This is a genomic window from Streptomyces rhizosphaerihabitans (assembly GCF_025399795.1).
Taxonomy (GTDB): domain Bacteria; phylum Actinomycetota; class Actinomycetes; order Streptomycetales; family Streptomycetaceae; genus Streptomyces; species Streptomyces rhizosphaerihabitans.
In genome coordinates, this window is record NZ_JAODTZ010000042.1 from 1 (window position 1) to 92,145 (window position 92,145).

At 70.2% G+C, this 92,145-nt stretch carries 80 protein-coding genes and 7 pseudogenes; 54 read left to right on the forward strand and 33 right to left on the reverse strand.

Going from position 1 to position 92,145, the window contains the following annotated elements; translation table 11 throughout:
* Window positions 1-104 precede the first annotated feature (104 nt).
* Complete coding sequence (locus N4G66_RS32110) at window positions 105-620, reverse strand: MarR family winged helix-turn-helix transcriptional regulator (protein ID WP_261707781.1); 516 nt, start codon at window positions 618-620, stop codon at window positions 105-107.
* Window positions 621-771: 151 nt separating this feature from the next.
* Here N4G66_RS32110 and N4G66_RS32115 point away from each other — a divergent pair, with 151 nt between their 5' ends.
* The 6 genes from N4G66_RS32115 (at window position 772) to N4G66_RS32135 (ending at window position 5,447) form a co-directional block, all read left to right on the forward strand.
* Complete coding sequence (locus N4G66_RS32115; protein ID WP_261707782.1) at window positions 772-1,287, forward strand: YceI family protein; 516 nt, start codon at window positions 772-774, stop codon at window positions 1,285-1,287.
* A gap of 306 nt (window positions 1,288-1,593) precedes the next feature.
* The gene (locus tag N4G66_RS32120) at window positions 1,594-2,784 is read left to right on the forward strand and encodes an NAD(P)/FAD-dependent oxidoreductase (protein WP_261707783.1); all 1,191 of its coding nucleotides are present in this window, start codon (window positions 1,594-1,596) and stop codon (window positions 2,782-2,784) included.
* 10 nt (window positions 2,785-2,794) lie between these two features.
* Window positions 2,795-3,733: a sigma-70 family RNA polymerase sigma factor gene (locus N4G66_RS32125; RefSeq protein ID WP_261707784.1), complete on the forward strand. Its 939-nt coding sequence runs from the start codon at window positions 2,795-2,797 to the stop codon at window positions 3,731-3,733.
* A 223-nt stretch (window positions 3,734-3,956) separates the two neighbouring features.
* Window positions 3,957-4,187, forward strand: a complete 231-nt coding sequence (locus N4G66_RS46030) for a transposase (RefSeq protein ID WP_391858923.1) — start codon at window positions 3,957-3,959, stop codon at window positions 4,185-4,187.
* A 258-nt stretch (window positions 4,188-4,445) separates the two neighbouring features.
* On the forward strand, window positions 4,446-4,667 hold the full coding sequence (locus N4G66_RS32130; RefSeq protein WP_261707785.1) for a CbtB-domain containing protein: 222 nt from the start codon (window positions 4,446-4,448) through the stop codon (window positions 4,665-4,667).
* A 21-nt stretch (window positions 4,668-4,688) separates the two neighbouring features.
* Window positions 4,689-5,447 carry a CbtA family protein gene (locus tag N4G66_RS32135; protein WP_261707786.1) on the forward strand — a complete coding sequence of 253 codons (759 nt, stop codon included), beginning with the start codon at window positions 4,689-4,691 and terminating at the stop codon, window positions 5,445-5,447.
* 82 nt (window positions 5,448-5,529) lie between these two features.
* Here N4G66_RS32135 and N4G66_RS32140 read toward each other — a convergent pair.
* Window positions 5,530-5,741, reverse strand: a pseudogene (locus N4G66_RS32140) (hypothetical protein); the annotation flags it as partial.
* 8 nt (window positions 5,742-5,749) lie between these two features.
* Between N4G66_RS32140 and N4G66_RS32145 the strand changes: the two are divergent.
* Window positions 5,750-6,520: pseudogene (locus tag N4G66_RS32145) on the forward strand (ImmA/IrrE family metallo-endopeptidase); the annotation flags it as partial.
* Between the two features lie 16 nt (window positions 6,521-6,536).
* On the opposite strand, the gene meaB reads toward N4G66_RS32145, so the two are convergent.
* Genes meaB through N4G66_RS32160 form a run of 3 tightly spaced genes read right to left on the reverse strand, consistent with a single transcriptional unit; the run spans window position 6,537 to window position 11,499 of the window.
* Entirely contained in the window at window positions 6,537-7,520 is a 984-nt protein-coding gene (gene meaB, locus N4G66_RS32150) for a methylmalonyl Co-A mutase-associated GTPase MeaB (RefSeq protein ID WP_261707787.1), read from the reverse strand.
* Window positions 7,517-9,691, reverse strand: coding sequence for a methylmalonyl-CoA mutase (scpA, locus tag N4G66_RS32155; RefSeq protein ID WP_261707788.1), 2,175 nt, complete (start codon window positions 9,689-9,691; stop codon window positions 7,517-7,519). The genes meaB and scpA overlap by 4 nt, the downstream gene beginning before the upstream one ends.
* Window positions 9,691-11,499 (reverse strand): methylmalonyl-CoA mutase subunit beta, encoded by a 1,809-nt coding sequence (locus N4G66_RS32160; protein WP_261707789.1) that lies wholly within the window; start codon window positions 11,497-11,499, stop codon window positions 9,691-9,693. The genes scpA and N4G66_RS32160 overlap by 1 nt, the downstream gene beginning before the upstream one ends.
* A gap of 130 nt (window positions 11,500-11,629) precedes the next feature.
* Here N4G66_RS32160 and N4G66_RS32165 point away from each other — a divergent pair, with 130 nt between their 5' ends.
* A complete protein-coding gene (locus N4G66_RS32165; protein ID WP_261707790.1) occupies window positions 11,630-12,133 on the forward strand; it encodes an NUDIX hydrolase in 504 nt (167 codons plus the stop codon).
* A gap of 73 nt (window positions 12,134-12,206) precedes the next feature.
* On the opposite strand, the gene N4G66_RS32170 is transcribed toward N4G66_RS32165, so the two are convergent.
* Window positions 12,207-16,310, reverse strand: coding sequence for a molybdopterin-dependent oxidoreductase (locus N4G66_RS32170; protein WP_391858924.1), 4,104 nt, complete (start codon window positions 16,308-16,310; stop codon window positions 12,207-12,209).
* Window positions 16,311-16,585: 275 nt separating this feature from the next.
* On the opposite strand from N4G66_RS32170, the gene N4G66_RS32175 reads away from it, so the two are divergent.
* Window positions 16,586-17,272 carry a M24 family metallopeptidase gene (locus N4G66_RS32175; RefSeq protein ID WP_261707792.1) on the forward strand — a complete coding sequence of 229 codons (687 nt, stop codon included), beginning with the start codon at window positions 16,586-16,588 and terminating at the stop codon, window positions 17,270-17,272.
* A 226-nt stretch (window positions 17,273-17,498) separates the two neighbouring features.
* Here N4G66_RS32175 and N4G66_RS32180 read toward each other — a convergent pair whose 3' ends face one another.
* Entirely contained in the window at window positions 17,499-19,055 is a 1,557-nt protein-coding gene (locus N4G66_RS32180) for a hypothetical protein (protein WP_261707793.1), read from the reverse strand.
* A 272-nt stretch (window positions 19,056-19,327) separates the two neighbouring features.
* Here N4G66_RS32180 and N4G66_RS32185 point away from each other — a divergent pair, with 272 nt between their 5' ends.
* The 4 genes and pseudogenes from N4G66_RS32185 to N4G66_RS32200 form a co-directional block, all read left to right on the forward strand.
* A complete protein-coding gene (locus N4G66_RS32185) occupies window positions 19,328-20,086 on the forward strand; it encodes a hypothetical protein (protein WP_261707794.1) in 759 nt (252 codons plus the stop codon).
* 343 nt (window positions 20,087-20,429) lie between these two features.
* Complete coding sequence (locus N4G66_RS32190; protein ID WP_037751662.1) at window positions 20,430-20,633, forward strand: cold-shock protein; 204 nt, start codon at window positions 20,430-20,432, stop codon at window positions 20,631-20,633.
* 1,104 nt (window positions 20,634-21,737) lie between these two features.
* Window positions 21,738-22,325, forward strand: a complete 588-nt coding sequence (locus tag N4G66_RS32195) for a lamin tail domain-containing protein (protein WP_261707795.1) — start codon at window positions 21,738-21,740, stop codon at window positions 22,323-22,325.
* Window positions 22,326-22,622: 297 nt separating this feature from the next.
* A pseudogene (locus N4G66_RS32200) lies at window positions 22,623-22,880 on the forward strand (sugar ABC transporter substrate-binding protein); the annotation flags it as partial.
* Between the two features lie 273 nt (window positions 22,881-23,153).
* Here N4G66_RS32200 and N4G66_RS32205 read toward each other — a convergent pair.
* Window positions 23,154-24,032, reverse strand: a complete 879-nt coding sequence (locus tag N4G66_RS32205) for a UbiA family prenyltransferase (RefSeq protein WP_261707796.1) — start codon at window positions 24,030-24,032, stop codon at window positions 23,154-23,156.
* Between the two features lie 143 nt (window positions 24,033-24,175).
* Between N4G66_RS32205 and N4G66_RS32210 the strand changes: the two genes are divergently transcribed.
* The 5 genes from N4G66_RS32210 (at window position 24,176) to N4G66_RS32230 (ending at window position 28,243) form a co-directional block, all read left to right on the forward strand.
* Window positions 24,176-25,234: a type III polyketide synthase gene (locus N4G66_RS32210; RefSeq protein WP_261707797.1), complete on the forward strand. Its 1,059-nt coding sequence runs from the start codon at window positions 24,176-24,178 to the stop codon at window positions 25,232-25,234.
* A 49-nt stretch (window positions 25,235-25,283) separates the two neighbouring features.
* On the forward strand, window positions 25,284-25,817 hold the full coding sequence (locus tag N4G66_RS32215) for an isoprenylcysteine carboxyl methyltransferase family protein (protein WP_261707798.1): 534 nt from the start codon (window positions 25,284-25,286) through the stop codon (window positions 25,815-25,817).
* Window positions 25,814-26,827 (forward strand): NAD(P)/FAD-dependent oxidoreductase, encoded by a 1,014-nt coding sequence (locus N4G66_RS32220; protein WP_261707799.1) that lies wholly within the window; start codon window positions 25,814-25,816, stop codon window positions 26,825-26,827. Before N4G66_RS32215 ends, N4G66_RS32220 begins: the two co-directional genes overlap by 4 nt.
* Before the next feature lie 793 nt (window positions 26,828-27,620).
* Window positions 27,621-27,866, forward strand: coding sequence for a hypothetical protein (locus tag N4G66_RS32225; protein ID WP_261707800.1), 246 nt, complete (start codon window positions 27,621-27,623; stop codon window positions 27,864-27,866).
* Window positions 27,866-28,243, forward strand: a complete 378-nt coding sequence (locus tag N4G66_RS32230; RefSeq protein WP_261707801.1) for a fic family toxin-antitoxin system, toxin component — start codon at window positions 27,866-27,868, stop codon at window positions 28,241-28,243. The genes N4G66_RS32225 and N4G66_RS32230 overlap by 1 nt, the downstream gene beginning before the upstream one ends.
* 111 nt (window positions 28,244-28,354) lie before the next feature.
* Here the strand turns inward: N4G66_RS32230 and N4G66_RS32235 are convergent, their stop codons facing one another.
* The gene (locus N4G66_RS32235) at window positions 28,355-29,143 is read right to left on the reverse strand and encodes an SAM-dependent methyltransferase (protein ID WP_261707802.1); all 789 of its coding nucleotides are present in this window, start codon (window positions 29,141-29,143) and stop codon (window positions 28,355-28,357) included.
* Between the two features lie 431 nt (window positions 29,144-29,574).
* On the opposite strand from N4G66_RS32235, the pseudogene N4G66_RS32240 reads away from it, so the two are divergent.
* From N4G66_RS32240 to N4G66_RS32250, 3 genes and pseudogenes are all read left to right on the forward strand, one after another.
* A pseudogene (locus N4G66_RS32240) lies at window positions 29,575-30,951 on the forward strand (MFS transporter).
* Window positions 30,952-31,246: 295 nt separating this feature from the next.
* Window positions 31,247-32,014, forward strand: coding sequence for an alpha/beta hydrolase (locus tag N4G66_RS32245; protein WP_261707803.1), 768 nt, complete (start codon window positions 31,247-31,249; stop codon window positions 32,012-32,014).
* 328 nt (window positions 32,015-32,342) lie between these two features.
* Window positions 32,343-33,296, forward strand: coding sequence for a L,D-transpeptidase (locus N4G66_RS32250; protein ID WP_261707804.1), 954 nt, complete (start codon window positions 32,343-32,345; stop codon window positions 33,294-33,296).
* A gap of 57 nt (window positions 33,297-33,353) precedes the next feature.
* On the opposite strand, the gene N4G66_RS32255 is transcribed toward N4G66_RS32250, so the two are convergent.
* On the reverse strand, window positions 33,354-34,235 hold the full coding sequence (locus N4G66_RS32255) for a diacylglycerol kinase family protein (RefSeq protein WP_261707805.1): 882 nt from the start codon (window positions 34,233-34,235) through the stop codon (window positions 33,354-33,356).
* Window positions 34,236-34,424: 189 nt separating this feature from the next.
* A complete protein-coding gene (locus N4G66_RS32260) occupies window positions 34,425-36,014 on the reverse strand; it encodes an FAD-binding oxidoreductase (RefSeq protein ID WP_261707806.1) in 1,590 nt (529 codons plus the stop codon).
* Between the two features lie 74 nt (window positions 36,015-36,088).
* On the opposite strand from N4G66_RS32260, the gene N4G66_RS32265 reads away from it, so the two are divergent.
* Together N4G66_RS32265 and N4G66_RS32270 are read left to right on the forward strand one after the other, a co-directional pair.
* A complete protein-coding gene (locus tag N4G66_RS32265) occupies window positions 36,089-36,688 on the forward strand; it encodes a TetR/AcrR family transcriptional regulator (protein WP_261707807.1) in 600 nt (199 codons plus the stop codon).
* Entirely contained in the window at window positions 36,685-38,283 is a 1,599-nt protein-coding gene (locus N4G66_RS32270) for a glycerol-3-phosphate dehydrogenase/oxidase (protein WP_261707808.1), read from the forward strand. Before N4G66_RS32265 ends, N4G66_RS32270 begins: the two co-directional genes overlap by 4 nt.
* 304 nt (window positions 38,284-38,587) lie before the next feature.
* Here N4G66_RS32270 and N4G66_RS32275 read toward each other — a convergent pair whose 3' ends face one another.
* The gene (locus tag N4G66_RS32275; RefSeq protein ID WP_261707809.1) at window positions 38,588-39,013 is read right to left on the reverse strand and encodes a hypothetical protein; all 426 of its coding nucleotides are present in this window, start codon (window positions 39,011-39,013) and stop codon (window positions 38,588-38,590) included.
* Between the two features lie 235 nt (window positions 39,014-39,248).
* Between N4G66_RS32275 and N4G66_RS32280 the strand changes: the two genes are divergently transcribed.
* From N4G66_RS32280 to N4G66_RS32290, 3 genes are all read left to right on the forward strand, one after another.
* Window positions 39,249-39,986, forward strand: a complete 738-nt coding sequence (locus N4G66_RS32280; RefSeq protein WP_261707810.1) for a YoaK family protein — start codon at window positions 39,249-39,251, stop codon at window positions 39,984-39,986.
* Window positions 39,987-40,179: 193 nt separating this feature from the next.
* On the forward strand, window positions 40,180-41,892 hold the full coding sequence (locus N4G66_RS32285) for a hypothetical protein (protein ID WP_261707811.1): 1,713 nt from the start codon (window positions 40,180-40,182) through the stop codon (window positions 41,890-41,892).
* A gap of 147 nt (window positions 41,893-42,039) precedes the next feature.
* Window positions 42,040-42,849 (forward strand): hypothetical protein, encoded by an 810-nt coding sequence (locus tag N4G66_RS32290; RefSeq protein ID WP_261707812.1) that lies wholly within the window; start codon window positions 42,040-42,042, stop codon window positions 42,847-42,849.
* A gap of 15 nt (window positions 42,850-42,864) precedes the next feature.
* On the opposite strand, the gene N4G66_RS32295 is transcribed toward N4G66_RS32290, so the two are convergent.
* Window positions 42,865-43,722, reverse strand: a complete 858-nt coding sequence (locus N4G66_RS32295) for a YhjD/YihY/BrkB family envelope integrity protein (protein ID WP_261707813.1) — start codon at window positions 43,720-43,722, stop codon at window positions 42,865-42,867.
* A gap of 184 nt (window positions 43,723-43,906) precedes the next feature.
* The gene (locus N4G66_RS32300) at window positions 43,907-45,808 is read right to left on the reverse strand and encodes an arabinofuranosidase catalytic domain-containing protein (RefSeq protein WP_261707814.1); all 1,902 of its coding nucleotides are present in this window, start codon (window positions 45,806-45,808) and stop codon (window positions 43,907-43,909) included.
* Window positions 45,809-46,325: 517 nt separating this feature from the next.
* On the opposite strand from N4G66_RS32300, the gene N4G66_RS32305 reads away from it, so the two are divergent.
* From N4G66_RS32305 to N4G66_RS32360, 12 genes are all read left to right on the forward strand, one after another.
* Window positions 46,326-49,112: a phosphoenolpyruvate synthase gene (locus tag N4G66_RS32305; RefSeq protein WP_261707815.1), complete on the forward strand. Its 2,787-nt coding sequence runs from the start codon at window positions 46,326-46,328 to the stop codon at window positions 49,110-49,112.
* Window positions 49,109-50,809: a nucleotidyltransferase domain-containing protein gene (locus N4G66_RS32310; RefSeq protein ID WP_261707816.1), complete on the forward strand. Its 1,701-nt coding sequence runs from the start codon at window positions 49,109-49,111 to the stop codon at window positions 50,807-50,809. Before N4G66_RS32305 ends, N4G66_RS32310 begins: the two co-directional genes overlap by 4 nt.
* A 74-nt stretch (window positions 50,810-50,883) precedes the next feature.
* The gene (locus N4G66_RS32315) at window positions 50,884-51,990 is read left to right on the forward strand and encodes an SDR family oxidoreductase (protein WP_261707817.1); all 1,107 of its coding nucleotides are present in this window, start codon (window positions 50,884-50,886) and stop codon (window positions 51,988-51,990) included.
* Window positions 51,987-52,931: a nucleoside-diphosphate kinase gene (locus tag N4G66_RS32320; protein WP_261707818.1), complete on the forward strand. Its 945-nt coding sequence runs from the start codon at window positions 51,987-51,989 to the stop codon at window positions 52,929-52,931. Before N4G66_RS32315 ends, N4G66_RS32320 begins: the two co-directional genes overlap by 4 nt.
* A gap of 10 nt (window positions 52,932-52,941) precedes the next feature.
* Window positions 52,942-53,925, forward strand: a complete 984-nt coding sequence (locus N4G66_RS32325; protein WP_261707819.1) for a ScbA/BarX family gamma-butyrolactone biosynthesis protein — start codon at window positions 52,942-52,944, stop codon at window positions 53,923-53,925.
* A 68-nt stretch (window positions 53,926-53,993) separates the two neighbouring features.
* The gene (locus tag N4G66_RS32330) at window positions 53,994-54,893 is read left to right on the forward strand and encodes a hypothetical protein (protein ID WP_261707820.1); all 900 of its coding nucleotides are present in this window, start codon (window positions 53,994-53,996) and stop codon (window positions 54,891-54,893) included.
* Window positions 54,890-55,546, forward strand: a complete 657-nt coding sequence (locus N4G66_RS32335; RefSeq protein WP_261707821.1) for a nitroreductase family protein — start codon at window positions 54,890-54,892, stop codon at window positions 55,544-55,546. The genes N4G66_RS32330 and N4G66_RS32335 overlap by 4 nt, the downstream gene beginning before the upstream one ends.
* A 360-nt stretch (window positions 55,547-55,906) precedes the next feature.
* A complete protein-coding gene (locus N4G66_RS32340) occupies window positions 55,907-56,644 on the forward strand; it encodes an ANTAR domain-containing protein (RefSeq protein WP_261707822.1) in 738 nt (245 codons plus the stop codon).
* 319 nt (window positions 56,645-56,963) lie between these two features.
* Complete coding sequence (locus N4G66_RS32345; RefSeq protein WP_261707823.1) at window positions 56,964-57,374, forward strand: hypothetical protein; 411 nt, start codon at window positions 56,964-56,966, stop codon at window positions 57,372-57,374.
* A 100-nt stretch (window positions 57,375-57,474) separates the two neighbouring features.
* The gene (locus N4G66_RS32350) at window positions 57,475-58,245 is read left to right on the forward strand and encodes a GAF and ANTAR domain-containing protein (RefSeq protein ID WP_261707824.1); all 771 of its coding nucleotides are present in this window, start codon (window positions 57,475-57,477) and stop codon (window positions 58,243-58,245) included.
* Between the two features lie 45 nt (window positions 58,246-58,290).
* Window positions 58,291-59,022, forward strand: coding sequence for a GAF domain-containing protein (locus N4G66_RS32355; RefSeq protein WP_261707825.1), 732 nt, complete (start codon window positions 58,291-58,293; stop codon window positions 59,020-59,022).
* 131 nt (window positions 59,023-59,153) lie between these two features.
* Window positions 59,154-59,420, forward strand: coding sequence for a hypothetical protein (locus tag N4G66_RS32360; RefSeq protein WP_261707826.1), 267 nt, complete (start codon window positions 59,154-59,156; stop codon window positions 59,418-59,420).
* Window positions 59,421-59,531: 111 nt separating this feature from the next.
* On the opposite strand, the gene N4G66_RS32365 is transcribed toward N4G66_RS32360, so the two are convergent.
* Window positions 59,532-59,783: a hypothetical protein gene (locus N4G66_RS32365; RefSeq protein ID WP_261707827.1), complete on the reverse strand. Its 252-nt coding sequence runs from the start codon at window positions 59,781-59,783 to the stop codon at window positions 59,532-59,534.
* A gap of 226 nt (window positions 59,784-60,009) precedes the next feature.
* On the reverse strand, window positions 60,010-60,750 hold the full coding sequence (locus tag N4G66_RS32370; protein ID WP_261707828.1) for a DUF4142 domain-containing protein: 741 nt from the start codon (window positions 60,748-60,750) through the stop codon (window positions 60,010-60,012).
* A 266-nt stretch (window positions 60,751-61,016) separates the two neighbouring features.
* Between N4G66_RS32370 and N4G66_RS32375 the strand changes: the two genes are divergently transcribed.
* The 3 genes from N4G66_RS32375 to N4G66_RS32385 are packed head-to-tail and all read left to right on the forward strand — an operon-like array spanning window position 61,017 to window position 64,542.
* Window positions 61,017-61,679 carry a TetR/AcrR family transcriptional regulator gene (locus tag N4G66_RS32375; RefSeq protein ID WP_261707829.1) on the forward strand — a complete coding sequence of 221 codons (663 nt, stop codon included), beginning with the start codon at window positions 61,017-61,019 and terminating at the stop codon, window positions 61,677-61,679.
* Window positions 61,676-63,043: an MFS transporter gene (locus N4G66_RS32380; RefSeq protein WP_261707830.1), complete on the forward strand. Its 1,368-nt coding sequence runs from the start codon at window positions 61,676-61,678 to the stop codon at window positions 63,041-63,043. The genes N4G66_RS32375 and N4G66_RS32380 overlap by 4 nt, the downstream gene beginning before the upstream one ends.
* A complete protein-coding gene (locus N4G66_RS32385) occupies window positions 63,040-64,542 on the forward strand; it encodes a pyridoxal phosphate-dependent decarboxylase family protein (RefSeq protein WP_261707831.1) in 1,503 nt (500 codons plus the stop codon). The genes N4G66_RS32380 and N4G66_RS32385 overlap by 4 nt, the downstream gene beginning before the upstream one ends.
* Before the next feature lie 163 nt (window positions 64,543-64,705).
* Here N4G66_RS32385 and N4G66_RS32390 read toward each other — a convergent pair whose 3' ends face one another.
* Together N4G66_RS32390 and N4G66_RS32395 are read right to left on the reverse strand one after the other, a co-directional pair.
* Window positions 64,706-64,879, reverse strand: a complete 174-nt coding sequence (locus tag N4G66_RS32390) for a hypothetical protein (protein ID WP_261707832.1) — start codon at window positions 64,877-64,879, stop codon at window positions 64,706-64,708.
* Between the two features lie 27 nt (window positions 64,880-64,906).
* On the reverse strand, window positions 64,907-65,263 hold the full coding sequence (locus tag N4G66_RS32395) for a PRC-barrel domain-containing protein (RefSeq protein WP_261707855.1): 357 nt from the start codon (window positions 65,261-65,263) through the stop codon (window positions 64,907-64,909).
* 238 nt (window positions 65,264-65,501) lie between these two features.
* Between N4G66_RS32395 and N4G66_RS32400 the strand changes: the two genes are divergently transcribed.
* Window positions 65,502-65,885 (forward strand): hypothetical protein, encoded by a 384-nt coding sequence (locus N4G66_RS32400; protein WP_261707833.1) that lies wholly within the window; start codon window positions 65,502-65,504, stop codon window positions 65,883-65,885.
* Here N4G66_RS32400 and N4G66_RS32405 read toward each other — a convergent pair whose 3' ends face one another.
* The 6 genes and pseudogenes from N4G66_RS32405 to N4G66_RS32430 form a co-directional block, all read right to left on the reverse strand.
* On the reverse strand, window positions 65,886-66,410 hold the full coding sequence (locus N4G66_RS32405; protein WP_261707834.1) for a hypothetical protein: 525 nt from the start codon (window positions 66,408-66,410) through the stop codon (window positions 65,886-65,888).
* A 314-nt stretch (window positions 66,411-66,724) separates the two neighbouring features.
* Window positions 66,725-67,147, reverse strand: coding sequence for a pyridoxamine 5'-phosphate oxidase family protein (locus N4G66_RS32410; RefSeq protein WP_261707835.1), 423 nt, complete (start codon window positions 67,145-67,147; stop codon window positions 66,725-66,727).
* A gap of 307 nt (window positions 67,148-67,454) precedes the next feature.
* Window positions 67,455-68,052 (reverse strand): annotated as a pseudogene (locus N4G66_RS32415) (LysR family transcriptional regulator); the annotation flags it as partial.
* Window positions 68,053-68,120: 68 nt separating this feature from the next.
* Window positions 68,121-68,481 (reverse strand): annotated as a pseudogene (locus N4G66_RS32420) (zinc ribbon domain-containing protein); the annotation flags it as partial.
* Between the two features lie 89 nt (window positions 68,482-68,570).
* Window positions 68,571-69,056 carry a hypothetical protein gene (locus tag N4G66_RS32425; protein WP_261707836.1) on the reverse strand — a complete coding sequence of 162 codons (486 nt, stop codon included), beginning with the start codon at window positions 69,054-69,056 and terminating at the stop codon, window positions 68,571-68,573.
* 767 nt (window positions 69,057-69,823) lie between these two features.
* The gene (locus N4G66_RS32430; RefSeq protein ID WP_449343320.1) at window positions 69,824-71,119 is read right to left on the reverse strand and encodes an IS701 family transposase; all 1,296 of its coding nucleotides are present in this window, start codon (window positions 71,117-71,119) and stop codon (window positions 69,824-69,826) included.
* 108 nt (window positions 71,120-71,227) lie between these two features.
* Between N4G66_RS32430 and N4G66_RS32435 the strand changes: the two genes are divergently transcribed.
* On the forward strand, window positions 71,228-71,632 hold the full coding sequence (locus N4G66_RS32435; RefSeq protein WP_261707837.1) for a type II toxin-antitoxin system PemK/MazF family toxin: 405 nt from the start codon (window positions 71,228-71,230) through the stop codon (window positions 71,630-71,632).
* Window positions 71,633-71,868: 236 nt separating this feature from the next.
* Here N4G66_RS32435 and N4G66_RS32440 read toward each other — a convergent pair whose 3' ends face one another.
* Complete coding sequence (locus N4G66_RS32440) at window positions 71,869-73,116, reverse strand: IS701 family transposase (RefSeq protein WP_261707857.1); 1,248 nt, start codon at window positions 73,114-73,116, stop codon at window positions 71,869-71,871.
* Between the two features lie 289 nt (window positions 73,117-73,405).
* Here N4G66_RS32440 and N4G66_RS32445 point away from each other — a divergent pair, with 289 nt between their 5' ends.
* Window positions 73,406-73,966, forward strand: coding sequence for a hypothetical protein (locus N4G66_RS32445; protein ID WP_261707838.1), 561 nt, complete (start codon window positions 73,406-73,408; stop codon window positions 73,964-73,966).
* 69 nt (window positions 73,967-74,035) lie between these two features.
* Here the strand turns inward: N4G66_RS32445 and N4G66_RS32450 are convergent, their stop codons facing one another.
* On the reverse strand, window positions 74,036-74,248 hold the full coding sequence (locus tag N4G66_RS32450; RefSeq protein WP_261707839.1) for a hypothetical protein: 213 nt from the start codon (window positions 74,246-74,248) through the stop codon (window positions 74,036-74,038).
* Between the two features lie 2 nt (window positions 74,249-74,250).
* Complete coding sequence (locus N4G66_RS32455; RefSeq protein ID WP_261707840.1) at window positions 74,251-74,448, reverse strand: helix-turn-helix transcriptional regulator; 198 nt, start codon at window positions 74,446-74,448, stop codon at window positions 74,251-74,253.
* 652 nt (window positions 74,449-75,100) lie between these two features.
* On the opposite strand from N4G66_RS32455, the gene N4G66_RS32465 reads away from it, so the two are divergent.
* A complete protein-coding gene (locus N4G66_RS32465; protein WP_261707842.1) occupies window positions 75,101-75,613 on the forward strand; it encodes a hypothetical protein in 513 nt (170 codons plus the stop codon).
* A gap of 128 nt (window positions 75,614-75,741) precedes the next feature.
* Window positions 75,742-75,996: pseudogene (locus tag N4G66_RS32470) on the forward strand (NADP-dependent oxidoreductase); the annotation flags it as partial.
* A 428-nt stretch (window positions 75,997-76,424) separates the two neighbouring features.
* On the opposite strand, the gene N4G66_RS32475 reads toward N4G66_RS32470, so the two are convergent.
* The 4 genes from N4G66_RS32475 to N4G66_RS32490 form a co-directional block, all read right to left on the reverse strand.
* Window positions 76,425-77,849 carry an NAD(P)/FAD-dependent oxidoreductase gene (locus tag N4G66_RS32475; protein WP_261707843.1) on the reverse strand — a complete coding sequence of 475 codons (1,425 nt, stop codon included), beginning with the start codon at window positions 77,847-77,849 and terminating at the stop codon, window positions 76,425-76,427.
* 14 nt (window positions 77,850-77,863) lie between these two features.
* A complete protein-coding gene (locus N4G66_RS32480; RefSeq protein WP_261707844.1) occupies window positions 77,864-79,042 on the reverse strand; it encodes an MAB_1171c family putative transporter in 1,179 nt (392 codons plus the stop codon).
* Window positions 79,043-79,106: 64 nt separating this feature from the next.
* Window positions 79,107-80,285: an MAB_1171c family putative transporter gene (locus N4G66_RS32485; protein WP_261707845.1), complete on the reverse strand. Its 1,179-nt coding sequence runs from the start codon at window positions 80,283-80,285 to the stop codon at window positions 79,107-79,109.
* A complete protein-coding gene (locus tag N4G66_RS32490; RefSeq protein ID WP_261707846.1) occupies window positions 80,282-80,788 on the reverse strand; it encodes a toxin in 507 nt (168 codons plus the stop codon). Before N4G66_RS32490 ends, N4G66_RS32485 begins: the two co-directional genes overlap by 4 nt.
* Window positions 80,789-81,486: 698 nt before the next feature.
* Between N4G66_RS32490 and N4G66_RS32495 the strand changes: the two genes are divergently transcribed.
* Window positions 81,487-83,124, forward strand: a complete 1,638-nt coding sequence (locus tag N4G66_RS32495; RefSeq protein WP_261707847.1) for a transposase — start codon at window positions 81,487-81,489, stop codon at window positions 83,122-83,124.
* A gap of 6 nt (window positions 83,125-83,130) precedes the next feature.
* On the opposite strand, the gene N4G66_RS32500 is transcribed toward N4G66_RS32495, so the two are convergent.
* The gene (locus N4G66_RS32500) at window positions 83,131-84,069 is read right to left on the reverse strand and encodes a cation diffusion facilitator family transporter (RefSeq protein ID WP_261707848.1); all 939 of its coding nucleotides are present in this window, start codon (window positions 84,067-84,069) and stop codon (window positions 83,131-83,133) included.
* 134 nt (window positions 84,070-84,203) lie between these two features.
* Window positions 84,204-85,184 (reverse strand): UDP-glucose 4-epimerase GalE, encoded by a 981-nt coding sequence (gene galE, locus N4G66_RS32505; protein ID WP_261707849.1) that lies wholly within the window; start codon window positions 85,182-85,184, stop codon window positions 84,204-84,206.
* Window positions 85,185-85,503: 319 nt separating this feature from the next.
* On the opposite strand from galE, the gene N4G66_RS32510 reads away from it, so the two are divergent.
* The 7 genes from N4G66_RS32510 to N4G66_RS32540 form a co-directional block, all read left to right on the forward strand.
* The gene (locus tag N4G66_RS32510) at window positions 85,504-87,300 is read left to right on the forward strand and encodes a CDP-alcohol phosphatidyltransferase family protein (RefSeq protein ID WP_261707858.1); all 1,797 of its coding nucleotides are present in this window, start codon (window positions 85,504-85,506) and stop codon (window positions 87,298-87,300) included.
* The gene (locus N4G66_RS32515) at window positions 87,297-88,049 is read left to right on the forward strand and encodes a phosphocholine cytidylyltransferase family protein (protein WP_261707850.1); all 753 of its coding nucleotides are present in this window, start codon (window positions 87,297-87,299) and stop codon (window positions 88,047-88,049) included. The genes N4G66_RS32510 and N4G66_RS32515 overlap by 4 nt, the downstream gene beginning before the upstream one ends.
* Window positions 88,037-89,098: an iron-containing alcohol dehydrogenase family protein gene (locus N4G66_RS32520; RefSeq protein WP_261707851.1), complete on the forward strand. Its 1,062-nt coding sequence runs from the start codon at window positions 88,037-88,039 to the stop codon at window positions 89,096-89,098. The genes N4G66_RS32515 and N4G66_RS32520 overlap by 13 nt, the downstream gene beginning before the upstream one ends.
* Window positions 89,076-89,855, forward strand: a complete 780-nt coding sequence (locus N4G66_RS32525) for a CDP-alcohol phosphatidyltransferase family protein (RefSeq protein WP_261707852.1) — start codon at window positions 89,076-89,078, stop codon at window positions 89,853-89,855. The genes N4G66_RS32520 and N4G66_RS32525 overlap by 23 nt, the downstream gene beginning before the upstream one ends.
* Window positions 89,856-89,890: 35 nt before the next feature.
* On the forward strand, window positions 89,891-90,736 hold the full coding sequence (locus N4G66_RS32530; protein ID WP_261707859.1) for a glycosyltransferase family 2 protein: 846 nt from the start codon (window positions 89,891-89,893) through the stop codon (window positions 90,734-90,736).
* Window positions 90,737-90,833: 97 nt separating this feature from the next.
* On the forward strand, window positions 90,834-91,763 hold the full coding sequence (locus N4G66_RS32535; protein ID WP_261707853.1) for an ABC transporter permease: 930 nt from the start codon (window positions 90,834-90,836) through the stop codon (window positions 91,761-91,763).
* A partial coding sequence (locus N4G66_RS32540) for an ATP-binding cassette domain-containing protein (protein WP_261707854.1) occupies window positions 91,756-92,145 on the forward strand: 390 nt, incomplete at its 3' end. The genes N4G66_RS32535 and N4G66_RS32540, both read left to right, overlap by 8 nt.

Below are 92,145 nucleotides of genomic sequence, written 5' to 3' on the forward strand. Positions count from 1 at the left end.
ATCGACCGGCTGGGAGTTCCCACAGTCACACGATCAGGCGAGACCGAACCGGACATCAGGTCACGTACCGCCCTCTGACGAGCTCCAGGTTCGGTTCCTTGCGGCTACTTCTTCTGCTCGGTGGTGTCTTCCCCTGAGCCCTGGCTCGTCGGCAGCAGGTACTGCAACTGTGTGTACCGCTGGGCGCAGGCCGTTCGCGCGATGGCCTCGGCGACCGCGTCGGCGAGGGGACGGGATGATTCGCTCAGCAGAATGCGGGCCTTGTCGGTGAGTGCCACCTCGACGCCGCGCCGGTCGCCGCATGCGGAGTTCTTGGTGACCAGCCCCGCGTGCTGCAGGCAGGCCACCTGGTAGGTCAGCCGCGTCTTGGGGCGGCCCAGCAGTTCCGCGATCCGTGTCATCCGCAGGCTGGAGCCGGGCTGATCGGCGAGCAGGCACAGCACCAGGAACTCGTCGTGCGAGATCCCCATCGCGTCCTTCACCCGCGAGCGGAGCTGCTGCTCGATCGCGCCGGCCGCGGCCAACAGCTGCATCCAGGAACGCAGTTCGGGCGGCAGGAGCCCGATGTCGTCCGACGGCGCACGTTCGGGCTGATCGGCGGGGGCTGGAGAGTCGGCCATGGTGTCACAGTCTAACGGTTGTCCATTTTTGGATAACCCGCTAGCGTGCCGGGAGTCATCCAAATTTGGACTACTGGGTGCGGTCCCAGCGCTCAGATCGCGGATGCGGCTCCTCGTTTCCTTTCCTCTTCAACCCTTCTGGAGAACTCCCATGACCGTCGTCATCGAAACCGGCCTGTGGCAGCTGGATCCCGCCCGCTCCACCGTGGCCATCGCGCATCGGACCATGTGGGGCCTGGTCACGGTGAAGGGCGCCTTCGGCAGCTTCACGGGCGAGGGCGAGATCAAGCCCGACGGGACCGTCCACGGTGTCGTCAGCGTGGACGCGAGGTCCCTGGACACCAGGAACGCGAAGCGGGACGAGCATCTGCGCGGCAGTGACTTCTTCGACACCGAGAACCACCCGACGCTCGCTTTCAGCGTCCATGACGCAGCGGTGCCCCAGGACGACACCGCCGAGATCACCGGCCAGTTGACCGTCCGGGGTACCAGCAGCCCGCAGACCGTCGCCACCCACGTCACCGCATCGAGTGACGACGCGATCAGCCTCGCCACGGAGTTCACCGTGGACCGGGAGCAGTTCGGGATGGTCTGGAACCAGCTGGGGATGATCCGCGGCCGGACCACGGTCACCGCGACGCTCACCTTCGCCCGCGCGGCCGTCTGAAGAGCCGACGCGCTCGCCCCCTCCTTGATCAGCAGATCCGCCGTTGATCAGACACTCGCTTCCCGGGCTTGATGCCCCGCCACGGCCTTGTCCTGTGTCACGCACAGGTCGCCCCGCCCCAGTCAGGTGGTTGGGGCGGGACGACCGATGCTTCCCCACCTTCCGGACCAAGCGCAGGCGGCGGATGCCTGGATGATCTGCGACCTACTGCGCGTCTGTTCGGTGATCCGCGTCACACCCGGCATCTGTCGGCAATCGGGGCGCCGTCTCGTTCGAAGGGCACGCGAACGAGACAGGAGCAACGCCATGAAGCACCGCATCGTCGTACTCGGCGCCGGATATGCCGGAGCCTTCGCCGCCGGGAACCTGGCCCGCCGGCTCTCCCCCTCCGACATCGAGATCACCGTCGTCAACGCCGTGCCCGACTTCGTTGAGCGGATGCGGCTCCACCAGCTCGCGACCGGCCAGGACCTCGCATTCCGCAAGCTCGCCGACGTATTCGCGGGCACCGGGGTGCGACTGCGCCTGGCGCGCGTCACCGGCGTCGACCCCGGGCGCAGGACCGTCACCGTGACCGGCGAGGACGGCGATGGCGAGCTCGCGTACGACACGCTTCTCTACGCGCTCGGCAGCTCCGTAGCCCACCACGGCGTCCCCGGCGTGACCGAATACGCCTTCGATGTGACCGGCCGGTCCTCGGCGCTGCGTCTGCGCGAGCGCCTGGCCGGCCTGGGCGAGGGCGGCACCGTGCTGGTCGTCGGTGAGGGGCTGACCGGCATCGAGACCGCCACCGAGTTCGCCGAGTCCCGGCCCGACCTCTCGATCGCGCTCGCCGCCCGCGGCGAGCTGGGCGCCTGGCTCTCCCCGAAGGCCCGCCGTCACCTGCGCCATGCCTTCGACCGGCTCGGCATCACCGTCCACGAGCACACCGGCATCGAAGCCGTCGAGCCGACACGGGCGATCGCCGCCGACGGTACGTCCATCCCGGCCGACGTGACCGTGTGGTCGGCAGGGTTCGCCGTGCACCCCATCGCGGCCGCCAGCGGCCTGGAGGTCGCCGAGACCGGCCAGATCGCCGTCGACCGCACCATGCGTTCCGTCTCGCACCCGGACGTCTACGCCGCCGGTGACTGCGCCTACGCGATCGGCGAGAACGGCCGGCCGCTGCCGATGTCCTGCGCCTCGGCCGGCTTCACCAACATGCAGGCGACCGCCGCGATCATCGCGCGCCTGACGGGCAGCGAGGTCCCGACCACCGGGCTGAAGTACCACGGCAACCACATCAGCCTCGGGCGGCGGGACGCGATCTTCCAGATGGTGGACAGGGACGTCCGGTCGAGGTCCTGGTACCTGGGCGGCCGGACCGCTGCGCGGCTGAAGTCGGGCGTGCTCAAGGGGGCCGGGTGGGGCATCGCCCATCCGACCTTCGGCATGCCGAAGCGCAAGCGCCGCCTGGCCACCGCGTCTGACCGGGCCGGTGTGAGGGCCGCTGCATAGGCTGTTCCGCATGGACAGCGCAGCCATCGATCGGTTCGAGGCCAGCCGGGGCCGGCTGGCCTCGCTCGCGTACCGTCTGCTCGGCTCGGCCGCCGACGCCGAGGACGCCGTGCAGGACACGTTCCTGCGCTGGCAGGCCGCAGACCGCGAACGGGTCGAGGTGCCGGAAGCGTGGCTGACCAAGGTCGTCACCAATCTCTGCCTCGACCGGCTCCGCTCGGCGCAGGCGCGCCACGAGCGAGCGGCCGGTGCCTGGTTGCCCGAGCCGCTCCTCGAGGGCGACCCCATGCTCGGCCCGGCCGACACCTTCGAGCAGCGAGAATCGGTGTCCCTCGCCGTCCTGACCCTCTTGGAGCGGCTCTCGCCGGTCGAACGGGCCGTCTACGTCCTGCGTGAGGCCTTCTCGTACAGCCACGCCGAGATCGCCGGGATCCTCGACATCACCGAGTCCGCGAGCCAGCAGCATGTCCACCGGGCCCGGATCCGGGTCGCCACCGAGCGCCGCCGCGGCGGGGAGGCCGACCCCGCGTCCGCGCGCCGGGTCGTCGAGGAATTCCTCGCCGCCGCCATGTCGGGGCGCACCGAGCGGCTGGTGGCGCTGCTCACCGACGACGTGACGGCGGTCTCGGACGGCGCCGGACTGGGCACGCGGCTGTTGCGGTACAAGACGCGCGAGCGGGTCGCCTCCTACGTGCGGGCCGGCTTCAAGCCCACTCCGGCGAAGCGGCGGCTGGCCGGCGGCTCGCCCGCGATGCATATCGCCCTGGTCAACGGCTCCCCGGCCGTCCTCGCCGTGGTCGACGACCGGGTCGTGGGCGCCGTGGCGTTCGAAGTCAGCGACGGCAAGGTCGCGTCCCTGCGCGGCATCGCCGCCGCGGACCGGCTCGCGCGCCTCAACGAGGCCTGGCGGCAGCACGAACCCGACGCGCCGGTCATCAACGCCTGGTGACCGGAGCCACCGGAGTCCAGTGACCTGAGTCGGAGCGAGGACGGCACCCCTTCGGCGCCCGCGCTGCACAGCAGCACGGGCGCCGAAGCACGTCGGCTCCCGAATCAGCAGGGCGCGAGACAGACCGTTGCTGTCCCGTCGGCGGGGCTTCACGACGTGCGCGGCTTACCACCGGCACGTCTCAGAGGGCGTCTGAAAAGCCTCAACGCGCTGGAGGTACTAGCTGCGGGCCAGCTGTGCTTGGAGACTGCTGCCGCATGATCTGCCGCCGTGGCAGAAGGTCTACCACTACTGGCGGCGGTGGCAGCAAGAGTGCGTGTGGGAGCGGATGTTGAAGGCGCTGCGTGAACGCGAGCGGGTACAGCTCGGCCGTGATCCCACTCCAAGTGCGGCCATCGTGGACAGCCAGAGCGTGCGGCCCCGTCGAGGGCGTCGTCCGAACCGGCACCGGTGACCCGCCGTTCACAGCGGACCCGCCACCTGGGAGGAGAGGAAGATCACCCCAGGTGGTGCGGTCTTGGCCAGGTACCCACCACGCGGTACGGTCGGTCCGGTATTGATGACGTCAAGACGGAAGCCGGCGGAAATCCGGCACGGTCGCGCCACTGTGAACGAGACGCCCCAGCCACGCTGGGCGCCCCGTGAGTCAGACCCGTAGGCGTCATCCTGTGCACCACCGAGATGGGACGCGAACTCCCGAGGAGGTTCTGCCATGGCGCAGACCGTCGCCCAGCCGACAACCACCACCCCCGTCGTTCCCGCCACGCTGCCGCTGAAGGCGATAGCTCCCTGGGCGGTCTTCTTCGGCATCCTGATGCTGGTCCTGCTGTACTTCGTCGGCGCCGAACAGGGCGCCACCTCCGTCGTCTCCGGCGAGGACGTCCACGAGTGGGTGCACGACGCCCGCCACCTGCTCGGTTTCCCCTGCCACTGACGCGAGGGACAGCACACACCCATGAACTCCGCAACGGTAAGAAACCTGCTCGTGCGAGGCATGCTCGCCGGGCTCGCGGCCGGCGTACTCGCCCTGGTCGTCGCCTACTTGCTCGGTGAACCGAGCGTCGACAGCGCGATCGGCTTCGAGGAAGCCCACGCTCCCGCGCACGGGCACGAGGTCGAACTCGTCTCCCGCAGCCTCCAGTCCACCGCCGGCCTCGCCACCGGCGTCCTGATCTACGGCATCTCCTTCGGCGGCATCGCCGCGCTCGCCTACTGCTTCGCACTCGGCCGCGTGGGCCGCTTCAGCGCCCGCGCGACCGCGCTCCTGCTGTCCGGGACCGCGCTCCTCGCCGTGTACGTCGTGCCGTTCTTGAAGTACCCGGCCAATCCTCCGTCGGTCGGCGACCCCGACACCATCGGCAAGCGGACCACGCTGTACTTCCTGATGATGGTCCTCAGCGTGCTCCTGGCGGTCGGTGCCACCATCCTCGGCAAGCGTCTCGCACCCCGTCTGGGCACCTGGTACGCCACCGTCTCCGCGGTGGCCGCCTTCGCCGTCCTGATCGGCCTGGCCTACGAGTTCCTGCCCGTGATCAACGAGGTACCGGGGGACTTCCCGGCCACCCTGCTGTGGCGGTTCCGGCTCTCGGCGCTGGCGATCCAGACCGTGCTGTGGGGTGGATTCGGCCTCGTCTTCGGCGAGTTGGCCGAGCGCATGCTCAACCCCAGGCCCGCGACGGTCCCGTCCGGGCGATCGGTTCCGGCCGCGAACTGAATTCTTCGGGACACGAGAAAGCCCCCGGATGCTTCCGGGGGCTTTCTCGCGATGTACGGCCCCTGGCCGGGCCGCCCCGATATCAGGACACGGAGAGCTCCTCACGCACCGCGCGGGCTGCGGCGACCAGGTTCTCCAGCGAGGCCCGAGTCTCGGGCCAACCACGGGTCTTCAGGCCGCAGTCGGGGTTCACCCACAGCCGTTCGGCGGGGATGGCCCTCAGTCCGGCCCGCAGCAACTCGGCGGCCTCCGCCGTGCTGGGCACGCGCGGGGGTGGATGTCGTACAAGCGAGGAACGCCGGATGAACCAGGCCGAGTCGGCCCGTCTCCTGGGTATCTCGCCCAGCTGTCTCAACCAGATGGAGCACGACTCGCGGCCGCTCGCCGTGCCGGTCCTGCTCAGACTCACCGAAGCCTTCGGGGTGGACCCCGGCTTCTTCTCCGACCGGGACACCACCCGCCTGGTGGCGGACCTGCGGGAGGTGCTGGCGGAGGAGATCACCGAAGCGAGGGTGTCCCCGAACGACCTCGCCGAACTGGCCTCGCGGATGCCCGCGGTGGCGAACGTCCTGCTGGATCTGGGCCGCCGCAACCAGCTCCTGGCCGAGCGGCTCACCGGAACCGCGGACGGCCGGGACGGCGAAGGCGCGACGCCCCGCTCACCCCATGAGGAGATCCGGGACTTCTTCCACCGCCGTCAGAACTACCTGCACGACACCGACCTCGCCGCGGAGGAACTGGCCGAGGACATCGGCATCCGGCCCGGTGACGTCGTCCGCGCGCTGACGGCCGGGCTCGCCGAACGGCACGGCGTCCGGACGGCCGCGGCCGTGGGAGACCGCCTCCACCACTTCGACCGGGCGACCCGCACCCTCCATCTGTCCAGCCGGCTGCGCCCCGGACAGCGCGCCTTCCGCATGGCGACCCAACTGGCCATGCTGGAAAACGGCGTTGAACTCGACCGCCAGGCCGCCGAGGACTTCGAGTCCGGCTCACCCGCCCACGACCTGGCCCGCATCGGCATCGCGAACTACTTCGCCGCGGCGCTGATCCTGCCGTACCGCAGCTTCCACGCACCGCCCGCGCGACTCAGCGGCCTTCGCCGCCGAACACCTTCAGAATGCGCTCCGCAGCGAGCGTGGCCGTCAACCCGCCCTCCCGCACCTGGCGTTCGAGGTCGGGGGTGATGGCCCGTACGGCCTGATCGGCGTGCAGGCGGCCGAGAAGCTCGTCGCGGACCATCTGCCAGGTCCAGTCGACCTGCTGGTCACGGCGCTTGTCGGCGAGACGGCCGGTCGAGTCGAGCAGGGTGCGGTGCTGTTCCAGGCGGTCCCAGACGGTGTCCAGGCCGGCCGACTCGCGGGCGCTGCAACTCAGCACCGGAGGCGTCCAGGCCGCGTCCCTGCCGTGCATCAGCCGCAGGGCGCCCGCCAGTTCACGCGCGGCGGACTGCGCGTCGCGCGCGTGCGGGCCGTCCGCCTTGTTGACCGCGATCACGTCGGCCAGCTCCAGGACACCCTTCTTGATGCCCTGCAACTGGTCACCGGTGCGGGCCAGCGTCAACAGCAGGAAGGAGTCGACCATGTTCGCGACCGCGGTCTCGGACTGGCCGACCCCGACCGTCTCCACCAGCACCACGTCGTAGCCGGCCGCTTCCATCACCACGATCGACTCGCGGGTCGCCTTGGCCACCCCGCCGAGCGTGCCCGCGGTGGGGGAGGGGCGGATGAAGGCGGCCGGGTCCACGGCGAGGCGCTCCATACGGGTCTTGTCGCCGAGGATCGAGCCGCCGGTACGGGTGGAGGACGGGTCGACGGCGAGCACCGCTACCCGGTACCCCAGCGAGGTGAGCATGGTGCCGAACGCGTCGATGAACGTCGACTTGCCCACGCCCGGCACCCCGCTGATGCCGATCCGCCGCGCCTTGCCGCTGTGCGGGAGCAGCTCGGTCAGCAACTCCTGCGCCAGCGCCCGGTGCTGGGGCCGGGTGGACTCGACGAGCGTGATGGCGCGGGCGACGAGCGCCCGCTTCCCGTCGAGTACACCCTTGACGTAGGTGTCGAGTTCGATCACAGGGCGTGCCCGAGGTCGGCAGAGAGCCGCTGGACGAGGTCGTACGCCGCGTCAGGGATCACCGTCCCGGGCGGGAACACGGCCGCCGCGCCCATCTCCAGCAGGGTCGGCACGTCCTGCGGGGGGATCACCCCGCCGACCACGACCATGATGTCCTCGCGGCCCTCCGCCGCCAGTTCCTCGCGCAGCGCCGGTACGAGGGTCAGGTGCCCCGCGGCCAGCGACGAGACGCCCACGATGTGCACGTCCGCCTCCACCGCCTGGCGGGCGACCTCGCCCGGCGTCTGGAACAGCGGGCCGACGTCCACGTCGAAGCCGAGGTCGGCGAAGGCGGTCGCGATCACCTTCTGGCCGCGGTCGTGGCCGTCCTGGCCCATCTTGGCGACCAGGATGCGCGGGCGACGGCCCTCGGCCTCCTCGAACGCGTCCACCAGGGCCCGGGTTCGGTCCACGGACGGGGACTCCCCTGCTTCGTTGCGGTACACCCCGGAGATCGTACGGATCTGGCCCGCGTGCCGCCCGTACACCTTCTCCAGGGCGTCGGAGATCTCCCCGACGGTGGCCATCGCACGGGCCGCGCGCACCGCCAGCTCCAGCAGGTTGCCCTCACCGCCGGCCGCCCGCGTCAGGTCGTCCAGCGCGTCCTGGCACGCCCGCTCGTCGCGCTCCGCCCGCAGCCGCCGCAGCTTCTCGATCTGCTGCGTGCGTACGGAGGAGTTGTCGACCTTGAGGACGTCGATCTTCTCGTCGGTCTCGACCCGGTACTTGTTGACGCCGATGACCGGCTGGCGGCCGGAGTCGATACGGGCCTGGGTGCGGGCCGCCGCCTCCTCGATCCGGAGCTTGGGGATGCCGGCGTCGATGGCCTGCGCCATGCCGCCCGCCGCCTCGACCTCCTCGATGTGCTGCCAGGCGCGGCGCGCGAGGTCGTTCGTCAGCTTCTCGATGTACGCGCTGCCGCCCCACGGGTCGATGACCCGGGTCGTACCGGACTCCTGCTGGAGCAGCAGCTGCGTGTTGCGGGCGATCCGCGCGGAGAAGTCGGTGGGCAGCGCGAGCGCCTCGTCCAGGGCGTTGGTGTGCAGCGACTGGGTGTGGCCCTGCGTTGCGGCCATGGCCTCCACACACGTACGCGTCACGTTGTTGAACACGTCCTGCGCGGTCAGCGACCAGCCGGACGTCTGCGAATGGGTACGCAGGGAAAGGGACTTGGCGTTCTGCGGGTCGAACTGCTTCACCAGCTTCGCCCACAGCAGGCGAGCTGCCCGCAGCTTGGCGACCTCCATGAAGAAGTTCATGCCGATCGCCCAGAAGAAGGACAGCCGCGGCGCGAACGCGTCCACGTCAAGGCCCGCCTCGCGGCCCGCCCGGATGTACTCCACGCCGTCCGCGAGCGTGTACGCCAGCTCCAGGTCGGCCGTCGCGCCCGCCTCCTGGATGTGGTACCCGGAGATAGAGATGGAGTTGTAGCGCGGCATGCGCTGCGAGGTGTACGCGAAGATGTCGGAGATGATCCGCATCGACGGCTTCGGCGGGTAGATGTAGGTGTTGCGGACCATGAACTCTTTGAGGATGTCGTTCTGGATGGTCCCGGCCAGTTTCTCGGGCGGCACGCCCTGTTCCTCGGCCGCCACGATGTACAGCGCGAGAACGGGCAGCACGGCGCCGTTCATCGTCATCGACACGGTCATCTTGTCCAGCGGGATGCCGTCGAAGAGCTGGCGCATGTCGTAGATGGAGTCGATGGCCACACCGGCCATGCCGACGTCGCCCGTCACCCGTGGGTGGTCGCTGTCGTAACCGCGGTGCGTGGGCAGGTCGAAGGCGATCGACAGGCCCTTCTGGCCGGCCGCGAGGTTGCGGCGGTAGAAGGCGTTGGACTCCTCGGCGGTGGAGAATCCCGCGTACTGGCGGATCGTCCAGGGCTGGTTGACGTACATCGTCGGGTACGGACCGCGAAGGTACGGGGCCATGCCCGGGTACGTGCCGAGGAAGTCCAGGCCTTCCGTGTCACGGCCGGTGTACAGCGGCTTGACCGCGATGCCCTCCGGGGTCTCCCAGACGGCCTCGCTCCCGCCCGTGGCCTTCTCTGCGGCGGCACTCCACTCGTCGGCGCTGCCTTCGGTGGTGGGCGTCCCCAGTTCGATTCCGGAGAAGTCGGGGATTCCCATCAGGACACTCCCATGCGGTCGAGGGTGGCGGAGAGGACGGCGACGGCGTCGCAGCCCGCGAAGACATAGGCGTCCACACCGGGGTACTGCCCGGGACGGCCGGCCAGGAACACATGCCGGGCGCCGGCCGCCGCGAGGGCTTCGGCCGTGTTCGCGGCCTGCTCCTCGTACAGGGCGTCACTGGAGCACAGACAGGCCTCGGTGGCTCCGCTGTCCTCGAACGTGCCGTCCGTGACCGGCTCGATGCCACCGGCCTGGAACAGGTTCGCGACGAACGTCGACCGTGCGGTGTGCGCGGCGGCGGGGCCGATCGTGGCCAGGTAGATCCGGGGACGGGCCCCGGTGGCGGCGAGGTGCGCGTCGGAGCGGGCCCGCAGCTCCTCGTACGCCTCGTCGCGCCGAACTCGCGGCAGGCCGCCGGACGGTGCCTCGGGGGCGGGCAGGCGCTCCACCGGGCGCTCGGCCAGGTTCGGGAACTCGCTGACGCCGGTGATCGGTTCACGCCGCTTGGCGAGCTTCGCCGAGCGCGCCTCCCAGGTCTTCGCCAGATCCCGGCCGAGACGCCCCGAGCGAAGCGCGGCGGCCTGACCACCGCTCTGCTCGATCCCCTGGAAGAACTCCCAGCCCGCGTGCGCGAGTTCGTCGGTGAGCTTCTCCACGTACCAGGAGCCGCCCGCCGGGTCGATCACTCGGGACAGACGCGATTCCTCGATGAGGATCGTCGAGGTGTTGCGGGCGATGCGCCGCGCGAAGGCGTCCGGCAGACCGAGAACGTGGTCGAAGGGCAGGACGGTGACGGAGTCGGCGCCGCCGACCCCGGCCGCGAGCGTCGCGATGGTCGTGCGCAGCATGTTCACCCACGGGTCGCGGCGCGACATCATCACCGGTGACGTCACGGCGTGCTGCACCTGCGCACCCGCGCCCGGCGCTCCGCACACCTCGGCGACCCGCGCCCACAGCCTGCGCGCCGCCCGCAGCTTGGCGATGGTCAGGAACTGGTCGGCAGTCGCCGCGTACCGGAACTCGACCTGTGCACAAGCCTGTTCGACGGAGAGCCCCGCTCCGGTCAGCTCCCGCAGATAGGCGACACCGGTCGCCAGCGAGGCGCCCAGCTCCTGCGCGGCCGAGCCGCCGGCCTCGTGGTACGGCAGCGCGTCCACGGTCAGCGCCCGGAGCCCCGGGTACTCGTCCACGCACCGGAGGGCGAGCGAGGCGGCGGGAGCGAAGTCCATCGCGGATCCGGTACGGGCCTCATGGCCGAGGGGGTCGGCGCCGAGGTTGCCGCGCACCTCACTCGGCACGACGCCGCGTTCCTCGTACAGCCGGAACAATTCCCGGGCCGCTGATGCGACGTCGGGTCCCGCGTCGAGGACGACGGGCGCCAGATCGAGGTAGACGCCGGCGAGGACGCTCTCGAGCGAGGAGACCGGGATGCCGCCCTCGCCGACGGCGAGCCACAGCGAGGTGACGCCGTTCTCCAGGTCGCCGAGGACCAGGGCGTTGTCGGCCGCTGTGTGCCGCTGGCGTACGTCCCAGCCGCCGGCGGTGTTGCCCTCGGGCCGGCTCCCTCGGACGAAGGGGGCGAATCCGGGAAAACCGGGATCGGTGGTCGTGTCACGCGCGGTGTACAACGGCCGGGTGGCGAGCCCGTCCTCGAGCGAGGTGGACAGCGCGTCTTCGGCTGTCGCGCTCGAGACCTCCTTGCCCGATTTGCGCAGCACGCCTTCTACCAGGAGCTGCCACTGGTCATGGGTCGCGGAAGGGAACTCGGCGGCCAGCGCGAGCCCGTCATTGGGCAGGACTGTCATGCTCGGATGCTAGGTCAGAGTTCTGGAGCGACAGCAGAGGCGAAGCCTGTGACCTTGACCTCTTGGTGCCGGTGATCCAGATCTCAGCCGCCTGATCGACACCTTCGGGCCGCTCTGGCAGGGTGAACCGATGCGTATACCCAGGCAGGCGGCCAGAGTCGCGGTACTGGACCCGGCGGGGGCCGTCTTCATGTTCCGGTACGACAACGAGGAGGTCGGCGTCCACTGGGCGCTGCCCGGCGGCGGAATGGATCCGGGCGAGACACCGCTGCAGGCGGCCGGGCGCGAGTCGCGCGAGGAGACCGGGTGGACGGACATCGAACTCGGCGGCACCGTGCTGTGTCTTTGGGAGCACGACTTCACCCGGGCCGGCGTTCCCGTGCGGCAGCACGAACACATCTTCCTCGCGTACGGGCCTCGCCGGGAAACCGCGGGTGCGCTGCGCCTGTCTCAGGCGGCGGAAGGCATTCTCGGGGGGAGATGGTGGTCGCCGGGCGATATGTCGGAAGCCGTGGAGCGGCTGTGGCCGCCACAACTCCCGGCGCTGCTGGCCGCCGTACGACGCGACGGCCCACCCGCCGCACCCGTCGAACTCGGCCATGTATCGAACGGGTCCACCGGTACCTCGCCCTGACCGCGGGGACGACGGCCCTCGACGGGTAGCAGGTCCGCGTACCCGCCTCGGTGAGCCGCTGACGCGCAGCCGATCAGTACACGTCGCGGACATAGCGCTTCTCGGCGGCGAGCTGCTTGACGTACGCGGCGGCGCCTTCCACGCTGTGGCCGCCGTGAGCGATGGCGATGTCCCGGAGGGCCCGGTCGACGTCCTTGGCCATGCGCGAGGCGTCGCCGCACACGTAGAAGTGCGCGCCTTCCTGCAGCCAGGACCACAGCTGGGGGCCGTGTTCGCGCATCCGGTCCTGGACGTAGACCTTGGCGCGCTGGTCGCGGGAGAAGGCGGTGTCGAGGCGGGTGAGCGTGCCGTCGGCGAGGAGGGCGGTCAGTTCGTCCTCGTAGTAGAAGTCCGTGGCCCGGTGCTGTTCGCCGAAGAAGAGCCAGTTGGGCGCGCGGTGGCCGAGGGCGCGACGTTCGTCCAGGAAGCCGATGAAGGGGGCGATCCCGGTGCCCGGGCCCACCATGACCATGGGCGTGGCGGGGTCGGCCGGGGGCCGGAACTTCGGGGAGGGCTGGACGAAGACCGGTACGGGTGTGCCGGGGGCCGCGTCGGCGAGAAAGGGCGAGCAGACACCCTGGCGCGGTCGTCCCTCCGGGTTCTCGTACCGGACGACGGAGACCGTGAGCGAGACGAGGTGGGGGTCGGTCAGCGGGCTGGACGAAATGGAGTACAGCCGGGGCTGGAGAGGCTTCAGCACCTCGGCCCACTCCTGGGCGCCGGCGCGGACAGGGTGTTCGGCGACGACGTCGACGGCCTGACGGCCCCAGGACCACTTGGCCAGCTCATCCTTGTTGTCGGGGCGCAGGAGCTTCTTCAGCACCCGGTCGCGGGTGCGTTCGGCGACGAAGCGCAGCAGGTCGGGGGTGATCCGGGTGATGTCGAGGTGCCGGTGCAGGGCCTCGTGAAAGGGGATTCCCTGGATCTCCCCGCTGCCGTTCAGGTTCACCGCGCTGTCCGGGGCGAGCCCGGTGGTGGCCAGCCATTCCGTGACGAGGTCCGGTGAGTTGGCGGGACGTACGCCGAGTGCGTCGCCGGCCTGGTAGACGAGCGGGGTCTCGCTCTCGCGGGTGTCGAAGGTGAAGCGCCGGACCTCTTTGCCCGCTCCGGGCAGGCTCAGCAATCGGTTGCCGATCAGGCGGGTGGTGACGGGGGCTGTCTTCCTCGCCAGGGGAGCGGACGACGGCATGAGGGGAGCGGACGATCGCCCCGGGGCAGCGGCCGATGGGGTGGGCGCGGGCGGCGAGACCGTTTCCGAGCCGTCCGTCAGTGAGGTGAGGACCCGGTCGAGCCAGGCCATGGCCGAGGGCTCGTAGTCGGGCTCGCAGTCCGTACGCGGGGCCAGCCGTACGGCACCCAGTTCGTCGAGGCGCTGGTCGAGGCGGCGGCCGTGGCCGCAGAAGTCCTCGTAGGAGGAGTCGCCGAACGCGAGGACCGCGTAGCGGACGCCGTCCAGGCGGGGTGTGTCGGGTGCGGCCAGGGCGTCCCAGAACCCGGAGCCGTTGTCGGGGGCGTCGCCGTCGCCGAAGGTGCTGGTGATCAGGAGGATGTCGGCGCCGGTGGGCAGCTCACCCGGGTGGGCGTCGTCCATGTCGACCAGGGTGGCCTTGTGCCCGGTGGTGGTGAGCCGGTCGGCGGCCGCCGTGGCGAACTCCTCGGCGTTGCCGGTCTGCGAGGCCCACAGCACGACGACCTCCCGGACCGGGACGGCAGGTGCCCCGGACCGGGATGGCGTTCCCGGAGCGGCCCGGGAGTACAGACCGGCCAGCACACCGTTCACCCACAGCGCGTGCTCGGGGCTGAAGGGCGCCCCCGGCGGCAGCACCGGCACCCCGGCAGCGCCCGATTCGAGGCCGGCGAGGAATCCGATCAGGTACTGGCGCTCGTGCTCGGCCAGAACCGGCGGTGGAGCGGGCTGGAGTCCGAAGACGCCGGCGGGACCCGCGGGGAGGGCGGCCGCCATGGCCGGCCCACCGGACGCGGCAGCCTTCACCTCGCCGGGACGGGCGCCGGCCTCGCTGCCGGCCGTGGGCGGCGCCGTCACCGTCACCGGGGTCGCCACCTTCGTCAGGGACACCGCGCAGGCCTTGAACTCCGGCTGGAAGGACAGCGGATCGACGGCGTCACTGGTGACGGCGTTGACGCTCAGGTATTCGCCGAACAGGTCGTTCCAGTGGAAGGGCGCGAAACAGCAGCCGGGCCGGACCCGGTCGCTCACCGCGGCGGGCAGCACCGCCCGGCCACGCCGCGAGGCGACCTCCACCGAATCGCCGTCGGCGACACCGAGCGCGGCGGCGTCGTCCGGGTGCAGCTCCACGAAGGGCCCGGGGTCGAGCTTGTTGAGCTTGGCGACCCGGCCCGTCTTGGTGAGGGTGTGCCACTGGTGCTGCAGCCGGCCGGTGTTCAGGACGTACGGGTAGTCGTCGTCCGGCATCTCGGCGGGAGCGATGTGCGGCCGGGCGTGGAACACCGCCCGGCCGCTCGCCGTGGGGAAGACCGGACCGCCGCCGTCCTCGCCCACGTAGCGGATCGGATTGCGGTCGGGACCGTCCTCACGTGCGGAGGGCCACTGCACCGGGGTGGACCGCAGCCGGTCATAGGTGACGCCCCGCAGGTCGTAGCCCGTCTTCGGGTTGTGGGCGCGCTTGATCTCCTCGAAGACCTCTTCCGCGCTGTCGTACGAGAAACCCCGCTCGTATCCCATCGCGCGGGCGACGGCGGCGATGATCCGCCAGTCCGCCATCGCCTCCCCCGGCGGATCCACCGCGGGCCGGGCGAGCGTGACGTTGCGCTCGCTGTTGACGAGGACGCCCTCCGTCTCGGTCCACAGCGCTCCCGGCAGGACGACATCCGCGTACGCGTTGGTCTCCGTCTCGGCGAACACGTCCTGGGTGACGACGAACTCGGCCCGTTCCAGGCCCTCGATGACGGTCTTGCGGTTGGCCACGGACGCGACGGGGTTGGTGCAGATGATCCAGCACGCCTTGATGTCCCCGTCGGCCATCTTCTGGAACATCTCGATCGTGCCCTGGCCGACCCCGTCCTTGCGGACCGTGCCGGGGGGCAGCTCCCACAGTTCCTCGATGAAAGCGCGCTCCGCGTCGACCAGCACCGACCGCTGGCCGGGCAGCCCCGGACCCATGTACCCCATCTCCCGGCCGCCCATGGCGTTGGGCTGACCCGTCAGCGAGAACGGACCGCTGCCGGGCCGGCAGATCGCGCCCGTCGCCAGATGCAGATTGACCAGCGCGTTGGTGTTCCAGGTGCCGTGCGTGGACTGGTTGAGGCCCATGGTCCAGCAGCTCATCCATTCCCCGGCCTCGCCGATGAGCCGGGCCGCCGCACGGATGTCGTCCTCCGGGACGCCGGTGATGTCGGCGACCGCGGCGGGCGGGTAGTCGGCCAGGAACTCCGGCATCGCCTCCCACCCCTCGGTGTGCGCGGCGATGAACTCGGGGTCGGTGTGCCCGTTCTCGTACAGCAGGTGCAGCAGGCCGTTGAGCAGCGCCAGGTCCGTTCCGGGCCGGACCGGCAGGAACAGATCCGCCTTGTCGGCGGTCGCGCTGCGGCGCGGGTCGACGACGATCAGCTTGGCGCCGCCCGACTTGACCCGCTCCATCATCCTGAGGAAGAGGATGGGGTGGCAGTCGGCCATGTTGGAGCCGATGACGAAGAAGACGTCGGCATGCTCGAAGTCCTGATACGAGCCGGGCGGGCCGTCCGCGCCCAGCGACAACTTGTAGCCGGTGCCCGCGCTGGCCATGCACAGCCGGGAGTTCGACTCGATCTGGTTCGTCCGTACGAAGCCCTTGGCCAGCTTGTTCGCCAGGTACTGGGCCTCCAGGCTCATCTGCCCGGAGACGTAGAACGCGAAGGCGTCCGGGCCGTGCTCGTCTATCACCGCCCGCAGTCGGCGCGCGGTCTCGGCGATCGCGGTGTCCACCGGGGCGGACTCGGCCTCCTCCCCCCGTTCCGCGCGCACGAGGGCGGAGGTCAGCCGCCCGGGGGCGGCGAGCATGTCCGCAGTGGTCGCGCCCTTGGTGCACAGGCGTCCGAAGTTGGCGGGGTGCGCCTTGTCACCGGACGCCTTCAGGACCGTACGCCGTCCGTCCGCGCCCATTCCGATGTCGAGGACCATCCCGCAGCCGACACCGCAGTACGAGCAGACCGTCCGTACCTGCTGGGTGGTCGTGGTCACGAGCGGCCCTCCGTGTGATCGGTACCTTCCTCCACCGACGCTACGAAGGTCCCATTACGCGGTTGTCACACCGCTCGATCACCGGGGGTTACGCGCTCCACACAGCGGTGCTCCGGTGCTTGTGAGGTGTGGCCTGCGGGGATGCCGGAGGCGCGGGGGTGCGCGGTGATCGATACCCTTGCCGGGTCCGAATCGGAACTCCTACGGTGGACGCCATGACGGATGAATCCACACGCGCGGCCCGACTGCTGGACGCCCAGGCCAAGGCGGCGTCGCTGTTCGCCGAGATCGAGACGAGGCAGCTGGTCGCGGCGGGCCAGGGCGAACGCGCGGTGAGCGACAGGATCCGTGACCTGGCGAACGAGATGTTCGGGACCACCCACTACTGGCACAAGCGGATCGTGCGGTCCGGGCCGAACACGCTCCAGCCCTACCGAGAGAACCCGCCGGACCGGGTCATCGGCGAGGACGACATCGTCTTCGCCGACTTCGGGCCGATCTTCGAGGAGTTCGAGGCCGACTTCGGGCGGACCTTCGTACTGGGCGAGGACGCCGTCAAGCACCGCCTGCGCGACGACCTGGCGACCGTCTTCGCGGCAGGACGCCGCGCCTTCGAAGCAGACCCGGACATCACCGGCAAACAGCTCTACGCCGAGGTCGAACGGCTGGCGGCCGAAGCGGGCTGGCAGCTGGGCGGCTGGCACGTCGGCCACTTGGTCGGCGCGTTCCCGCCCGAGTACAAGAACTGGGAGGACGTCGACTCCCACATCGTGCCCGCCAACGACAAGCCGCTGCGCCGCACGGACGAGGCAGGGCGGCTTCTGCACTGGATCCTGGAGATCCATCTCGTCGACCCGGAGCGGGAGTTCGGAGGCTTCTACGAGGAACTGCTCGACCTCTGAGGATTGGTGAAGGTACGTCAGCGAGCGGGTCCGGGTGCCGCTGCCCCGGGACTCCCGGAGCAGGCGGATGTCCCGCTGCCGCCGGGCCGTTGGACCGTCCGGGCCGTCCACTCCCGGGGCGGCGACCAGGCCTCGGTGGGCCTGGCCCCGCTTGTTCCCGTCCTGTTCCAGAGGCGGTTGGCGAGCATCCGGGTGCCGCGGAGACCGGCCGGGCCCGGCCGTCGCCTCAGTAGCCGAGACTCGTTGTGTACGCGCACTCGGTGTAGATGTAGCCGGGCGACAGCTTGGCGGTGTCCGAGGCGGGGGACTTTCCGGTGCCGCTCCGGGACTTGTGCACGAAGTAGGTGGTGCCGACGGGCAGCCGGATGGTCCGCTGGGGGTAGTGCTTGCCGCTGTCACTGCACGGCTTGAAGCCGATCCCCAGCGTGCTGCCGAGGGTGTATGTGCTGCAGCTCCCACAGGCCTTGAGGTTGAAGCTTCCGGTCACCGGTCCCGTGTACAGGACCGTGATGTCGTCGGGGCTGTCGTTCTTGACCGTGACGGCGATGCTGCCGCCCGATGCCGTGGTCGGCAGACGCTTGCCGGCCGCGGGCACCGTCTGCGCGACCTCCGCGGCGATGGCTATCTTCTGGGCGCGCGCCCGGCTCTTGTGGTGCGGGTTGTTCTTGGCGAAGTCGTTCATGGTGGTGACGGCGTCACTGAAGTTCCCGTCCTTGTACTGGTGCACACCGCAGGCGTACGCGCCCGAACGCGCGCTCTGCGAGGCCCGGTCGGCATCCTTGCCGAGGGCGTCGGCCAAGCCTGCCTGTTCCCCGGGCAGTCCGCGGACCTGGGTGTCGAGGCCGTTCAGTTGCTGGACGGCGGCACAGGGGTCGTCGCCGCTCACGGACTTGACCGCCTTGTCGACCGCGGTCCTCACGGCGGGTTCGACCTTCCCGGCCTGTGCGGACTTGGGGAATGTCGACAGGAGTTCGCCGAACTGCGAGGTCCAGTCAGCGCCTGTGCCGCCGAGCGACGCCGCCGCGCACTCGTAGAGCGACGTGGCCAGCCGGTCGTCGGGCCAGGTGGCCAGATCTCCGAGTTCCTTCCTGCCCACCGTGCGCGGGACCGTACGCAGGTACTTCAACGGGGCTACGGCGGAGCAGTAGTTCTTCTGTGCGTAGGGAGCCCCGACCGTGGCGTAGTAGGTCTTGAGCCGGTCGGGAACGCGCTGGGCCGCGCGTGAACCCGGGTGGTCCTCGCCGAGCGCGCTGTAGACGGCCAGGGCGCGGCGGTAGTCGGCCTCCGCCGTTTCGAACGTCTGCTTCCCCGACTGCTCGACCAGCTTGTCCGCACGGTCGAGCCGGTCCAGGAGCATCTGCTCCCTGGCTTCGTCGCGCGCCCCGTCGTACAGGACGACTCCTCCGGCGGGAACGGCCAGCAGCACGACGCCGAGCGCGGCCGCGATCAAGGCGCTCGGCAGCAAGGCCAACCGTGTCCGCAGGCCCACGGACGCGCCGTGTGCCGCGGCGAGCACCAGGAAGATCAGGTAGAGCACGACCGTCGCGCCGGGGACCCCGTCCGGGTCCGCGGGCAGGGCCACGAGCAGCAGGATCGCCGTCGCGACCCAGCAGACCGCCATCAGCCCCCAGCGGCGCACGACGGCGTAACCGAGCCCGAGCCCGCTGAGGTTGAGCAACGCCACTGCGAGGGCCCGCCATGGATGGGCGGGAGCGGGCGGCGGCGCGGTCGGCATCGGTGGAACGACGAAGTCGTCACGAGCACCTTGTTGATCCCAGGACATGACGGTTCCCCCCCCGTCAATCATGCCTGAAGTTCTATGACTTGTCAGCGTACGGTCAGTAGGCGCGCGGCGACAGAGCCCGCACCGAGGGTCTACGACCCACCTGTCCCGCTGGATGGCAGACGCCCCGCGCGTTTCGCGCCGGGTGGCACAAGCAGGGCGCGTTTCCCCGAACAGCCGACTCGGGCAAGCGACTTGCTCTTGCAAGTAATATACAAAAAGCTCTAGTGGTCCTTACTGATCGCCATGTGGCATGGAGTCCTGTCGCGCCCGTGCCCGCCACCGGCGGCCCTCGCTGGACGGCGCTCCGGGACCGCCCCTACCTGCTGCTCACCGTGCTGGACGGCGTCATGGCCATCCAGTTCAAGGTGCTCACCGTGGCCATCCCGCCCTGGCTGGCCGGTGCCGCCGCCACCCCTCGCCGGCTCATCTCGGCCACCATGATCACGGGCACCGCCATGGTCGTCGTGCTCCAGGTGCGGGTCAGTCGTGGCGTCGGTTCGCCCGTGGCCGGCGGACATGCCTATCGCCGGGCAGGGACGGCCTTTCTTGTCCCGTGCTCGGTGGTGCCGCTGTCCGCGGGGGTACCTGCGTGGGCCGCCGCGGTCCTTCTCATCACCGCGGTCGTGATCCATGCGGTCGGTGTGCTGTGGCACTCCGCCGCGGGCTTCGAGATGTCCTTCACGCTCGCCCCGCCGCATGCCACAGGCCAGTACCTCGGCGTGTTCGGCCTGGGCGCCGGACTGGCCGAGGCCATCGGGCCAGGTCTCCTCACCACGCTGTGTGTCACCTGGGGCCGCCCCGGCCGGTACGTCCTCGGAGCACTGTTCGCGCTCACGGGGATGGCGGCACCCTTCGCGGTCCGCTGGGCGGAAGACCATCCGTACGGGCGGCAACCACGCCTCACCACCCCGGAAACACCGAAGACGAACCGGCAGTACGGAACTGCGGCCGACATCACCGGGAGCACTCTGCATCAACAGTTGGAGCTGTCGGGACGGCGCCGCTCGCAGCCTGGCGGCGAGGCCTGAGTACTGCATGATCGCCTTCTTGATCCCGTTTGATGCCACCTTGGCGGGCGGTTTGTGACGGTGAGCCATGGACGGCCCGTTCGTCGACGCCGGTCGGCGACCCGGCATGTGCGGGGCGGCGGAGTCGTCATGGCACGCATGTGGCGGCAGTACCGGTCCACCTGACGACCCTTGCTCTCTGGTGAGAGGCGCTCTCGCCGTGTAACGTCGCTGGCAGATGTCGTGGTTCGCAGTACCTGCCCGCGCCGTGGTGCGGGCGTTTTGCTGTGCAGTGCCCGAGGACCAGGACGACTACCTCCGGGTCCGCGCGGTGCGGATCCGTCATCGAGTGAGAGGCACTGGCATGGCCAGCGGAACTGTCAAGTGGTTCAACGCCGAAAAGGGCTTCGGTTTCATCGCGCAGGACGGCGGCGGCCCCGACGTCTTCGCGCACTACTCCAACATCAACGCGAGTGGCTTCCGTGAGCTCCAGGAAGGCCAGGCGGTGACCTTCGACATCACCCAGGGTCAGAAGGGCCCCCAGGCGGAGAACATCACCCCCGCCTGACCTTTGCGTCACGCCGGCACGGTGCCTCAAGGAACACCCACGTTGAGGCACCGTGCATTGCGGCGGATCAGAGGGCTCCGCCGCTTCCCCTGGAGGGTGGCCGGGGCACGTAACGACGCAGCGGCAGCGTGCCACTCGCCCGCGAAACGGGTACGCACCTCCTTTCCGGCGCCACCGGTGCCGAGGCTCCGACGACCCGAGTGCGGCCGTCATGCTCGTCCACGCCCCCCCGCTCACGCAGGGCCATGGTGAGGTGTGCGAACTCCTGTGGTCTTCAGCCGTCAGCGACTCGCAGCCGCCCGCACTTCCCAGTCGTGGTGACGGCCGGCAGATGTCGCTCCCGGTGATGCCGAGTACCCCCACATCGATTCCTTGGCCTGCGGCCGTGTTGATGATGTGTGTGATTCCTGACGCCGCGCGGAAGCGGGCCCCGGGCTCGTCGGCTCAGCAGCCCTTCAGCAGTCCTTCAGCGGCGGTTCGGGTGCGACGCGTACGCCGTCGTGGGCCGAAGGCCGCAGGCGCCGCCGACCAGGCGGGCACCGATCACCCGTCCGGCCCGTGCGGCCTCCTGGATCGGGACGGCGACTGAGGCACCCTGGCCGAGTGGGCCCCGCGTTGCTTCCCGGTGTCCGGCCGCACCATCACCGGCTGACGGACTGCCGGGAACGCGACGGCGAGACGCCGTCCATCGGACCGGGATCCTGTCGCGGTGACAAGACCGCGGGGTTATGGACCCCGCAGGCCTCGGCATGCCGTCGGATCGGAGCGGAGGGGTGTTACTCACTTTCGGGTGACGGCCGGGGGCGGTGCGACGATGTGCTGGATGCCCGTAAATGGCCTAGATCCTGTAGGAGTACGGGAGTTGGCGATGACAGGGCATCACTCTTCGGCTTTCAGTACTTAAAGGACTGATACAGGTATCTGTAACCGACATGTTCGCAATTGGTAACAGGGGTCGGGTGTTGCCCGTCCCGGGCGGGGATGTGGAGCAACTTATGAGTCCTCGGCCACCGGGCCGGGACTCGCACAGGGTCGCACCGTGCAGTTCCCCGCAGTGGGGTGCTCGTACGGGGTGTGCCGGCTCTCGAACCTTGAGGAGCATTCATGTCCGTTTCCACGTCTGTCACGGCCCGCCGTATGGTGGCCGCGGCCCTCGCCGCCGGCGCGATGATCGGCTCGACCGCCGTCTCCGCCTCCGCCGCGGAGCCGCGCTTCGAGCGCACTCACGTCGCCATCAGCAGGGTCCAGGCCGACGCGCCGGGCTTCAATGACCGCTCCAGCCGTTCCCTGAACGCGGAGTGGGTGGAAATCACCAACACCGCTCGCCGTGGCGTGAACCTGAACGGTTGGACGCTGTCGGACAAGGACGGCAACCGCTACACCTTCCGGCACTACACCCTGGCCGGCCGTTCCACCGTCCGGATCCACACGGGCTACGGCCGCGACACCAGCCGTGACCTCTACCAGGACCGCCGCAACGAGGTGTGGGACAACCGCTCCGACGCCGCCACGCTGAAGAACGACCGCGGCCGCTTCGTCGACAGCGTCTCCTGGGGCCGGCACCACGACCGTGACCACGGCCGTGACGACCACCGCGGGCACGGCGACCACCGCGGGCACGGCGACAACCACGGCCACGGCGACAACCACGGCCACGGCGACAACCACGGCGGCGGTCACCACGGCCGCTGAACGGCCCTTGGGGGGCACACCCGTTCCGGGGCCGGACAATGAGGTGACCGGCTGAAGGCCGGGTGCTGCCGGACCCCGTGATCGCTAGGTCTGCTGGACGGTCTCGCCGAGGAGGACCCGCACCGGACGGTGCGGGTCTTCTGCGTCCGGCGCACGCGGCCGTTCCGTCCGACGACCCGCTCGGCCGGGGCGATCGCCGAAGGCTCCGCAGAGCGTTCGGGAGCGCGAGCGGCCCCGGAAGGACAAGGGGTACAAGACCCGGCTGGTCTACGGAGACGACGCCCCGAACCGGCAGGTCTCACAACGGTCAAGTCGATCATCGCGGGTCAGCAGACACAGACCGTCTACAAGGACCTGCGTCAACTCGCCCAGATGGCAGTGGACATGGCCGACGACGTACTCAACGGCAGGAAGCCGAACGTCAACGACACCAGCACCTGTGACAACAGGTCCAAGGTCGTGCCCGCCTACCTGCTGCAGCCGACGGGCGTCGACAAGACCAACTACGAGAACGTGCTGGTGGAGGGCGGCCATTACACGGACGCCGAGCTCAAGCAGCCGCCGCTCGACCCGTGCGCCACCCCCTCCCCATGGGCGTGCACAGCGCGTGGCTCTCCGGTCGTCGTCGGCAGGGTGCGTCCCCTCATGTCGGGAACCACCATCGGGACCCGCGGTCCGGCCTGACGCAGGAGACACGCCTGTCCGACGGACCGACGGGTCTCGACGCCGTGCGGGCGACGATCCGGGCGCCCGCCGGGAAGCCGGTCAAGCAGCTTCCGGGAGCGGCCGACGGGGGAGGGGAAGGCGCCCTCGCGCGGTCGGGCGAGCTCAGGGCGGCCCCGTCCCGATCCCGATGCCGCTGAGCAGCAGGGTCACATCCACCGCTGCCACGACGATCGCCGTCGCGAACGCCAGCCGTTCCCAGCGGCGTCCCAGTACCGTCCCCGTCACCGCCACCAGCAAGACCACGGTCAGGGCTACCATTTCGCGCCTGCCGGGCGGGCCCGCGGGCCCCAGCGCCAGCAGCGCGGACGCGATCACCAGAGGCACCGGGAGCAGCAGCCGCGCGCGATCGGGCCCCAGTCGCTGCGGCCACCCTCGTACACCCGTCGCCAGATCCCCACGGATGTCCGGCAGGACATCGCCCAGATGCGCTCCGATCCCCAGGAGCGCCCCGGCGCCGACGACCCACCAGGCCGGCCACGGATGGCCCGGCAGCCCGAGCGCGACGAACGCCGGGAGCGCGGCGAACGCCAGCGCGTAAGGTGCCCAGGACCAACGGGTGGCCTTGAGCAGCACGTTGTACACCCAACCCGCCCCGACCGCGGCCAGGTGAACTGCGCCGGCCCAAAGACCGCAGAACAGGGAGAGCGGCACACACAGGGCCAGCGCGGCGTACGCGGCAGTCCAGACCTGTGTCACCGTGATCGCGCCGTCCACCACCGGCTTGCCATGGCGGCCCGCGGCCGTGTCCCGCCGCGCGTCGAACGCGTCGTTGCACCAGCCGACCGACAACTGCCCCGTCATGACGGCGGCGCCGACCAGGACACACCCCCCGGTCCCACGGCCGGCGATCACGGCCAGCGCCGCCGCCAGCGAGGTGACGGCCACGACGGGCCCCAGGTGGCACGCTCTGCCCAGACCGCCCACCGGGCCGGTCCCATTTCCCGCGGTGTCACCGGTCGTCGAGTGCTCGGGAGTACCCACCCGGCGATCCTAGGAGGCTCCGTCCGCCGGCTCGGGCGCGCCACGGGACGAACCGCCGGACGGGCGATCCCTGGTGGCGAAGTGCCGGTGCGGGGAAGGCCTGCAGAGCAGCCCAACCCAGTCGGTTTTCGGACGGGAGCCCTATGACGCGGATCGCCGCCGTGCACGGTGCCCTCGCGCCGCACCATCACGTCCAGTCCGAGATCACGGACATGGTGGCCCGCACGTGTCTGCCCGAGGGCGCCGACCGCCGTGTCCTGGACCGGCTGCACCGCGGTGCGAAGGTCCGTACCCGCCACATGACGCTGCCACTCGGACAGTACGAGGTCCTGGACGGCTTCGGCGCCGCGAACGACGTCTTCATCACCGCCGCTACGGACATGGGGGCCAAGGCCGTCCGGGAAGCTCTGCGCCTGGCCGGTCTGTCCGCCACCGACGTGGACCTGCTGGTGTTCACCTCCGTCACGGGCATCGCGGCGCCCTCCATCGACGCCCGGCTCGCGGGCCGCCTGGGACTGCGGCCGGACGTCAGGAGGCTGCCGATGTTCGGCCTGGGCTGCGCCGGGGGTGCCGCGGGCCTGTCGCGGATGCACGACTATCTGCTGGGCCGGCCCGACCAGGTGGCGGTGCTGCTGTCGGTCGAGCTGTGCTCGCTCACGTTCCAGCGCGGTGACGCCTCCCTGGCCAACATGGTCGCCACCGGTCTGTTCGGCGACGGCGCCGCGGCGGTGGTCGCCTGTGGTTCGCGTCGTACGGGCGAAGCCGTCGGCCCCACGATCGTGGACACGCGCAGCCGGCTGTACCCCGAGAGCAGCGGCATCATGGGTTGGGAGATCAAGAGTTCGGGCTTCCAGGTCGTCCTGGACCCGGAGATCCCCGACGTGGTGCGCCGTCATCTCGCCGATGACGTCGAGGGGTTCCTGGGCGACCACGGTCTGAAGCCGAAGGACGTGAGCGCCTGGGTGTGCCACCCCGGAGGACCCAGGGTCCTGGAGGCCGTCGGTGAAGCCCTCGACCTGCCCGACGGGGCCCTCGATGTGACCTGGCGTCATCTGGCCGAAGTGGGCAACCTCTCCTCGTCGTCCGTGCTTCATGTGCTGCGCGACACGCTGGCCACGCGCCGCCCGCCCACCGGGACGCCGGGTGTGCTTCTGGCGATGGGGCCCGGCTTCGCCTGCGAGATGGTGCTGCTGCGCTGGTAGGCCGCCCGGCCGCCCGGCCGCACGACACGGAACGGTGGGACACGGACACATGATCTGGTACGGACTGCTGGTGGCCGCCGTCGCCGCCGAACGGGTCGGCGAACTCGTCGTCGCCCGCCGCAACGAACGGTGGAGCCATGCCCGCGGCGCGATCGAGGCGGGCCGGGGCCACTACCCGGCGATGGTCGCCCTGCACACCGCCCTGCTGCTCGGCTGCCCGGTCGAGGCAGGGCTGGCCGACCGGCCCTTCCTCCCGGTTCTCGCCTGGCCGATGGTGGCCGTGCTGGCGGGCGCCCAGGCGTTGCGCTGGTGGTGCATCGCCACGCTGGGATCCCGCTGGAACACCCGGGTGATCGTCGTGCCCGGCCTGCCCCTGGTGGCCCGTGGCCCGTACCGGGTACTGCGGCACCCGAACTACGTGGCGGTCGTCGCGGAGGGCGTGGCGCTGCCGCTGGTGCACACCGCCTGGGTCACCGCTGCCCTCTTCACCCTGGCCAACGCGGCCGTTCTGACCGTGCGCATCCGGTGCGAGAACCGCCTACTGGCCGACATGACCGCCTCGCTGACCTCTGCTCCGGCGTGATCGACGTCCTGGTGGCCGGTGGTGGACCGGCCGGTCTGGCCGCCGCCATCCACAGCGCGCTGGCCGGCCTGGAGGCCGTGGTCGTCGAACCACGGACCGCGCCCGTGGACAAGGCCTGCGGAGAAGGCGTCATGCCCAGCGGCGTCGCCGCACTGCGGGCGCTGGGCGCCGAGGTCACCGGCAGGGAACTGCGCGGTATCCGCTACGTGGACGGCGCCGCCCGCGCCGAAGCGCTCTTCCGCGGCCACAGAGGGCTCGGAATCCGCCGAACGGCGTTGCACAGTGCCCTGCACCAACGCGCTCTCCGCCTCGGCGTGCGGATCGTGCCCGGCAAGGTGGGGGAGGTGCGCCAGAGCACGGACGGCGTCACCGCCGCGGGATTCACGGCACGCTGGCTGATCGCCGCAGACGGTCTGCACTCCGGCGTCCGCCGCGGCCTGGGGCTGGAACTGCCCGGCGGCGCACACCGGCGCTACGGACTGCGCCGGCACTACCGTGTCGAGCCCTGGACGGACTTCGTGGAGGTTCACTGGTCAGGGCACGGCGAGGCCTATGTGACACCGGTCGCCGACGACCTGGTGGGGGTCGCGGTCCTCAGCCGGGTGCGTCGCGGCTACGACGAGCACCTGGGCGAGTTCCCGGCTCTCACCGCGTCGCTGCGCGGGACCGCCGCGACGGAGGTGCGGGGTGCCGGGCCGCTGCTGCAACGGGTGCGGCGCCGGGTCGCCGGACGCGTCCTGCTCGTCGGTGACGCTGCGGGCTACGTGGATGCCCTCACGGGAGAGGGCATCGCGCTCGGGCTCGCGACGGCCGGAGCCGCGGTCCGCTGCCTCGTGGCGGGGCGCGTGGAGGAGTACGAGCGCGCGTGGGCGTTGCTGACACGCCGTCACCGACTGCTGACCGGAGCTCTGCTGACCGCGAGCCGCCGCCCCGGCACCGCCCGCCTGATCGTCCCCCTGGCGTCCCGGATGCCCCCGGTGTTCACCGCGGCCGTCCACGCGCTGCAGTAGCACGTACGGCAGAGCGATCTCGCGTCCTGTTCAGGTGAACCGGGTTCGGCTTCCTGTCCTCGCGTGTGTCACCGCACTGTGCAGGTGTGCAGGTTCGTCATGCTTGCGATCCGGAGGTTCCGGAAGCCGGTCGATACGGGGGACGGCGGACGCGGACGAACCGGGTGGTGCGGGAGCCGGGGCGCCAGGCACCCAGGGCCGAGGAAGGACAGAGCGCGGTGAAGTCGATTCTGCAGGAGTTCCTGTCGCTCGACGGCGTGGCGCAGGGCGCGGCCCAGGTGTACGAGCCGACAGGACCGCCTCGGTACGGGACCTGTGAGGCCGGCGCGCCCTCCTGGGAAGGGGCTCTCCGGTTCTTTCGTCCGGTCTCGTTCCGACTCGGTCTCTCGGGCGTTCGGCACCGGTGGGGGACGTCGCTCATGAACCAGCGGGTGGCGTGAGATGTCCGCGGCGGCCACAGCGGCCAGGCGGCCGTCACCACCGCGGACCCGTGCGGTTGCGGGACGCGTGCGGGCGTCGTGGAATCAGCGGTTGCGGATGGCGCTGGTGGTGAAGAATCCGGTTGCCGCGGCGGCGACGAGAGCACAGACAGACAACAACATGGTTCGACGCATGGGACGTCCTCTCCGAATGATCGTGGGCAGGTACGTTGCACAACGCCGGTCATGCCTTCGGGGGCTCGCCGCTGTCCCATACGCCACCCGCATGGACGCGCATGCCTGGCGCCGGGCGCGGACGGAGGGGTGCGGAAGAGGCACTCCCCGCGAGTGGTAACGGCTGTTACCATGCCGATATGGCGAGGACACAGGTAGGCGCACGGATCGACGAAGACGTCCTGGAGCTTGCGAAGGCCAGGGCCAAGGACCGCGGGCAGAGTGTCGGGGAATATTTGTCCCAGCTGGTCCTGGAGGACGCCGACGGCTTGCGCGCCCGAGGCCTGGACGCCGCCCGACGCTTTCTTGACGAGCACCAGGACGTCTTCGACGAGGTCGAGGCCGAAGACGTACGGCAGACCGCCAAGCGGGCGCACGCGGCGTAATGGATCTGCACATCGACGTCCCCTGGATCCTGCAGGTCGCCGAGATCGCCGGGGCGGGCGATCCGGCCCCCGACGACTACGGGGTGCCGGTGGCCGCGGTCGCCTGCCACCAGGCGCAGCTCCTCGAACAGCCGGTCTACGACGGCGCCTACGCGCGCGCCGCCGCCTTGGTGCACGTCCTCGGCCGGTGCCGGTGGCTGGAGCGCTCCAACATGGCCGTCGCGGCGGCGACGGGCGTGATGTATCTGGAGGCCTCAGGAATCCCCGTGAAACCGACCCGGGACGACGCCGTGGCACTGCGTGATCTGCTCCGCGACCCCGGCTGCACCGCCGCGAAGATCGCCGTGCTGCTGCGCTCCTGGCCCGCGGTCACCTGATCCGCGGTGACGGTTCGACCCAGGCCCGCCCGGCGGCCGGGTCGGCCGCGTTCTGGGCGGGTCGGCCCTTCGACGCGACGGCTGGTCGGGTCTTGGACGGGCCGGGTCGGCTCAACGGACGCGCGCCACTCCCGCGTAGATACCACTGTCCTCCGGCTTGGGCCTGCGGGCAGACCTGAACCACTCCGTCGCCGTCACCAGGCCGGGCTCGACGAGATCGAGGCCGTCGAAGAAGCTCTGCACCCCGGTCCGGGTACGGAAGCCGAGTTGGATGCCGCCCTTGGCGTACTCGGCGGTGACCTGCGCGGAGAGCTCCGGAAACAGGTCGGAGGAGGCGTGCGACAACACCAGGTAACTGCCCGGGGGCAGCGTGGTGACCAGGTTGCGGACGATGTCGTGGGCGTCCTGCTCGTCGGGGATGAAATGCATCAGCGCGATCAACGACAGTGCGATCGGGCGGGTGAAGTCCAGGATGTGCCGGGCGTGTTGGACGATCTCCTCGGGCCGCCGCACATCGGCCTGGATGTAGTCCGTGACCCCCTCGGGCCGACTGACCAACAGCGCTTCGGCGTGACGCAGCACGATCGGGTCGTTGTCCGTGTAGACGACCTTCGCCGTCGGCGTGATGTCCTGGACGATCTGGTGGAGGTTGGGCTTGGTCGGAATCCCGGTGCCGATGTCCAGGAACTGGTCGATGCCCTGCTCGGCGAGCCAGGCGGACGCCCGGTGCATGAACTCGCGATTCTGCCGGGCCGCGTCCCTCGCCTCGGGCGGCAGCTTCTCTCCCACCGCCTCGTCGACCGGGTAGTTGTCCTTGCCGCCCAGCAGCCAGTCATAGACCCGCGCGGGATGCGCCTTGCTGGTGTCGAGCGTTGGAAACGACTGTCGGTCGATCGTCATGGAAACTCCCATCGCACCACGAAAACGCGGCAGGCCGAGTGTTCGATCATCCTACTCGGCGGCTCCATGTGGTAGGTGCGGTAAGGGAGTTGGACTACACCTGGCCCGACCGGCCGAGCACCACGACATGCCCAGCACCACGACATGCCCGAGCACCAGCACGGTCGACCGCCCACGGCTCAGCTCCGTCAGCTGCTCCGCCGGGCCTGTGGTTGCCGGGGCGGCCAGCGCGGGGCCGCGGAGCGGCCGGCCTGCCCGGTACCTGGATACGGGCAGGCCGAGCATGCTTCGGTTGCGGGGCTCCGCGAGCGCACGCAGGCTGGAGGAGAGGCCCGTGGCAGGGGATGGTCGTCGTGAGCGGATCCGCAGGCCGGAGGCCCGGACTGTTCTCGCGCCGGGACCACGCGGTCATCGCCGCCGCCTCGATCTCGATGCTGCTGGTGCAGATGGACTGGTTCGCCCTGAACCTGATGCTGCCCGTGATAGGCCGCGACTTCGGGACACCGACCACGAACCTGCAGTGGCTGGTGAGCGGCTACATGCTGGCACTCGGTGCGCTGATGATCGTCGGCGGGCGGGCAGCCGACCTGTACGGCCGCAGACGGGTCATCGTCTCGGGTCTGACGGGCTTCGCCGTGATGTCGGTGGTGTGCAGCGCCGCGCGGAGCTCGGCGTGACTGACCGCGGGACGGGTGGTCCAGGGGATGACCGCCGCGCTGATCCTGCCCATCGCGGTGGCGGTCGTGACCTCGCACTTCCGCGACGATCGTCAGGGCCGGGCCGTCGGGACGGTTCTCGCCTTCAGCGAGATCGGTACGGCGCTGGGGCCGTTCGTCGGCGGGGCGTTCGCCGAGCTCGTCAGCCGGCGTGCGGTGTTTCTGCTGAACGTGCCGTTCTGCGCGCTGGCGGCCCTGCTGATGCTCCGGTACGTGAGGGAGTCGCGGGACGAGGGGGCCGCGCGGGGGATGGACCTGCCAAGTGCGGTCACCCTGGCCTGCGGTCTGACAGCGCTCATGCTCGCCGTCGACCAGGGGTCGGCCTGGGGCTGGGGCTCGGCGGCCACCGTGGCCTGCTTCGCCGCGGGCGCGGTCATGCTGTGTCTGTTCGTGGCGGTCGAGCGGCGCACGGCGGAACCGTTGATCGACCTGTCCCTGCTGGGCAACAGGCCGTTCGTGACCGTGACGGCCGCCGGCACGGTGTCGAACGTCGTGTACTGCCTCATCGCGGTGCTGTCGGCGCTGTATCTGCAGCAGGCACGCGGACTGTCGCCGTTGGACTCGGGACTGGTCTTCCTGGCCCTGTCGGCGGGAGTCGGCGCGGCGAGCTACTGGTCGGGGCACCTGGCGCGCCGGTGGCGGGCGGAGGTCCTGATGGCGGTGGGGCTGCTGCTCAGCGGGGCGGCGCTGTTCGCGCTGACCTGGGCGGATCCGCTGCCGCTGTGCACCGCGGTGTTCGCGGTGATCGGCGTGGGCATCGGGCTCGGCTGGGCACTCACCAACGCGGCGACCCAGTCGTACGTGTCCGCCGGGAGGCTGGCGGCGGCGTCCGGGCTGGTGCTCACCTCGCTGGTGCTGTGGGGCGCGGTGGCCGTGACGGTGGCCGCGACCGTACTGGAGACGATCAGTGGGTCCGCCAGTGGTGCGGCGTCCGACGGTTCGGCGATCGAGGGGGTACTGCGGGTGGTTGCCCTGCTCTCCGTGGCCGGTGCCGGGCTGCTGGTCCCGCTCATCCGCTCCAACAGCGGGACGCCGAAGGCGGATCCTGCGGCGGAGGAGGAGGCCGACGCGGTTCCTGGAACTCGCTCATAGGCCTTCGGTCCCAGGCCTTCGTCAGGTCTGTCCTGGCCATGGCCGGCCGAACGCCTCGGCCGGAGTTTCCGGAGTCCGAGGCCCGATTTCCGGTCGGCGGGGGCAGGGGAAAAAAAGGGTTGGGCGGGACGATGCTCGGGCTGGTAGCTTGCGCGTGCCGTGACGTCGACCGAGGAGGTGAGACCCATGAACGCTGTATGCATGTGGGTGCTCCCCCTGTCCGTCACGGTTCGGCCCTTGCCATAGGTGTCGCCGGGAGCGCCTCGACAACAAGGCACTCCGAAAGGCAAGACCTATGCATTCTCTGCAGTTCACCGCCGAGTCGTCGTCGAACGGCATGATCGAGCGCGACTTCATCGTGGGCGAGATCCCCGGCGTCCTGTGGTCTCCGGCCTCCGGCATCGATCGGGCGCCCCTGGTACTCATGGGGCACGGTGGCGGTACGCACAAGAAGGCACCGGCCATGGCAGGCAGGGCACAGCGCCTCGTGTCCGGCTGTGGCTTCCACGTCGCCGTCATCGACGCGCCCGGTCACGGAGACCGGCCGCGCACGGCGCACGACGAGCAGGAGATCGCCGCGCTGTACCGGGCGAGGTCGGCGGGCGAGCCGGAGGGCCCGATCGTCATCCGCTACAACGAGCACCTGGCGGAGCTCGCCGTGCCGGAGTGGCGGGCGACCCTGGACGCCCTCCAGACACTTCCGGAGATCGGCTCGGAAGGGCTGGTCGGCTACTTCGGCATCAACATGGGGACCGCGATCGGAGTGCCGCTCGTGGCGATCGAACCCAGGATCACGGCAGCCGTCTTCGGTCAGCACTGGCCCGATGCCCTGGCCGAGAAGGCGAAGCAGATCACCGTCCCGGTCGAGTTCGACATGCAGTGGGACGACGAGCACATTCCGCGCGAGGCCGGTCTCGCACTGTTCGACGCCTTCGCCTCGAAGGAGAAGACGTTGCACGCCAACGCCGGCAGGCACAAGGAACTGCCCCGGTTCGAAGCCGACAGCGCGGTGCGGTTCTTCGCCCGGCACTTCGGCCGGGTCGGCGTCCCCTCATCGACGTGACGTGACGTGACGTGACGTGACCTGAACTGAGGGGTATAGGCGTCCGGCCGGGTGCCGAATACCCCTCAGTGCGGCCCGACAGAGTGTCATGCCGGGACGGTTTTCGGCCTCTTGCCCGTCTGCGCGGCCAGGTCGACCTCGTACAACGGCGGCGGCCCGGGCCTCGCGGATCGGCTGATCCGTGCCGTGCGGGACCTCTCGTGTCGGGTTTTGAACCGTGCTTTACACATGGACTGCAACCGCGGGCGGGCGCCGGGAGTCCAACAATGCAGTGAGGCAGGCACGATTGTGAGCCGGGGTAGATGTGAAGCGACGTAGCGGTATATCGATGGCACTCGTCATGGTTGCGGTGCTGGCGGGCACCAGCGCCTGTGGCGGGGGGGCACCGAAGGCGAGTTCCGACGACGGAAAGGGCGGGTCGACAAAACCGACGGCCAGCGCGAAGCCGTCTCCATCGAAGCCCGCGGGGCCACCGATGCTGCTGGAGACGATCACGCCGCAGACCGGTGCCACGGTCGGTGTCGCGATGCCCATCTCGGTGATATTCACCAATCCGGTGGGCGCGAAGGCCCGCGCCGACGTCGAGAAGCACATGAAGGTGACCAGCTCCCAGCCGATGACCGGTGCGTGGCACTGGTTCGGGGACCGGCGCGCCGACTGGCGGCCCAAGTCGTACTGGGCCGCCGGTACGAAGGTGAAGGTCACCGCCGATCTGAAGGGTGTGGCCAACGGCAACGGCCGCTACGGCACGCGTTCCTACGTGCACGACTTCACCGTCGGTGACGATGTCCGTGCGGATGTGTCCGTCACCGGACACACCATGAAGGTGACGAAGAACGGCGCGCCCGTGCGCACCCTGTCGATCAACGCGGGGAGCGCCGAGTACCCCACGTGGAACGGCGTCATGGCGGTGATCGACAAGCAGGAGAAGGTCCACATGACCTCGTGCAGCGTCGGCATCAGCTGCACCAAGGGCGCCGCCAACTACTACGACCTGACCCTTCCCTGGGATGTTCACCTCACCCAGTCCGGCACCTACGTCCATTACTCGACGGGTGACCCGAACCCCGGCAGTGGCAGTGCCCGGGGCTCGCACGGCTGTGTCCACCTGTCGATGTCCGACGCCAAGTGGTTCTACGGCCAGGTCAAGCAGGGCGACCCGGTGTCCGTCACGGGCTCCCCGCGGGCGAAGGCCTCGGCCGACAACGGCTACGCCGCCTTCAACCTGAGCTGGGACCAGTGGCTGGCGGGCAGCGCGAGCGGAGAAGCCACCGCGGGGTGACGTGCGCGTCCGCGACGGGTCCGTCGCGGACGTGTCGATGCACCGGGTCCGGGGCGGTCAGAAGAGCATGGCCAGATCGCCCGGCCGCACCCGGGCCGTGACGGGGAGGGTGGCCTCGACCTCCCCGTCGGCGCCGTAGGGCACGGGCCGGTCGGCCTCGATGCGGATCTCCCGGCCCCGCAGGATCACCACTTCGGGGCGCTCGGTGTGCGCGCCGGTCTTCAGCTCGTTCATCAGGGTGAAGAACAGACGGCGCGGGGCCTCCCGGATCATGACGACGTCCAGCAGGCCGTCGTCCGTCCGGGCGTCCGGAGCGATGATGCGTCCGGAGCCGTAGTAGGCGGAGTTGGCGGCCACGACGGTGTAGCCGCGGTGGAGGTGTTCGTCTCCGTCGACGGTGACGCGGTACGACGCCGGACGCCAGCCGGTGACCGCGCGCAGACCGCCGGCGTAGTACGAGGCGGCTCCGCGCAGCAGGCGTGCGTGGTTGGCGTGCTGGTTGGCGAGCGCGTCGACGCCCGCGTACACGCTGCCCAGGACCACGGTGCGGGGGTGCACCGCCGATTCCACCTCGATGGTGTCGACGCGTCGCGGCTCGTGACAGAGCAGGACGCGGGCCAGGTCCGGTGCGGCGGTGGGCAGTCGGAGCGCACGGGCGAAGTCGTTCCCGCGGCCCGCCGGTACCAGGCCGAGCACGGTGTCCGTCCCGCTGAGGGCACCGCCGATGCCGCCGGCGATCCCGTCACCGCCGACGGCGAGGACGATCCGGCCCTGTTCCCCGGCGTGGAGTGCGAGCTCCTGCGCGTGGGCCAGGCTGCGGCTGTACTCGGTCTCCAGTCCGGCTCCGGCCTCCCGGAGCAGGCGGGCGACCGGTAGCAGCGCCGCCGCCCCGGTGGAGCCGCCCGCAGTGGGGTTGACGACGGCGGTGAACTGTCGCATCGGTGTGCCTCCGGGCGGGGTCGGGTGGGACGGAGAGGTGCGGGGGCGGAGCCTGAGCACGGCAACGGATTCGGCGCCGAAGCCGAAGCCGAAGCCGGATCCTGAGCAAGGCAACGGCGCTGGAGCCGGCGCCGGAGCCACATGACGCACCGGCGGCCCTGGGCCGCCGGGAGGCGCGCAGTGCGGGACTCAGTCGATGGGCAGCAGGATCCCGGGATTGAGAAGACCGTCGGGGTCCAGCCGCCGCTTGACGGCCCGCAGGGCCTCGATGCCCAGCGGCCCCGCCTCCCGGAGATACCAGTCGCGGTGATCCGTTCCCACTCCGTGGTGGTGGCTGATGGTTCCGCCCGCGCCCAGGACGGCCTCGTTGGCGGCCTGCTTGGCGGGTGCCCAGTGGGCCACGGCGTCCTCGCCCTGGGCGGAGACCACGGTGAAGTAGAGCGAGGCACCGTTCTCGTAGACGTGCGAGATGTGGCACATGACCAGGGGCGGGGTTCCCGCGGCGGAGAGCGTCCCGGTCAGTGCGGCGCGCACTGCGGCGTAGAGCTCGGGTACGCGTGACCAGAAGGTCGCGGTCTCCAGGGTCTCCGCGAAGGCCCCGGCGTCGAGCAGGGCGTCGCGCAGATAGGGCGCCGAGTAGCGGCCGTGCGCCCAGCGTTCGCCGGGCTCGGCCCCCAGGTAGGTGCCTCCGGCCGCGCGCAGGACCGCGGCGGCTTGCTCGCGACGGTATGCCGTGTCCTCCTCGGTTCCCTCGTATCCGGCGATCGCCGTGCATCCGGCGTCCGTCGGTGCCTCGGCCGAACCGATGGCGTCGGGCTGGGCGAGGCCGACGAAGGTCTCGGTCTCGTCGGACAGCCGCAGCACCGTGGGGCGCGGTCCGTCCTGGGCGAGCCGGCGCAGAGCGGTGGTGCCCTCTTCGAAGGAGGCGAACCGCCACCCCTCGTAGATTCGGGTCTGCGGCAGCGGCCTGATCCGTACGGTGACGGAGGTGATGACGCCGAAGGCGCCCTCGGAGCCGAGGATCAGCTGCCGCAGGTCGGGGCCGGCCGCCGAGCGGGGCGCGCGGCCCACGTCCAGGGTGCCTTTCGGGGTCGCGAGGGTGAGACCGAGGACCATCTCGTCGAAGCGGCCGTATCCGGCGGAGGCCTGTCCGCTGGAACGGGCAGCGGCGAATCCGCCGATGGTGGCCCACTCGTAGGACTGCGGGAAGTGCCCGAGGGTGAACCCGTACTCGGCGAGGAGCGCCTCCGCGTCGGGGGCGCGCAGGCCCGGCTGGAGGGTGGCTGTGCGGGAGACGGGGTCGATGTCGAGCATGCCGTTCATACGGCGCAGGTCGAGGGCGACGAAGGTGCTCCGCTCGGGGGCGAGGCCGCCGACCACGGAGGTGCCGCCGCCGAACGGGACCACGGCGAGACCGTGTTCGGCGCAGGCGCGCAGCACGGCGAGCACCTCGTCGTGCGTCGCGGGCAGGACGACGGCCGCGGGGGCGTCCCCGGCATCGCCCGCGCGGATCTTCAGCAGATCGGGTGTGGACTTTCCGCGGGTGTGCCTGATCCGGCTCTCCGTGTCGGTGCGCACATGGGCCGCACCGCCGACGGCGTCCGCCAGCGCGCGCAGGGCGGTGGCCGGCGGGGGTTCGGGGACGGAGATCTCCTCAAGATCGTGCGTGTCGGTGTCCCGCGGCTTGACGCCGAGCAGATCCCGCAGCAGTCCGGTCACCGAGTCGGGCAGCGGTGCCGCCTTGGCCGGGTCGCCCCAGCCACTCCACAGCATGTCCATGAACGTAGTCCTCATCGGTCGGTTCGCGACGCGCCGTCTCCCGCACGGCCGCACAGGGCGTTACACTGTGACACATGACGCCTATTCGTCACAACCATTCGGACAGTGATCCCGTCCTCGACGCCGTACGCGACTGCGTCCTGGCGGTCGGAGTCCGGCGCACCACCCTGACGGACGTGGCCCGGCGTGCCGGCGTCTCGCGCATGACGCTCTACCGGCGCTGGCCCGATGTGCGGTCGCTGGTCGGTGATCTGATGACCCGTGAATGGGTCGACGCGGCGACCGGCGCCATGCCGGAGCGGCGGCCGGGCCAGGAGACGCGCTCCCTGATCGTCGACGGGCTGGTGGCCGGAGTCGAGGCGTTCCGGGCCCACCCCCTCTTCCGCAAGATCATCGATGTCGACCCCGAACTGCTGCTGCCCTACGTACTGGACCGCCGCGGAGCCAGCCAGGAAGCTCTTCTGGGCTTCCTCGCCGACTCCCTGGCGGAGGGCCACGCCGACGGGTCGGTGCGGCTCGCCCCCACGAGACGGCAGGCACGTGCCGTGCTGCTGGTGGTCCAGTCCTTCACCCTGTCGCTGCGGACCATGACCGACGAGGACGACCCCGAACTGACCAGCACCGCCTTCCTCGACGAGCTGCGCACCCTTCTGGAGAGGACCCTCACGCCATGAGCCCCACCAGCAGTCCGTCCGGCCCGGCTGTCCCGGCCCCCGGATCGTCGCTCTCCGCCGCCCGCCGCCGCCGTGAACTGACCGAGGCCATGGACGGCGACGTGGTGGACGTCCTGGTCGTCGGACTCGGTGCCACCGGCGCCGGCGTCGCCCTCGACGCCGCCGCGCGCGGTCTCAGCGTCGTCGCCGTCGACGCCCACGACCTCGCCTTCGGCACATCGCGCTGGAGTTCCAAGCTCATCCACGGCGGGCTGCGCTACCTGGCCTCCGGGCAGCTCGACGTCGCCCACGAGAGCGCGGTCGAACGCGGTGTCCTCATGGAGCGCACCGCCCCTCACCTGGTGCGCGCCCAGCCCTTCGTGCTGCCCCTGACGCCGTTGGTGTCGCGCGGCCAGGCCGCCCTGACCTGGGCCGGCTTCCGCGCCGGGGACACCCTGCGGCTGGCGGCCCGTACCTCCCGCGCCACCCTGCCCGCGCCGCGCCGCCTCTCCGCGGTGGAGGCCCGCCACCTGGCACCGTCCGTCCGCCCCGGCGGCCTGCGCGGCGGCCTGCTGTCCTGGGACGGCAAGGTGACCGACGACGCCCGCCTCGTCACCGCGCTCGCCCGCAGCGCCGCCGCCCACGGCGCGAAGATCCTCACCAGGGTCAGGGCCCTGGAGATCGGCGGGACCGGCGCCCGCGTCCGTGACGAACTCACCGGAGAACAGGGCGAGATCAGGGCCCGCGCGGTCATCAACGCGTCCGGGGTGTGGGCGGGCGACCTGGTCGACGGCATCCGTATCCGACCCTCGCGCGGAACCCATCTGGTGCTGCGCGCCGACCTGTTCGGGCCGCTGCCCGCGGGCCTGCACATCCCGATCCCGGGCGAGAGCAACAGGTTCGTCCTCGTCCTGCCGCAGGACGACGGCCGGGTGTACGTCGGCCTGACCGACGAACCCGTCGACGGTGACATCCCCGACGTGCCGCAGGTGCCCGAGTCGGACGTCGGCTTCCTGCTGGACGTCCTGGGCTCCGCCCTGGACACGCCGGTGAGGCGCTCCGATGTCGTCGGCGCCTTCGCCGGGCTGCGCCCGCTTCTGGACGCCGCGCCGTCACGATCGGGAGAGGCCGCCCGCACGTCCGACATCTCGCGCCGGCACGCCGTCCTCACCTCCGGCGAAGGAGTGATCACCGTGGTCGGCGGCAAGCTCACGACGTATCGGCGCATGGCGCAGGACGCCGTCGACGCGGCGGTCGAGGCCCGGGGCCTGCGTGCCGGTCCCTCGACGACCGCCACCCTGCCGCTGGTCGGAGCCGTGGCCCCGCACCGGCTCGGTTCGCTGGCCGCCCCCGGCCAACTGATCCGCCGCTACGGCGCCGAGGCCCCCGCCGTGCACGCTCTCGGCGCCCGCGACCCCGAGCTGAACGAGCCCGTGGTGCCCGGACACCCGGTCACGCGGGCCGCGCTGCTGTGGGCCGTGCTGCACGAGGGCGCCCTCGACGAGGCCGACCTCCTGGACCGGCGTACCCGCATCGGCCTGGTGCCGCAGGACCGGGCCGCGGCCGTGCCCGCCGCCCGGGAAGCCCTCGCCGCGGCCGCCGCCCGGCCTGCCTGACACGTCGTCACGGGCGGTTCCGCGCGGACGTCCCGGAGCCGGCGGGCAGGACGCGCGGCGGCGGCCGTCACCGCCACCTGACGGCGCGCCGGGGAGGACCGGGCGGCCGGAACTCCCCGCCGCCGCACACACAAGGCACGCTAAGGGCTGTCCCGTAATCCCCGGTGGATCAGCGCGCGGCGTCAGATGCGGTGCATCGCAAGGCGGAGGGTCGTCCTCATACTGGGCGTATTCGGGCGATCCGACAACGCGGCGAGGTGCCGTAGCTGTCGTCGTGCGCCCGCCGGGGATTACGGGACAGCCCTTAGTCCGCTGTCACTCCCCAGTAGCCCATGTGCGTCGGCTCACCGTCCGTGTACAGCACAGTGCACCTGCCCTGAGCCCGACCCGGGAACTCCAATTGCTCGGAGTCCAGGGCACCGTCCCACTCGACGAAGGTCGGGCGTCCGTCGGGGGCGAAGGCCCGTATCTCCTCGTCGGTCAGGGGGCGCATGTACGGGCCGTCGTTGGAGTGGTCGGTGGCGTCGATGATTTCGGGCTGGTCCAGCACCGTGCCCGTGCCACCGGTGAAGATGTACTCGTGCCACTCCGGGTCCTGCCACAGTTCTTCCACCGTCCGGCCGGGGAAGCCGTAGTCGTCCTCGGCCAGTTGCTCCTCCTGAGCCCGGCGGAACGCGGCCGCCAGGTCCCGCTCGTACGGGCCAGTGTGTGTCCAGCAATCGCCGCCCATGCTTTTCTCCTCAACTCAATTGATCAGCCGGCGAGCAGCCTAGGAGACGGCACCGACAGAGGGCCGGACACCTCCTGGCTCGGCCCGCCGACCTGTGTCGAAGATCGGGCCGAACGCATCTGGACGGGGCAGCCCGCCGACGGCGGGACGTGCCGCACCGTCCATTTGCGGCATGGTCGTCGCGTGTCGGCCCGGAGAGGGCCGCTCGGGACTCGGCGTTCACGAGACTGACCTCATGAGTGAAGAACCCGGTCCCCAGCCGTCGGCGGAACGACGCGAACGCGAGCAGACCGTCGTCATGGCGACCCTCACCGTCCTGGCGGGCGCGGTCGACGCGGTCAGCTTCCTGACCATGGGGCATGTCTTCACCGCGCTGGCCACGGGCAATCTGCTCTTCCTGTCCTTCGCCGTCGCCGGCGAAGGACAGGTACCGGTGGCGCGCCCCGCGATCGCCCTGATCGCCTTCGTCCTGGGGGCCGCGGCCGGAGCCCTGGCCACCAGCGGACTCGTCGCACGACACCGGCACTGGTTCGCGGCAGCCCTGACCGTGGAAGGGGTGCTCCTGGCGCTCGCGGGTGCGACAGCTCTGTGGCGGCACGGTTCGGGCTCACTCGCCGACGACCCGGACAACCTGGTCATCGCGATGGTCGGTTTCGCCATGGGCCTGCGCGCGGACACCGCCCTGCGCGCGGCTGTTCCCGGCATGCCGACGCTGCTGGTCCAGGTGTCGCTGGTCCGCCTCATCCACGGCCTCACCGGGTCCATTTCCGGACCTCGGCAACGGGGGGCGATCCGGGTCCGACTCGTCGCGACCGTCGTCGGCATCTTCGCGGGTGGCGCCCTCGGCACACTCATCACGCCGTGGGGTACGGGACATGCACTGCTCGCCATCGCGGCCGCGGTCCTGATCGTCGCCGCACTCAACGTACTGCTCGTGCGGTATCACCTGCTCGCGCCGGAGCTCATCGGCTGAACTCCCCTCCCGGGCAGCCCCGCCCCGCGACGGCGCCACGGGCCGGGAACACCGAGGTCTCTCGCGGCGTCAGCGATTGCCGCCGCGCTTGCCGAGTTGAAGTCAGGGCGACAGTATCTGTGCAGGTCACAGCCGGGCATCGGTTCGTGGAACAGTATTTCTGTCGAAGATCGGCAGCGGCTATTCTCCGCGTATGTCCCCAACCGCTGCGCAGCGTCTGCTACGTGACGACCCGCGCACCGCCGAGGTGGCCGCACGCGAAGTCGTCCCCCTTCCACTCCGCAGGGCGGAGGCCCTCCTTCGTACCCTTCGGTCCGGGGAGAGGGTACTGGCCCTCTATCACCAAGGGCTGGGCTACGCCGCGCTCACCCGGGACGCGCTCATTCTCCTGAGCGGAGAGGCGCCCTCGCGCGTCGTGAGGCCGTTGGTGATTCTGCGCCCTGCCTACAGCGGTGCGTCACGCGTGGACGTGTCCGTGAACGGGCTGGCCATCACCCTGTGGGGGTCGCGGATCGACGCGTCGGGCGAACTTCTGCAGGGGACCGGAACGACGGTGTCCGGCTCGTCCGCCGATGATCCGCGCCTGGCCGATGTCGTCGCGGGCGAGCGGATCTCGTTGCCCGACGACCACAAGAAGGCGCTGCTCGCGGAGCTCGAACCCGGCGAATCCGTACGGTCTCTCTATCAGTGCGGCTGGGGCTACGCCGCGCTCACCGGGAACGGACTCGTCCTCGTCCGCAACCTGATGGCGCCCAAGGCGACACGGGTGCCCGAACCGGTGTCCATCCTTCGCCGCGAGTCCGGCATCCTCAACGCCGCCGTGATCGTCGTCGACGGCAAGGAGTACAGACTTCACGGATCCCGGCTCGACCCGAAGGGGGAACTCCTCGCCGAGTCGGGACAACTCCTGCCTGCCGACTCCTCCCTGCGCCCCCGTGGCAGGGCACGTCTTTCGGCATGGGTCCGCAGACGCCCCGTCCTCGCCTCCCTCATCGCGGCAGCGATGGTCTCGGCCGCCTGGAACGCTGGGCACGAGACACCCGCCCGGGCCGGGGCCGACCACGCCGTCGTCGTGCCGGACTTCAAGGGAGCGGCCCTCACCACGGCCGTCGCGGACGCACGACGCCAGTCCTGGATGAAGGTGACGACGGCCGATGCCTCCTCGTCCTTCCGCCGGGTGCCGGCCTCGGCACCCGGCTTTCGGGTCTGCTTCCAGTCGCCCTCTCACGCTGAGACGGTTCGCCCGTCCGCCAGTGCGCTGACGCTCTACGCGGTCCCCGAGAAGGAGGCATGCCCGACGCGACTGCTCGCTCTGCGACGGATCGTCATGCCGGGCCTCGTCGGCGAGAGGTACGACCGGGCCTCACGTCTCCTCGGCGACCTCGGCCTCGAGCACCCGGCCGCATGGCACGCGTACACAGGGCAGCGCCTGGACGGCGGATCGCGTGACGTGGACGACTGGCGGGTGTGCCGCCAGCAGCCGGAACCCGACCACGAGGTCTCGCTGCCCACCCAACCCGGCCTCTGGCTGATCGGTCCCGGTGACCAGTGCACCAAGCCCAGCCCGAAGCCGAAACCGAAACCGAAACCGAAACCGAAACCGAAACCGAAACCGAAACCGAAACCGAAACCGCAGCCGCGCACCGGGGGCACGAGCGGCTCCACCTCGGCAGGTGGTACGTCGGGTGGCACGTCCGCAGGTGGCACCAGCGGTGGCGGTTCCACAGGAGGCTCCACGGGCGGCTCCTCCGGGACGACGGGCGGAACCACCGGCAGCCGGCCCGGCATCCAGTTCGGAGGGTACTGCTCTCCCGTGGGCGCCATCGCGACCACTGCCGACGGGCGGCCCGCGAAGTGCTTCATGGGCAGGGACGGCCGGGCTCGATGGGGCTACAACTCCGGCTGATGCGGGCCGGCCCGTGAGGGAACCCTCGATGTTGCCGGATACCGGCAGTCCAGCGGGGGTTCCATGTTCCGAGCCGCACCCTGACGACCCGTCGGTGGCGTGTGGCTGACTTGTGCCCGGAGTGAAGTGAACGTGGGGGGAGCGGCCGTGCAGACGGTGGACATGTGGGTGTCGGCGCGAAGCCGGCGGCAGGCGTGGCGGCACGCGGCGGCCTGGACGCTGCTCGGATCGGCCTTGCTGGCGGTGGCCTCGGGTGTGAGCGTCGCCGTTCCCGAGCGGGTTGCCACGGAGAAGGCGTTCTTGGCCGCCCGGCCCTGCGACGGCGACAGAGCGGCACCGGACACGGCCGACTGCCTGCGCACGATTCGTGGGACGGTGCTCTCCGCCGAGAACGTCAAAAGTGGCAAGGCGACGGTCTTCCGGGTGAGGTTGCGGCCGCCTGTTCCGGCCCCCGCCGATCAGGCGCTCGACCTCGACTCGCACGGCGATCTGTCGGAGCTCATCAAGCCGGGCGAGGAGGTCGAGGTCACCGCCTGGCGGAACGTCGAGGTGTCCGTCAGACACGACGGGGTCCACGAGACGCTTCCCGGGCTGCCGGACGAGGACGCCACCGGCTTCGTCGGAATCGCCCTGGCCTGTGCCTGGTTGGCGGCCCTTGCCTTCATCGCCGCTTTCGGCAGCGTCCGGCGGGCACACCGCGCCGCCACCGGCCGCCCCGTCGTTCCCCGGGTCCCGTTCGGCGTGGCGAAATGCGTGGGCGTGGTCGTCCCGCCTTTTGCCGTGGCGCTCTGCGTCGGCCGTATCTGGGACACCTGGACGGCCGTGGTCATGGCGGTGATCATCTCGGCACTCATAGCCGTACCGGTGACGATTCTCGCTCTGCGCTGGGACCGGGAGCCCACCCCGGCGCCCCTGCCCGACCAGCAGCCCGACACCGCGCTCAGTGGGTCCGGCTGACTGCGCACGAGAGCGTCAACGCACTCGACGACTGGCCCGCTCCTTCAGCGCCCTTGCCACGGTGGGGAGTTCCTCATGCGCCAGTCTCCCCAGCAACGCGCCGGCGAAGACGACGACGCCCACACCGACCAGCCAGGACTGGACGACCAGGACGGTACCGAAAGGGCCGTAGGTGACTGCGCTGGAGGCGATCAGCGGTGAGAAGACCAGACGGGAGAAGACCCGGAGACCGAGCAGACCCAGTGCCGTCAGGGCCGCGCCGGGCAGCAGGGCCCCCAACGCGATCCGGCCGCCGAGCAGCATCCACTGCGACCACCAGAAGAACAGGACGGCGGTCAGAGCAGCAGTCAGCGTGCCGACGGCCGAGTGGCGCCACAGTGTGGTGGTCGCGGACACGTAGAGGGATCCGATGAGCACGGCGAGCCACAGCACTTGGCGCCATCTCGCGTACCAGCGGGCCGGGGGCAGGTCCCAGACCTTCTCGTAGCCCGTCTGTACCGCCGCACCGAAGCTCAGTCCGAAGACGGCGAGGGCGGCGAGTCCGAAGGCGGTCGTGGTCTGCAATACCTGTGCGGGCCCGGCGAACAACCGCGCGACCTGGTCCCTGGCGGCCCTCGACACACCGAGCCCGTCCCCCAGCCACTGCGCGAACCCCCGCCCGTGCGCCGGATCGGCGGCGGAGACGACGATCAGGAGCGGCACCAGGGTCAGGAATCCGAGCGCCGCGAAGCCCAGCGACCTCTGGCCCAGTTCGATCTCTCTGCTCCGCCGCCATCCTCGGCCGGCCGGGGAATCGCGCAGCGCCCGGCACAGCCGTACCCGCACGGATGGTCGGTCGTGGTGGTCGGTGGCAGGGGGAGCCTTCTTCGACATGCAGGTCGATTACCACAGACGCCGACATTCCCAACAGTTTTGGGAGAGCGTCGTATCGGTCTCGCCCCGGACGACGGATCCCGCGCAGCACGACCGTCGGCGGGCCGCCCGTGTCCCCCGCGTCATGGGTGAGCCCGGCCGGAAGGCGAGCCGTCCGGCCGGGCCGAGGGGCGACGAGGTGGGGTCAGCCCAGTGCGAACTTCTGGGCGGCCGCTCCGTTGCAGTCCCAGATCTGCAGACGAGTGCCGTTGGCGGTGGCGCCGTTGGGGGAGTCCAGGCAGCGGCCCGACTGCGGGTTGAGCAGGGAGCCGTCGGCCTGTTGCTGCCAGACCTGCCCCCCGGCCGCGCCGCAGTCCCACAATTCGACCTGGGTGCCGTTGGCGGTGCCGTTGCCGATGATGTCCAGGCAGCGGCCCAGCGTGTGCAGCCGGCCGTCCGAGCTGTGGAACCAGTGCTGGTCGACCGCGTACGACTGGCAGCCCCACAGCTGTACGGCGGTGGCGTTGGCTCCGTTGTCGTCCCCGGCCACATCGGCGCAGGTGCCGCCCGGTCCTGTGACGGGCGCGCCCGCGTTGACGGCGAACTTCTGGGCGGCGGAGCCGTTGCAGTCCCAGATCCGCAGGCGCGTGCCGTTGGCGGTGGCGCCGTTGGGGGAGTCCAGGCAGCGGCCCGACTGCGGGTTGAACAGCGAGCCGTCGGCGCGCTGCACCCACTTCTGGCCTCCGACCCCGTTGCAGTCCCACAGTTCGACCTGGGTGCCGTTGGCGGTGCCGTTGCCGATGATGTCCAGGCAGCGGCCGATGGTGGCGAGGGACCCGTTGGCGTTGTGCGTCCAGTACTGGTCCTCGGCGTAGGACTGGCAGTTCCACAGCTGTACGGCGGTGCCGTTCACCCCGGTGTCGTCCGCGGCGACGTCGACGCACTGGTTTCCGGGGCCGCCGATCGTGCCCTGCGGACCGTTCGGGACGTTGGTCTGGCCCGAGTAGCCGACGGAGACGATGTTCGCCTGGACGGCGTTCTCGGCCGCGTCGGTCGGATAGCCCGAGACCATGACACCCTCGAAGAACGTCCCCATGTTCCAGTTGCTGTTGTCGCCGCCCGTGCCCAGGATGATGCCGCCCTCCTGCTGCATCGGCCGGTAGCCGCCCCGTGTGGGCAGCGCTCCGTCCCACCAGGTGGTCAGGCCGCCCGCTTGCGCGTTGCCGCCCTTCAGCGCGTAAGTGGTCTGCCCGTTGTTCTTCAGGACGGCCGTGACGTACGTGCTGTTGTTGCCCTTGTTCGCGGTGTTGGAGCCGTTGTCGCCCTGGAACATGCCGTTCTCCAGGTCGGCCTCGATCCAGGGTCCGGAGCCGCTGCAGGGCGCGAAGTAGCAGGTGGTGGCGATGGAGACGGCGTCCATGTGTCCGTTGCCGGTGTCGGCCGGGGTGGACTCCGCGTTTCCGTAGTCGAAGCAGCAGGCGGAGCCGACGTGGGTGCCGCTGGCCACCATGTAGGCGCCCTCCGGCTGGCCGTTCACGGCGACGCCCGACGCGGCGCCGTGCGAGCGGTAGCCGACGCCGGGGGAGATCCAGATCCCGTACACCTTGTGGCCGCCCGCCGTGACCGCCAGCTCACTCGCGTCCGCACCGCGGTCGGCACCCATTCCGGCCGTGCCCGCGGGGCCGGGGAACAGGTCGTTGTGGCGGGACGTCTGGTCGTACACCTTCGAGATGCTGCACGTGGTGTTCGCGCAGAAGCTGTCCTGCTGGGCGGCGTTCGCGTAGCCGCCGGCCGACAGCAGCCCGATGTCGGAGGTCGCGCCGTCGGAGGCGCGGGTGACTTGATAGAGCGGGCCGTTGTACGCCGAGAACAACGCGCGTGTCGTGCTGTGGGCGGCGACGCACGGGGTGCCCGCGCCGGCGTAGATGTCGCAGGGCTGTGAGCCCGCCGCCTGGGCGACGCCGGGCATGCCGACCAGGAAGGTCACTAGGAGGCCGAGTGCGGCGGCGACGGACAGCAGGGCGCGACGCAGTCGAAGCGGTCGGGGTACCGGCCCGGCCGCCGGAGACGGGAAGAGACGCGAGGAGGCAGATCTTCTTCTGCGCATGTGTGCTCCCAAGGTGGAGGGTGGAGCTACAACTCGCCCTCGGAGCAGCCGAGTTCAGGCTGCCTGACGACTGAGTCGGAAGTTACGCGCGTTGGTCGATTGCGTCAATATTTGTTGCTTTCCTTTCTGGTCGACCCTTCCCTGTGTCCGAACGTGTGGCTTTGCGGCGATCGCGGTTGGTGTGGTGGCCCATCCCCGACGCGGCCTTCCCGCCGTACCGGAATGCCGGTGCCAGTCCGGACGAATGGGGTGCTGCCGCCCCGTACCGCCCGCCGCGACCGGGCGACTCCGGAGCGGGGTAGACCTACTTCGGCAGCGGGGTCGACCTACTTCGGCCGGATCGTCCCGTAAGCCGTCGGATCCCCGCGGGGCGCCCTGAACAGCGGTGTGCGACCCGGAAATTGAAAAACCTACGACGACCGAAAAGCGACTACTGCGGCCCGCCGGAGTTTTTTTGACCGGCTCTACTGTGCAACATTCGGGCGAGGTCGAGTAACACCCTTGGAGGGGAAACGCGTTGTCGCCCACCACGGGATCCGAACACCGGTCCCTGCACGTCCTCACACCATCCAGTGACGAATCCCTGACCACCGAATGGGCCGGTGGAAAAGGGAAGAACCTGCACACCCTGACCGCGTCCGGATTTCAAGTACCGCGCTGGTCGATCATCGGCCTGGACGTATTCGCGGAATTCTGCCGCGGCGGCGGACTGGACAAGTACCTGGCACGGCTGCTCGCCGACGACCGCCGGTCGAGCGCCGGCCGGATCGCTGCGGAGATCGCCCGCCTGATCGAGGCCGCACCGCTCGACGACCGTGTCACGGACGCCATCGGGCTGGCCTACGGGCTGGCCGGCGGCGGCGCGGTGGCCGTCCGCTCGTCCGGCGCGCGGGAGGACGGCGCACGCCACTCCTTCGCCGGACAGTTCGACAGCTTCCTGAACGTCCGCGGTCTCGGCGAGGTCATCGCCCACGTCCGCCGCTGCTGGGCCTCCGCGTTCTCCGAACGCTCCCTGTGCTACCGGGCGCAGCACCGACTGCCGCCCGACGCCGGCGGGGTCGCCGTCATCGTTCAGCGCATGGTCGCGGCCGAGCGCAGCGGCGTGCTGTTCACCGCCGATCCGACGGCCGAATGCGCCGACCGGTATGTCGTCAGCGCCGTCCACGGGCTGGGGGAGGGACTGGTCTCGGGCGCGGTCGACGCCGACACCGTCGTCCTCGACGCCACCACCGGCGAGCCGCTCACCACGGTGATCGGCGACAAAGAGCAACGCTACGACGCCGGATCCGGAGTCGGCTGCCGGGTGTCACCCGTCGCCGACGAGGACCGCGCCACACCGGTCCTGACCGCCGCCGACCTCGTCCGGCTGCACGAGGCCGGGGCCCGCGTCACCGCTCACTACGGCGCCCCCCAGGACATCGAATGGGCCATCGCCGAGGACACCCTGTGGATCCTGCAGAGCCGGCCGGTCACCACCCTCGCCCCGGCCGCCGGCCCCGCGCCGGAGCCCGCGGGAGACCTGCGGATCTGGGACAACTCCAACATCATCGAGAGCTTCAGCGGCGTCGTGTCCCCGCTCACCTACAGCTTCGCCGCAGACACCTACGCGAAGGTATACGACAGTTACGCCCGTGCCCTCGGTGTCCGCGGCGAGCAACTGCGCGCGGTGCAGGAGTGGACCCCGCACCTGCTCGGCTATGTCCACGGGCGTGTCTACTACAACCTGTTCCACTGGTACCGCATGGTGCGCCTCGCCCCGCTGTACCCGCTCAACCGGCGCGTCCTGGAGAAATCCCTCGGTGTCGCCGAGAGTATTTCCGACGAAGTCGCCGACACACTCCATCCGTTCCCGCCCCGGCCCGGACTGCGCGGCCGGATCTCACGCCTGGCACGAACGATGATCTTCGCCGGCAGATTCCTCACCATCCGGAAATCGGTGGAGACGTTTCACCGAGATTTCTATCGCGCGTACACGGTATTCAACAGCGTCGACTACGACGCACTGCCCGGAGACGAGACCTACCGTCGTTTCCGGCGGCTGCAGCGGGAACTCATCGAGAAATGGGGTCCGATGCAGACCCTGGACGCGACGATCCTGCTCTCCGTGGGACTGCTCGCGCTGCTCACCCGCAGATGGCTTCCCGCGGCGCCCGAATGGTTCACCTGGGCCGCGGCGGCTCCCGGCGGCGCGCTGGAGTCCGCCGAACCGGTGTGGGCACTGCGTGAGTTGGCCGCCCAAGCGCGCGCCGACACCGGGATCCTGCACCTGTTGGAACGCGCCCCCGGCGCCGACCTGCACCGGGCGCTGCGCGACGCGGGCCACACCCGGTTCCTGGCCGCCGTCGACGCGTACATCGCCGACTACGGCTACCGCAGCCCCGACGAACTCAAGCTGGAGGTCGCCGACCTGCACGAGAATCCGGCAGGACTCTTCACGCTGCTGCGCGACGTGCTGGCGGAGACCGGCGACGGCGGCGCGCCGGACCGCGGCGACGAGGCCGACGCCTACCTCGACCGGCATCTGCGCGGCCCGCGCCGCCTGTTGTACGAACGGGTGCGGGGCAAGGCCCGCGCGGCGCTCGCCGACCGGGAACGGCTCAGGTTCTGCCGCACCCGCGCCTTCGGATCGGCGAAGCGCATGCTGCGCGCGCTGGGCCGCGACCTCGCGCGCGCCGGTGCCATCGACGCCTGGGACGACGTGTTCCTGCTGCGTCTGGAGGAGATCCGCGGCGCCTACGAGGGCATGATCGCCCACACCGAACTGCGGGACCTCGTCGTGCTGCGCCGCAGGCAACTCGCCGCCGACACCGCGCTGCACGCCCCTTCCCGCTTCACCACCCGTGGCGCCCCGTACTGGTCGGGCAACCTGGAACGCGCCGGATGGAGCAGCGGCCCGGCCGCCCCCAGCGGTGCCCGCGAGCTGACCGGCGTCCCCTGCTGCCCCGGCGTCGCCGAGGGGCCCGCCGTGGTCACCGACACCCCGCGCGACATCGGAGGCGGCATCCTGATCACCTACCGCACCGACCCGGGGTGGGTGACCGCACTGCCCTCGGCCGCCGCCCTCGTCATCGAACGTGGCAGCCCGCTCACTCATGTCGCCGTCGTGGCAAGGGAGTTGGGTATTCCGACGGTGGTTCAGGTGAAGGGCGCCACCACCGAGATCCGCACCGGCACCCGGCTGCGGGTCGACGGCGGCGCCGGGACGGTGACCGTCCTCGCCGACCCGCCGCGCGACAGGACGATCGATGCTCCGGACAGGACGACCGATGCTCCGGACAGCCCCCGAACGGAGACACACCAGTGATTCTCAGCGAGGACCGGCTGCAGGACCTGCTCGACAAGTCCCTCGCCGAACTGCCCCCTGGCACCGAGTGGGCCGTGGCCCTGGAGGGCTCCATCGCGGAGGGATTCGGCAACCCCTCCTCCGACATCGACTTCCTGCTCGTCGGCCGCTTCGACGACGACCCGCCGACCATGCCGTCGCTGCTCTTCGTGGACGGCCGCCGGGTGGAGATCCGTACCCGGTCGTTGCGCCAACTCGCCGACCAGTTACGGGCGGTGGAGGAAGGTGCCGAGCGGCCCGGGCGGCTCTCCGAAGATCTCCTCAACCGCTGCCAGCGGGTGCTGCACAGCCACCCGCTGCGCGGCCACGCCCTGGTCGAGGAGGTGAAGGCGATGCTGCCCGTGGCGCGGTTCCGCCGGATCGCCGCCGACTGGTGGGCGCACCGGGCCCGTCAGTCCCTGCGGCACGCGACGGCGCTGCTGTGCCTCGGTGAGAGTGACGAAGCCGTCGACTGGACCCGCGCCGCACTTGTGCAGAGCGTCAAGTCCTGGGCGGCCGGCCTGGGCGAGACCTACCTCGAACCCAAATGGCTGTCCATGCAACTGGACCGGGCCGGGCGGGTGGACATACGCGACCGCTACTGGGCCCTGGAAGCGGCCGCTCTCCAGCCCGCCGGCACCCACACTGGCACCGGCACCCACACCGGAACCGGCACGGACGCCGGCACCGACGCTGCCCAAGCCCTCCTGACCGCCTGCCTCGACTTCGCCGAGGATCTCGGACTCACCGACGTTCCCCGGCGGCCCGAGCGGCTCACCGTCCGACGCGCGGCCGGGGTGACCACCTGGCAGACCGGTGAACGCGTCCACGTCGTCCGCGGCGGCCGAGAGGTGTTCGCCCTCGGCCCCGACGCCGGAGCCGTCTGGCGCTCCCTCGTCCTGGGCAGGCCGCTGCCCCGTGTGCTGGCCGAGGCCGCCGGCACCGGCGTCACCGAACCCGGCGCGCTGCTCGCCGTCTTCCTGCGCTACGGACTGATCCGCCTCGCCTGGAAGGGCGGCGGCCCCGTCACCCCCTCGCTGCCGCTCGCCGCCCCGCCCGGCCCCGTGACCCCACCGCCCTCCACCGCACAGCCGCTGCTGTCGGTGCGCGGCGCGGCCGTCGGCGGACCCCGCGCCGTCGACCTGATGCCCGTGCCGGCCGACCGGTTCGCCGCCGCGGCCATGGCCCTGGTGTGGTCCAACGTGGTCGTCGAGAACGCCGTCGAGGATCTGACCGGGGCGCTGCAACGCGGCCAGTGGCGGGTCGCCGAACTCACCGCGCGGCGCGCCGTGCACGCCGCGCTGCGCGCACTGTTCAGCGCCCACGGCGTCAACCCGCTGCCCGCCGACTCCGACCTCGTACGCCGCATGGACCTGCTTCCGCCCGCCACCCGGCCGATCGGGGTCCGCGCCGGGGAACTGCTGCGGTGCGGCGTGGACTGCGTGAAGGACGGCGACGCTCTCCTCGGGGAGCTGCGGTTCTTCATCGACCTGGTACGCGGCGCCGTGGGCGCCGACTCCTTCCCGCTCTCCTTCGACTCCGCGGACACCTGGCGGGCGACCCTGCGACTCGGCCACGACTGGCTGCGCATCGGCGCCCATCTCGGCGCGGAGCTGCCCATCGAAGAGGCCCGGGACCTACTGGCCGGCAACGGGGCCCAGCCGCACCAGGCCCTGTGACGGCACCGGGCTCCCGGAGCGCACCGGGCTCCGGGACAGCACCCCACCCCACGTTCCGCGCGGAGGATTCACCGATGTCCGATCCGATCACGTCCGATCCGATGACGGTGCTGGTGACCGGTGCCAGCGGCTTCGTGGGCGCCGAAGTGACCGCCCGGCTCGGCGCCGCGGGCCACACCGTGCTGGCGCTGGTGCACCGCAACGGCGACCTCGTCCGCAACAACGGCAGAAGACTCACCGCCGGTCGGGGCACCCTCATCCGGATCACCGGCGACATCACCCGCCCCGGCCTCGGGCTGAGCGACGACGACCGACGGCTCGCCGCCACCGCCGACCGGATCGTGCACTGCGCCGCCGTCACCGACTTCGGACTCCCGAAGGACCGGTACGAACGTGTCAACGTCGAGGGCGTCCGGCACGTCCTGGCCCTCGCGTCGGCAGGCCGTACCCCGCTGGTGCACGTCAGCACCGCCTACGTGTGCGGGGAACGCGACGGCATCGCCCGCGAGGACGAGCTCGACCTCGGCCAACGCCCGGGCAACGACTACGAGAAGAGCAAACTGGCCGCCGAGACGCTGGTCCGCAAGGCAGCGGCGGACGGTCTGCCCGTGACCGTGGTCCGCCCGAGCATCGTCACCGGCGCTGCCCGCACCGGCCGCATCCGCGACCTCAAGACCATCTACCCCGTGCTCCGGGTCCTCACCAGGGGCCTGGTACGCACCGTGCCCGGTCACCACGACGCCGTCCTCGATCTGGTCCCGGTCGACCGCGTCGCCGACCTCGTGACCGCCGCCGCCACGCGTTTCCAGGACGCCGAGGGCCGCACCCTGCACGCCGTCGGCCACGAGCTGACGCTGCGGGACATGTCCGACGTCCTCGCCGAGTACCCGTCGTTCCACGTGCCGCGGTTCGTCCCCCCGTCCGCGTTCTCCGCCGAGGCCCTGCCCGGCCGTGAACGCCCCTACTACGACCGTGTCGTCTCCCTGTACGACCCCTACTTCCGGCGCCGTGTCCGCTTCGACGCCACCCACGCCGAGGCCTTCGGCCACCGTCCGGCGCCGTCCGGCGGACGGCCCTACCTGCGGCGCCTCCTCGACCACTGCCTCGCGACCGGTTATCTCGGCCCGTCCCCGCCCAAGAAGCCGGCCGCCGCCCGACCCGACGGGAGCACCCACCGATGACCCCCGCCCACCTCGCCGAGCCCTCGTACGGCATCCCCGTGTCCCCCCTGCTGACCTGCCACCCCGACAAGCGACGGCTGTACGGCGCCGACACCTACTACCAGGAGAGCCACGAACAACTCGCGGCCCTCACCGGCGACATCACCGGCTTCGCCCACCGGCATGCCGCGCTGCTGCTCAAGCCGGACGCCGTCGTGGCCCGCAGGCTGGACGCGGCCGTGGAATGGCTGTCCGGGCAAGGCTTCAGAATCGTCGGCGCGGCGGTCACCCGGCTGACCCGCACCATGATCCGCTCCCTGTGGTACTTCCAGTGGAATCTCGCCACCCCCTACCGCAGGCGGCTGGCCGCACTCTTCCTGGAGGACGCCGACGCCCTCGTCCTGCTCGTCCGCCCCGAGCACGACCTGGACGTGCCCGCGTCGGTCGAACTCACCCGGCTCAAGGGGCCCACGGACCCGGACACCCGCCGGCCCGGCCAGCTGCGCCATCTCCTGGGCCGCTACAGCTACTTGCTGAACCTCGCGCACACCGCTGACGAACCCGCCGACGTCCTGCGCGAGTTGGCCGTCCACTTCGACGACACCGCGCGCGACCGCCTGTTCCGCTCCGCCCTCGCCGACGAGGACCGCACCTTGGAGGCACTGGAGTTGACCGGCCGGCTGTACGCCGCCACCAAGCCCCGGGACCTCGACTTCGACCCCGCTGTCGCACGGCTGCGCGATGCCGTATCCCGGCACGGGGGCGCCGACGCCGCCACCACCCCGCGCGCGCTGCTGGAGACCGCCTGGGCAGAGGGGATCGACCTCGACCCGTGGGACACCGTCATCGTCGGTTCAAAGGTGCTCCCCATGCGGCACCCCGGCCGCGCGCCCGTGCTGGACGGAGCCGACGCGGACACCTGGCGCCGCCACCTGGACACCGTCCGCGCCCCCGCGAACTGAGGAGCGGCCCATGCAGTTCACCCGGACACTTCCCAAGGAACTGGTGCACCGCTCCGCGGTCGCGGAGGTCTTCCTGACCGACGCCGAGCGCCACGGCGAGGACGAGATGCTGCTGGCCGCGCGGTTCCCCCGCCGCCACGCCTTCTACGACGACACCCTCGCCCGCGGCGACCGCCTCGATCCCTTTCTGCTCCTTGAGGCGTGCAGGCAGGGCATCTTCGTGGTGGCCCACCGCTACCTCGGCGTCCCCCCGGGGCACAAGTTCCTGCTGCGATCCGTCGGATTCGAGGTGCCGGACCCGGCAGCCCTCGCCCGCGGCGACCGCCCCACCGAGGCGGTCATCACCACCCGGGTCGAGCGGCGGTTCCGCACCCGGGCCGGAGTGCGGGGCCTGCGGCTGCGCTTCACGCTGACCGTCGGCGTCCGTGAGGCACTGCTGGCCCGCATCGACTACTCCTGGATGCCGCCCGAGGACTGGACCAGCCTGCGCGCCGGACAGCGCGGCGCGCTGGGCCTGCCCGCCGTGCCCGTCGCACTGCGCGGACCACGTGTCGACCCCGCCCTCGTCGGCCGGTGTGTCCCGGCCAACACGGTCATCTCCCCGCCGAGCACCGGGAAAGACGGCACCCACGCGGCGCACGTGTTCGCCGAGACCACGCACCCGACCCTGTACGACCACTGGGTGGACCACGTGCCCGGCATGCTGGAACTGGAGGCCTTCCGCCAACTCGCCCTGCGCGCGGCCGTGGCAGCCGGCACCGTCCACGCGTGCGGAGCGCTGCCGGTCGCCCTGGCCGCGCGGTTCCGCCGCTTCGCCGAGATGGACCTGCCGCTGGAGTGCCGGACCGCTCCCGTCCTGCCGGGCGCCGACATCGAGTGCACCCTGCGCCAGCCCGGCGCCCTGGCAGCCGAGGCCCGGATCAGGCTCGCGGATCCGGACGCCGCCGGACCGGCGCGTGCCCTCGCGGCGCCGACGGCCCACGCTGCAGCATGAGCCCGGCCGCATCCACCCGGCACCCGGCCGACACGCACGCGACATTCACCCGACCGGAGGGTTCCGCAGTGACCACCGTCGCCGCCCCCCAAGTGCCCGCCAGACTGGGCCGGTTCGTGCTGCGCATGTTCCGGCCGCAGATCTACGTCACCTACGGACTGCTGTGGGTCCTCGCGCTGGAGGGTTCGGCGGTGGCCGTGACCGGTACGGCCTGGCGTCCGTCCGGCGCCACCTGGGTGCGGGTCGTCAGCGTCGTACTGGCGCTGCTGTTCCTGCGGATGCTGGACGAGCAGAAGGATCTCGCCCACGACCGTGTCCACCACCCGGACCGGCCGCTCGTCACGGGCGCGATCACCGCGACCGAACTGCGCGGCGCGATGGCGGTGATCGCCGTGGTGGTGACGGGCCTGAACGCCGCCCGGTCGGTCACCGACGCACTGCTGATCCTCGCGGCCTTCGCATACGGACTCTTCCTCGCCGTACTGGAAAGCCTGTCACCAGCCGTACGCGACCGGCAGCTGCTCAACCTGGCTGTCACCTACCCGGTGCAGCTGCTGCTCGGCGGCTATGTCTACGGCTCGCTCGTCGCCGCGGGGACCGTCACCGCCAACTGGCGCTGTGCCGCACTGCTCGCCCTGTGCGCCTGTGTCTTCCTGCACTTCGAGTTCGCCCGCAAGACGGCCTGGGAGGCACCACCCGGTGCCCGTCTGTACTCGGCCGGCCTCGGCCCGCGCCGCGCCGCCGTGGTCACCGCGGGCCTCGCGGCCGGGGCGGTCGGCTGCCAGGTCCTGCTGTTCGCGCCGCAAGGCCCGCTCGGGCTGCTGCCCTGCCTGGCGGCCGTCCTGCCCGCCCTGGCCACCCGTCGGTTCCTGGCCGCCGGGCGCGGCGGGTGGCCGCTGCCCGCCGCGACGGTTTTCGTCGTGGTCACGTACCTCGCGCTCGTCCTCCAGGCGGTACTGCTGCCGTGAGCGACGAACTTCCCTTGTCCTGCGAGGAGTTGCTGACCACCACGCGATGTGTGCGGTACGGCCTGGACCTGGACCGGGCGGTCGACCCGGACCTGGTCGAGGACTGTCTGCGCGTCGCCCTGCAGGCACCCAACGGCAACAACCGGCAGAACTGGCGGTGGATCCTGCTCACCGACCCGCGGATCCGCGCGGACGTCGCCGAGGTGTACCGGACCGCGTTCTACGACCGCAACTCCGCCGAACTGGAACGGCTCGCGGAGCTGCCCGAGGCCTCCCGCTCCGTGCTCGGCGCCGCCCGTGCGCTGGCCGACCGGCTGCACCGGGTGCCGGTCCTGGTCATCCCCTGTCTCGAAGTGGCCGACGGACGGCTTCCGACAGGCAACCAGGCGGGTCTGTGGGCGTCGTTGCTGCCGGCCGCCTGGAGCTACGCGCTGGCCGCCCGCAGCCGCGGTCTGGTCACCGCCTGGACGGCGGTGCACCTGGACCGTGAACGGGAGGTGGCCGACCTGCTGGGTCTGCCGCCCACCGTCCGGCAGGGGGCGCTGCTGCCGACGGCCCACCCGCTGCGCGGCATGTTCCGGCCAGGACCGCGGCTGCCGCTGGAGCAGGTCCTGCACCACGACGGCTGGCAGGGCGGCGCCCGCCCGGCGTGAGGGGCAGGGCCCGGTCGGCGAGTACGGCGCCGGGGTCGAGAGCGCGGCTGACGAGCCGCTGGGCGGCGGCCGTCATCACCCGGCTGTGTCCGGCTCCGGCGAGGACCGCGCGGCGTGCGACGAGCCGGTCCAGCGGGCAGGACCGTGGTGCCGTCGTCGGCTGTACAGGTGCGCTGTCCCGTGAGGCGCGTGCCCGGGATTCCGGCGCCGAGCTCGTGGACGAATCCGCCAAGTGGATTAAAGATGCGGAGATCGGGCGACTTCAAGGTGTACTTCGTCCGCGCAGGGGCAGAGAGCAGGTGCCTTGCGGGCTATCCAAGCCGCGCCGCACTCATACAACTCGATCATATGGCGACGGAAATGACCCCTCTCTCCGGCGGGCACCCGACGGTCCCCGTGCTGCTGAACCTGGCCGACGCTCCCGTCCGCGAGGAGAACCGCGAGGCCGTCCTTCAGCGACTCGCCGACACTGCCGCCCGCCTGCCCGGCGTCGAGTCGGCCGGATGCGTTCTCACGGCCGCCGACGGGGCCGTCGTCCAGAGTGCGGCAAGCGACGACTTGGGGCGCCGACTGACCTCCATCCAAGTCGAGTTGGGCGAAGGGCCCGCCCTCGACACCTGCCGCATCGCCAAGCCGCTGGCCAACGTGCCCATGGGCCACCCGCACACCCGTACGCGCTGGCCCCGCTTCGCCGCGCAGGCGGTGACCGCGGGTGTCACCGCCGTCACTGTGCTGCCTCTGCGGTACGCCGACCGCATCCTCGGCGCCCTCAACCTGTACCACGGGCGCGGCGCCCAGCCGCCGGTGGACGTGGCCACGGGCCAACTGCTCGCCGACGCCGCCGCGATCGGCCTCGCCCACCGTGCCATGCTCGACGATCTCCGGTCCCGGGAGAAGGAGTTGCGCACCGCACTCGACAGCCGCGTCATCATCGAGCAGGCCAAGGGCCTGCTCGCCGAACGCCTCAACTGCACTGTCGACGACGCCTTCGACCTGCTGCGCCACCACGCCCGAAGCCGCCAGATCAAACTCGCCGACGTCGCCCGCGCCGTCGTCCACGACCCGACGGACGGGCCCTTCCCCGCGCCCCGGCCCTGACCGGGGCCGACCGGTTTCTGCGCCGGCCGAGAGCCACCGGGTTCCGGCCGCAACCGGCCGACGCCGCACGGCCGGAGGCCCGGTTCGCACGGAGACCTGCCATCGGACGGTGCGAGGTGTGGGAGGGTGGAAGGGATCGACCAGCCTGGTCCCTCGGCTTGAGACGTCGGTGACCCGCCTTCCATACGGGCTGACTCGCGGCACGTACCGTGCCCGTCGCTTTGAACGCCGGACTTCGCACGGCACCCGCTGTGCGCCTGGCATCAGGAGACAACCTTCCGGTGTCCCGGGCTGCCACCCCGAAGTATTGGGGGAGCCCATGAACAAGCCGTTCGATCTACGTGTTCTCGGCAGCACCGTACTGCTCACGATCTGTACGAGTTCCGATCGTTCCCATGTCGCCCAGCTGAGCCTGGCGCTGGCTGCGGTCCTCTCCCGGGACACCGAAGTGATCGTCCTGGATCTGGGAAGGATCTTCAGACGGCGGGGCGACGCCGACCAGTTCCTTGGCATGGTGCGTTCCCGTGCGGGCACGAACACCGCACTGCTTGTCGTACTGGGCCGTAGCGGACCGGGCGGCCGGCTGCTGGTCTTCGCTCAGCCCCGGACCGAGGCGACCGGCGGCCGGGAGCACAGACTCACGGAGATGCGTCGTCTCCTCCACGTCCGTCAGCTCGAACACCGTGCTCGCGGTATGGCGATGGCGGCCGGGCAGTACGGCCCTTGCTGACCGTCGGGGGTGTGTCACGGACCCGGCGCGCGAACCGGGCGCCGGTTGCGCGGTGTCCGTGGGGGACAATGGGAGGAAGCGGCCCTCGGAGGTGACAGTGGTGGAGTCGGATCCCCCTGAAAAGCCGGATGAAGGCGCGGCGGGTGACTGGCTGTCGATGGACACCGTGGCCCTGGGGCGTCTGACCGAGGTGCTGCTGTCCGCGGTGGCGGGGGAGCGGAGGAGCGATGTACCGGCCCGGCTGTGCCAGGCCTGCGTCGACCTCCTCGACATCACGGGGGCGTCGATCTCGCTCAGTGGTGACGCGGACACGCGTGCCACCTGGTGGTCGAGCGACACGGTCGCGGCGCGCCTGGCCGAGGCCCAGTACAGCCTGGGAGACGGCCCGTGCCGCAGCGCGCTGAACGCGGTCGCCCCGGTACTGGCGGCCGATCTTGCCGGTGGGCAGGACGCGCGGCGCTGGCCGGTCTTCGCGCAGCAGGCGGTCGAGCTCGGTGTCCGGGCGGTCTTTTCTCTGCCGTTGGGCAGCAGTGCCGTCGCGATCGGCACACTGGACCTCTACCGCCGGACGCCGGGTGCCCTGTCCGAACGGGACCAGTCCTTCGCCTTCCCGGCGGCGGACGCCATCACCACCGCGCTGCTCGCCCTGCAGGCCTCGTCCTCGACCGCGGCGGAGGATTCCGCCTGGCTCGACGCGGCCGAAGCCGACCACGACGAAGTCCACCAGGCAACCGGCATGATCATGGTCTTTCTCGATCTCGACGCGCCGCACGCACTGGCCCGGCTGCGCGCCCACGCCTTCACCCGCAGCCAGAGTGTGACCGAAGCAGCTCGCGACGTCATCGCCGGGAGAATCAGCTTTCATGACTAGACCCGTCCCTCCGGCAGCCCGGAGCGGGAGAACGGTGACATCCGCATGAGTCGCGAGCAGCAGATCACCGAGGCCTTCGTCGGTCTCACCGACATCGTCGCCGACGATGTCGATCCCACCGTTCTTCTGCACCGCCTTGTCAGTCACTGTGTCACCCTCACCGCGGTGGATGCCGCAGGCGTCATGCTGGCCACCGCCCGGGGCGGCCTGCGCGCCATCGCCGTCACCGACGACCGTGCCGCGATGGTCGAGCTGTTCCAGATCCAGACCGGCCAAGGCCCGTGCGTCGACTCCTGGCGTACCGCTCAGGCGGTCAGCGCACCTGACCTGTCCGTCTTCACCGACCGGTGGCCGGTCTTCGTCCCGTTCGCCCGCACCGTCGGGTACGCCGGCACCTACGCGTTTCCCCTGCGCGTCAGGGACCAGGCCGTGGGCGCCCTCAATCTGCTGACCAGGACCACCGGAGCCCTGACCGGGCAGGACACCGGGCTTCTGCAGGCCCTGGCCGATGTCGCGGCCATCGCTGTCGTCCAGTGGACGGTCGAACCGCTCCGCCCGGCGGACATCGTCACCCGGGTCCAGGCGACGGTGTCCTCCAAGGCCGCCACCGACACGGCCGTCGGCATGCTGGCCGCCGCCGGATCTCTCACCGTGCAGGAGGCCGCCCGGGCCTTGCGCCGCTGCAGCGGAATCCGTCACCAACGCTCCACCGAGGTGGCGCAGGCACTGATCCGCCGCGAACTGAGCCCGGAGACGGTTCTTGGGGAGAGCCGCTGAACAGGCTTCCGGCGGCCCGTACTTCACCGCCGACGGTTCTACGAGGTTCCCGCCGCGGAAGTCGGACCAGGGCATCGTCGCTGCCCGGAACGCAAGTACAGTCGGCGCACGGAACGAGCGGAGGAGCCCGGGTGCGCACAAGAGACAACGGTGCCGGGGACGGTGGCCATCAGCACGGCCGGAGAGCCAGGGTCATCAGACGGATACAGGTCGCGCTGTTCTGCCTCGTCGTCCTGCTGGTCGGATTCCGTGTCTGGGAGCGGGAGCACAGTGGGGGTTCGAGCTCGGTCCTGTTCGGTCTGATGGCCGCTTCGGCCTTGTCCGTCGGAGTTCTGGAGCGCTATCGGGCGACCGCCGTACCGCCCGCTCCGACGAAGGCGGATACAAGGCCGACATGAGCCTGCTGACCGGCGAGGACCGGCCCACCGCGATCACGGCCTGAGCCGACGTGGTGGTACCCGGCACATGGCGGGCGACCCAGGAACTGGGCCGGCGGATCCCCGAGGACATCACCTGGGTCGCTGCAACAACACCGCTGTGGCCGACTTGGCCACCTGTACCTGCGGTACCGGCACGGCGAGGACCGTCGAGCAGCATGCGAGCGAGGACACGGACACCTGGGACGGTGAGGAGTCGAGACTCTGGACCAGCTGGGACGACGGAACCAGTGGCGGCCGGATCGAACTCGCCGACTTCCTCACCACGGCCGGGCTGCGACCGGCACCGGCCGCCGAGGTCTGCTGGGCCACGGGATGTGCCATGGCGGCGAGGTCGCTTCCCGTTCGGCGGCGGCCCATGCCCCGCCCGCGCGCGGGGCTCAACTGCCTTTCTTTTCCCCTCCGTCAGCTTCAGGGCGCGCTCGTCTCGGCGGCGGTGGACCCGTTGGGCGAGCAGGAGCACAGGGAGCAGAGGCCGCCACAACCCCTTGGGGGCCCGTGTGCCGGGGAGCCGGCTGTTGCCCGGGCGCCGAGTCGCCGGCCGCGCCGGTCAGCCGACCACCGGGCTGGGGGTCGGGGAGGCGGTGTTCACGTTCAGGTCGGGCCGCGGGGTGAGGACGACGATCGGGGCGCCCGGCTGCGGCGGGGGCGGCGTGAGCTGGTCCTTGGGGAGCGTCGGCGGGGCGCTCTGCTGGGCGAGGACCTGGTCGAAGTTGATGGTTCCGGTCTTCTCCATCACGGTGATGTGGTCGAGGACCGTGTCGTTCGCGAGGTTCGCGAGCTCGCGTACGAGCGTGTTCTCGGTGGTGGCGCGGACCTTGGCGATGACCGTGAAGATGCTGCCGTGGGTGACGCGCAGGATGTTGGCGGCGGTCGTGTCGAACTGCTTGCCGTTCTGGGCGACGGAGGTCGCCACGAACTGCTGCTGCTGCGGAGACGCCTGGTTCGGCAGAGTGATGTTCAGCTGTATGGCGACCTTGCGGTCCAGCTCGTCGAGGCGGGCGTGTCCCACGATCAGGTGTTTGCCCGCCTCCCGCATCGCCGGTGTCGAGCCCTTCTTCAGCGCGATCTCACCCAAGGGGTACTCCCACAGTCCGGCCGCGCGGACCTTGACGACGAAGTCGCGGTCGGCCTCGGTGAGCGGGCCCCACTGAGTGTTCGCGATGACGCGGGTCTGGGCGCTGGACGTGGTCTGGAAGCCGAGCATGGTGGGGTAGGCGACCGCGGCCAGGGTCAGGGCCACGGCACCGCCCACGAAGACCGTTCCTGCCATGTTGCGTGAGACGGGCATGGTGCCTCCTGACGTAATGATCAGATTTCGCAGGTGGTACGGCTGCCGCGCCCTCAGTGATCATCGCGCCGGGTAAAAATACGCACACCGTCCTGTGATGTGCGTCACGGTCGAGCGGGTCGCACTGCCGAAGCCGGCCGGGAGGCGTGGTTCGAGCGTGGTTCGGCAGTGATTTTCAGAAGGGGTGCGAGAGGCCGGCCGAGATCGCCGAAACACTCTCCATCAATCGATTGATCGGCGCCCTCCGGCGACGTATCCTCCCCGCCATGCCCGACTCACCACCCGCCTCACCGGCACCCGCCCCACCGCCCGCCGATGCCAGTCGTGAACGCATCATCGCGGCCGCCACCTCCCTCTTCGCCGACCACGGCTACGACGGCACCAGCACCCGCCGGATCGCCGCCGAGGCAGGGCTGAACATGGCCACCGTCGCGTACCACGTCGGCGGGAAGCCGGACCTCTACCGGGAGGTCATGCTCCGCGCCCACCTCGCCGAGCAGCGGGTGCTGACGGACGCGCTGGTCGCGTTCCGGGCGCTCGCGCCCACCGATCCGGTCGCGGCCGTCACCGGCCTGGTCGACCGGTACCTCGACTTCTGCCTCGACCAGCCGCACGTCCCGGCCCTGTGGATGCGCCGCTGGCTCTCCGACGCCGCCGAGTTCGCGGATCTGGAGGCCGCCTACGCGCGCCCGCTGATCGAATCGGTCCGCGACACGGTGCGCGAGGCCGTCCCGGCCGTACTGCCGGCCGGGTCCGCCGCGCCCGCCGACATCGAGATGACCGTCTGGACGGTGCTGTGGAGCACCCACGGCTTCTGCCGCTCGGGCATCCGCGCCGAGGTCCCGCGCTTCCGCGCCCACCTGCGCGCTCTCGTCCTGCGGGATCTCGGGCTCGCCGCCGAGGAACCGCGCGACCAGGGGTGCGGATGACGACCGCCCTGGTCCCCCCGACCACCGACGGCGAACTCACCCGACGCCGTCTCTTCGTCTACGGCCTCGGCTCGGTCGGCACCGGCATCTTCTCCACCGTCCCCGGCCTGCTGCTGCTCTACTTCATGACCGACGCGCTGGGCGTCCCGGCAGGCATCGCCGGACTCGTGGTCGCCCTGCCCAAGGCATGGGACGCCGTGTTCAACCCCCTCGTCGGTGCCGCCAGCGACCGTGAGGCCGTCCGTACCGGCCGACGGACCCGGCTGCTCGTCGCCGGCGGGCTCGCGCTGCCCGCCGCGTTCGCCGCGATGTTCCTGTCCCCGATGACCGGCACAGGTGCGGCGGTCTGGGTGACCGTCACCTTCGTTCTGGCCGCGAGCGCCTTCTCGTTGTTCCAGGTGCCGTACGTCGCCCTGCCCGCCGAGATGTCGTCCGTACCGGCCGTCCGCACCAGGATCATGGTCTGGCGGATCGTCTTCCTGACCCTGGGCATCCTCGTCGCGGGCGGCGCGGCCCCGCTCGTGGTCGGCGTCGCGGGTGGCGGCCGTACGGGATACGGAGCGATGGGCCTGGCCGTGGGCCTTGTCATCGCGGTGGTCCTGATGGTGCCCGCCCTCGGCACCCGCTGGGTGCGCTCACGACCCGGACCCGAACCCCTCGGCCTGGTCGCGGCCTTCCGCACCGCACGCGGCAACCGGGCGTTCTTCGCGCTGCTCGCCTCCTTCGTGCTGCAGGCCGCCGCCGTCGCGATCATGCTCGCGGCCGCACCGTACGTCGCCACCTACCGCCTGGGCGGCTACGGCCTGACCTCGATGCTCTTCGTCTGCCTGGTCGCGCCCAGCGCCGTCGCCGTCCCGCTCTGGGCCAAGGCCGCCGGACGCTGGGGGCGGCTGCGCTGCCTCACGGTCGCGACCTGCGGTTACGCCGCCGGCGCGGTGGCCCTGCTCCCGGCGGCAGGCAGTGGCAGCGGCACCGCGGCGATCGCCCTGACGCTCGCGCTCTGCGGGCTGCTGGGCGTCTGCTACGCGGCCCTGCAGGTCCTGCCGCTCGCCCTGCTGCCCGACACGGTGCACGCCGACAAGGCCAGGACCGGCCAGGTCCAGTCCGGTGCGTTCACCGGACTGTGGACGGCCGGTGAGACCGTCGGCCTCGCGGCCGGCCCCGGCGCGTACTCGATCGCCCTGGCCGCCACCGGCTTCGTCTCCTCGACCCTGGACCATCCGGTCGCCCAGACCGCCACCGCGCGAACCGGCATCCTTCTGGGCTTCAGCCTGGTCCCCGCCCTGCTCATGCTGCTCTCCCTGCCCGCCCTGCGCGCCTACGGCCGCCGCCGCGCCGCCCAAGAAACGGAAACCGCCCGATGACGACTCCTCAGCAGGCCACCGTCCCCGCCCAGGCGGCCCACCCCGGCCTGCCCGAGACCGGCCGCTCCGGCGCCGACCTGCTCGCCGAACTCGCCGTCCTCACCGCCGCCGACCTGCCCACCCGAGGCGGGCACACCACCGCCTACGTCTACGACAGCGGGCGTCCCGAGGTACGCGAGGCCGCCGAGCGGGCCTACCTGACGATGATGGAGGTCAACGGTCTCGACCCGACTGCGTTCCCCAGCATCGTCGCCCTCGAACGCCAGGTCGTCGGGGCGACCGCCGCCCGTCTCGGCGGCGACGACACCACTCCCGGCATCTTCACCAGCGGCGGAACCGAGTCGATCATCCTCGCTGTGAAGGCCGCCCGGGACGCCCGCCCGGACGTTCTCGCCCCGGAGATCGTCGTCCCGGTCACCGCCCATGCCGCGTTCCACAAGGCAGGCAGCTATCTGCGGGTCACCGTTCGCAGCGCACCCGTCGACCCCACGACCTACCGGGCCGACCCTGCGGCCATGGCTGCGCTCTGCAACGAGAACACGGTCCTCGTCGTCGCCTCCGCCCCGTCCTACGCCCACGGCGTCATCGACCCCGTCGCGGAGATAGCCGCCGACGCCGCCGCCCGCGGCATCCCCTGTCACGTCGACGCCTGCGTCGGCGGCTGGCTGCTGCCGTGGCTCGCCGAGGCCGGTGCGCCCGTCCCGGCCTTCGACCTCTCCGTCCCAGGCGTCACCTCGCTCTCCTGCGACCTGCACAAGTTCGGCTACGCCCCCAAGGGCGCCTCCGTGCTGCTGTTCCGCGACGAGGCCCTGCGCCTCAACGCCTACTACGCCTGCGCCGCCTGGCCCGGCTACAGCGTCGTCAACTCCACGATCCAGAGCAGCAAGGGAGCCGGACCACTCGCCGGGGCGTGGGCCACGCTGCAGGCCCTCGGCGCCGACGGCTACCGCGAACTCGGCCGCGCCGCCCTGTCCGCGACCCGGCGGCTGATCAGCGGCGTCGAGTCCATCGACGGCCTCACCGTCCTCGGCACCCCCGAAGCCACCCTCGTCGCCATCGGCACCGACCCGACGGCCGAGGCCCCGCTGGACCTCTTCGCCCTCGCCGACGAGACGCGCGCCCGGGGTTTCTTCCTCCAGCCCCAGCTCAGCCTCGACGGCCTCCCGGCGAACCTGCACCTGACCCTCACCGGGGTCAGCGAGAACGGCGTCGAGGAACTGCTCGCCGTCCTGCGCGACTGCGTCGACATCATCCGTCCGCTCGGGCCTCCGACGCCCCCCGCCGACATCGTCGACCTGCTCCAGCAGGTGGACCTGACCGAGCTCGACAACGCCTCCTTCGCGGCACTGCTCCCCGCCGCGGGCGTCGACCTGACCGGCGACAACGCGGCCCGCATGGCCCCGGTCAACCGCCTCCTGGACGCCCTCCCGGCAGCGACCCGCGAGGTCATCGTCACCCGCTTCCTGTCCGCGCTCTACAGCCCGTACCTGGGCGGGTGAGGACAGCTCCGGCAGCGCGGTGACGGTATCGGCCGAGGAGCCGCCAGGACCATGACGGCTGTGGCCGGGTACGACGAGGACGTACCCGGCCATGATCGCTTTCGCCCCGGTACCGCTGGGCCACGAGGGCCGGACCGGGTCGTCCGGTGCCGGGCGTCCGGGCTCACCGCGCTGTGCGGTGCTTTCGTCCGCCGCGACGGAAGCGCATGCCGGCGTAGGCGAGATCGGCGAGCAGGACGAAGCAGCCGATGATCAGCAGGTAGAACAGTCCGTGGGCGGCGAATCCGATGATGCCCAGGACGAGGGCTACAAGGATCAGGAACAGGAACAGGCTCATCGGTCTCTCCCGGCGGCTTTCGGCGGATCAGCGACGGGCGAGACGGCGCTCGCCCTTGACGCCCGGTGTGTAGGCGAGTTCGTAGTGCGCGAAGACTCCCGGCTCGTCCGTGGCGGGCAGCACGCCGTCCGTGTCGATGGCGGGGGCCTTCTTCACCAGGTTCTTGTCGTGAGCGACCTTCAGGTAGCCGGGCCCGACGGTCGCGCCGTCAAGGGGAACGAACACCAGGCGACGGCGCGTGGGCAGCCCCACGGTCACCGTGGCGAAGGAAGGCCTGTCGGTCGCCGTGTCGACGTAGACGGATTCCAGGATGCCGATCTTGTGGCCACCGGGATCCACCACGTCGTGCCCACGCCATTCGCGGATGTCACCTGCCTCGAACATCATGAACCTCCACAGGGGAGGTACCCCCGATCGCCGACCTGATGCTCTGGGCTCTTCTGTCGCTCCGACGGAATCCGCCGCCGACGTGCTGATCAAGGTGCGTCCGGCACCGGCCTGGCCGTGCCGCGGAACGCGATGAGGTCCCTTGCGTGGTTGATCAAGGACATGGATTCATGGCCCGACCCACCCCGTCCATCTCGGTGGAGGTACGACAGGAGCGGCTGTCATAGTGATCGGTATGGATCTTCCTCCCGACACCGTGCTCGTCTTCGACCGAGACGAAGGCCTGATCGTCTTCGAGTCCTTCGAGCACGCCACGAACTACCTGGAAGCCATTGATGTGTCGGAGGGCGAGTACACGGCCGCCTACTCTCTGGATGGTCGCGTACTGGTGCTCACTGCACCTGAACCGTTGCGAGGCCCGGCCGTTCTGACCGGAACCGAAGGATTCGACCTGACGGACCTGGAGCAGAGGGTCGCCCGCTACTGGCAACTCCATCAGGTGGGTCGGACACCGTGTACTCCTGTGCAGACAGCGCGTTTCCTGATCGAGAGGGACAGCCAGTCCCCCAGGGGATGGCTGAAGCGACTCACCGATCGTGTGGCTCCACGCGCTCGCTGACTATTCGGCCCCGCGCGTCCGAAGCCCGAAGACACTCCAGCGTCGCCTTCGGGCCGGGAGAGGTACGAGGACCGTCGACGAGATCCCCAGTGCGGCGAGCCGGGAAAGGAGCGCGGACTCCTGTTCCTGAGTGACGGCGATAATCAGGGCGGTTCCTGTGTCGTTCGCGCTGAATATCAAGCAGTCGCCCTGCCGGCCTTCCGCATTGATCGTGTACGGAGCCAGGTCCAGGAGTACGCCGAACTGCTCGTCGTCGCGCACGTCTATGCCGATTCCCATGCCGGGGTCGTCCCGCCGGGAGCGAGTGCCGTCGGAGACCTGCTCACGGGCGAGGGACAACGCGCGTTCGTAGGAGTTCACCACGGCGGGCGGCCAAGCCTCGCCGCTGTAGGCGTCGAGGTCGGCCGAGTCGATGTCGGAGCGCAGGACACGGAGCGCCTCGCGGTGCACCTGTGTGACCTCCGCCGGACTCGATCCGTCCGCGATGACGAACTCGTTCCGCGGGGCGCCCTGTTGGCTGATCATGGGGACACCCTATTCGCCCCAGGGGCTTGTCCGTCACGGTGAGCTGTGGTGATCGGGCGGTGATGCCGGTGGTCACCGCGACCGTTGTGGCCGTCGTGACCCTTGCGCGCCGCCCCTCTCGCCGATCGAGTCCGCATGGCCCGCAGCACTGGACCGGTCACCCCTCTTCTTGAGCGGGTCGACGTCGGAGGGCTGACGCAACGGAGGACACGGGCTGGCCGCGCCCGGCCTGCGACGCGGCCCCGGCCCTTGCACTGATGCCCCGTCCATGGGGTGGGCGGCCCATTCCCAGTGGGCGGCGCGGACGGGTGCCGTCACTCGGCTCCACGCGCTCCCCTGAGGTCGCGGCCGGTGACCATCTCGGATTCGATCCGCACGAACACCGCGTTCCGCAAGGGCATCCAGGAAGCGGGGCCGACCTGCGACAGCCGCTCGTGCTCGGCGGGGTCGGTCACGACGGTGGCCCGTCCGGTGACGACCACGCTCCAGCCGGACCGGGTCTCCGCATCGAACTCGTCCGCCTCGAAGGCGACCACGACGCCGTCGATCGCGCGGACGAGATCCGAGCCCGACGAGGTGCGCAGCAGGACAGAGTTGTCCGTGTCCAGGCAAAAATTGACGGGAAGGACAGCGGGCAGTGCCTGCCGGGTGTACACCACGCGGCCGACCGGGACCTTGGCCAGGAGGCGCATGCACTCCTGGCGGTCGAGTTCGTGAAAGGTGTCGTCCTGGGACATCGGACCATCGTCCCTCCGCGCGCCGGGACCGTGTAGGGCCGGTCGGCCCTACTCCGGGCCGCTGGCCCGCCGCCCGGCCGTCGCAGCCTCTCCGAGCACCACCGGGCAGGACAAGCGTGTACGGACCACCCGGCCCGCGCCGTCGGGCACCACGACACCTCAAGGGCCGTGGGCCCCAGTCAGCCGCCCGGTGGCGCCGAGACGCAGCCATCGACGCCCACCAGTGGGTGCCCAGGTCGTTTACTCGACCTGATCAACGCCCAGGGCCGGGAAGGGCCCGGCCCTGCGATGCCGCCGCCCGCAGTCTCTCCGCCCAGTCGACCAACGGCAGAGAGCGTGGCGTGGCCCGCCGCGTGCACCAGGGCGTACGGCTCTTCGAAGAGTTCGTTCGCGATCAGATCCGGCGGAAGCGGCACCGAGCCGCCCAGTGTGGAGATGCCGATGTCGGCCTTCCCGTCGGCCACTTCGCCCGAGGTGCCGCGCCCCACCTCGCGTACGATCCGCACCCGTGGCTCGATGCCGGGGTGCCGGGAGCGCAGCCGCCGCAGGACCGGTGGCAGCAGGTGGAGTGCCGCGCTGCGGAAAGCCGCGATCCGCAGAGGGCCCACCGCGGCATCGGGCCGGGCCGCGCCACGTGCCTCCGAGGCCAGGACGTCGAGCAGGCGGAGGATGCGGCGGGCGTGCGCGACCGCCTTGTCTCCGGCAGGGGTGGCGCGAGCGCCGGTGCGGCCGCGGTCGAAGAGGACGGCACCGACCTTGCGTTCGCTGCCGCGAACCGAGTGCGAGACAGCGGACTGGGTCAGACCGAGCGTGTCGGCCGCGGCGGAGGAACCGCCGGTGTCCGCGACCGCCACCAGGACCCGTAGCTCGTGCGGGGCGAGATCGGAGTCGATCGTGCGGGCCACGGGGCGCTCACCTCAATGTATGAGAAGTACTCGTGACTCCTCCCCGTCGTGAAGGACGGGGCTTCTCGCTATGCCGGGTCGGCGTGGCGACGGACCAGCCTGGCCCGTAGGACGTTGATGGCTCCGACTGTGTCGGCGTGCGCGGTGTGGCCGCACAAGAGGCAGCAGAATTTTTCCTGTGTGGGCCGGTTCTCCTCGGAGGTGTGCCCGCAGTGGGGGCAGGTGCGGGTGGGGGTGCCCCCGGACGGAGTCTGGGGGAGTGTTGCGGGGGTTCACTGCGATCACTTCCCGTCTGGCGCTTTCAGCCTTGGCGTGCAGGATCGTCAGGAACACCCCCCAACCGGCATCAGCGATCGAACGGTTCAGCCCAGCCTTCGCCGCGGCCCCGTTGGGTAGGAACACGCCTACCTGATCGGGGTCGGGTTCGGGCCAGTCGTCACACCTTCCGGCTTACGGTGAGTAACTGACTCGGTCTGGTTATCCCGATTGGCCGGTGCCCCTCTCAGGGGACTTTCATTTCAGGTCTCTTCGGAAAAGTACAGCGCTGCCCGAAGCTCACCATCAGGTAGTTTGCGCCCCTCGGGCCAGCGGATCACCATGCGGCCGTCCGACTCGACCCGAGGTACATAGGGAAATGGCTCGCCCATGCCGGGCCGAAAGTCCATCACGCAGTCACCCTTCTTGAGTGCACGCTCGAATCTCTGCGCTGCATCGTGCTGCCGAGATGTCATGCCCGGATCGCCTAGGCGAAGTCGCAAAAACGAGCACAGATCGCGATGACGGCCCTTCTCGACATACGCTCCCCGGCCTGTTTCTTCTATCGGCCACGCTGATTCGAGAATGCTAGCTACTTGCGCACGGAAAGGTGCACGCCTAATTCCCATAGCGACGAGGCGAAGGTTAACGGCCTGGTATGTAACGTCGTACATCTTGGCAATTTCGACGTCCGAAAATCCGTCTTGATAAAGCTTCAGCAGGCCCTGATTGTCAGGGAGTTTCGTCATTTTTTCGGCGTCCTGTAGGTATCGGCTAACGGTAGACATAACAGCGCCGAGCTTGGGTTGTGTGCAGCGGCGGGGTCGCATTATCTGTTCACCGAACATGGAACATCGCGCCGAGAGGGTGTGACGTCCGTCTCATTTTCGCACGGAGCATCGCCCTGACTGCTGCGTTTCCGACAAGTGATGCGCTAACCCGGTTCCGGGCCGTGTTCTCTCAACGGCCTTTGGGATTAGGGAACTTGGGCGTACTTGTGTGAGTGGCGGAGGATCACACAAAACCGCCCCGCTTGAGATGGGTCCCGTACCGGCTTCGCTGGTGCGGGGCTTTTCGGTGTTCGGCGTACCGGTGGCATCTGAAAATTCAGGGTTTTCGCCGACTGAGCCTCTTAGGTGCGCTGACCTGCGCTTATCTCGGACGGTGCGTTTGCTTACGGTTGTGCGGGCGCTAACGTGATGTGTGTCATGGTCCGTCAGCAGCGCAGCCACCTCCGGCACCTCGGTGAAGTCCCGCAACCGGCGCAGGATCCGCGAACCCTTTCCGCTGTGCGCTCCGACGGGATGTCTGCGGCCAGCGTGATTACCCGCTCCGCGACGGCTGCCGCTTCCTCCGGCTCATTCGCATCGGCCAGCGCAACGGCCAACCATGAGAGATGGAGCGCCAGTTGGCGACCGACTTCATTGGTGTGGCTGCCTTCCCGGTAGAGCTTCACGGCGGACCGCAACTCACGCAGCGCGGGACGGATTAGTACTCCAGCCGTAGATCGTGATCTTCATGCTTGAGCGGCTTGTCGCCGATAGTGGCTGGTCTGTGATCGTGCTTGGTGGCGGCGTCGCCAGTGGGACCAGCGGAGCCGGTGGGCGGCGTCGAGTGCGGGCAGCCGGACGACGAGGGTGATGAACAGGCGCTGGATCTCGTTGCAGGTGAGCGGTATGAGGGTGCCGGGTGCGAGGTGGCGGGCGTGTTCGTCCGCGCGGACGACGGCTAGGAAGGCGTGGGCGAGCATGGCAAGGGTGACCCAGCGCGACCAGGACGGGTAGCGGCGGACCTGGTGCTCGTCCAGGGCGGCCAGGCCCTTTCCGGACTGGAAGAACTCCTCCACCCGCCATCTTGATCCAGCGACTCGCACCAGCTCGGCAAGCGGTACCGGTGCGGTCGAATAGCAGCGGTAGTAGGCGAGTTCGCCGGTAGTGCGGTTACGCCGGATCAGTAATTGGCGGCTGCCGGGCCGGGGACCGGTCAGGTCGATGACGGCCCAGTCGTAGAAGCGGTGGCCTGTGGCTCCGGCCCCTGCGGACAGCTTCTGCCAGGCCCTCTTGGGCACCTTCCTGGCCAGCATGTCGGCGCGGAACTTCCCGGCGCCTGTGGTGACTTCGTGCGAGCAGGCCACCGCGAGGACGTAGCCGGTGCCACGTTCCTCCAGCGCGGCGCGCAGCCTCGGGTTGCCGCCGTAGACCTCGTCTCCCGCGACCCAGTCGGCCCGGTGGCCGGCGTCCAGGAATCGGGTGACCATGCGAGCGGCCAGCTCCGGCTTGGTCGCGAACTCTGTCTTGTCACCAAGGCCGGCTGCCCGGCAGCGGTCGGGGTCGGAGGTCCAGGAACGCGGAACGTACAGTTCCCGGTCCACCGCGGCGTGCCCGCGGCGGCCGGCGTAGACCACATAGACGGCGACCTGGGCGTTCTCGATCCTGCCCGCGGTGCCGGTGTACTGCCGCTGGGCACCGACAGTGTCGGTGCCCTTCTTCACGTCGCCGGTCTCGTCGACGACCAGGACTGCCTCGTCGTCGTCCAAATGCTCGACCACGTAGGCGCGCACGTCGTCGCGGACCTGGTCGGCGTCCCACTTGGCCCGCCCGAGCAGGTGCTGCATGCCGTCCGGGGTTCTGTCCCCGGCCCACTCGGCGATGGTCCAGCAGTTCTTGCGCGGCAGGTCCGACAGCAGGCCGAGTACCAACTTCCGGGCCCGGCGCCGGGATTCCACCCGCGTGAACCGTCCCGCTATCCGGCTCGTCAGGCCCTCGAACGCTTCCTGCCAGCGGGCAGGGTCTACGCTGTGACCTGCGGCCACCGCATGATCGTTTGTCTTCACACACCGATGATCAACGGTGGCCGCACCCGTCTCCACAGCGCGTCAGGGTCGCGCAGCGTCTGCCTGTCGTCTGTATCTGGAGGACTTGTGCAACGTGGCGAAGTCTGGTGGGTTCAGTTCGACGAGCGGAGGTTGGTCGTACTGCTGTCGGGAGAGGACACGTCCGGGATCCGGGTGATGCAGGTCGTCGCTCCAGCGGGCGTCGACATCAGCGGTCTGGGCATCGAAGTGATGGTGGGCGCCGGTGAAGGACTGCCGTTCGATGGCGTGCTGCGGCTCGCGTTCCCGCGTCCAGGCTTCACCCCGTGCACGTGGCTGACCACTGTGTCCCGGGACGACCTGATAGAGCGGGAGGCCGTCCTGTCCTCCGCGAAGCTCAGCGAGATTGACGACGCCCTCCGACTTGCTGAACAAGCGCGGGAACGGACCCCGGCATCGACCGCGAAGCTCAGCGAGATAAGGGACGCCCTCCGTCTCGGTGAACTCGGGTAGACGAAGAAGGAGCCGACGCCCGCGACGGCGTGGGCGATCTCGGGCGAGATGATCGACGCTGGCCACCTGCCGCCTCGGCTCCCCTCACCATGAAGATCACGATCTACGGCTGGGGTACTAGGGATGCGTTTGCCGACGGTGCGGCCCACGATCCGCGTGAAGTGGGTAACTTTAAGCGCTTGTACCACCCCGACGCGGATGCCTCCGCCTAATATTCCAGCCGTAGATCGTGATCTTCATTTCTGACTTGCGGCTTGTCTCCGGTAATGGCTGGCCTGAGCTCGAGCCTGGTGGCGACGTCGCCAGGCGGACCAGGCGGACCAGGCGAGCCGGTGGGCCACGTCGTGCACGGGCTGGACGACCAACGTCGTGAACAGTCGCTGGATCTCGTTGCAGGAGAGCGGGATGAGCCCGTCGGGTGAGGGATGGCGGGTGTGTTCGTCAGCGCGGACGACAGCGAGGAAGGCGTGGGCGAGCATGGCCAGGGTGACCCAGCGGGACCACGAGGTGTAGCGGCGGAGTTGGTGCTCGTCCAGTCCGGCCAGGCCCTTTCCGGCCTGGAAGGTCTCCTCCACTCGCCATCTCGAACCGGCGACGCGGACCAGTGTGGTCAGGGGCGCCGGGGTCGGCGACCAACAGCGGTAGTAGGCGCGTTCACCGGTGGTGCGGTTGCGGCGGCTCAGAAGCTGGTGACTGCCGGGCCGGGGGTTGGGCAGGTTGATGAGGGCCCAGTCGTAGAAGCGGTGCCCCTTGGCGCCGGCCCCTGCCGACAGCTTCTGCCAGGCCCGCTTCGGTACCTTCGAGGCCAGGGTGTCCGCGCGGAACTTCCCGGCACTGGTGGTGACTTCGTGGGAGCAGGCGACGGCAAGCACGTAGCCGGTGTCGCGCTCTTCCAGCGCGGACCGCAGCTTCGGGTTGCCGCCGTAGACCTCGTCCCCCGCAACCCAGCCCACGCGGTGCCCGGCGTCGAGGAACCGGCCGATCATGCGGGCGGCCAGTTCCGGCTTGGTCGCGAAGGCGGTGTCCTCGCCCAGACCGGCGGCCCGGCAGCGGTCCGGGTCGCACGTCCACGAGCGCGGGATGTACAGCTCGCGGTCCACCGCTGCGTGCCCGCGGCGGCCCGCGTAGACGAGGTAGACCGCGACCTGCGCGTTTTCGATCCTCCCGGCGGTGCCGGTGTATTGGCGCTGGACACCGACGGTGTGCGTGCCCTTCTTCGCGTCGCCGGTCTCGTCGACCACCAGCACCGCATCTTCGTCGTGTAGATGCTCCAGCACGTACTCGCGCATGTCATCACGCACGCGGTCGGCATTCCACCTGGCCCGGCCGAGCAGGTGCTGCATGCCGTCCGGACTTGCCTCCCCGGCCCACTCGGCGATCGACCAGCAGTTCTTGCGCGGCAGGTCCGATAGCAGCCCCAGCACCAAGTTCCATGCCCGGCGCCGGGGTTCAACCCGCGTGAACCGGCCCGCTATCTGGCCCATCAGGGCCTCGAACGCCTCCTGCCAGCGGGCAGGGTTGACGCTGTGGCTCGCGGCCACCGCACTATCTTGAAGAGTCCACACACCTCACCAAGATCACGCGGTGGCTGACCTGTTCCCGCGGTGAACGACGAGGTCGAGGAGTCCTGCTGGTATTGGGGCCCTGGAACCGATGGGTCCCGTGCCGAAGATTGCCGGACACCGGCAATGCGCAGAGGTCCGCCGCGCATGCATGCTGATGTCTGCCGGCAGAAAACGGGGGGCGTCAGTGGAAGTAACCACAACCCGCAGCGTGGCGCGTGCACGCATGGGATCGGGCCTGGCGGTAACGGTACTTCTGCTGCCTTTCGGCGGCTACGGGCTGGCCAGGGCGGGGGTAGTCCCCGAAGGCGTACCGATCGTGCTCAGCCTGTTGTCCGTGATCGCCAGCTCCGTCCTCATACCCGCACTGTGCGAGGAGCGAGCCCCGTTCCGGCACTCATCGTCGCACCTGACTGCGCACACCTTGACCGGCGAACGGTCCGTCGACCTCAACCGGATCACCACCGTCCGGCTGCTGACGACCTTCTCGTACGGCAGCACGTACCGGACCCTGTTGGTGCGCGACGCCCACGGTGTACGACTGGGTATCACGACCGAGAGAAGCCGCAGGAAGCTGCGCCGAGCGATCGAGAAGGCAGACGCGAACGCCGCGCAAGGTGCCCCCAAGCCCCGCGTGAGCCGTGCGGCCCGGGCACATATGGGCCTTGTCTCAGGGCGAGGGCTCGTCGGCCACACGATTCTCGCCTTTCTGCTTCTGACGGTGTCCGTGAGCCTGTACGTCTCCGCTGTACTCCGACTCGGCGGGCAGTAAGCCTTTCCCCGTAATGAGTGATGAGCCCCCCACGGTCACTGCCACGACGACTCAACTCGTGATCACGATCTACGGCTGGAGTATTAGATCCCCACCGGCTAGGACGTCGTCGGCGAGCCGCAGGCCGTGCACGCGCTGCTGTAGGTCGTCCACGGTGACCATTCCGATGCGGCGCCCGGAGCGGCCCTCTAGCGGGCTCAACGGGTCACCTTCGGGCAGGAAGTCGGCGAGGGTGGGCAACGGCGGCTCAGCGGACACCAGGGGCGCGCGGAGCGCTTCCAAGGTCACACCTGAAGCGGCAGCGATGAACGGCAGCCAATCGCGGGGGGTGCGCTTCCCGTCTCCCATCGGCTGATTTCCTGACGGTCGACCGGCTCACCAATGACCCCGGCCGCCCGGCAGACCTCATGGGCGAGCCGCGCCTGACTCCGTCCGCGATCTTCCCGCAGGCGCCGGATGTTGGCCCCGATGGCGTTGGTCATATCCCAATTCTGGCCGACAGTTGGCCGACACGGGGCCGCTAGCCGCTGATCACTTTCGGTCGGACGCTGGCCTTCATGACAGAGCCGAGGAGACATCCCACGGGGCCGGTTGAACCGCTGGACAAAGAGCCGGAGCCCACGACCGGATGCGATGTCTGTTTGGCGCTCGATTCGCAGCGCACGGAAGCCAGGAAGCGAGGCGATCTTTCCCGCGTCTCGGATATGAACGTGGAGATTCGCAGGAATGCGCACGACTCATGAGCACACGGACGGCAGCGCGAGTTCCTTACCGAGTGAAGCCACGCGCCGGGCGAACGGGCGGTGAAGAGCCATGGTCGCTGTGGAAGTACGGGAATCTGTGTGGCTGGTGTGCTGGCCATGGCGAGATTTGGTGCGACGGCTGTAGCGGATTCGGCGGCTGTGGACTCTGCGGGTGGACCGAGAGGCGGGCGTGCCCCGTGTGCGTAGGTGGAAGTGCGGAGCCGATCCGCTGGTGAGACTCCGGCCCGCTGAGGACGGCCCAAGTAGGGCTCAGCGGGCCGGACCTGCCCCCGTTTTGTGTCTGCCCGCCACGTGACGTGGGCTTCCGCATGCCCCACATGATTGGTGGAAGGACGGAGTCGATCCGGCTGGTGATCGCACAACTGCTTGAATGCTGCCCATGTCGGATAGCTGGAGCACTCTGATCGGTGCTGGTGCTGCGATAGCAGGAGCAGCCCTCGCAGGCGGATTCACCCTCTTGAAGGGACGGCAGGAGAACGCTGACAAGGAGCGCGACCGGCTAGAGCAGCGGCTTACCCATCACCGGGCGATCCGTAGAGACGCCTATCTCGATCTTCTGAACAAGGCAGAGGAGGTGGACGACTTGCAACGTGACTACCTTGCCGCCGACGGGGCCGCGATTGGGGAACTGCGCGTCGCTCTATCCACAGCGTCCAGCAAGCTCCATCAGAGTTTGAAGGTCGTGCGCATGGAAGGTCCGGCGCATGTCGCTGAGGCTGCGCAGAGGCTCGTAGACAGCTATGCCGAGCTCTCTGGGCGCATGGGCGGTGGTGACCTGACTCTTGGGGAACTGCTGACCACACGCATCGAGACGTTGCGAATACAGGATGAGTTCCTGACTGCCACGGCAAGCGCCCTGGACAGTGGACCCAGACCACGCTGAGCCTCTGCCTCTTGGTCGGCACCGGTGCCCCCGGCGCCCCTAACTGGGCCCCTGAGCAGGCATATTGGGCGAGCTGCCACGTCCTGGCCGTGCCTGACCAGCACATGTACGCTTAGACCAGGCACCCGCCGGCGCCGCGCTTCAACCATGCGGACATCGTGGAGAAGAGCCTCCGCATGGAGGGCTTCCTGGTCAGTAACTACCGTGACATGCAGAAGGAGTTGTACGAGTTCGCCGTACCGCATCTGCAGAGCGGACGACTCGCCCTGGACGAGACGGTGGTCGACGGCTTCGAGCACATCGTGGACGCCTTCCTGGGCATGCTCCGAGGCGAGAACACCGGCAAGATCATCGTGCGGGACCGCACACAAACCCGTCCGTGAACGGATACCCGAACTTCGGTGTCATGACCGGCCAGTGCCAGGCGACCCCGTCTCGCAGCCGCAGCCGCTACGGCAGCCGGAAGGGTTGCGCGTCGTACCGCCGAGCCGTTCAGATCCGCAAGCAGCACCAGCGCCTCGGGACGAAGGCCGCAGGCGGCCCGCGTCGAGGCGGGCCGCGAGGTACTCCACACCCACCGCGGCCTTGCTGTAGTCGTCGCACAGCCCCGCCCGGGCGGCGAGCACCCCCAGGGCTCCGTCCCACCGGACGGCGCCGGCGCGGCACAGCGCTTCCTCCGATGCGTCGAACATATGGACCGCGGTCCTCCCGGGATGGCGGCTCGGTGTGCGGGCCGGCCGATGTGTGCTGATGCCGCGAGGCGGGGCGGGCCGGGTCCTGTCCCTGTCCCTGTCCCTGTCCCTGTCTGTCCTCACACCGGAGCGGAGGACGGGGCCCCTTCCCCGGAGGTGACGTCGAGGGTGTTGAGGAGTGCGCGTTCGCCCGGGGTCAGAGGAGGCTCCGACAGAGGGGGCAGCGAAGGTCCGCCGAGGGCGGCCAGAATGGTCCCGGGGCGCAGCAGACGGGTGGGGCCCGCTTCGAGGCCGGTCACATCCCACAGGGCGGACGCGGCGACGTAGGAACCGGTTGCCGCCTTCGTGAGGCGGCGCGTGTACCGGCCGGCGACGCGGTCGACCGCGGTCCGCTTCCCGCCGCGGACTTCGGGATACATCGAGTCCTGGCTGACCGCGATGCTCCACGCCGTCTCGACGATCGTGGCGGCGGCGCGCTGAACCCTGCGGGTCAGGCCGGGCGCGGCCGGGTCGGCGTGTTTCAGTTGCCGGCTGAGGGCCTGGGCGCCGAGCGCGGCCACCGACATGCCCTGTCCGTAAGCGGGGTTGAGAGTGGCGAGTGCGTCGCCGAGGACGATGAGGCCGTCCGGCCAGTCACGCGCCTTTTCCAGGTAGCGGCGGGAGTTGCTGGTGCTGTGGCTGACGACGACGTCGGTGAGCGGTTCGGCTCCGGAGATGAGTTGGCCCACGATGGGGTGAGGGAGGTCGAGGGTGTAGCGCAGGAAACCGTCCGGATCGGCCGGGGGTTCTCCACCTCGGGTACCTCCGAGACTCACCATCCAGCGGTTGCCCTCGATCGGGACGATCAACGCGCTGCGGCCGGGCCGGGACAGATAGGGGTTGGCCTGCACCATGGTCAGGGGGAAGTCCTCCGCGCCCGGCGGGGTGCGGTAGATACGGGTCGCGTTGACGAGGCCCGTATCGACCCGTATCTCGTCTATGCCGGTGATACCGAGAGTGGTCAGCCAGGTGAGGATGCGTGAGCCGCGTCCGCCGGTGTCGACGACGATGTCGGCGTCGAGTTCCTCCGGTTCCGTGGGGGTGCCGATACGGACGCCGTGGACGCGCTGGGCGCTGCCGATCAGGTCCACCGCTTGCGCGGTGCGGATCGATACGTTGCCGGTGTTGTCCACGACCGCTGTTCGCACGGCCCAGTCCAGCAGTGCCCGACTGGCGGTGATCATGTGGTGGCTGCTGTGGCGCCAGCGGTGGAACCAGCCTTCCGGACTCAGGGCCACCATGCCGGAGCTGAGCGATATCTCGCGGGCGCCCGCGGCCAGGAGGTGCTCCCTGATGCTGATCTTCGGCACCAGCTCTTCCATGGCCGCGAGGCCACCGGGCATCAGAAGGTGGGCGTGACGCCCTTGGGGGAGCCCCTTGCGATGTTCCGGCCCGTCGGGCAGCTCGTCGCGGTCGAGCACGATCACCTCGTCGACGACCGGGGACAGCGCCGCCGCCGCCATGACACCGCCCAGTCCGGCTCCGATGACGACAGCTCTACTCATGGTGCTCCTTGAATTCAGTCATGGGATGCGGTCACCGATCCCCGACGGGCTGCGGCGACGACGGGCGATTGCCCCAGCGCCTGGGCGAGTTCGACCAGTTCCGTTGTGCCGACGGCGTCAGTGGCGTGCAGGCGGTAGGTGCTGGGTTCCTTGAGTTCGTGGTCGACGGGGGCGGCCGCCTGACGCGCGGCGTCGGCGAGCATGGCTGCCTCCGCTATCACGCGGGCCTGGCTGGGGGTGTTGCCTTCGCCGAGCGCCGTCGCCAGCGAGATCCGGCGCACCCGGTCGTCGAACAGGGGAGCCAGGGCGAGGAGCGCGTCATGGATGGAGACCTCCAGCCATTGGAGCCGCGCGTACGGGAGTTCCCACCAGGAGGGCGAGGGTTTCGGCGCGGTCGCCGCCCATCGAACTTCCATCCACAGCGGTGTCAGCCTGCGGTAGTCGTTCAGACTGCGCCAGTGGGTGATGGCCGGTGGCAGGAGCCGGGGGAGCGTGAAGCCGGCGGAGCAGAACAGTGCGCCGAGGGAGACCACGGGCGGGGCGACGGTTGTCGAGAGGAAGTCCAGGTCGTGGCTCAGCCAGCGCGCCACGACAGCGGTGGTCTTGGCGATCTCGAAGCCGACGATGTCCAGCAGCAGGCCGAGGAGTATGAGGCGAAGTCCCGTGCGGAGCGGGCCCGTTACCTCACCCAGCCATCTCAGGCACACGGCGCTCATCACCACGACGCAGGCGCCGTGGCCGACCAGGTACAGCACGATCATCTCGCGCATGTACGGCGTGTTCGCATAGTAGGTGTCGAGATCGTTGAGTCTCTCGGTGGGCGCGTCCGCCAGCGAGAACAGGACGATGATGGCGGCGATCAGCAGGCCGAAGACGACGATGCTGTGCCGCGTGCCGCGCCTGACCCGTTCGGGTGGACCGCCTCTCCACTGGATCAGCAGAATGGTCAGGGAGCAGCTGTAGGCGGAGATCATGCTGTACGTCAGCGGGGCGCCGAAGTTGGGTATGCCCGTCAGACGGTTGACCGCCGCCAGGGTCACGGGCGCGGAGCACGTGAAGCACAGTGCGCCGATCGAGACCGCCGCGCACGTGGATGCCGTCAGCGGATTGCGCAGCGCCGCACGCGGTCGGCGGAACAGCAGGACGGCCGATAAGGCTAAGAGACCGGCGGCCAGGTATACGACAAGGCTCATGGGTGAGAACTCCGTTCGGCGCCCCGCGCGGTGGAGGACGGCGCCGGTGCTGTCGGTGTGTGGTTCAAAAGGCACCCCTGGCGGCCGAACCGCGGTGTACGCGGGTGTCCTCGACGACGCCGGACGCGGAGAGGGCCGCGGCGATGCGCACGAGAGCGGAGGCATCCGGCGCCGGGGGCCTGCGGCCGGCCCCGCGCGAGGAGACGGGGACATGCGGCCCGTCGCGCTCCTCCCGCACGGCCGCGGCGATGATCGCCGCCCAGCCGGCGGCCTGGGCCCGCTCCCGGTCGCCCGTCGCGTGCAGGACTGCGTCATGAGTCCGTTCGTACAGATCACGGTCGAACAGCGCGTCGAGGTAGCTCAGCGCGTTGTGAATGCTGGTCTGGCGCCACATCAGCAGGGTGGCGGGGGAGGACGGCCGTGGGCGCGGCAGCCGTAGATTGCGATGGGAGAGTACGTCGTCCAGCTCCCGTTCGAGCGGCGCCAGGCGCACGTAGGCGCGCCAGGAGAGGAACCAGGCCGTCAGGCTCGGCCCGGCCCAGGGGATGAGGATCCCCACGACCGTCAGCAGAGCGCTGAGGCCCGCCAGTCCGGGCGAGACCTCTGTGCCGAGCGCCGACCAGTCCGGCCCGCACCAGCGAGCGACGACGGCCGTGAGTTTGGAGACGCTGTAGCCGGCACCGACCACCGTGCCCGCCCCCATGGTCAGCAGCCCGACGCGGAGCCGGCCGTGGACCTCGCGCGCCCAGCGCAGTGACCACAGCGCGGTGGTCACGACGGCGGTCAGATGGGCGAGCAGATACAGCACGATCATCTCGGCGATGAAAGGGGTCACCGCGTAGTACGTGTCGAAGTCGGTGCGGCGCTCCACGGACGCGCCCCCGAGCGCGAACAACGCGGCGATGACGAGGAGTACGACGCAGTAGCCGCCCATCAGGCGGCGGGTGATCCGGCGGACGTTCGGTCCGCCCTTCCAGAAGACGACGAGGACCAGCGACATGGCGCTGTACGCGGTGATGGTGGCGTAGGTCACCAGCGCGGCGAGATTCGGTACCCCGCTGATGCGGTTGATCGCCCCCACCGTGGGAGGTGCGCCGAGGAGGAAGCACAGACCGGCGAGAGCCATGACCGCACAGATGACGCGCAGGATGGGATCACGCCAGTGGCGTACGAGATCGGGCGCCCGCACGGTCACGCCGAGCCACAGCACACCGCAGCTCACGTAGTTGATCAGGCCGCTCATCGTCGTGTCCCGCGATAGTTGAGGGCAGCCCCGATACGGCTGGCGACATCGTCGGCGCTGTCGGCCCCGGACGAGAAGACGGAGTGGTCCGATGCCTCCAGCAGTGCCCTGAGACGTCGTCCGACCAGCATGCCGAACCGATCGGCCTCCTGCTCGGCCCGCAGACTGAAATCGGTTCGGGCGGCGGCTGGTCGGGCGCGGTGGGAGACGTCCGGCTGGTGAGGTGGCGCCGCGTCCCCCTGGCTCATGTGCCACACCTCGTGCCCGAAGATCACGATCTGGTGCCACACGGCGGCGCGTTCTTCGATGATGACGTCGTCATGGGTGTCACGTTCGAGCCAGAGCCCGGTCGCGGTGTGCGGGGGGAAGGCCGCCTTGTGGACGACGACTTCGCGCCCCCGCCACTGGTTGACCGACGTGACCAGTGCGGCGAACAGCTCCTCGGGGTCCGCGGGAAGGCTCACCCGGATGGGATCGATGAGTGCGTCGGCGAGCCTGCGCATCTCTCTTTTCCTACGCACCGTTCTCCCCGTGGTCTCTTCCGGTTCCGGGCGGTACGAGGCTGTGGCCGAGGCGCACAAGGACGGTGCCCGGTCGATGGTGTTCGCGGTGTCCCGAGCTGTACGTCACCTCGGCCGACCCTGTGGGCCCCACCCGCCGGACGGCGCGGGACGTGCGGCCCCGGGCAGCCGTGACGTGCGCGGGAAATCAAGCCGTCGACGCTCGACAGCGTCGGACAGCCGCTCTCGACGGCCGGTCGCGCGGCTGTTGTGCTCCAGTGTTTCGGCCAGTTGGCCACAAACATCCGCTGCCACCGAGCGATCTCCAAGGCGCGTGTAGAGATGAGGAGTTGACGTCCCCGCGAGACTATCCGGCCGCGCCCGGGTTGTTAAGTTTTCCTTGCGTCTCCCGGCGGGACGAGTCCGGGTCCGACGGTGCGACGTGCGGCGCCGGCTGGGACGCGGTCATGTCGAGTTCCGTGCCCTTGCTTCAGCCGCTGCCGGTGAGGGTTGGTGACTGCTGCCTTTTGACTGCGTGTGGGGGTGTTTGGGCGTGCGTGGGTGAGTGCTGGTGACGTTTGTCTGCATGGGGGTGCGGGTGGGAACGGGAGTTCTTGTCTCGAAGGGGTGACCTTTGCGGATGGTGGTCGTTGGGTGGGGTGACGGGGCGGTTGGTCCGGTTTGGGCTGGGGGTGAGCGGGTTGGGTGGTGCGGGCGGGTTGCGGGTGGTGGGGGCGTCGTTCGTGGTGCCCGGTCCGTCGGGTGTGGCGGTCCGGGACCGGCTCAAGGCCCTGACCGCCCAGGACGAGACGGTGCTGCGGCTGGTCGGTGACCATCTGGGTTCGCTGGCATCGGGGGACCTCAAGGCGCGGTGTGCGGCCGGTCTGGAGCACGACAACGAGTCCTGGGCGTCGCGCAAGCGGGTGCTGACGGGTGAGTCGTCGTCGCGGTGGGCGGGGTCGTTGACGAAGGCCACGCATGATCAGTGGGCGTTGGCCCGGCGCGGCCAGGCAGCGCACATCCAGCAGCTCGAGGCCGGGGTGAACACGATCCGGCACCGGCTGTCATTGCCGCTCGGCGAGAGGGGTTCGAAGCGGGCGGCGGGTGGTTATCGCAGTCGGCGGGAGTGGCATGCCAAGACGCGTCGGCTGCGGGTGCTGGAGGACCGGCTGGAGCGGACGCGGGCCGACTGGGCGGCCGGGCGGGTGCGGGTGGTGCGGGGCGGTAAGCGGCTGCTGAACACCCGCCATCACCTGGAAGAGGCCCAGCTCACCGAGGAAGGGTGGCGAGCCCGGTGGGAAGCGTCGCGCCGTTTCCTGCGGGCGGACGGCGAGAGCGGGAAGCGGTACGGCAACGAGACCATCCGCATCAGCCCCGACGGGCAGGTCAGCATCAAACTCCCGGCCCCGCTCGCCCACCTCGCCAACGCCCCGCACGGCCGTTACGTCCTCACCGCGCGGGTGTCGTTCGCGCACCGGGGCGAGACATGGCGGGATCGGGTCGGGGCGAACCGGGCGGTGGCCTACCGCATCCACGAGGACACCGGCCGGGCCCGCTGGTACCTGACCGCCTCCTGGACCATCCCACCCGCCCCCATCGTGCCCCTGACCGCCATCCGGGCCGGTGGCCTGATCGGCGTGGACACCAACGCCGACCACCTGGCGGCCTGGCGGCTCGACGTGCACGGCAATCCGGTCGGCGCCCCGCGCCGCTTCGACTACGACCTGTCCGGCACCGCCGACCACCGCGACGCACAGGTACGCCACGCGCTGACCCGCCTGCTGCACTGGGCCACCCGCCACCATTTGGCGATCGCGGTGGAGGACCTCGACTTCACCGCCGAGACCAGCCGGGAGAAACACGGCCGCCGCAAACACTTCCGCAGGCTGATCTCCGGCATGCCCGTCGCCCGGCTGCGCGCCCGCCTGGTGTCGATGGCCGCCGAACTCGGCATCCCGCTGGTCGCGGTCGACCCCGCCTACACCAGCAGGTGGGGTGCCCAGCACTGGCAGAAACCCCTCACCAGCACCACCAGAAAGACCACCCGGCACGATGCTGCCGCCGTGGCGATCGGAAGGCGCGCCCTGGGGCACCCGGTCAGGCGTCGGACGGCACCGCCCCGTACCCACCAGCGTGATGGGTACGGGCATCGGACCGTCCAGGCCCGACCGGGCTCCCCGGGGCGTGAGGAACTCCGCCCCCGCGTTCCCGGACCACGGACACGATCCGTGCCGCCCGGACGCGGAGCGAACGCGGGCAACCAGAACGCCCAACACCGTCCGGGGCGTTCGGCCGAGCAGGGGTCCTGGCAACAGGACTCACTCCCGCTCAGTCTCTAGGAACGGTCAGTGGCAGAGTCTCGCCTCGTGTTCCGCGTGTCCGCTCGGCTCCAGCTGGAACGTGCAGTGCTCGACGTCGAAGTGGACGCCGAGGCAGCCCTGGAGTTCGTGAAGGACCTTCTCGTGGCCGATCGCGTTCAGGACGTCGGAGCTGACGACCACGTGCGCGGAGAGGACCGGCATGCCGGACGTGATGGTCCAGGCGTGAAGGTCGTGGATGTCCTCGACACCGTCGAGGGCCAGGATGTGAGCGCGCACGTCCGCCATGTCGACCCCTTTGGGTGCCGCCTCCAGGAGCACGTCGAGCGTCTCCTGGAGCAGCTTCCAGGTGCGCGGGACGATCATCAGCGCGATGGCGATCGAGGCGATCGGGTCCGCCGCCTGCCAGCCGGTGGTCATGATCACCACCGCGGCGAGGATGACCGCCACCGAGCCCAGCGCGTCCGCCGCCACCTCCAGGAAGGCACCCCGCACATTCAGGCTGTCCTTCTGCCCGCGCATCAGCAGCGTCAGCGAGATCGTGTTGGCGACCAGACCGAACACGCCGAACGCGATAGTCAGTCCGCCCCTGGTGTCCGCGGGCGTCACGAAGCGCTGGATCGCCTCGACGAGCACATAGCCGCCGACGACGAGCAGCAGCAGACAGTTGGCGAGCGCGGCGAGGATCTCGGCCCGCGCGTAGCCGAAGGTGCGCTTCTCGCTCGGCGGGCGTGCCGCGAAGTGGATCGCGAGCAGGGCCATGCCCAGCCCCAGCGCGTCCGTCGCCATGTGCGCCGCGTCCGCGACGAGCGCGAGCGAGTCGGCGAGCAGACCGCCGAAGATCTCGACGACCATGACGGTGAGCGTGATCGCCAGCGCGACGCGCAGCCGCCCGCGGTACGCGGCTGTCGCCGTACCGGTCGGGGGAGCGCCGTGCGCGTGCCCGTGGTCGTGCCCAGCCCCCATGAAAGCCGCCTCCCGTTTCTGTTCGGTTCATACAGTCAACTACGGGCGGGGGGTACCGGGCAACGCTGCACTGAACACCGTTGTCATATGCTCTGACCTGCGGAAACGATTCGCAGGTCAGAGCACCGGCAAGATCATGTGACTGTGATCCCGGGATGGTGCTGCAGCCAGCCGCGCCAGGCCGACTCCACCATCTCGCGCACCTCGCGCCGCGCGCCCCAGCCCAATTGCTCGGCGGCCAGGGCGGCCGAGGCGACCGCGCGCGGGGCGTCGCCGGGGCGGCGCGGCTCGACGACCGGCACGCTGGTGCTCCCGGTGACCTCGGCGATGAGCGCCATCAGCTCCCGCACGGAGACCCCCTCGCCGCGGCCGATGTTCACCGTCAGATCACCGCTCGCGCTCTCTGCCAGCTGCCGGGCCGCCGCGAGATGTGCCTCGGCGAGGTCGGCGACATGGATGTAGTCGCGTACACAGGTGCCGTCCGGCGTCGGATAGTCGTCGCCGAAGATCCGCGGGGCCTCGCCGCGGGTGAGGCGGTCGAACACCATCGGGATGATGTTGAAGATCCCGGTGTCGGCGAGCTCCGGCGAGGCCGCGCCCGCCACGTTGAAGTAGCGCAGGCACACGGTGGAGATACCGTGCGCCCGGCCCGTCGCCCGCACCAGCCACTCGCCGGCGAGCTTCGTCTCGCCGTAGGGGCTCATAGGGGCGCAGGGAGTGCCCTCCGTGATGAGGTCCACATCCGGGTTGCCGTAGACGGCCGCCGACGAGGAGAACACGAAGCGTTTGACACCCGCCCCGGCCACCGCCTCCAGGAGCGTCGCGAGGCCGCCCACGTTGTCCTGGTAGTAGAGCGTCGGCTCGGCCACCGACTCACCGACCTGCTTGCGCGCGGCGAGATGCACCACACCCGTCACCGCGTGCTCCGCCAGGACCCGCTTGAGCAGATCACCGTCCAGCGACGACCCCTGGACGAGGGGAATGCTCTCCGGAAGCCGGTTCGGTACCCCGGACGACAGGTCGTCGAGGGCGACGACCCGCTCCCCGGCCTCCGCCATCGCCCGCGCCACATGTGCCCCGATGTACCCGGCTCCGCCTGTGATCAGCCATGTCATGGACAACCACCCTATGCGGGTCCGGCGCCATGTCCGGCGTGCCCTTTTTCGGTGGTGCGCCGGGTGTCATGCCCCGTGCCGGGAATGCGCCGGTCTGCGAACGCGCGTTTGTGGCCTGGCCCCGGAATCCCCGATGATGATCGCGGCGCCCGCAGGACAAAATCGGTTGATCGGGCCGTGAACGGGCGGTGAACGCCTGCTTCCGTTCATCCGATAGCCTCTGCCGACATGCCGCCGGGGCCGCCGCCGCGGACCGGGGGCCATCCCATCACGCACACGCCGGACGCCAGGTCGCGCCGGCACTCAGGGAGTGAGTTCGCTGCCGACCGCCATCCTCACCGGCCAGCCGGTCCCCGGATCGTCGCTCGAAGGCGATCTGCGGTCGCTCGGCTTCGATGTGCGTCTCGCCTCCGACGCGGGCGAGACCGAGACCCTGCTCGCCGCCGTGCCGGCGAACGAGCGGGTCGCCGTCGTGGACGCCCGCTTCGTCGGACATCTGCACGCCCTGCGCCTCGGTCTCACCGACCCGCGCTTCACGGCCTCGGTCATTCCCGGCGCCGTGTCGGTGCAGCCCGAGGCCCGGCGGGCACTGACCCGCGCCGTGACCCGTGAGAGCGTGGCCGCGGGCAACGCGGCCGTCGCCACCGAGAACCTCGTCGAGCGCCTCGGCGAGGCACTCGACGCGGACGACCTCGCCGTGTACCACCCGGAACTCGGCACCCTCGTCGCCGCCGTCCCCGCCGATCCGCAGGAGCGCAACGAGGTCCGGCAGGCCGTCTCGGCCGTCGACGACGAGGCCGTACGTCTGCGCAGCGCCGTCAAGGCCCGCGACGGCTTCTTCACCACGTACTGCATCAGCCCGTACTCGCGCTACATCGCCCGCTGGTGCGCCCGCCGGGGTCTGACCCCGAACCAGGTCACCACCGCCTCGCTGATCACCGCGCTGATCGCCGCGGGCTGCGCCGCCACCGGCACTCGTGCCGGTTATGTCGCGGCCGGTCTGCTGCTCCTGTTCTCCTTCGTCCTGGACTGCACGGACGGACAGCTCGCCCGCTACTCCCTCCAGTACTCGACGCTCGGCGCCTGGCTGGACGCGACCTTCGACCGCGCCAAGGAGTACGCCTACTATGCGGGCCTCGCGCTCGGCGCGGCCCGCGGTGGCGACGACGTGTGGGCGCTCGCGCTCGGCGCGATGATCCTGCAGACCTGCCGGCACGTCGTGGACTTCTCCTTCAACGAGGCGAACCACGACGCCACGGCCAACACCAGTCCCACCGCGGCCCTCTCGGACAAGCTCGACAGCGTCGGCTGGACGGTCTGGGTGCGCCGGATGATAGTCCTGCCCATCGGCGAACGATGGGCGATGATCGCCGTTCTCACGGCGCTGACGACCCCCCGTATCACCTTCTACGCGCTGCTCGTCGGCTGCGCCTTCGCGGCCACGTACACCACGGCGGGCCGGGTGCTGCGCTCGCTGACCCGCAAGGCGCACCGCACGGACCGCGCCGCCCAGGCGCTCGTGGACCTCACCGACTCCGGCATGCTCGCCGAGTACCTGACCCGCTTCGCGGGCCGCCTCCCGCGGATCGGTCCGGCCCTGGTCGCCTTCGCCGCCGGGGCGATCGTTGTGACCTCCGCCGCACTCGCGCCCTACGGCAGCTGGTGGCCCGTCCTCGGCGCCGTCGTGTACGTCCTGCTGTCGCCGGCCGCCCTGCTCAGGCCCCTGAAGGGCGCCCTGGACTGGCTGGTCCCGCCGTTCTTCCGCGCGGCCGAATACCTCACCGTTCTGGCACTGGCGGTCAACGCCGACGTGAACGGAGCGCTTCCGGCGGCTTTCGGACTGGTGGCCGCGGTCGCCTACCATCACTACGACACGGTGTACCGCATTCGCGGAAACGCCGGAGCCCCCCCGCACTGGCTGGTGCGGGCGATCGGCGGGCACGAAGGCAGGACACTGCTGGTCACCGTCCTGGCCGCGCTGCTCACCGCCGCACAGTTTGAAGTCGCGCTCACGGTGGTTGCCGTGGCCGTGGCGCTGCTGGTGCTCGTCGAGAGCATCCGCTTCTGGGTGTCCTCCGGGGCACCCGCCGTACACGACGAAGGAGAACCTGCATGATCGGCCTTGTGCTGGCGGCCGGCGCCGGACGGCGTCTGCGTCCCTACACTGACAGCCTCCCCAAGGCGCTTGTGCCGGTTGGCCCCGAGGGCATGGAGGACTCGATCACGGTCCTGGACCTGACCCTCGGCAACTTCGCCGAGATCGGTCTGACCGAGGTCGGCATCATCGTCGGCTACAAGAAGGAAGCCGTCTACGACCGCAAGGCGGCCCTTGAGGAGAAGTACGGCCTCAAGATCACCCTCATCGACAACGACAAGGCCGAGGAGTGGAACAACGCCTACTCCCTGTGGTGCGGACGTGACGCCCTCAAGGACGGCGTGATCCTCGCCAACGGCGACACCGTGCACCCGGTCTCCGTCGAGCGCACGCTGCTCGCCGCCCGCGGTGAAGGCAAGAAGATCATCCTCGCGCTCGACACGGTGAAGAAGCTCGCCGACGAGGAGATGAAGGTCGTCGTGGACCCCGGCAAGGGCGTCCAGAAGATCACCAAGCTCATGGAGCCGTCCGAGGCCACCGGCGAGTACATCGGTGTGACCCTCATCGAGGGCGCCGCTGCCGACGAGCTGGCCGACGCCCTGAAGACGGTGTGGGAGACCGACCCGCAGCAGTTCTACGAGCACGGCTACCAGGAGCTCGTCAACCGCGGCTTCACGATCGACGTCGCGCCGATCGGCGACGTCAAGTGGGTCGAGATCGACAACCACGACGACCTCGCCAAGGGACGTGAGATCGCGTGCCAGTACTGACGAGGCTCATCCCCTCGCCGGTCGTCGTCGACATCCGTCCCGGTGCCCTGGACGACCTCGCGAGCGTGCTCAGCGACGAGCGCATCTCGCACTCGGGCAAGCTGGCCATAGCGGTCAGCAACGGCTCGGGCGCGAGGCTGCGCGAGCGGATCGCCCCGACGCTGCCGGGAGCCACCTGGTACGAGGTCGGCGGCGGCACGCTCGACGACGCCATCCGGCTGGCCGGTGACATGAAGTCCGGGCACTACGACGCCGTCGTGGGCCTCGGCGGCGGCAAGATCATCGACTGCGCGAAGTTCGCCGCGGCGCGGATCGGGCTGCCGCTGGTCGCGGTGCCCACCAACCTCGCGCACGACGGTCTGTGCTCGCCGGTCGCCACCCTCGACAACGACGCGGGCCGCGGCTCGTACGGCGTGCCCAATCCGATCGCCGTGCTCATCGACCTCGACGTGATCCGTGAGGCGCCGGTCCGGTTCGTCCGGGCGGGCATCGGAGACGCGATCTCCAACATCAACGCGATCGCCGACTGGGAGCTGGCCAACCGGGTCAACGGAGAGAAGATCGACGGGCTGGCCGCCGCCATGGCGCGCCAGGCGGGCGAGGCAGTGCTCCGGCACCCCGGAGGTGTCGGCGACAACGGCTTCCTCCAGGTGCTCGCGGAGGCGCTCGTCCTCACCGGCGTCGCGATGTCGATCTCGGGCGACTCGCGTCCGGCCTCCGGCTCCTGCCACGAGATCAACCATGCCTTCGACCTTCTCTTCCCCCAGCGCGCGGCGAGCCACGGCGAGCAGTGCGGCCTGGGAGCGGCCTTCGCGATGTATCTGCGCGGGGCCCACGAGGAGGCGGCGTACATGGCCGAGGTGCTGCACCGGCACGGACTGCCGGTCCTGCCCGAGGAGATCGGCTTCACCGTGGACGAGTTCGTGCGGGTCGTGGAGTTCGCTCCGCAGACCCGGCCCGGCCGCTACACGATCCTCGAACACCTCGACCTGAAAACCCACCAGATCAAGGACATCTACTCCGACTATGCCAAGGCCATCGGTAGCTGAACTCCGCCCCGTCGTTCATCCCCCAGGGGTGAAGGACCGGCGCAGCGGTGAGCACTGGGCGGGACGCCTGTACATGCGAGAGATCTCGCTGCGCTGCGACCGCTACCTGGTGAACACCAGGATCACGCCCAACCAGCTCACGTACCTGATGACCGTGTGCGGCGTGCTCGCGGCCCCCGCCCTTCTGGTGCCGGGGATCGCGGGCGCCGTGCTCGGCGTGGTGATGGTCCAGCTGTACCTGCTGCTCGACTGCGTCGACGGCGAGATCGCGCGCTGGAAGAAGCAGTACTCGCTCGGCGGGGTCTATCTCGACCGTGTCGGCGCCTATCTGACCGACGCGGCCGTCCTCGTCGGCCTCGGTCTGCGCGCGGCCGACCTGTGGGGCACCGGAAGCGTCGACTGGCTGTGGGCCTTCCTCGGCACACTGGCCGCCCTCGGCGCGATCCTGGTGAAGGCCGCGACCGATCTCGTCGGTGTCGCCCGCCACCAGAGCGGGCTGCCACCGGTCAAGGAGTCGGCGTCCGAGCCGCGCTCCTCGGGCGTGGCGCTGGCCCGCAGGGCCGCCGCGGCGCTCAAGTTCCACCGGTTGATCCTCGGCATCGAGGCGTCCCTGCTGATCCTGGTCCTGGCCGTCGCGGACCAGATCAGGGGCGACCTGTTCTTCACCCGGCTCGGAACCGCCGTGCTCGCCGGCATCGCGCTCCTGCAGACGGTGCTGCACCTGGTGTCCATCCTCGCTTCCAGCAGGCTCAAGTGAGTACGGCGTCGAAGGTCGGCGCGGTGATCATCACCATGGGCAACCGCCCCGACGAACTGCGAGCCCTCCTCGACTCCGTCGCCAAGCAGGACGGCGACCGCGTCGAGGTGGTCGTGGTCGGCAACGGCTCACCCGTCCCGGACGTCCCCGCGGGCGTCCGAACGGTCGAACTGCCCGAGAACCTCGGCATCCCCGGCGGCCGCAACGTCGGCATCGAGGCCTTCGGGCCCGGCGGCACCGACGTCGACGTCCTCCTCTTCCTGGACGACGACGGTCTGCTGGCCCACCACGACACGGCCGAGCTGTGCCGCCGGGCCTTCGCCGACGACCCGGAACTCGGCATCATCAGCTTCCGTATCGCCGACCCCGAGACCGGCGAGACCCAGCGCCGCCATGTCCCGAGGCTGCGTGCCGCCGACCCGATGCGCTCCTCGCGCGTCACGACGTTCCTCGGCGGCGCCAACGCCGTCCGTACGAAGGTCCTCGCCGAGGTCGGCGGGCTCCCGGACGCCTTCTTCTACGCCCATGAGGAGACCGACCTGGCCTGGCGGGCCCTCGACGCCGGCTGGATGATCGACTACCGGTCCGACATGGTGCTGTACCACCCGACGACCGCCCCGTCGCGGCACGCGGTGTACCACCGCATGGTGGCCCGCAACCGCGTCTGGCTCGCGCGCCGAAACCTTCCCGCGCCGCTCGTCCCGGTCTACCTCGGCGTCTGGATGCTCCTGACGCTGCTGCGCCGCCCCTCTCGGGCCGCTCTGCGGGCCTGGTTCGGCGGATTCAGGGAAGGCTGGACAAGTCCGTGCGGACCTCGCCGTCCCATGAGGTGGCGCACGGTCTGGCGGCTGACTCGACTGGGCCGACCCCCAGTCATCTGACAAGCTCGATTCTGAGAGCACCCGGGCCCCACCCGGTCCCCGGCTCATGCCCACGCCCGACCCGGCGGTGTGCATCTTGAAGACGAAAGTTCCCCTTGTGAGTGAGACCACGCAGGACGGCGTAGTCGCCGTGAGCGACCGGCCGTCGCCCGATGACGGGCTTTCCGCGACCGAAATGGCCGCCAAGTACGGGCTCGCGGTCAGCGGTGCCCGGCCCGGCCTGGTCCAGTACGTTCGTCAGCTGTGGGGCCGGCGGCACTTCATCCTCGCCTTCTCGCAGGCCAAGCTGACCGCCCAGTACAGCCAGGCCAAGCTGGGCCAGCTCTGGCAGGTGGCGACGCCGCTGCTCAACGCGTTCGTCTACTACCTGATCTTCGGCCTGATCCTCAAGGCCGACCGCGGTATGACGAAGGACGTGTACATCCCGTTCCTGGTGACCGGCGTCTTCGTCTTCACCTTCACGCAGAGCTCGGTCATGGCGGGCGTCCGGGCGATCTCGGGCAACCTCGGCCTGGTGCGCGCGCTGCACTTCCCGCGTGCCTCGCTGCCCATCTCGTTCGCCCTCCAGCAGCTCCAGCAGCTGCTCTTCTCGATGATCGTGCTGTTCGTCGTGGCCATCGCCTTCGGCAGCTATCCGGGCCTGTCCTGGCTGCTGATCATCCCGGTGCTGTTCCTGCAGTTCCTGTTCAACACCGGCCTCGCGCTGATCGTGGCGCGGATGGGCAGCAAGACGCCCGACCTCGCCCAGCTGATGCCGTTCATCCTGCGCACATGGATGTACGCCTCCGGTGTCATGTTCTCCATCAGCGCCATGCTCGCCGGCCGCCCCGCATGGATCGCCCGGGTGCTCCAGGCGAACCCGGCCGCCGTCTACATGGACCTGATGCGCTACGCGCTCATCGACGGCTACGGTTCCTCCCACCTGCCCCCGCACGTGTGGGCCATCGCCGTCTTCTGGGCCGTGATCACGGCCGTCGGCGGTTTCGTGTACTTCTGGAAGGCTGAAGAGAGGTACGGCCGTGGCTGAGCTCGAGAAGAGGTCGCACATTCCGACCGTCATCGCGGACGAACTGCACATCGTCTACCGCGTGAACGGTGCCAAGACCGGCAAGGGCAGCGCCACCGCCGCCCTCAGCCGCATCCTCAAGCGCGGCGAGGAACGCGGTGTGCGCAAGGTGCACGCCGTCAAGGGCGTCTCCTTCACCGCCTACCGGGGCGAGGCCATCGGTCTCATCGGATCGAACGGCTCCGGCAAGTCCACCCTCCTGCGGGCCATCGCCGGTCTGCTCCCCGCCGAGAAGGGCAAGGTCTTCACCGACGGCCAGCCCTCGCTGCTCGGCGTGAACGCGGCTCTGATGAACGACCTGACGGGCGAGCGGAACGTCATTCTGGGCGGCCTCGCGATGGGT

Excerpts from the sequence above, each read along its gene's own strand:
- N4G66_RS32110 (WP_261707781.1), bottom strand. The coding sequence starts at position 620 with ATGGCCGACTCTCCAGCCCCCGCCGATCAGCCCGAACGTGCGCCGTCG.
- N4G66_RS32115 (WP_261707782.1), top strand. The coding sequence starts at position 772 with ATGACCGTCGTCATCGAAACCGGCCTGTGGCAGCTGGATCCCGCCCGC.
- N4G66_RS32120 (WP_261707783.1), top strand. The coding sequence starts at position 1,594 with ATGAAGCACCGCATCGTCGTACTCGGCGCCGGATATGCCGGAGCCTTC.
- N4G66_RS32125 (WP_261707784.1), top strand. The coding sequence starts at position 2,795 with ATGGACAGCGCAGCCATCGATCGGTTCGAGGCCAGCCGGGGCCGGCTG.
- N4G66_RS32130 (WP_261707785.1), top strand. The coding sequence starts at position 4,446 with ATGGCGCAGACCGTCGCCCAGCCGACAACCACCACCCCCGTCGTTCCC.
- N4G66_RS32135 (WP_261707786.1), top strand. The coding sequence starts at position 4,689 with ATGAACTCCGCAACGGTAAGAAACCTGCTCGTGCGAGGCATGCTCGCC.
- scpA (WP_261707788.1), bottom strand. The coding sequence starts at position 9,691 with ATGGGAATCCCCGACTTCTCCGGAATCGAACTGGGGACGCCCACCACC.
- N4G66_RS32160 (WP_261707789.1), bottom strand. The coding sequence starts at position 11,499 with ATGACAGTCCTGCCCAATGACGGGCTCGCGCTGGCCGCCGAGTTCCCT.
- N4G66_RS32165 (WP_261707790.1), top strand. The coding sequence starts at position 11,630 with ATGCGTATACCCAGGCAGGCGGCCAGAGTCGCGGTACTGGACCCGGCG.
- N4G66_RS32170 (WP_391858924.1), bottom strand. The coding sequence starts at position 16,310 with ATGGTCCTCGACATCGGAATGGGCGCGGACGGACGGCGTACGGTCCTG.
- N4G66_RS32175 (WP_261707792.1), top strand. The coding sequence starts at position 16,586 with ATGACGGATGAATCCACACGCGCGGCCCGACTGCTGGACGCCCAGGCC.
- N4G66_RS32180 (WP_261707793.1), bottom strand. The coding sequence starts at position 19,055 with ATGTCCTGGGATCAACAAGGTGCTCGTGACGACTTCGTCGTTCCACCG.
- N4G66_RS32190 (WP_037751662.1), top strand. The coding sequence starts at position 20,430 with ATGGCCAGCGGAACTGTCAAGTGGTTCAACGCCGAAAAGGGCTTCGGT.
- N4G66_RS32195 (WP_261707795.1), top strand. The coding sequence starts at position 21,738 with ATGTCCGTTTCCACGTCTGTCACGGCCCGCCGTATGGTGGCCGCGGCC.
- N4G66_RS32210 (WP_261707797.1), top strand. The coding sequence starts at position 24,176 with ATGACGCGGATCGCCGCCGTGCACGGTGCCCTCGCGCCGCACCATCAC.
- N4G66_RS32215 (WP_261707798.1), top strand. The coding sequence starts at position 25,284 with ATGATCTGGTACGGACTGCTGGTGGCCGCCGTCGCCGCCGAACGGGTC.
- N4G66_RS32225 (WP_261707800.1), top strand. The coding sequence starts at position 27,621 with ATGGCGAGGACACAGGTAGGCGCACGGATCGACGAAGACGTCCTGGAG.
- N4G66_RS32230 (WP_261707801.1), top strand. The coding sequence starts at position 27,866 with ATGGATCTGCACATCGACGTCCCCTGGATCCTGCAGGTCGCCGAGATC.
- N4G66_RS32235 (WP_261707802.1), bottom strand. The coding sequence starts at position 29,143 with ATGACGATCGACCGACAGTCGTTTCCAACGCTCGACACCAGCAAGGCG.
- N4G66_RS32245 (WP_261707803.1), top strand. The coding sequence starts at position 31,247 with ATGCATTCTCTGCAGTTCACCGCCGAGTCGTCGTCGAACGGCATGATC.
- N4G66_RS32250 (WP_261707804.1), top strand. The coding sequence starts at position 32,343 with ATGGCACTCGTCATGGTTGCGGTGCTGGCGGGCACCAGCGCCTGTGGC.
- N4G66_RS32255 (WP_261707805.1), bottom strand. The coding sequence starts at position 34,235 with ATGCGACAGTTCACCGCCGTCGTCAACCCCACTGCGGGCGGCTCCACC.
- N4G66_RS32260 (WP_261707806.1), bottom strand. The coding sequence starts at position 36,014 with ATGGACATGCTGTGGAGTGGCTGGGGCGACCCGGCCAAGGCGGCACCG.
- N4G66_RS32265 (WP_261707807.1), top strand. The coding sequence starts at position 36,089 with ATGACGCCTATTCGTCACAACCATTCGGACAGTGATCCCGTCCTCGAC.
- N4G66_RS32270 (WP_261707808.1), top strand. The coding sequence starts at position 36,685 with ATGAGCCCCACCAGCAGTCCGTCCGGCCCGGCTGTCCCGGCCCCCGGA.
- N4G66_RS32275 (WP_261707809.1), bottom strand. The coding sequence starts at position 39,013 with ATGGGCGGCGATTGCTGGACACACACTGGCCCGTACGAGCGGGACCTG.
- N4G66_RS32280 (WP_261707810.1), top strand. The coding sequence starts at position 39,249 with ATGAGTGAAGAACCCGGTCCCCAGCCGTCGGCGGAACGACGCGAACGC.
- N4G66_RS32285 (WP_261707811.1), top strand. The coding sequence starts at position 40,180 with ATGTCCCCAACCGCTGCGCAGCGTCTGCTACGTGACGACCCGCGCACC.
- N4G66_RS32295 (WP_261707813.1), bottom strand. The coding sequence starts at position 43,722 with ATGTCGAAGAAGGCTCCCCCTGCCACCGACCACCACGACCGACCATCC.
- N4G66_RS32300 (WP_261707814.1), bottom strand. The coding sequence starts at position 45,808 with ATGCGCAGAAGAAGATCTGCCTCCTCGCGTCTCTTCCCGTCTCCGGCG.
- N4G66_RS32315 (WP_261707817.1), top strand. The coding sequence starts at position 50,884 with ATGTCCGATCCGATCACGTCCGATCCGATGACGGTGCTGGTGACCGGT.
- N4G66_RS32320 (WP_261707818.1), top strand. The coding sequence starts at position 51,987 with ATGACCCCCGCCCACCTCGCCGAGCCCTCGTACGGCATCCCCGTGTCC.
- N4G66_RS32325 (WP_261707819.1), top strand. The coding sequence starts at position 52,942 with ATGCAGTTCACCCGGACACTTCCCAAGGAACTGGTGCACCGCTCCGCG.
- N4G66_RS32340 (WP_261707822.1), top strand. The coding sequence starts at position 55,907 with ATGACCCCTCTCTCCGGCGGGCACCCGACGGTCCCCGTGCTGCTGAAC.
- N4G66_RS32345 (WP_261707823.1), top strand. The coding sequence starts at position 56,964 with ATGAACAAGCCGTTCGATCTACGTGTTCTCGGCAGCACCGTACTGCTC.
- N4G66_RS32355 (WP_261707825.1), top strand. The coding sequence starts at position 58,291 with ATGAGTCGCGAGCAGCAGATCACCGAGGCCTTCGTCGGTCTCACCGAC.
- N4G66_RS32365 (WP_261707827.1), bottom strand. The coding sequence starts at position 59,783 with ATGGCACATCCCGTGGCCCAGCAGACCTCGGCGGCCGGTGCCGGTCGC.
- N4G66_RS32370 (WP_261707828.1), bottom strand. The coding sequence starts at position 60,750 with ATGCCCGTCTCACGCAACATGGCAGGAACGGTCTTCGTGGGCGGTGCC.
- N4G66_RS32375 (WP_261707829.1), top strand. The coding sequence starts at position 61,017 with ATGCCCGACTCACCACCCGCCTCACCGGCACCCGCCCCACCGCCCGCC.
- N4G66_RS32380 (WP_261707830.1), top strand. The coding sequence starts at position 61,676 with ATGACGACCGCCCTGGTCCCCCCGACCACCGACGGCGAACTCACCCGA.
- N4G66_RS32385 (WP_261707831.1), top strand. The coding sequence starts at position 63,040 with ATGACGACTCCTCAGCAGGCCACCGTCCCCGCCCAGGCGGCCCACCCC.
- N4G66_RS32390 (WP_261707832.1), bottom strand. The coding sequence starts at position 64,879 with ATGAGCCTGTTCCTGTTCCTGATCCTTGTAGCCCTCGTCCTGGGCATC.
- N4G66_RS32395 (WP_261707855.1), bottom strand. The coding sequence starts at position 65,263 with ATGTTCGAGGCAGGTGACATCCGCGAATGGCGTGGGCACGACGTGGTG.
- N4G66_RS32400 (WP_261707833.1), top strand. The coding sequence starts at position 65,502 with ATGGATCTTCCTCCCGACACCGTGCTCGTCTTCGACCGAGACGAAGGC.
- N4G66_RS32405 (WP_261707834.1), bottom strand. The coding sequence starts at position 66,410 with ATGATCAGCCAACAGGGCGCCCCGCGGAACGAGTTCGTCATCGCGGAC.
- N4G66_RS32410 (WP_261707835.1), bottom strand. The coding sequence starts at position 67,147 with ATGTCCCAGGACGACACCTTTCACGAACTCGACCGCCAGGAGTGCATG.
- N4G66_RS32425 (WP_261707836.1), bottom strand. The coding sequence starts at position 69,056 with ATGACGAAACTCCCTGACAATCAGGGCCTGCTGAAGCTTTATCAAGAC.
- N4G66_RS32440 (WP_261707857.1), bottom strand. The coding sequence starts at position 73,116 with ATGGGCCAGATAGCGGGCCGGTTCACGCGGGTTGAACCCCGGCGCCGG.
- N4G66_RS32455 (WP_261707840.1), bottom strand. The coding sequence starts at position 74,448 with ATGACCAACGCCATCGGGGCCAACATCCGGCGCCTGCGGGAAGATCGC.
- N4G66_RS32465 (WP_261707842.1), top strand. The coding sequence starts at position 75,101 with ATGCTGCCCATGTCGGATAGCTGGAGCACTCTGATCGGTGCTGGTGCT.
- N4G66_RS32475 (WP_261707843.1), bottom strand. The coding sequence starts at position 77,849 with ATGAGTAGAGCTGTCGTCATCGGAGCCGGACTGGGCGGTGTCATGGCG.
- N4G66_RS32480 (WP_261707844.1), bottom strand. The coding sequence starts at position 79,042 with ATGAGCCTTGTCGTATACCTGGCCGCCGGTCTCTTAGCCTTATCGGCC.
- N4G66_RS32485 (WP_261707845.1), bottom strand. The coding sequence starts at position 80,285 with ATGAGCGGCCTGATCAACTACGTGAGCTGCGGTGTGCTGTGGCTCGGC.
- N4G66_RS32490 (WP_261707846.1), bottom strand. The coding sequence starts at position 80,788 with ATGCGCAGGCTCGCCGACGCACTCATCGATCCCATCCGGGTGAGCCTT.
- N4G66_RS32500 (WP_261707848.1), bottom strand. The coding sequence starts at position 84,069 with ATGGGGGCTGGGCACGACCACGGGCACGCGCACGGCGCTCCCCCGACC.
- galE (WP_261707849.1), bottom strand. The coding sequence starts at position 85,184 with ATGACATGGCTGATCACAGGCGGAGCCGGGTACATCGGGGCACATGTG.
- N4G66_RS32515 (WP_261707850.1), top strand. The coding sequence starts at position 87,297 with ATGATCGGCCTTGTGCTGGCGGCCGGCGCCGGACGGCGTCTGCGTCCC.
- N4G66_RS32525 (WP_261707852.1), top strand. The coding sequence starts at position 89,076 with ATGCCAAGGCCATCGGTAGCTGAACTCCGCCCCGTCGTTCATCCCCCA.
- N4G66_RS32530 (WP_261707859.1), top strand. The coding sequence starts at position 89,891 with ATGGGCAACCGCCCCGACGAACTGCGAGCCCTCCTCGACTCCGTCGCC.